We start from the raw sequence: 113,902 nt of genomic DNA, 5'->3' as shown, positions 1-113,902 counted from the left end.
GCGGAGCGGACCGGGCGGCAGGCCGAGGCGATGCGGGCGGGCGCGGCGGCGGACGCCGAGGTGGCGCCGCTGGTCGACGCGGCGCTCGCGGTGCGGACGGAGCTGCTGGCCGAGCCGCCGGAGCGGCGGCTGCTGCACGGGACGTTCCGGCAGAGCAAGGTGCTCGCGGGGGATCGGATGCCGTGGCTTGCGGTCGGGCCCGATCCGGTGGTCGGGGAGAGTGCGTTCGATCTGGCGCGGCTGGTGCGGGACCGGGTGGAGGATCTGATCGCGCAGCCGTCGGGGGCGTCGACGACTCGGCGGCGGATCAAGCGGCTCGCGGAGTCGCTGGAGATCGATCAGGAGCGGCTGCGCGGCTGGACGCTGTTCCGGGCGGTGGAGTCGGGGGTGCGGGCCCGGCGGGTGGGGCGGGAGCAGGACGCGGAGCTGTTGTTGGAGTTCGCGGGCTGGCTGTGACGGTGCGGGTGCCTGCGGCGCCTGTGCGGCTGCGGTGGGGGTGCGCGTTGCGCGGTGGGTTCGGTGGTGGGTCGGGGCCGCGCCGGGGGGTGTCCGTCCTCGGAACGGCGCGGAATCGGTCGGACAGGGATCTGGAACTTCGTTGACGCGCCAACCGCTGCGGGCGGACACCCCCCGACACGACCCCTTCGCGCCGTACGCGGCCATCCCCGCAGCTGCGGGCAGTCGTGCCTCCCCCAGTGCCTGAACGGCCTGGGAGGTACCCCCAGGCGGCACGGGTGGGCGCAGCGGCACCCCGGCAGCGCCGGGCCGCGCGACCCACCCCCGCGCCCACACCCACGTAGCGTCGGGCCCTGCCCGGAGGGCCTCAGCTGGTGAGGCGGGTGAGGGCCTCCTCGACCGTTACTTCCTCGCGCTCACCCGTGCGGCGGTCCTTCAGCTCGACCACGCCCTCGGCGGAGCGGCGGCCGGCCACCAGGATCTGGGGGACGCCGATGAGTTCCGCGTCGGTGAACTTCACGCCGGGAGAGACTCCCGCGCGGTCGTCCACCAGGACGCGCACGCCGGCCGCGGCCAGCTTGTCGGAGACCTCCAGGGCCAACTCGGTCTGCAGGGCCTTGCCGGCGGCGACGACGTGGACGTCGGCCGGGGCGACCTCCTTGGACCAGACGAGGCCCTTGTCGTCGGCGTGCTGCTCGGCGAGGGCGGCCACCGCGCGGGAGACGCCGATGCCGTAGGAGCCCATGGTGACGCGGGCCGGCTTGCCGTTCTGGCCGAGGACGTCGAGCTTGAGGGCGTCGGCGTACTTGCGGCCCAGCTGGAAGATGTGGCCGATCTCGATGGCGCGGTCCAGCTTGAGGCCCGTGCCGCAGTTCGGGCAGGGGTCGCCCTCGCGGACCACGACGACGTCGACGTAGGCGTCGACCTCGAAGTCACGGCCCGCCACGACGTTCTTGGCGTGGGTGTCGGCCTTGTTGGCGCCCGTGATCCACGCGGTGCCGGGTGCGACGCGGGGGTCGGCGATGTACTTGACCTTCTCGCCCAGGCCCTGCGGGCCGACGTAGCCGCGGACCAGGTCGGGGCGGCCGACGAAGTCCTCGGCGGTGACCAGTTCGACGGCGGCGGGGGCGAAGTGGGCCTCGACCTTGTCCATGTCGACCTCGCGGTCGCCGGGCACGCCCACCGCGACGATCTCGCCGTCCACCTTGACGAGGAGGTTCTTGAGCGTGGCCGAGGCCGGTACGCCGAGGGACGCGGCCAGGGTCTCGATGGTGGGGGTGTCGGGGGTCGGGATGTCCTCGGCCGCGGGGATGTTGGTGGCGTCCGCGGGGGTGAGGGTGTAGGTGATCGCCTCGGTGTTGGCGGCGTAGTCGCAGTTCGGGCAGTCCGCGAAGGTGTCCTCGCCGGCCCCGGCGGGAGCCAGGAACTCCTCGGACTTGGAGCCGCCCATGGCGCCCGCGGTGGCCGCCACGATGCGGTAGTCGAGGCCGAGGCGCTCGAAGATGCGCTGGTAGGCGGCGCGGTGCAGGGCGTAGGACTCCGCGAGGCCCTCGTCGGCGACGTCGAAGGAGTAGGAGTCCTTCATGAGGAACTCGCGACCGCGCAGGATGCCGGCCCGGGGGCGGGCCTCGTCGCGGTACTTGTTCTGGATCTGGTAGAGGATCACGGGCAGGTCCTTGTAGGACGATGCCTGGTCCTTGACGAGGAGGGTGAAGATCTCCTCGTGGGTGGGGCCGAGGAGGTAGTCGCCGCCCTTGCGGTCCTGGAGGCGGAAGAGCTCGGGGCCGTACTCGTCCCAGCGGCCCGTCGCCTCGTACGGCTCGCGCGGCAGGAGGGCGGGGAGCTGGACCTCCTGCGCGCCGATGGCGTCCATCTCCTCGCGGACGATGCGCTCGATGTTGCCGAGGACCTTCTTGCCGAGCGGCAGCCAGCTCCACAGGCCGGCGGCGGTGCGGCGCACGTAGCCGGCGCGGACCAGCAGCTTGTGGCTGAGGACCTCGGCGTCCGCCGGGTCGTCGCGCAGCGTCTTCGCCATCAACTTCGACATGCGCTGGACCGGTGCGTTGGCCATGGTTCTCGTGTCTCCTGCTGCGTAAGGGTGGTGCTAGGAGGTTAGCCGGGGGGTCCGGTGCGGTGGAAATCGGTTATCCGGCCGGTGGCCTGTGCAGGGGCAGCGTGGCGCCCATCACCGCGTACGGCTTGGGGGCGCTGGGGAAGACGACCCTGCGGGCGAGGTCCTGGTAGCCGAGGGAGCGGTAGAGGCCGCGGGCGGGGCTCTCGGTGTCGATCGCGGAGAGGATCGAGCGCGGCTCGGTGGCGGCGTCGGTGATCGTGGTGATCAGGGCGCGGCCCGCGCCGCGGTTCTGGTACGCCGGGTGGACGTGGAGCTCCGTGATGACGAAGGAGTCGTCGAGCCAGTCGTCGGTGCCCTGGGCGCGGAGGTAGGGCTCGACGACGGTGGACCACCAGTGGGCGCGGTCGTTGGGCATGCCGTAGACGAAGCCCACGAGACGGCCCCGGACGGTGGCGCCGAGGGCTCTGGCGCCCGGGTGGGTCATGTGGCGCAGGACGATCTGACGGCGGACGGCCACCTCGTCGGGGCCGAGGCCGAAAGCGGCGGCTTGGACGGCGAGGGCCTCGTCCACGTGCGCGGAGAGGTCCAGTGGGCCGATCACGTGGTCCATGCCGGGAGCCTACAGGGGGGTGGTGGTCCGGGGGGTTGTGGTCCGGGGGGTGCAGATGGGGGCCGGTGCCGGTGGGGCGAGGGCTGCCGGCGGTTCAGAACAGGACGCTCATGAACGCGCCCACTTCTTGGAAGCCGACCCTGAGGTATGTCCGGCGCGCCGCCGTGTTGAAGTCGTTGACGTACAGGCTCGCCACCGGGGCGACGTCCGCGAGGGCGTAGCGCAGGACCGCCGCCATGCCGGGGGCCGCCAGGCCCTTGCCGCGGTACTCGGGGGCCACCCACACGCCCTGGATCTGGCAGGCGCGGTCGGTGGCGGCACCGATCTCGGCCTTGAAGACCACCTTGCCGTCGGCGTCGAAGCGGGCGAAGGAGCGGCCGGAGCCGACGAGTTCGGCGACCCGGGCCTGGTAGAGCAGACCGCCGTCGCCGGCCAGCGGGGAGATGCCGACCTCCTCGGTGAACATCGCCACGCAGGCCGGCATGATCCGTTCCATCTCGTCCTTGCGGACGCGGCGGACGTAGGGGTCCGGGGCGATGTCGTCGGGGAGACGGTCGGTGACCATGAGGGGCTGGTGGGCGCGGACCTCGCGGGCCGGGCCCCAGCCCGGTTCGAGCAGCCGCCACAGCTGGGCGGTCGGGCCGGCCGGGCCGACGATCGAGGAGCAGCGGCGGCCGGCCCGGCGGGCGCGGTCGGCGAAGGCGCGGACGGCGCGCGGGGTGGCGCAGATGGGCACGAGGTTCGCGCCCGCGTAGCACAGGGACGTGAGCATGCCGTGCTCGTACCAGCCCCACATCTCGCCGCCGAGGCGCCACGGGTCGAGGCCGGCGATCTGGACGCGGGCGGTCACGAAGGCGTTCGCGACCGGGTCGCGGTCGAGGATGGCGAGCGCGGCGTCCAGGTCGCTCGGTTCGAGCACGCGGGAGGTGGTCTGCGTCAACACGTGCGGGGGCCTCACCCTGAGATCTGCTGGTCGTTGACGACGCAGCCCATGACGGCGACGCGGAGCGGGACCTCCATGCCCTCCAGACCGGCGGTGACCTCCTCGGCCAGCTTGTACACGTCCACCTGGGCGCGGCCGCAGGACGGGCAGGAGACGATCTCCAGGCCGCGCTGGCGCAGGCTGGCGGTAGGCCTCGACCATGACGACCGGGTCGTTGTGCTTGACCGAGATCTTGATGTCGCGGAAGTCGTGCTCCTCGAAGAGCGACGCCTCCCACAGGGCGGACTCGGCCAGGGCCTCGGGGGTCGCCCTGCCGTACTTCTGGAGCAGGCGGCGGTCCAGGGAGCCCGCGTTCACACCGATGCGCCTGGCGATGACGGGCAGCGCGTCGGCGTCGTCCTGGGTCGGGCAGGCCACGCGGACGATCTGGCAGCCGGACGCCGTCAGCTCGGCGATCTGCTGGAGGGTGGCGCCGATGTCGGAGGTGCGCGTCGTGGTCATGGACTGCACCGACACGGGGGCGTCGCCGCCCACCGCCACGGGTCCGACCTGGATCTGCCGGCTCTTGCGGCGCTCCGCGAGCCTGGTCGGAACGTCCGGCATGCCGAGAGAAATCGCAGTCATCTGCTGTGCAACCCCAAGTCGTGGATCAAGGTCCGGTCCCGTTCAGCGGCGGGCTCCGGCAATCGAGATTACGGCACCGACAGGAACGGCGGGCACGCGGCGTACGGGAGATGCACCCTATGGCGTCCATCTGCCGGGCGCGGCGAGTGAAGCCCGGTCCGGAGGGACATGCTCTCCGGATCGGGCCTCTCATCCGATCGGTCGGACGGTCCGCGGATCGGGTGATCACGCCGGGTGCCGCCCGGCCGGTCCGGTCGTCAGGTGATGCGCACCGGGTTGACGACGTCCGCCACCAGGACGAGCAGCGTGAAGCAGACGAAGACGCCCGCCACCACGTAGGCCACCGGCATCAGCTTCGCCACGTCGAAGGGCCCGGGGTCGGGCCTGCGCAGCACCCTGGCGGTGCCGCGGCGCAGCGATTCCCACAGGGCGCCCGCGATGTGGCCGCCGTCGAGCGGCAGCAGCGGCAGCATGTTGAAGAGGAACAGGGAGAGGTTGAAGCCGGCCACGAGCATGACGAACATGGCGAGCTGCTGGGTGGGCGGGATGTCCAGGGTGGCGATCTCGCCCCCGACGCGGGCGGCGCCGACGACGCCCATCGGGGAGTCGGCCTCGCGGGGTCCGTCGCCGAAGGCCGCGTCCCACAGAGCGGGGATCTTGGCGGGCAGGGCGGCGAGGGAGTCGACCGCGTCGCCGATCCGGTCGCCCATCCACGTCACGGACTGGCCGAAGTCCTGCTTGACCACGCCGGTGGCGGCGCTGAAGCCGAGGAAGCCGGCGGTGACGTACTCGCCCTGGACGATCTGACCGCTTGAGTCCTTCTTGGCGACCTTGTTGGTGGCGATGGTCGCGTGGAGGGTGATCTCCTCGCCCTTGCGCTCGACGACGACCGGCACGTCCTCGCCGGGGTTGGCGCGGATCAGGTCGGACAGCTTGTCCCAGTCGTCGGTGCGTACGCCGTCGAAGGCGAGGATCTTGTCCCCGGCCCGCAGGCCCGCCGCGGCGGCCGGGGAGGCGGGGTCGGACTTGGTGCAGTCGTCGCGGTTCTCGCTCTGCGAGATGACGCACTGGGAGACCGAGCTGACGGTGGTGGTCTGCTGGGAGATGCCGAAGCCCATCAGCACCGTGAGGAAGAGCACCACGGCGAGGACGAGGTTCATGAACGGGCCGGCGAACATCACGATGACGCGCTTCCACGGCTTGCGCGTGTAGAAGAGGCGCTTCTCGTCACCGGGTTGCAGCTCCTCGAAGGCGGCCGAGCGGGCGTCCTCTATCATCCCGCGCCACGGCGAGGTGGAGCGTGCCTCCAGGCGGCCGTCGGGGCCGGGCGGGAACATGCCGATCATGCGGATGTAGCCGCCGAACGGGATGGCCTTGACCCCGTACTCGGTGTCGCCCTTCTTCTTGGAGAAGAGCGTCGGCCCGAAGCCCACCATGTACTGCGGCACCCGGATGCCGAACATCTTGGCGGTGGACAGGTGGCCCAGCTCGTGCCAGGCGATGGAGAACAGCAGACCGATGGCGAAGAGGACTATGCCGAGGATGAACATCAGGGTCGTCATGCACGGGCCTCCGCCGTCTGTGCCGCCAGTTGCCGGGCCCGGGCGCGTGCCCAGGTCTCCGCTTCGAGGACGTCCGCGACGGTGAGCGAGGTTCCCGTACGGGGGGTGCCGTGCTCCTCGACCACCCGCGTGACGGTCTCCATGATCCCGAGAAACGGCAGCGCGCCGGAGCGGAACGCCTCGACGCACTCCTCATTGGCGGCATTGAACACCGCCGGGGCCGTGCCCGCGAGCTGTCCGACGTGCCGGGCCAGGTCGACGGAGGGGAAGGCCTCGTTGTCCAGCGGGAAGAACTCCCAGGTCGAGGCCTTGCTCCAGTCGAAGGCGGGGGCGGCGTCGGGGACGCGTTCGGGCCAGCCGAGGCCGACGGCGATGGGCCCGCCCATGTCGGGGGGCGTGGCGTGGGCCAGTGTCGATCCGTCCGTGTACTCGACCATCGAGTGGACATACGACTGCGGGTGCACGACCACCTCGATGCGGTCGAAGGGAATGTCGTAGAGCAGGTGGGCCTCGATCACCTCCAGGCCCTTGTTGACGAGGGTCGCGGAGTTGATCGTGATCACCGGGCCCATGGCCCAGGTGGGGTGGGCGAGGGCGTCCTCGACGGTGACGGCCGCCAGCTGGTCCCTGGTCCGGCCCCGGAACGGGCCGCCGGACGCGGTGACGACCAGCTTGCGCACGTCGGCGCGGGTGCCGGCGGCCAGCGCCTGGAAGAGGGCGGCGTGCTCGGAGTCGACCGGGATGATCTGGCCCGGCTTGGCCAGCGCCTTGACCAGCGGGCCGCCGACGATGAGCGACTCCTTGTTGGCCAGCGCGAGGGTGCGCCCCGCCTCCAGGGCGGCCAGCGTGGGCGCGAGTCCGATGGAGCCGGTGATGCCGTTGAGCACGGTGTGGCAGTCGGAGGCGGCGAGCTCGGTGGCCGCGTCCGGTCCGGCGAGGATCTCCGGAAGCGGCTCGCCCGCGCCGTACCACGCGGTGAGCGCCTCCCGCAGTGCCGGTACGACGTCCTCGCGGGCGACGGCGACGGTCCGCGCCTTCAGCCGGTACGCCTGCTCGGCGAGGAGGGCGACCCGGCCGCCGTTGGCGGACAGGGCGGTGACCCGGAAGCGGTCCGGGTTGCGCAGCACGAGGTCGATGGCCTGGGTCCCGATCGACCCGGTGGACCCGAGGATCACCACGTCCTTCGGGCCGTCGCCCGCCACCGGGTCGTAGACGAGGTGGGGGTCGGCGAGTGGGGCTGGACTGTCGCTCATCCCCCCATTGTGGCCGTAACGGCCCTGCGGGAGGACAGCGCGTCCCTCGGTCGGGTGTCGCGCGCCCGCGGGAGGACCCCCGGGCCGGCTCCCACCGCCGGTACCCGCCCTCGCGCACGCCCCGGCCCGGCTGCTGCGCGCCGGCCCGTCCGAGCGGGATCCGGCCGGGCGCCCCGTCGTTCCCCGACGGCGTGCTCCGGCGGGTCAGCCGACGGCTCGGCGGACGTTCTCCTTGGTGCTCGCGCCCGGCGCCGCGTCCGCGATCCACGGGCCGTCGCCCGAGGGGTCGACGACGCCCTGCTCCAGCCACGCGTACGCGCCGCCCAGCACGCCCTTGACTACCTTGCGGTCCACGTCGTCGGTGTTGCTCCACAGGCGGCCGAAGAGTTCCTCCACGCGGAGGCGGGACTGGCGGCAGAAGGCATCGGCGAGCTGGTAGGCCTCGCGGCCGTGGTCGTCCTTGGCCCGAAGGTGCTCGGCGCGTACGCACGCGGCGCTCATCGCGAACAGCTCCGCGCCGATGTCGACGATCCGGCCGAGGAAGCCCTGCTTGGTCTCCATCCGGCCCTGCCAGCGGGACATGGCGTAGAAGGTGGAGCGGGCGAGCTTGCGGGCGGTGCGTTCGACGTAGCGCAGGTGGCCGGAGAGGTCGGGGTGGCCGGAGGGGTGGAAGTCGCCGTACGCCCGCGGGAGTTGACCGGGGCCGGCGACGAGCTTCGGCAGCCACTTGGCGTAGAAGACGCCCGCCTGGGCGCCCGCCCTCGCCTTGTCGGAGAGGGACTTGTCGGGGTCGATCAGGTCCCCCGCGACCGAGAGGTGGGCGTCGACGGCCTCGCGCGCGATCAGCAGGTGCATGATCTCGGTGGAGCCCTCGAAGATGCGGTTGATGCGCAGGTCGCGCAGGAGTTGCTCGGCGGGGACCGCGCGCTCGCCGCGGGCTTCGAGGGACGCGGCGGTCTCGAAGCCCCGGCCGCCGCGGATCTGGACCAGTTCGTCGGCCATCAGGCAGGCCATCTCGGAGCCGTAGAGCTTGGCGAGGGCGGCCTCGATGCGGATGTCGTTGCGGTCCTCGTCGGCCATCTGGGAGGAGAGGTCCAGGACGGCCTCCAGCGCGAAGGTCGTCGCGGCGATGAAGGAGATCTTGGAGCCGACCGCCTCGTGCAGCGCCACCGGCTTGCCCCACTGCTCGCGCACCGCGGACCACTCGCGGGCGATCTTCAGGCACCACTTGCCGGCGCCGACGCACATGGCGGGCAGCGAGAGGCGGCCGGTGTTGAGGGTGGTGAGGGCGATCTTGAGGCCGGCGCCCTCGGGGCCGATACGGTGGGCGGCCGGGACGCGGACGCGGTGGAAGCGGGTGACACCGTTCTCCAGGCCACGCAGGCCCATGAAGGCGTTGCGGTTCTCGACGGTGATGCCCTCGGAGGCGGCCTCGACGACGAAGGCGGTGATGCCGCCCCTGCCGTCCTTGCCTCCCTGCCCGTGCTCCGGCTCGGGGACGCGGGCCATGACCACGAGGAGGTCGGCGACGACTCCGTTGGTGGTCCACAGCTTCACGCCGTCGAGGACGTAGTCGTCGCCGTCCCGGACCGCGGTGGTGGCCAGCCGCGCCGGGTCGGAGCCGACGTCCGGCTCGGTCAGCAGGAACGCCGAGATGTCGGTGCGGGCGCAGCGCGGCAGGAAGGTGTCCTTCTGCTCCTGGGTGCCGAACATCTTCAGCGGCTGCGGCACGCCGATCGACTGGTGGGCGGAGAGGAGCGCGCCGATCGCCGGGCTGGCGGACCCGACCAGGGCGAGGGCCTTGTTGTAGTAGACCTGGGTCAGGCCGAGGCCGCCGTACTTGGTGTCGATCTTCATGCCGAAGGCGCCCAGTTCCTTCAGCCCGGTGATCACGTCGTCGGGGATCCGCGCGTCGCGCTCGATCACGGCACCGTCGATCTTCGTCTCGCAGAAGTCGCGCAGCTTGGCGAGGAACTCCTCGCCCCGCTGGACGTCCTCGTCGGCCGGGACCGGGTGGGGGTGGAGGAGGTCGAGACGGAAGCGGCCGAGGAACAGCTCCTTGGCGAAGCTGGGCTTGCGCCAGTCCTGTTCCCGGGCCGCCTCCGCGACCTGTCGGGCCTCACGTTCGGTGACGGTGGGACGGGAGGATGGGGTGGGTGGTGCGGACATGAGGCTCACCTCGCCACGAATCGCCCTGCACGAACTTACGGACGTACGTCACTAGTCGGTGCTACTCGATCGTATGTACCCGATCCCGGGCGACCCAGCCACCCTGCGCGCGGCCGTTCGGCCGATACTGCTGGGGAAGGGAGACGCGACGAGGAAACGCGGGAGAGAGAGCAGTCGAAGCGCTTCGACAGGCTCTGGACACCCATCCTCGCTGCGGTTACTGTCGAACCACCCTCGCTCGCCCCTGTTCGCCCCCACGCGCTGTCGAAGCGCTTCACACCGCTTGGAGAGCTGGATGGTCACTCTCGCCGAGGTCGCCCAGCACGCCGGAGTCTCGGCGAGCACGGTGAGCTATGTCCTCAGCGGCAAGCGGTCCATCTCCACCACCACCCGGCAGCGGGTCGAGGAGAGCATCCGGAAGCTCGGCTACCACCCGAACGCCGGAGCCCGCGCCCTGGCCAGCAGCCGGTCGAACATCATCGCCCTCATGATTCCGCTGCGCACCGACATGTACGTGCCGGTCATGATGGAGATCGCCATCGCGGTCGCGGCCGTCGCGCGCACCCACGGGTACGACATCCTGCTGCTCACCGACGAGGAGGGCCCCGACGCGGTGCGCCGCGTCACCGGCAGCGGACTCGCCGACGCCATGATCCTGATGGACGTCGAGCTCGACGACGAGCGGCTCCCGCTGCTGCGCGGCGCCGACCAGCCGTCCGTGCTGATCGGACTCCCCGCCGACACCGAGGGCCTCACCTGCGTCGACTTGGACTTCCGGGCGACCGGCGCGCTCTGTGTGGAGCACCTGGCGCGGCTGGGCCACCGCGACGTCGCGGTCATCGGCGAGGCCGCCGCCGTCTACGAGCGGCACACCGGCTTCGCCGAGCGCACCCTCGACGGCCTGCGCACCCGCGCACGGGAGCTGGAGCTGCGGCTGCTGCACCGGCCCTGCGAGGGCGGGTACGACGCGATGGCCGCGACCCTGGCCCGCGTCTTCGACGAACGCCCGGACACCACGGGATTCGTCGTCCAGAACGAGGCGGCGGTCGAGCCGCTGCTCGCCCTGCTGCGCCAGCAGGGCCGGGCCGTGCCGGAGGACGTGTCGGTGGTCGCGGTCTGCCCCGAGCAGGTCGCCATCCAGGCCTCGGTGCGGCTCACCTCGGTCGCGGTGCCCGCGCAGGAGATGGGGCGGCGGGCCGTGGAACAGCTGGTCGCCAAGCTCGACGGCCGCGGCAGCGACGAGGTCGTGCTGCTCGCGCCGGAGCTGACCGTCCGGGCCAGCTCGGGACCGGCGCCCGTCCAGCCGTAGCACTCCGCCGTCCGGCCGCCGGCCCCGCCCCGCGGGACTCTCCGGTGGTGCGCGGGGGGCGTGGTCAGCCGCCGCTGACCGTCAGATGGACGAGACCGTCCCGACCTGCTCGACCACCACCTGATCGGCGGCCGTCAGACCTACCTGTACTTCGAGGGGACGCCGCTGTTCCCGTTCGGGCACGGCCGCCTGTCCTACGCGTCCTTCGGGTACGGGGACCTGTCTGCCCAGGTGCGGGAGGGGCCGGTTCGGTGACCGTCTCCTTCAGGTCACCAACACCGGGGAGGTGGCCGCCGACCTCCAGCGAGGACGTCCGCCTGTCGACGACCGTCACCCTCGACGGCGAGCCCGCCGCGCCGTGCCCGGTCGCCGCACGCGGCCTGGCCGCCGTCGACTTCGGGGTGACCGTGTCGGTCGCGGGCTCGGGCTCGGGCTCGGGCTCGGGCTCGGGCTCGGGCTCGGGCTCGGGCTCGGGCTCGGTCGAGGTAGCCCTGGACGGCGGTCCGGCGGTGGCGGTGCTGTCGCCGGAGGCGCCGACGCGGGGCCGTACGACTACGTGGACCTGAAAGGCTCGTTCACCGCGGAGGGCGTCCACGACCTCCGCGTCAGGCTGCGCGGCGCACTGCGGCCCGCGCACGTCGGCCTCCGGTTGAGGGTCCGGAGGAGTCCGGCACGGGGAGGGGGCCCGGTACCGGCGGCTACCGGTGCCGGGCCCCTGACTCGCCGCCCGCGCGGACCGGGCCCGGTCGGGGCGGTGCCCCGCCGCGGTGCGCGAGGGCGGGGCCGGGCGTGTCGTCGACGACGGTTCGCCGCTTGCGGGGCCTGGTGTCGGGCCGGGCGTCGGGCTGCCGCACAGTAGGAGCGGTCGGCCCCGCCCGCACGGCAGGGCGGCCGATCCCGTTCGCAGCGCGGCCGACGGCCCCCGGCCCGACACCGCCCGTCACCTGACAAGGCAGAGACGATGACCTCGCAGACGCACCCCGTCGACCACGAACTCATCGAGGCCGCGGCGCACGTGGCCCGCACCCGTTGCCGGGGCGACAACCACACCATGGCGGCCGCGGCCCGCGCCCTGGACGGCCGGATCGTCACGGCGGTCAACGCCTACCACTTCACCGGCGGCCCCTGCGCCGAGCTGGTCGTCGTCGGCGCGGCGGCGGCCCAGGGCGTGTACGAGCTGGCGACGATCGTCGCCGTCGGCGACCGCGGGCGCGGGGTCGTCCCGCCGTGCGGCCGGTGCCGCCAGGTCCTGCTCGACTACTTCCCCGGGCTCAGGGTGATCGTCGGCGCCGGGGACCACGTCCGTGAGGTCCCCGTCGCCGACCTGCTGCCCGAGACGTACGTCTGGGCGGACCACCAGCTCGACGCCGGGTGAGACCAGGCTTCAGAGCGCGAGTCCGGTGAGGACCAGCACCCGCTCGTAGGTGTAGTCGTCCATCGCGAACCGCACGCCTTCGCGGCCCACACCGGACTGCTTGGCGCCGCCGTACGGCATCTGGTCGGCGCGGTAGGAGGGCACGTCGCCGATGACCACGCCGCCGACCTCCAGGGCGCGGTGGGCGCGGAACGCGGCCTGGAGGTCGTGGGTGAACACGCCTGCCTGGAGGCCGTACTTGGAGTCGTTGACGGCGGCGAACGCCTCGGCCTCGCCGGACACCTTCCGCACGCTGAGGACCGGCCCGAAGACCTCCTCGTGGGCGAGGGTGGTGTCGTCGGGGAGGTCGGCGAGGACGGTCGGGGCGTAGGAGGCGCCGTCGCGCTCGCCGCCGGTGAGGAGCTTCGCGCCGGCGGTGACGGCCTCCTCGACCCACGCGGCCACGCGCTCGGCGGCGGCCTCGCTGACCAGTGGGCCGACGTCCGTCGCCTCGTCGTTGGGATCGCCGGTGACCTGGGCCTCGACGGCGGCGACGATGCGGGGCAGCAGGCGGTCGTAGACGGCGGCGTCGGCGATCACGCGCTGCACGGAGATGCAGGACTGGCCGCCCTGGTAGTTGGAGAAGGTGGCGATGCGCTGCGCGGCCCGGTCCAGGTCCTCGTCGCTCGCCCAGTCGGCCAGCACGACGGCCGCGCCGTTGCCGCCCAGCTCCAGCGTGCAGTGCTTGCGGGGCACCGAGTCCATGATCGCGTAGCCGACGGCCTCGGAGCCGGTGAAGGAGATGACCGGGAGGCGCTCGTCCTGGACGAGGGCGGGCATCTTCTCGTTCGGGACCGGGAGGATGCTCCAGGAGCCGGCGGGCAGCTCGGTCTCGGCCAGCAGCTCGCCGAGGACCAGGCCGGACAGCGGGGTGGCGGGGGCCGGCTTGAGGATGATGGGCGCCCCGGCGGCGATCGCGGGGGCGATCTTGTGGGCGCACAGGTTGAGGGGGAAGTTGAACGGCGCGATGCCGAGGACGACGCCCTTGGGGAAGCGGCGGGTGAGGGCCAGACGGCCCTGGCCGCCGGCGTCGGTGTCCAGGCGCTGGGCCTCGCCGCCGTTGAAGCGGCGGGCCTCCTCGGCGGCGAAGCGGAACACGGAGACGGCGCGGCCGACCTCGCCGCGGGCCCACTTGACCGGCTTGCCGTTCTCGGCGGAGATCAGGCGGGCGATCTCCTCGGTGCGCTCCGTCAGACGGCGGCTGACGTGGTCGAGGGCGGCGGCGCGGACGTGGGCGGGGGTCGCGGCGAACTCGTCCCGTACGGCGTACGCGGCGGCCACGGCCTCTTCCACCTGGGCGTCGGTGGGGAGGCTCACCGTGCCGACGGTGGCGCCGTCCCAGGGGGACGTGACGTCGAAGCCGGACTCGCCGGTGGCCTGGCGGCCGGCGAGCCAGAAGGCGTGGGTGGAAGTCATTGTCGAGTCCCGGCCCTTCCGCGTTGGGGGTGATGTTGTACGGGTGCGGGGTCCACGGTAGGGCGGGGCGGGGTGGACGGTGTTTGTCCGGGGTGTAGTGGTGGTCGGCGGGTGTTCGACGTGGTGGCCAGGTGGGGTCGGCCGTTACTCCGGTGCCGTCGCCTTCAGGGCCAGCCACAGCTCCATGCGTACGTCCGGGTCGTCCAGGGAGCGGCCGAGGATCTCCTCCACCCGGCGCATCCGGTAGCGCAGGGTGTGGCGGTGGACGCCGAGGTCGGCGGCGGCCGCGTCCCACTGGCCGTGGCGGGAGAGCCAGGCGCGCACGGAGGCGACCAGGTCGCCGCGGCCGGTGGCGTCGTGGTCGCGCAGCGCCCGCAGGAGGCCGTCGGCGAAGGCCCGCACCGCGTCGTCGGCGAGGAGCGGCAGGACCGAGCCGGCCGCCACGTGCTCGTGCTCCACGCAGACGCGACCGCGCCGGCGGGCCACCGACAGGGCCTGCTGGGCCTGCTTGTAGGCGGTGGCCGCGGCGATGGGACCGGAGGGGGCGGACAGGCCGATGACCAGGCTCTCCTCGTCGCCGCCCGCGCGGGGCTCGGCCGCCGGACGGGCGGCTTCCAGCGCCGCCGCGTGCTCGACGCAGGCCGCGACGGCCGCGCCGCCGTCGGTGGCCAGCACCACCAGCCGTTCGCCGTCGGGGACGACCAGCACCGCCTCGCCGGAGCGGGCCGCCGCGGTCTCCGCCACTTCGGCGAGCGCGCTGAGGGTGCCGAGGGTGCCGAGCGGGTCGCCGCCGGCGTCCGTGACCGGGTCGCCGGGGGCCGGTGCGGCCGTGGTGGCCCGGTTCCTGGCGGCCCCCGACTCGGCGACGATCATCCGGAACGGCGCGTCCAGCAGGCCGCCGTACAGGTCCCCGGCGACCGTGCGCGCGTGGTCGGGCTCGCCGGCCAGCAGCATGCGGAGCACGGCCGCGTCGATGCGGAGCCCGGCCTCGTGCAGGGAGCGGGAGCGTTCCGTGGTGAGGGTCAGCAGGGCGATGGCGGAGTGGACGGCGTACCGCTCGGCGGTGCCGAGGGCGGCGGCCGTGCCTACGGCGAGCGCGGAGCGGGGCCTGCGGGAGGTGCCCAGGGAGTGCAGCTCGACCCGGTCGGTGTTCTCGGTGTTCTCGGTGTTCTCGGCGTTGTCGGGGCCCCCGCCTCCGCCGACCACCGACGAGGCCGGTGCGGGGCGCTCCCGCAGCCGCTGCACGTCCGCCGTGAGCCGCGCCGCCCTGCGGCCCGCCCACTCCGGTGCGGCGGCGACGACGGCGCCCGAGGCGTCGTACAGCGCCGCCCAGCCGTCGACCTGGGCGGCGAGCACCCCCAGCAGGCCCTCCGGACCGTCGGTCAGGGTGCGCCGGGTCAGCTCGCGCTGGGCGGCGAAGCCCTCGGTGACCGCGCGGTACTGCTCGGCGGCGATGGCGGCGGAGACGGCCTTGCTGATGGCGAGGAAGGGGGTGCGGCGCGGCACCTCCAGGAGCGGCAGCCCTTCCTGCCGGGCCGCTCCCACCAGTGCCTCGGGGACGTGGTCGTAGTTGACCCCGACGGCGAATCCGAGGCCCACCACTCCGGCGCCCACCAGCCGTTTCACGTACCGGTGCATCGCCTCGGGGTCCTCGGCGTCCAACTGGAGGGCGGTGATCAGCAGCAGCTCCCCGCCCTCCATGTAGGGCACGGGGTCGGCGAGTTCGCTGACGTGGGCCCAGCGCACCGGCACGTCGAGGCGGTCCTCGCCGGCGCGCACGGTCAGCTTCAGCGCCGAGTGGTGGACGAGCGAGGCGAGCGTGGGAGGCATGGGGCCTGGGCCTTCGGGTCTGCGTCGGGGTGTGAGGCCGGCTGCGGGGCCGGCGGGGAATCTGTGATCTTTTGGCCGTCGCGTATGAACGACCTGTGTCGATTCTGCCTCACTGTACGGTCCCGGGTGCCCGCCCGGGCTCCGTACGGCTCACCCGCGCAGATCCACCAGCAGGGGCGGCGCGTGCTCCCCCTTGACGCTGGTCAGCGACAGCACCGCGTGCCCGGCCGGCACGGCGTGCGCCAGCTCGGAGGCCGACCAGCGCTCCCGCTCGACCTGGCGGACGGTCACCGCGTCCGTCGTCACCGCCTTGCCCGTCACGAGTTTGCGCACGGCGTGGAAGAACCGTGTCATCGGCTGGTCCGCGAAGACCGTGTGCTTGGCGACCTCCGTCGTCTCCACCCACTCGGTCCCCCAGGCCTGCGTGAACCGGCTGCCGTCCCAGGTGGAGACGCCGCAGAAGGCCATCCGGCAGCCCACCGCGCCGTAGAGCGGACCGTGCAACGCCTCGGGGACGTCGGCGACCGTGCGCAGGGCGAGCAGCACGCCCGCGTTCTGCGAGCGCAGCCGCTGGATACGACGCACCGACTCCGCGGTGACCGCGCCCGTCGCGTCGTCCAGGACCAGGCAGGCGAAGTGCTCGCGTCGGCCCTCCCGCACCACGGCGTGGAACTGGGCGAGGACGAGTCGGGTGATCAGCCGGGAGACCTCGTCGTGTCCCCGCTCGGGGATGTCGATCCGCACCCGCAGGGGGTGGTGGGCGACCGCACGCAGGGAGAACGACCGGCCCGGCCCGCCGCCGCCGAAGAAGTCGGCGAACGCCGGCCGGTTCAGCAGCGCCAGCCGGTCGGCCAGGACCCGGCCCGCGTCGCCGGGCGCCCCCGCCTGCCGCAGACGCACATCGAGTTCGCGGCGCATGACGTCGTTCCCGCTGTCGACCAGTGCCTGCCTCAGCCGGGTCAGTGCCGTCTCCTCGCCCGCCAGCAGCTCGTGCAGCTCCGGCAGCGACGGAAATCGGCCGTGCACCGACCGGAACGGACCCAGCAGCTGAGCCAACGCGGTGATGGCGCCCTCCGCGCCGACCGTGTCGACATCACCCACCAGGGCCTCGGCGAGGATCGCGGCCGCGTGGTCGGGGTCGGTGAGTTCGGCGTACGGATCGAGGTCGTGCACCGAGGAGGGGTCACCGATGCGCACGATCACGTCGAAGGCGCCGTCCTCGCCGACCGGCCTTCCGGGGGCGGACACCACGACGACGGCGCAGCTCCCGGCGAGCGCCTGCAGCGCGAGCGCCTCGGTCACCGGCTCGACAAGGGTGCGTGTCTTGCCGGACCCCGAGGGGCCGACGGCGAGCAGCGAGGTACCGAGCACGTCCGGGCAGAGCGCCGCCCCCGCGTCGTGGTACGGCAGCGGGGCGTACTCGGTGACCGACCAGCGGCCGATACGCACCTGTCCGGTCAGCAGATCGTGGCGGGCGGCCCGGCGCGGGAGGTCCCTGGCACCGGACGGGTGGGTCCAGGCCGCGGCGCCCTGGCGCAGGACGGTGGCACGGAAGGTGTCCAGCGTGGCGTCGCGCCGGGCGGCGGCGAAGGCGCGCTCGACGCGCGCGCAGTCGACGTCGTTCATGCCGCCGCGGACCACCTCGCCGGTGAGCAGTTCCGCGGCCTCGTGCTGTCCGCTGTCGCGGAGCGCGGGCCAGCGGGAACGGGGGCGCGCGGGCTGCGCGGCCACGGGCGCGGCATCGGTCCGGCCTGCGGCCAGCAGGGTCCGCGCATAGGGCAGCCAGCCGCCGAGGCGGGCGAACGGCCACACCACGAGCAGGGTGACGACCGCGTACAGCGTGTTCGTGTACAGACGAGATGCCATCAGGTCGTAGCCGTCGGTGACCAGCACGGTGAGGGAGAGCAGCGGGTCGATGAGGGGCAGGGCGGGCAACCCGGCGAAGGAGAAGACGAAGCCGAGGACGACGAGGGCGAGAAGCGCAGCGACCAGGGCGCGGACGGGCTGGGGCCGGTTCACCACGTAGTACGTGATGATGGCGCGCCAGCTGCCGAGCACGCCCACCATCAGGACGAGCACGCCGAAGAGGAGCCCTCCGTAGATCACCCGGGCGTGCTCCCCCGGCGACACCGTCCAGCCGTCGACCTGCGCCTTGGCGTCCGCGACCGTGCCGCCCCACCACCAGTCGTCCGGCGTGAGCAGGCGCAGCGGGGCCAGCGGGTACGTCGTGACACCCTGCTGCCACAGCGACCAGGCCAGCATCCCCAGCAGGAGCGGGACCAGCATGCCGGCGACCGTCACCGGAGCGATGCGTTCCGACGTGCTCCTGGGCGGTCGGTAGCCGTACCGCCAGATCCCTGGACGGGCCTTCGGCCTTTCCTCGTCGAGCCACGCGGCAACGGGAGCCGCGGGCCCGGGAGCCCGCTCGGGCGCGGGGGGCGCACCCGGCGCCCGTGTGGGCCGCGGCGGCACCGTGGGCGGCACCGCGGGCACCTCCGAAGGCCCCGCCGGGCGCGGCACAGGATGGGCATGTGTGCCCCGCGCGTCCCGGTTACCGTCGCCGTCCATCGCCCTTGCCCCCTGACCAGCCGCTCCGTCCACCATCAGCGAGCCAATCTAACGCCCCCGCAAGGGGAGTTCACCGCTTACGCGGCCGGGCCAGCGTCGACGTGTCCATATGTCGCCGTTTCCGACACCTGTCCATGTCGGACAACCGGTCGCGCGGACAACGCCCACATGGAGCATGCCCACCCCGCGGTGCCGGTCCTAGCCTGCGAGAAAAGAAGGCAAGCGTCCGTAAGATCCCGCGGATCCCGCAGGCACACCAGGCCCGCGAATCCGGCACGACCCCAGGAGCCCCCCATGACCGCACTTCCGCAGGAGCGCCGCGTCGTCACCGCCATTCCCGGCCCGAAGTCGCAGGAGCTGCAGGCCCGCCGTACGGCCGTGGTCGCGCAGGGTGTGGGCTCCACGCTGCCCGTCTTCGTCGCGCGCGCCGGCGGCGGTGTCATCGAGGACGTCGACGGCAACCGTCTGATCGACTTCGGTTCCGGCATCGCGGTGACCTCCGTCGGCGCCAGTGCCGAGGCCGTCGTGCGCAAGGCGTCCGCGCAGCTCGCCGACTTCACCCACACCTGTTTCATGGTGACGCCGTACGAGGGCTACGTCGCCGTCGCCGAGGCGCTGGCCGAGCTGACGCCGGGCGACCACGCGAAGAAGTCGGCCCTGTTCAACAGCGGTGCCGAGGCCGTGGAGAACGCCGTCAAGATCGCGCGTGCGTACACCAAGCGGCAGGCCGTGGTCGTCTTCGACCACGGGTACCACGGCCGGACCAACCTGACGATGGCGCTGACCGCGAAGAACATGCCGTACAAGCACGGCTTCGGCCCGTTCGCGCCCGAGGTGTACCGCGTGCCGGTCGCCTACGGCTACCGCTGGCCGACCGGTGTCCGAAACGCCGGTCCCGAGGCCGCCGCCCAGGCGATCGACCAGATCAGCAAGCAGGTCGGCGCCGAGAACGTGGCCGCGATCGTCATCGAGCCGGTGCTGGGCGAGGGCGGCTTCATCGAGCCGGCCAAGGGCTTCCTGCCCGCGATCAGCCAGTTCGCCAAGGACAACGGCATCGTCTTCGTCGCCGACGAGATCCAGTCCGGTTTCTGCCGCACCGGCCAGTGGTTCGCCTGCGAGGACGAGGGCATCGTCCCGGACCTGATCACGACGGCGAAGGGCATCGCGGGCGGTCTGCCGCTCTCCGCCGTCACCGGCCGCGCCGAGATCATGGACGCCGCGCACTCCGGCGGCCTCGGCGGCACCTACGGCGGCAACCCGGTGGCCTGCGCGGGCGCGCTCGGTGCCATCGAGACGATGAAGGAGCTGGACCTCAACGCCCGGGCGAGGGCCATCGAGGCGGTCATGAAGTCCCGCCTGGCCGCCATGGCCGAGAAGTTCGACGTGATCGGCGACGTCCGGGGCCGTGGCGCGATGATCGCGATCGAGCTGGTCAAGGACCGCGCCACCAAGGAGCCGGCCTCGGAGGCGACGGCCGCCCTCGCCAAGGCCTGCCACCAGGAGGGCCTGCTGGTCCTGACCTGCGGCACCTACGGCAACGTGCTGCGTTTCCTGCCCCCGCTGGTCATCGGCGAGGACCTGCTGAACGAGGGCCTCGACATCATCGAGCAGGCCTTCACCCGCATCTGAGGACGAGTGTCGAACGCGCATCTGAGCTGCGCCTCGCACGCCTGGCGGGGCGAGCGGCAGAGCGTGTGAAGAAGGTGTGCGGGGTGGATGTCAGGACGCCGATGACCCTGTCCTGGGCGCACCCCCTGCCGTAGGTTCTACGCAGATGAGAGATACACCCGCCCACAGGGGACTGTGGGCGGATCATCAGGACGAGGCTTCCCCGGCTTCGCCCTGGTCGTGCCTCGCGCACACAACCGGAGCCCTCGGGTTCCGGCTTCCTCACCGATCGGACGGTCGCCCGCCCCAAACCCCCCGGGGCGCGCGGCGTTCCGGTCAGAACGGCCGCCTCGGCACTCGGGTCGGTGGTTCACCGAAGGGCCGGCACACTCCCCCCCTTGTGCCGGCCCTTCGGTGTGTCACCCCCCGGATTCCCCTCGGGACCCCTCGCGCGGTTCCTCCCCGGCGATCCGGGCGAGCAGGGCGCGGGCCTCACCGGTGCGCAGATGGGCCGGGTGCAGCTGCCGCTCGCAGTCGGCCAGCGCGCGTCGTACGGCGTCCTCCGCCTCGGCGCGGCGGCCCAGGCCGTCCAGGGCCTCGGCGGTGACCAGGTCCAGATACCCGCCGGCGTAGCGGGGCGGCTGCGGCAGGCTCCGGCGGAGCTCGGCCAGCGCCTCCTCGTGCCGGCCCTGTCCGTTCAGGCTGCGCGCCAGCGTGGCGTGCAGGACGCCGACGGCGGGTCCGTCCGCCCGGGGCAGGTTGCCGCGGGCGACGGCCTCCGCCTCCTCGTGGCGGGCCAGCCCGTACAGCACGGCGGCCAGGTGCCCCAGCGTGTTCACCTCCAGCCGCGCCACCGGGGCGCGGTAGGCGATCCGGGTCAGCTCGCCGAGGACGGCGAGCGCCTCGGTCTCCGCCTCCGCGTACCGCCGCAGTCCGGACAGGGCGACCACGCGGTTGCCGCGCGCGATCAGCCGCAGCATCTGCGGGTTGAGGCCGACCGGCTCCAGTTCCGCGATCAGGGTGTCCAGCTCGTCCAGTGCCTCGGCCATCCGGCCGTGCATGACGGCCGTACCGGTGGCCAGCACCCTCGCCTCCCAGTGCGGGGGACGTCTGCGCCAGGGGCGCCGCGGGAGCGCGGCCAGGGCCCGCGCCTCGGCCTCGACCTCCTCGTACCGGCCCTCCTTGGTCATGGTCCGCAGCCGGGTGAAGGTCTTCCCCCACTGGCTGTCCCGTGCCGTTCGTATGCTCGTCACGGGCGGTGAGACTACGCGACGGCGGGCCTGCGAAGCTGGGCGTCATGCCGGTCTCCGCCCCGCCCCGCGTCCTGCCCGCCCTCCTCGGGCTCCCCGTGCTCCTCTTCGCGCTGATCACCTGGCAGGTCGTCGCCGACGGCCCGTTGGTCGGGGTGGACGAGCGGCTGAGCCGGGCGCTCGTCCACCCGGACCGGTTCTCCGAGCTGCTGTCCGACCTCGGCAATGTGCAGGTGGCCGTGCCCGTCCTGGTCGTGGCGCTGGCGTATGCGGCCTGGCACGGGCGCGCCACGGGTGGGGACCGGTGGTGGCTGCCGCCCCTCGCGGGGGCCCTGGCGATGGTCCTGGTGCCGGCGCTGGTCGCCCCGTTGAAGGAGTGGACCGACCGCCCCGGCACCCCGGCGGTGCCGCCCGCGTCCGGCTACTACCCCTCGGGCCACACCGCCACCGCGGTCGTCGCGTACGGCGCGGCGACGCTGCTGCTGCTCGGGCGGCTGCGTGCGCCCGCCGTACGCCGGGGGCTGGTCGTGCTGGGCGCCCTGCTGGTGCTCGGCACCTCCTACGGGCTGGTGCGGCGGGGCTACCACTGGCCGCTGGACGTGGTGGCGAGCTGGTGCCTGGGGGCGGTGCTGCTGACCGGGGTCCGGCTGGTGGACCGCCGGACCCCGTGGGACGTCAGCCGAAGTACGCGTCGAAGTTCTTCTGGAACTCCCAGTTCGAGTAACGGTCCCAGTTGATCGACCACGTCATCAGGCCGCGCAGGGCGGGCCAGGTGCCGTGGGTCGCGTACGTCCCGCAGTCGGTCTTCCTGGTGAGGCAGTTGAGGGTCTTGGTGACCTCGGCCGGGGAGACGTGGCCGTTGCCCGCGTTGGTGGAGGCGGGCATGCCGATCGCGACCTGGTCCGGGCGCAGCGGCGGGAAGACGTTGTCGGCGTCGCCCGCGACGGGGAAGCCGGTGAGCAGCATGTCGGTCATGGCGATGTGGAAGTCGGCGCCGCCCATGGAGTGGTACTGGTTGTCGAGGCCCATGATCGGGCCGGAGTTGTAGTCCTGGACGTGCAGCAGGGTCAGGTCCTCGCGCAGCGCGTGGATCACGGGCAGGTAGGCCCCGGCCCGCGGGTCCTGGCCGCCCCACTTGCCGGTGCCGTAGTACTGGTAGCCGAGCTGGACGAAGAAGGTCTCGGGCGCCATGGTCAGCACGAAGCCCTCGCCGTACTTGGCCTTGAGGGTCTTCACGGCCGAGATGAGGTTGACGACGACGGGGGTCTTCGGGTTCTTGAAGTCGGTGTCGTCGGCGTTCAGGGAGAGCGAGTGGCCCTCGAAGTCGATGTCGAGGCCGTCCAGGCCGTACTCGTCGATGATCGCGGAGACGGAGCGGACGAACGCGTCGCGGGCGGCGGTGCTGGTGAGCTGCACCTGGCCGTTCTGGCCGCCGATGGAGATCAGCACCTTCTTGCCGGCCGCCTGCTTGGCCTTGACCGCGGCCTTGAACTCCGCGTCGCTCTCCACGTTCGGGCACTCGGTGACCGGGCAGCGCTCGAAGCGGATGTCCCCGGAGGTGACCGAGGTGGGCTCACCGAAGGCCAGGTCGATGACGTCCCAGCTGTCGGGCACGTCGGCCAGGCGCGTGTAGCCGGAGCCGTTGGCGAAGCCGGCGTGGAGGTAGCCGACCAGGGCGTGGGCCGGGAGGTCGGAGGAGCCACCGCCGTCGTCGGGGCGCTGGGCGGTGGTCGCGGTGACCGTGGCGGAGCGTGCCGACTCCCCCGCGTCGTTGACGGCGGCGACCTGGAAGGAGTACGCCGTCGAGGGGGTCAGTCCGGTCACGGTGGTGGACGTGCCGGTGACGATGCCGGCCCTGGCGCCGTCGCGGTAGACGGCGTACCCCGTCGCGCCCGGCACCGGTGACCAGGACAGGGCGACGCTGGAGGAGGTGACCGAGCCGGCCTTCAGGCCGTCGGGAGCCGCCGGGGGCTGGCCCGTCTCGCCGCCCGGTCCGGTGAGGGAGATGTCGTCGGCGTGGTAGGCGCCGGTGCCGTACCAGCCGTGGGTGTAGATGGTGACCTTGGTGGTCGACGGGCCGGTGCGGAAGGTGCTCGTCAGCCTTTGCCAGTCGGGGGCCGACTGGGCCCAGGTGGAGACGTCGGTGGTGCCGGTGCCGCTCGCGCCGAGGTAGACGTAGGTGCCCTGGACGTATCCGGAGAGCGTGTACTGCGCGTCCGGTTTCACGGACACCGTCTGTGCGCAGCGGGCGTTGTCGGCGCCGGCCGGGGTGGCCTTGAGGGCGGCCGTGCCGCCGTGCACCGGCGAGGTCACCGTGGTGCCCGCGGTACAGGTCCAGCCGTCGAGCGCGGACTCGAAGCCGCCGTTGCGGGCGAGGTCCGCGTCGGCCGCACGGGCGGCCGACGTGAGCGCGGTCAGGCCGGACGCGGCCAGGGCCGCGGCCGTGAGCAGGGTGACGAGGGGGCGACGGGCGAGCGGTCTGGCGGGTTCCACAAGTGCGTGTTCCACATGTGCGCGTTCCACAAGTGCCTCCGGACATGGGGGAGATGGGGAGGGTGGAGCGCGCCCAATTTGGTCCAGACCAATTCTGTTGTCAACCCCTTGAGCACCTCACCGCCCGTTACCCTCCTCCACCGCGAGGGCCGCCGCCGCCTCGTGCATCGCCAGCTCCAGGAGCGAGGGGTCGGTGAGGGTGCCGGTCCCGTCCGGCGGGATCAGCCAGCGGGTGCCTCCGCACGACAGTCCGCCGGGGTGCGGCACCACGATCCAGGTGCCGAGCCCGGCGGTCCGGATGCCGGTGCCGACCCAGCGGGCCGCCGTGCCGGCCGGGACGAAGAAGCCCGTGCGCGCGTCGCCGAAGTCGGCGAGGACCGGGCCGGGCTGGTCCAGGACGCGGGAGAGCACGTCCAGGGTCGGATAGCCGAGCCTGCTCGGCAGGATGAGCACGTCCCAGGCCTTGCCGGCGGGCAGCAGAGCGACGCCCGAGGGGTCGCGCTCCCAGTCCCGGCGGCAGGACTCGGGATCCGGTGCGACGGATGCCAGCCACGCGACCGCCGTCTTCACACCAGGCATGTGAAACCTCCCTTTCACGCGTCGACGCGGGGTGCGTCACGAGGGAGAGGGAGGTCTGCCCGCGGCATTACGCGGGTTGCCGTGACCCGTTGGAGTGAACCGGGTCGTCGGCCCGCCCACCGGGGCGGCTCAGCTGTCGAAACCGAGGCCCAGCCGGTCCATGGTCCGCAGCCACAGGTTGCGCCGGCCGTCGTGCGCGTCCGCGCGGGCCAGCGACCATTTGGTGAGCGCGATGCCGGTCCAGGCGAAGGGCTCGGGCGGGAACGGCAGCGGCTTCCTGCGCACCATCTCCAGTTCCGTGCGCTCGGTGCGCTCCCCCGCCAGCAGGTCGAGCATCACCTCGGCGCCGAACCGGGTGGCGCCGACGCCGAGACCGGTGTAGCCGGCCGCGTAGGCGACCCTGCCCCGGTGCGCGGTGCCGAAGAAGGCCGAGAAGCGCGAGCAGGTGTCGATGGCGCCGCCCCAGGCGTGGGTGAAACGGACGCCCTCCAACTGCGGGAAGCAGGTGAAGAAGTGCCCGGCGAGCCTGGCGTAGGTCTCGGGACGGTCGTCGTACTCGGCGCGCACCCGGCCGCCGTACGGGTAGACCGCGTCGTAGCCGCCCCACAGGATCCGGTGGTCGGCCGAGAGGCGGAAGTAGTGGAACTGGTTGGCGCTGTCCCCGAGGCCCTGCCGGTTCCGCCAGCCGATGGAGGCGAGCTGCGCGGCGCTGAGCGGCTCGGTCATCAGGGCGTAGTCGTAGACCGGGACGGTGTACGCGCGGACCCGGCGGACGAGGTTCGGGAAGACGTTCGTGCCGAGCGCGACCGTGCGGGCGCGGACCTGGCCGTACGGGGTGCGTACGGCCATGCCGGAGCCGTACGGCACGAGGGTGAGCGCGGGGGTGTGCTCGTGCACGCGGACACCGAGGGCGAGGCAGGCGCGCTTGAGGCCCCAGGCCAGCTTGGCGGGGTTGACCATCGCCACGCCGCGCCGGTCCCACAGGCCGGCCCGGAAGGTAGGGGAGTCGACCTGCTCCCGTACGGCCCCGGCGTCCAGGTACTCGATGCCCTCGGCGAGGCCCTTGGCGCGGAGTTCCCCGTACCAGTCGGCGAGTTCGCGGGCCTGGTAGGGCTCGGTGGCGACGTCGATCTCGCCGGTGCGCTCGAAGTCGCAGTCGAGGCCGTGGCGGGCGACCGCCTCCTCGATGGCGTCGAGGTTGCGGGCGCCCAGCTGCTCCAGCCGGTGGATCTCCTGCGGCCAGCGGGTGAGGCCGTTGGCCAGACCGTGGGTGAGGGAGGCGGCGCAGAACCCGCCGTTGCGGCCGGAGGCGGCCCATCCCACCTCGCGGCCCTCCAGCAGCACCACGTCCCGCCCCGGGTCCCGCTCCTTGGCGATCAGCGCGGTCCACAGTCCGCTGTAGCCGCCGCCGACCACCAGCAGGTCGCAGGTCTCGGCGCCGGTGAGGGCGGGCTCGGGGCGGGGGCGGCCGGGGTCGTCCAGCCAGTACGGGACCGGCTGGGCGTCGGAAAGGGATTTCGTCCAGTCGTTGCTGCGGCTCATGGCGCTGGGGGCCATGATTTCAACTCCCTACGAATACAACCGGTGTGCCTCATGCCGTGCGGCGGTTTCGGCGGTTGCCGATGACCATGGAGACCAGGACGAACAGTACGGCGACGACGAACATGGCCGTACCGATGACATTGATCTGGACGGGGGTTCCGCGCTGGGCCGATCCCCAGACGAACATGGGGAACGTGACGGTGGAACCCGCGTTGAAATTGGTGATGATGAAATCGTCGAAGGACAGCGCGAAGGCGAGCAGCGCGCCGGCCGCGATACCGGGGGCGGCGATGGGCAGGGTGACCCGGACGAAGGTCTGGAAGGGGCCGGCGTACAGGTCCTGCGCCGCCTGCTCCAGCCTCGGGTCCATCGACATCACGCGCGCCTTGACGGCCGTCACGACGAAGCTGAGGCAGAACGTGATGTGGGCGATCAGGATCGTCCAGAAGCCCAGCCGGGCACCCATGTTGAGGAAGAGGGTGAGCAGCGAGGCGGCCATCACGACCTCGGGCATCGCCATCGGCAGGAAGATCAGCGAGTTGATCGTGCCCCGGGCGCGGAAGCGGTAGCGGACCAGCGCGAAGGCGATCGCGGTGCCGAGCGCGGTGGCGCCGAGCGTCGCCCAGAGGGCGATCTGGAGGCTGAGCGAGAGGGAACCGCACAGCCCGGCGACCCCGCACGGATCCTTCCAGGCGTCCGTGGAGAACTGCTGCCACTCGTAATTGAAGCGCCCGTTCGGCTTGTTGAAGGAGAACACCGTGACGACGACGTTGGGCAGCAGCAGATAAGCGAGTGTCAGCAGTCCGGCAATGACGACCAGATGGCGCTTGAGCCAGTTCACCGGCGAAGGGGAGAAGGCCATTTAAACCAGATCCTCCGTCCCGGACCTGCGGATGTAGAAGGTGACCATGGCGAGGATCGCCGCCATGAGGAGGAAGGAGAGCGCCGCCGCCGTCGGATAGTCCAGCACCCTGAGGAACTGGGACTGGATCACGTTTCCGATCATTCCGGTGTCGGCCGAGCCCAGCAGGGAGGCGTTGACGTAATCGCCGGTGGCCGGGATGAAGGTGAGCAGGGTGCCGGAGACGACGCCCGGCATCGACAACGGGAAGGTGACCTTGCGGAAGACCGTGGAGGGCTTCGCGTACAGGTCCCCCGCCGCCTCGTGCAGCCGGCCGTCGATGCGCTCCAGGGAGGTGTAGAGCGGCAGGATCATGAAGGGCAGGAAGTTGTACGTCAGACCGCAGACCACGGCGAGCGGGGTGGCCAGCACGCGGTCGCCGGAGGTCCAGCCCAGCCAGCCGGTCACGTCCAGGACGTGCAGCGTGTTCAGGGCGCCGACCACCGGGCCGCCGTCCGCGAGGATCGTCTTCCAGGCCAGGGTGCGGATCAGGAAGCTGGTGAAGAACGGCGCGATCACCAGGATCATGATCAGGTTCCGCCAGCGTCCCGCGCGGAAGGCGATGAGGTAGGCGAGCGGGTAGCCCAGCAGCAGGCACAGCACGGTCGCGGAGGCGGCGTAGGCGACCGAGCGCAGGAACTGCGGCCAGTACTCGGACACCGCGTCCCAGTAGGTCACGAAGTGCCAGGTGACCTTGTAGCCCTCCTCCAGCGAGCCCGTCTGCACGGACGTGGAGGCCTGGTAGACCATCGGCGCCACGAAGAAGACGACCAGCCACAGGACGCCGGGCAGGAGCAGCCAGTACGGCGTCCAGCGGCCGCGTGTGCGCGGGGGCCTCTTGTCGGGCGCGGTCGGGGTCAGCGGTGGTGGCGCCTCGGTGAGGGTGGACATCAGGCGGCCTCGCCCTCGGCGACACCCGCGTCGATGTCCTGTGCGGCGTCGAGCCCGAAGGTGTGCGCCGGGTTCCAGTGCAGGACGACCTCGGCGCCGGGTGCGAGGCGGGCGTCGCGGTCGATGTTCTGGACGTAGACCTCGAACTCGGGGCAGGCGGCGCAGTCCACGACGTACTGGGTGGAGACGCCGATGAAACTGGTGTTGCTGATCCTGCCGGTGATGCGGTTGCGGCCCTCGGGGACGGAGCCGGCGTCGTCCGCGTGGGTGAGGCTGATCTTCTCGGGGCGGACACCGACCAGGACCGTGCCGCCCGCCTTCGCGGGGGCGGAACATCGGGCGCCCGGCAGGACGAGCTTGTCGCCGGCCGCCCTCACGACGACGTCGTCGCCGCTGCGGGTGTCGACCTCGGCCTCGATGAGGTTGGAGGTGCCGAGGAAGTTGGCGGTGAACGTGGTGCGCGGGTTCTCGTACAGGTCGGCGGGGGTGCCCAGTTGCTCGACCCGGCCCGCGTTCATCACGGCGACCTGGTCGGCCATCGTCATGGCCTCCTCCTGGTCGTGGGTGACGTGCACGAAGGTGATGCCGACCTCGGTCTGGATGCGCTTGAGCTCCAGCTGCATCTGGCGGCGCAGCTTGAGGTCGAGGGCGCCGAGGGGTTCGTCGAGGAGCAGCACCTTGGGGTGGTTGATCAGGGCGCGGGCGACCGCGACGCGCTGCTGCTGTCCGCCGGAGAGCTGGTGCGGCTTCCTGCGCGCCTGCTCGCCGAGCTGCACCAGGTCCAGCATCTCCCCGACCTGCTTCTTCACGCTCTTGATGCCGCGCCGGCGCAGCCCGAAGGCGACGTTCTCGTAGATGTCGAGGTGCGGGAAGAGGGCGTAGGACTGGAAGACCGTGTTGACCGGCCGTTTGTACGGCGGCAGCGCGGTCACGTCCTGGTCGCCGAGGTGGACGGTGCCGCCGCTCGGTTCCTCCAGTCCGGCGATCATGCGCAGGGTGGTGGTCTTGCCGCATCCGGAGGCGCCGAGCAGGGCGAAGAAGGAGCCCTGGGGCACGGTCAGGTCGAGCGGGTGCACGGCGGTGAAGGAGCCGTAGGTCTTGGTGATGCCGGTCAGCCGGACGTCGCCGCCGCCGTCGGTCGCGGCCGTCTGGTTCTTCGTCGAGTTGGTCGTCATCGTCGTCACGCCCCGGTGAGCTTCGCGAACTTCTCTTCGTATGCCGTCTCTTCCTTCGCGCTCAGGGAGCGGAAGGAGTGCGACTTGGCCTGCATGGCCTTGTCGGGAATGATCAGCGGGTTGTTCGCCGCGTCCTCGTCGAGCTTCGCCAGGTCGTCCTTCACGCCGTCGACCGGGCAGACGAAGTTGATGTAGGCGGCGAGTTCCGCGGCCGGGCCCGGTTCGTAGTAGTAGTCGATGAGCCGCTCGGCGTTGGTCTTGTGCCGCGCCTTGTTGGGGATCAGCATGTTGTCGCTCGACGTGACGTAGCCGCTGTCCGGGATCACGAAGTCGATGTCCGGGTTGTCCGCCTTGAGCTGGACCACGTCACCGGCCCAGGCCAGACAGGCCGCGAAGTCGCCCTTGCTGAGGTCGGAGGTGTAGTCGTTGCCGGTGAAGCGGCGTATCTGACCGCGGTCGACGCCCTTCTGGAGCCGGGCGATCGCGGCGTCGTAGTCGTCGTCGGCGAAGCGGGCCGGGTCCTTGCCCATGTCGAGCAGCGTCATGCCCATGGTGTCGCGCATCTCGGTGAGGAAGCCGACCCGGCCCTTGAGCCGCGGGTTGTCGAGCAGGTCGGATACCGTCCTGACCTCGATGCCGTCCAGCGCCTTCTTGTTGTAGGCGATGACGGTCGAGATGCCCTGCCACGGGTAGGAGTAGGCCCGGCCGGGGTCCCAGTCGGGGCTGCGGAACTGGGGCGACAGGTTGGCGAAGGCGTGCGGCAGGTTGGCCGGGTCCAGTTTCTGGACCCAGCCGAGCCGGATCAGGCGGGCGGCCAGCCAGTCGGTGAGGACGATGATGTCGCGGCCGGTCTCCTGGCCCGCGGCGAGCTGCGGCTGGATCTTGCCGAAGAACTCGCTGTTGTCGTTGATGTCCTCGGTATAGGTGACCTTGACGCCGGTGCGCTCGGTGAACGCCTCCAGCGTGGGATGCCGGCGGCCGCTCCCGTCCACGTCCATGTACTCGGTCCAGTTGGAGAAGCGGACCTGCTTCTCCGCCTTGGAGTGGTCCTCGGCGGAGACGCCGCCCTCGGTCTTGCCGGCCGCCGGGATGCCGCAGCCGCTCAGCAGGCCGAGGCCGCCGACCGCGAGCGCGCCGCCCGTGGAGGCGCGCAGCAGCGAACGGCGGGTGAGGGCGGCCCTGCCGCTCCTGAGACTGCGCCGCACGGCGGCCGCTCGGGCCGGGGACAGGCGGTCTGGCTCGTACTGCTCCATGCGCGTGGTTGCCCTTTCGGGTGGGTCGGCCGTGGTCGGCGGCCTGGCGTGATGGCTGTCGGTCCTACCGGTCCCCGAAGACGGTGCGGTGCCAGTCCTTGGCCGCCACCGCGGTGTTGTCGAACATGACGTGCTTGACCTGCGTGTACTCCTCGAAGGAGTAGGCGGACATGTCCTTGCCGAAGCCGGACGCCTTGTACCCGCCGTGCGGCATCTCGCTGATGATCGGGATGTGGTCGTTGATCCACACGCAGCCCGCCTTGATCTCGCGGGTGGCGCGGTTCGCGCGGTACACGTCCCGGCTCCAGGCGGAGGCGGCGAGCCCGTACGGCGTGTCGTTGGCCAGCCGGATGCCCTCCTCGTCGGTGTCGAAGGGCAGGACCACCAGGACGGGGCCGAAGATCTCCGCCTGGACGACCTCGCTGTCCTGGGCGGCGTCGGCGATCAGGGTGGGCCAGTAGTAGGCGCCGTCCTCGAGGTCGCCCCGCGGTGCCTCGCCGCCGCACACCACGCGCGCGTAGGAGCGGGCCCGGTCGACGAAGGCGGCGACGCGGTCGCGCTGGACGTGGCTGACCAGTGGGCCGAGGTCGGTGCCGGGGGCGAAGGGGTCGCCGACGCGGACGGTGTCCATGAGGGCGGCGGTCCTCTCGACGAACGCCTCGTACAGGGGCCGCTGCACGTACGCGCGCGTGGCGGCCGTGCAGTCCTGGCCGGTGTTGATGAGCGCGCCCGCGACCGCGCCGTTGACGGCGGCGTCCAGGTCGGCGTCGTCGAAGACCAGGAAGGGGGCCTTGCCGCCCAGCTCCAGGTGGAGGCGCTTGACGGTGGCGGTGGCGACCTCGGCGACCCGCTTGCCCACGGCGGTGGAGCCGGTGAAGGAGGTCATGGCGACGTCGGGGTGGGCGACGAGGTGCTCGCCGGCCTCGCCTCCGGTGCCGCTGACGATGTTGATCACGCCGTCCGGGATACCGGCCTCGGTCGCCGCCCGGGCGAACATCAGGGAGGTGAGCGGGGTGATCTCGGCGGGCTTGAGCACGATGGTGTTGCCCGCGGCGATCGCCGGGAGGATCTTCCAGGCCGCCATCTGGAGCGGGTAGTTCCACGGCGCGATCGACCCGACCACGCCGATCGGCTCGCGCCGCACGTACGAGGTGTGGTCGCCGGAGTACTCCCCCGCCGACTGGCCCTGGAGGTGCCGGGCGGCTCCGGCGAAGAAGGCCACGTTGTCGACCGTGCCCGGCACGTCGAACTCGCGGGTCAGCTTCAGCGGCTTGCCGCACTGCAGGGATTCCGCGCGGGCGAAGTCCTCGGCGCGGTCGGCGAGGACGGCGGCGAACCGGTGCAGGGCCTCGGAGCGCTCGCCCGGGGTGGCGCCGGACCAGCCGGGGAACGCCTCCCGCGCGGCGGCGACGGCCGCGTCGACGTCGTCGGGGCCGGCCGTCTCGTAGGTGAGGACGTCCGCGCCGGTCGCCGGGTCGACGACGGTGTGCGTCCGTCCGGAGGTGCCCTTCGTCAGACGGCCCGCGATGTACTGGGCCCCGTCCGCGAAGCGGTCCTGGGCCGGGAATCGGTCCGGGGTGGCGCTGCCCGGGTTGTGCATATCGGCTCTCCTCGGTCTCCCCGTGGCGGGGGCCGGCGTGGCTCAGGCTCGATGTGAGTGCCGATCCTGACAGAGCACTAGGCCTCCAACAAGTGATTCCGTTGTTGCCATTTGGTTACGCGACGGAATCTGTCGACCAGGTGTCGAGTCGCCACGGAAAAGGCCGGACGGAGTGTCAGTGGCGCGTGCCACACTCGCGTGCATGGAGAAGATCACGGGGGCCCACCGGAGCGCGGTGGAGGGCATCACCAGCCGGGAAGCGCTGGTCGCGAGGGTCCGGGCGGGCGCGCGGATCAAGTACCTGTGCTTCTGGGGGCACCGGCCGCTCCCGGGCGGCGGGCTCGGGCCGGGCTGTCTGAGCCAGTGGTGGCCGTCGCCGTTCACCGTGGCCGGGGTGGAGTACGCGACGGCCGAGCACTGGATGATGGCGGGCAAGGCCCGGCTCTTCGAGGACGCGGAGGCCGAGCGCCGGGTGCTGGCGGCCGCTCACCCCGCGGAGGCGAAGAAGGCGGGCCGGCTCGTGCGCGGTTTCGACGAGGCGGTGTGGGAGCGGGAGCGGTTCCGGATCGTGGTGGAGGGCAGCGTCCACAAGTTCGCCTCGGACCCGGCGCTGCGGGCGTTCCTGCTGGGCACGGGCGAGCGGGTGCTGGTGGAGGCGAGCCCCGTGGACCGGGTGTGGGGCATCGGCCTGGCCGCGGACGACGAGGCGGCGCGGGACCCCGAGCGCTGGCGGGGGCCGAACCTGCTGGGCTTCGCGCTGATGGCGGCCCGGGAGCGGCTGCGCTCGGGCGACTGACGAAGCGGGGCGCGGTGGAGGGGAGGGGGCATGACCGAGGGGCGACCCCGGGCCGCCCCCCCCCTGTCGATACCTGTCGATACCTGCCGCCCCCCGCCGACGTCCGCCGACGCCTGCCGAAGTCTGCCGGCGCCTGGCTCAGGCGATGCTCATCAGGCTCGCGAAGGCGAGGAAGCCGAGCAGCGGCAGGATCACGGTGGCCGTGATGCCGAGCACGAGACCGGCGGTCGCGGAGCCCTTGTTGGTGGCCTCGCCCCGGGTGGCCTTGCCCCGGCCGATCGCGCCGAAGATGATCCCGAGGATGCCCAGGATCACGCCGAAGAACCACAGGAAGAAGGTCAGGCTGCACACCACGCCGATGATGCCCAGCACCAGCCCCGTGGTCCCCATGCCGTTGCTCGGCTGCATCGGCATGCCGTAGCCGGGCCCCTGCGGATAGCCCACCGGCGGGGCGGCCGGGTACGCGGCCCCCTGGTTCGGATAGCCGTACCCGGGCGCGGACTGCGGGTACGCGTAGCCCCCCGCGGGCGGCTGCCCCGGCTGCGGCGGCGGCCCGAAGTCCCCGGGTCCGGGATTGGAGTACGACATGAACTGCTCTCCCCTCGTTGGCGCTTGACATCGTAGAGGCAACCCTGCGGGGACGAGCTCAGCTTTCCGCGGTGACGGAGACCTGCGCGGGGCGCGGGGACCCGTAGGAGGGGTCGTCGTAGTCCGAGTCCTCGTTGATGGCGGCGGTGATCCCGATGGCGAGCAGCACGATCACGGCGACGCCGAGGACGATGCCGATGATGCCCATGACGAATCCGGCCTGTGCCTGACCGTGGTTGGTGGCCAGGCCGCTCTCCGCCTTGCGGCGGCCCTTGATCCCGAAGACCACGGCGAGGACGCCGAGCACCAGGGAGACGACGCCGTACAGGCAGAAGAGCGCGCAGGCGAGGATGCCCAGCACCATCGAGGCGGTACCGAGCCCGTTCTGCGGGGGCATCTGCATGCCGGGCCAGCCGTAGCCCTGGCCGTACCCGGGATAGCCGTACCCGCCCGGGACACCGGCGCCACCGGGGGCGAGGGGCGGAGGGGGCACCGCGGAGTCGGGGCCGGGGAACCCGGCGCCGGGCATCGAGGTGACCGTGGCCTGGTCGTGCACGCAGGGCGGCGGCTGCCAGGGGGGCGGCACGTCGGAGGCGGGCGGCTGGGACGGCCGGGGCGGCTGCCCGGCACCGGCGCCCTTGTCCAGGGACGGCCCGCTCTCCGGGGGTGCCCAGGGGTCGTGGGCGCCGGAAGGTTCCCCGTCCGGCCGTATCGCGTCCGTCATGTGCTGTCCCCCCGGGTCGTTCGTGCCCGCCATGCTACGGTCCCGGGCCGCCGGGCGTGAGACCGGCCTACGATGATCCCCGAACGACCGATCAGCCGATCACCCGTGCCCCGCCGCCGCCCCGCGGCCCGGGACACCGCCCCGGGGAGGAACCCTTGACCGAGCACCTCGTCGACCCCGACGTCCCACGCGACCTGCACGCCTTCATCGCCGGACTGCCGAAGGCCGAACTGCACGTCCACCACGTCGGCTCCGCCTCCCCGCGCATCGTCTCCGAACTGGCCGCGCGCCACCCCGACTCCAAGGTCCCCAGCGATCCCGAGGCCCTGGCCGACTACTTCACGTTCACGGACTTCGCGCACTTCATCGATGTGTACCTGTCCGTGGTCGACCTGATCCGCACCCCGGAGGACGTCCGGCTGCTGACCTACGAGGTGGCCCGGGACATGGCCCGGCAGCAGGTGCGGTACGCCGAGCTGACCATCACGCCGTTCTCCTCCACCCGGCGCGGCATCGACGAGGGCGCCTTCATGGACGCGATCGAGGACGCCCGCAAGGCGGCCGAGGCCGAGTTCGGGACCGTACTGCGCTGGTGCTTCGACATCCCGGGGGAGGCCGGTCTGGAGTCCGCCGAGGAGACGGCGCGGCTCGCCACCGACGACCGGCTGCGCCCGGAGGGCCTGGTCTCCTTCGGGCTCGGCGGACCCGAGATCGGGGTGGCCCGCCCGCAGTTCAAGCCGTACTTCGACCGGGCGATCGCCGCGGGCCTGCACTCGGTGCCGCACGCGGGCGAGACGACCGGCCCGCAGACCGTGTGGGACGCCCTCACCGACCTGCGCGCCGAACGCATCGGCCACGGCACCAGCTCCGCGCGGGACCCGGAGCTCCTCGCCCACCTCGCCGAGCGGCGCATCCCGCTGGAGGTGTGCCCCACCTCGAACATCGCCACCCGCGCGGTGCGCACCCTGGACGAGCACCCGATCAAGGAGTTCGCCCGCGCCGGTGTGCTGGTGACGATCAACTCCGACGACCCGCCGATGTTCGGCACCGACCTCAACAACGAGTACGCCGTGGCCGCCCGGCTCCTCGGCCTCGACGAGCGCGGCCTGGCCGACCTGGCGAAGAACGGGGTCGAGGCCTCCTTCCTCGACGCGCCGGGCAAGGCACGCCTCGCCGACGAGATCGACACGTACACCGCCCGCTGGCTCGCCTCCTGAGAGTTGCCCCCACCATGCCCACCCCGCGCCCCCTGACCGCAGTCGCCCACCGCGGCGACCCCTACCGGCACCGCGAGAACACGATCGCCTCGCTGCGTTCCGCCCTGGAGCGCGGCGCGGACGCGGTCGAGACCGATGTGCGTCTCACCCGGGACGGCGTGCCGGTGCTGCTGCACGACGAGACGCTGAAGCGGCTGTGGGGGCACGACCGGCCGCTGCGCTCCCTGTCGGCCGAGGAGGTGCGAGGGCTGACCGGGGGCCGGGTGCCGACGCTCGCGGAGGCCCTGGCGGCCACCGACGGCAGCCGGCTGATGCTGGACCTGCCGGGCGGGCCCGGCGAGCGGGCCGTGCGGCGCATCGTGGACGTGGTCCGCGAGTGCGGGGCACGGGACCGGGTGTACTACACGGCGGGCGCCGCCGCCATGCTCGCCGTGCGGGCCGCCGACCCGGCCGCCGAGATCGCCATGACCTGGACCACGGCCGCCCCGCCCCGGCCCGCGCTGCTGGCGGCGGTGCGTCCGCGGTGGCTCAACTACCGCTTCGGGCTGGTCCACCGGGCCCTGGCCGACCGCGTCCACGCCGACGGACTCCTGCTGTCCGTGTGGACCCCGGACACCCGCCGCTCCATGCGCCGCCTGCGTGCCCTGGGCGTCGACTCGATGACCACCAACCGCGTCGACGTGCTGTGCGCGCTGCGCGACGCCACCGCGACCGCTGCGGTCCCGTAAGGGGCGACCCGCACAACTCCCGCTCTTCATGGGGGCGTTCCCCGAGCCCTGTCGGGGGGTGGGCACCCTACCTCACAGACGATCCACCACGGGACGCGGCGCACAAGGATGATCACGATCCTTCCACCGCAACCGCCTTCGCCTGGAGTAGTCGATGCGTGCCCGTACCCATGCGGTTCTCGCCGCCTCAGTCGTCCTCGCCCTGGCCGCCGGCCCGCTGGCGGCCCCCGCCTTCGCCGCGCCGCCCGCCCCCGCCTCCAACTCCACCGATCGGCGGGGACCGGACGAGGAAGCGCTGCGCGCCGCCATCGCGGGACTGCCGAACCGGTACGCCACCGCCTCGCTCGTACGGGTCGGCACCCCCGGCGGCGACTGGCACGGCAGCGCGGGGGTGCGCGACCTGGCCAGTGCCCGGCCGGCCCACCCCGACGCCCGCTTCCGGGCCGGTTCGATCACGAAGGTCGTCACCGCGGCCACCGTCCTGCGCCTCGCCGCCCAGGACGAGATCGACCTGGACGCGCCCGTCCAGGGCTATCTCCCGGACCTGTTCACGCCGGACTTCGAGCAGCCGATCAGCGTGCGCCACCTGCTGAACCACACCAGCGGCATCAAGCCGGGCGACGGCCTCGGCGACGACTTCGCTCAGGCGTACGCGCACCGGTACGAGACCCTCACCCCGCAGCGGGTCGCGGCGTCGGCGATCGCCAAGGGCCCGGAGGACTTCGTCCCGGGGACGCGCCAGCAGTACCTGAACATCAACTACACGATCCTCGGCCTGCTGATCGAGAAGGTCACGGGACGCTCGTACGCCTCGGAGGCCGCACGTCTCGTCCTGCGCCCGGCCGGCATGCACCACACGTACTTCCCGGGCACCGGTCCCCGCATCCGGGGCCCGCACAACCGGGGCTATCAGGCGGTGGAGCGGCCGGACGGCACGACGAGGCTGGTCGACGTGACCGAGTGGAACCAGGCGGACCGCTGGGCGGCGGGCGACATGATCTCCACCACCGGCGACCTGGAGAGGCTGCTCACAAAGCTGTTCCGGGGAGAGATCGTGCCGCAGCCCGAGCTGGAGGAGATGTTCACGACTCCGGCGGGCGTCCCGGACGCGACCCTGAGCGCCGGGCTGGAGTACCAGGAGGCCGACGGCCAGGTCTTCTGGGGCAAGTCGGGGGCGCGCTACGGCTACAGCGCCTTCATCGGCGGCACCCGCGACCTGCGTCGCACCCTGGTCTACTCGGTCAACTCCACCGACGCCAAGAGCACCGCGCGCAATCCGGTCGCCGACGCGATCACCGCGGCCGCGCTTCGGTAGCCCCCGTCACCCGACGCGCCACCGCGTGCGCCGAGCCCTACGGCGGGGTCGCGCGGGCGGGTGGCGCGCAGGACCCCGGCGCGGCGCAGCCGGCCCCGGGCCCACAGGGTGAACGGGACCACGACCAGCGGTGAGGTGGCCGCCCCGGGCGGGTCGCCGCGCACCAGCCCGGCCTGCGCGAGGTGGACCAGTCCGTGCAGGCCAAGGGCGTTCAGCGCGATCTGGTAGGCGGCCGAGCGGCCTCCGGCACGGCCGGGTACCGCTCGCGCAGGGCGGGGAGACGGCGCCGCCACCAGCCCGGCACGGTCGCCCGCTCTCCGAGGCGACACCCTGTCGACCGGGCCGAGTTCACGGACCCACACGCGGCGCGGCCCCGGACGGGAACGGGTTGCCCGTCCGGGGCCGCGCACGAGCCGAGGGCGCGAGGCGTCAGGCGTCGGACGTCAGGCGTCCAGCGACGTCATCACGTGCTTGATCCGCGTGTAGTCCTCGAAGCCGTACCCCGACAGGTCCTTGCCGTAGCCGGACTTCTTGAAGCCGCCGTGCGGCATCTCGGCGACCAGCGGGATGTGGGTGTTGATCCACACGCAGCCGAAGTCGAGCCTCTTGGACATCCGCATGGCGCGGCCGTGGTCCTTGGTCCACACGGAGGAGGCCAGCGCGTACTCGACGCCGTTGGCCCACTCGACGGCCTGGTCCTCGTCGCGGAAGGACTGGACGGTGATGACCGGGCCGAAGACCTCCTGCTGGATGATCTCGTCGTCCTGCTTGAGGCCGGAGACGACGGTCGGCGCGTAGAAGTAGCCCTTGTCGCCGACCCGGTGGCCGCCCGCCTCGACCTTGGCGTGCGCGGGCAGGCGCTCGACGAACCCGGCGACCTGCTTGAGCTGGTTGGGGTTGTTGAGCGGGCCGTAGAGCACGTCCTCGTCGTCGGGCTGCCCGGTCTTGATCTCGGACGCGGCCTTGGCGAGCGCGCTCACGAACTCGTCGTGGACCGACTCGTGGACGAGCACGCGGGTGGCCGCCGTGCAGTCCTGCCCGGCGTTGAAGTAGCCCGCCTCCGAGATGCCCGCGACGGCCTTGGGGATGTCGGTGTCCTCGAAGACCACCACCGGGGCCTTGCCGCCCAGCTCCAGGTGGACCCGCTTGAGGTCCTTGGACGCCGACTCGGCGACCGACATGCCGGCCCGCACGGAACCGGTGATGGAGGCCATGGCCGGGGTCGGGTGCTCGACCATCAGGCGGCCGGTGTCGCGGTCGCCGCAGACGACGTTGAAGACGCCCTTGGGCACGATCGAGCCGATGATGTCGGCCATCAGGACCGTGGAGGCGGGGGTGGTGTCCGAGGGCTTGAGGACGACCGTGTTGCCCGCGGCGAGCGCCGGGGCGAACTTCCACACGGCCATCATCATCGGGTAGTTCCACGGCGCGACCTGCGCGCAGACACCGATGGGCTCGCGGCGCACGAAGGAGGTCAGACCCTCCATGTACTCGCCGGCGCCGCGGCCTTCCAGCATCCGCGCCGCGCCCGCGAAGAAGCGGATCTGGTCGACCATCGGCGGGATCTCCTCGGAGCGGGTCAGCCCGATCGGCTTGCCCGTGTTCTCCACCTCGGCCGCGATCAGTTCCTCGGCCCGCTCCTCGAACGCGTCCGCGATCTTCAGCAGGGCCTTCTGCCGCTCGGCCGGGGTCGTGTCGCGCCAGGCCGGGAAGGCCGCCGCGGCGGCCTCCATGGCGGCGTCCACGTCGGCCTGCCCGGACAGGGGGGCGGACGCGTACGCCTCGCCGGTGGCGGGGTTGACCACGTCCGTGGTCCGTCCGTCGGCGGCGTCCCGGAACTCACCGTCGATGTAGTTGCGCAAACGACGCAGCTCGGTGCTCACTGCCGGCCCTCCAGGTTCGGTGTCCATTGACTGAGACACCACCCTAGACGGAGCGCCGACGTTTTCAACACCCCCACCGGCCCCAGGGTTGCGATATCCGCAGCTTGAAGCGAGCCAAACAACGAATTTCATCGATCCAACCTTGCGAAACTGTCGAGACGTCGTGCACAGTGAAGCCGTGGCCAGTCGAAGCGCAGACCAGAAGGACTCCCGCGAGTCCAGGAACGGCGGTCCCCCGTTGGACGCCGTCTCCCTCGCCATCATCGAGCAGCTCCAGGAGGACGGCCGCCGGCCGTACGCCGCCATCGGCAAGGCCGTGGGCCTGTCGGAGGCGGCGGTGCGCCAGCGCGTCCAGAAGCTGCTCGACCAGGGCGTGATGCAGATCGTCGCCGTCACGGACCCGCTCACCGTGGGCTTCCGGCGCCAGGCGATGGTCGGTGTCAACGTCGAGGGCGACGTGGAGTCGGTGGCCGAGGCGCTGTCGGCCATGTCCGAGTGCGAGTACGTGGTGATGACCGCGGGCTCCTTCGACCTGATGGTGGAGGTCGTCTGCGAGGACGACGACCATCTCCTCGAGGTCATCAACCGACGCATCCGGGCGGTGCCCGGCGTGCGCTCCACCGAGAGCTTCGTCTACCTCAAGCTCAAGAAGCAGACCTATATGTGGGGAACCCGATAATCGTGAGCACCGACAGCCCCAAGGACCTCAGCAAGGCCGCGTACGACCACCTGTGGATGCACTTCACCCGCATGTCGTCGTACGAGAACGCCCCCGTCCCCACCATCGTCCGCGGTGAGGGCACCCACATCTTCGACGACAAGGGCAAGCGCTACCTCGACGGCCTCGCCGGTCTGTTCGTGGTCCAGGCCGGACACGGCCGCACGGAGCTGGCCGAGGCCGCCGCGAAGCAGGCGCAGGAGCTCGCCTTCTTCCCGGTGTGGTCCTACGCCCACCCCAAGGCCGTCGAGCTGGCCGAGCGCCTGGCGAACGAGGCCCCCGGCGACCTCAACAAGGTCTTCTTCACCACCGGCGGCGGCGAGGCGGTCGAGACCGCCTGGAAGCTCGCCAAGCAGTACTTCAAGCTGACCGGCAAGCCCACCAAGTACAAGGTGATCTCCCGCGCGGTGGCCTACCACGGCACCCCGCAGGGCGCCCTGTCCATCACGGGCCTGCCCGCGCTGAAGGCCCCCTTCGAGCCGCTCGTTCCGGGCGCGCACAAGGTGCCGAACACCAACATCTACCGCGCCCCGCTCTTCGGCGACGACCCCGAGGCCTTCGGCCGCTGGGCCGCCGACCAGATCGAGCAGCAGATCCTCTTCGAGGGCCCGGACACGGTCGCGGCGGTCTTCCTGGAGCCCGTGCAGAACGCCGGCGGCTGCTTCCCGCCCCCGCCCGGCTACTTCCAGCGGGTCCGCGAGATCTGCGACCAGTACGACGTACTGCTCGTCTCGGACGAGGTCATCTGCGCCTTCGGCCGCCTGGGCACGACCTTCGCCTGCGACAAGTTCGGCTACGTCCCGGACATGATCACCTGCGCGAAGGGCATGACCTCGGGCTACTCCCCGATCGGCGCCTGCATCGTCTCCGACCGCCTGGCCGAGCCGTTCTACAAGGGCGACAACACCTTCCTGCACGGCTACACCTTCGGCGGCCACCCGGTCTCCGCCGCGGTCGGCCTCGCCAACCTCGACCTGTTCGAGCGCGAGGGCCTCAACCAGCACGTGCTCGACAACGAGGGCGCCTTCCGCGCCACCCTGGAGAAGCTGCACGACCTGCCGATCGTCGGCGACGTCCGCGGCAACGGCTTCTTCTACGGCATCGAGCTGGTCAAGGACAAGGCCACCAAGGAGTCCTTCAACGACGAGGAGACCGAGCGCGTCCTGTACGGCTTCCTCTCCAAGAAGCTCTTCGAGAACGGCCTGTACTGCCGTGCCGACGACCGCGGCGACCCGGTCATCCAGCTCGCCCCGCCGCTGATCTCCGACCAGGAGACCTTCGACGAGATCGAGCAGATCCTGCGCGCCACGCTGACGGAGGCGTGGACGAAGCTCTGATCACCTTCTGATCATCCTTTGGGAAGATCATCACCGGCCCCGGCGCCGCCCGTTCGAGTGAGACACGGCGGCCCGGGGCCTCGTGCTGTCCGGCCTCCGCGCGGGGACTGCTTAGCGTGCCCAGTGACCGATCGGCCCCGTCTTCGTTCCCCCGGAAGGGGGGCAGGACCGGGGAAATACGGATCAGAACCGAGGTGTACGCCCATGGAGGCCCCGCCGGACAACGACGTGCTCTGGGCCCGTGCCCTGCACTTCCAGCACCACGACGGCTCCCCCGCGCTGCAAGGCGTGTCGCTCGGCGTGCGCGAGGGCGAGATCCTCGCCGTGAGCGGCCCGCGCGGCAGCGGCAAGACCACGCTGCTGCGGTGCCTGTCCGGACTGGTCAAGCCGCAGGACGGCGAGGTGTGGTTCAACAGCGTGCCGGTGCACACCATGGGTCCGCTCAGCCGCGAGCGGCTGCGCCGCGACCGCTTCGGCTGGATCGACCCCGCCCCGGCGCTCGTCCCCGAGCTGAACGCCTGGGAGAACGCCGCGCTCCCCCTCATGCTGCGCGGCACCGGCCGGCGCCGGGCCAAGACCGCCGCCCTGGAGTGGCTGGACCGCCTCGACGTCGGCGACAAGGCGCGCCGGCGCCCCCACGAACTGCGGCAGGCCGAGCGGCAGCGCGTCTGCATCGCCCGCGCCCTCGCCGTCGCCCCCGCGGTCCTCTTCGCCGACGAGCCGACGGCCCCCCTGCACCGCGCCGACCGCTCCCATGTCCTGCGCACGCTCACCACGGCGGCCCGCTCGCACGGCATCACCGTCCTGCTCGCCACGCACGACGCGCAGACCGCCGCCCTGGCGGACCGCGCGGTGGCGCTCCTCGACGGACGGCGGGTGCGGACCGTGCACCTGCCGCCGCTCGCCGAGACCGCGGTGGCCACGGGCGCCGCCGGGACTCCCGGAACGGAAGGCCGGGCGGCGTGCTCGCTCTCCGCCTGACCCGCACCGCCCACCTCGCCGTCCACCTGCGCCGCCTGCTGGTCGCGGTGGCCTCGGCGGGCACGGGCTTCCTGCTGCTGTGCGCCCTCGGCCACGCCCTGAGCCACCCCGACGCACCCGGCGCCTCCGCCCTCCGCCTGGCCTGGTGCGCGGCCCCGCTGGCCGCCGCGGTGTACCTCGCGGTCGCCGTGGCCCGCACCGATCCCGGGACCCGGCCGCGCTCGGGACTGTCGGCGATCGGTCTGGGGCCGGGCCGGCTGATGGCCGTATCGGCGACGACCACGGCCCTGTCCGCCTCGCTGGGTTCGGTGGCGGCCCTGCTCGTCTTCCTGCACCTGCGCGGTGACCTGACCGGGGGCCGGCCCTCGGGCCGCGTGGCGGCCGACGCCCTGGCCGTCGGCCAGTCCCTCCCGGTGCCGGCCGTGCTGACCCTGCTGGTCCTCGTCCCGGCCTTCGCCTCGGCCGCGGTGGCCCACACGCTGCGGCCCCGCGACCCCCGGCCCGCCGCTGCCGCCGCACCCCGCGGTTACGGCCGCTTCGGCGCGTACGGCTGGGGCAAGGCCCGCGAGACCTTCGGCGCCTACGGCCGCTTCGGCGCCCGCACCGCCGCCGCAACCGTCCCCGCGGACGGTCGTGCCGCCGCCCCTGCGGACGGTCACACCGCTGTCGGCACCCTGCAAACGCGGGTGAGCGACCTCCAGACCTCGACCCCGAGCCCGTCGGACGCCGCCCCGCACGCGCCGGAGGCCGACCCCGACACTGCGACCGAGTCGACGCCCCGCCCCCAGAACACCACCGCCCTCCCCTGGGGCATCGCCGTCCTCACCGCGGGCCTCACCGTCGAGACCTACACCGGCAACGCGGCCGGCGCGCCCGCCCCCGGCACCGCTCCCTCCGCCGGCGTGCTGATCGGCTGGGCCCTCACCGCCCTGGGCCTCGCGCTGGCCGGGCCGGGCCTCACGCACCTGTGCGGCCGCCTGCTCCAGGCCGCCCGGCCCGGTGCCCTGCGTCTCCTGGCCGGCCGTGTCCTCATGGAGGAGTCGCAGCGCGTCGGCCGCCCGCTCGGCGTCGTGGCCGCCGTCGCCGCCGCGGCCTACGTGACCACGACCGTGTACGACGGGGACGGACCCGCCTTCGGCCCGCTCAGCGCCCTGGGCGCCCTCCTCGTGGCCGGCTGCACGGTGGCCACCCTGCTCACCGCCGCGGTCGAGGCCAGGCACGCCCGTGCCGACACCACCGAGGCCCTGCTGCGGCTCGGCGCGCCCCCCTCGACCCTGCGTGCCGCCGCCGGCGTACGGGCCGCCGCCCTGCTCGCCGTCTTCGGTCCGCTGGTCCTGATCGTCGCGGTGCTGGCCGCGCTGCCGCTGGACCACTGACCGGCAAAAGAATTTTCGAGAAAGTCCGCGCACCTGCGATGAGTTCCGGTGCCGTCTCCCGTCTACCTCTTCGAACGGCACGCCGTACGAACGGCACGCCGTACGAACCGCACCGCTACAGCGCACATCCACGGGAGAGGCCCCCATGTACCAGCAGATGATCTTCGTGAACCTGGCCACCAACGACCTCGACGCCTCGAAGAAGTTCTTCACCGGGCTCGGGTACGAGATCAACGCCCAGTTCAGCGACGACAGCACCGCCTCGATCCCGCTGAGCGGCACCATCGTCGTGATGGTGCACACGCCGCAGAAGTACCGCGAGTTCACCAAGAAGGAGATCGTGGACTCGACGAAGTCCAGCGAGGTGCTGATCGCGCTGAGCGCCGAGAGCCGCGAGAAGGTCGACGAGTTGGTGGAGAAGGCGGTCGCGGCCGGCGGCTCGGTCTCCGGCGAGACCCAGGACCACGGCTTCATGTACGGCCGGGCCTTCGACGACGTCGACGGCCACACCTTCGAGGTCGTGTGGATGGACCCGGCGGCGGTCCAGGGCTGATCGGGCGCGTGCCTAGCATGGGCGGGTGGATCAGACACCCGCCCAGCGCCCGGCCCGGTCACCGCACGGGTCACCGTCACTGTCACAGTTCCAGTCCCACCACGCCTCCCACGACCGGGAGATCGAGAACCTCGCCGAGTTCGACCGGGTCGTCTCGGCGCCCGGCGGCCTCGCCCACCACCGCGTCCAGGCGGTCGATCTGACGGGCCGTACGGACGCCCTGCTCGCCGCCGACGCCACGGGCGCCGTCTTCCTCGGCTGCCCGATGGAGCCCCGTGCCGCCGCCGGGGTGCGTGCCACCGGCGCCCTGGTCTTCCCGCCCATACCGGGCCTGCCCTTCGACCCCTACCGGGGGCGGCTCTACTCCCCCGACGAGTTGTACGCCCGCCTCGACGAGGGCTACGAGACGACACCGGACGCCCTGGCCTACGACTGGTTCCAGCAGACCAGGGCCGACGGGGACGTCTTCGCCTCCATGTTGCGCGCCGTCCACGACGACGCCGTCTCGGACGCGCTGGACGAACTCGTTACGGGCCTGCGGGTGGTGGGCGTCATGGGCGGCCACGCCATGGCCCGCGGCACCGAGGAGTACGCGGGCGCCGGGCGCCTGGGCCGTGAGCTGGCCCGCGCCGGTCTCACGGTGGCCACGGGCGGCGGCCCGGGCGCGATGGAGGCGGCGAACCTCGGCGCGTACGCGGCCCCGTTCCGCGACGGGATGCTGGACGAGGCCCTGATGCTGCTCGCCAAGGTTCCCTCCTTCACCCGGTCGATCGCCGACTGGGCCCGGTCCGCGTTCGAGGTGCGTGGGCGCTGGCCCGGCGGCGGCGCCTCGATCGGCATCCCGACCTGGTTCTACGGCCACGAGCCGCCCAACGCCTTCGCCGCGCACATCGCCAAGTACTTCGCCAACGCCACCCGCGAGGACGGTCTGCTGGCCCGCTCCACCGCGGGTGTGGTGTTCCTGCCGGGCTCGGCCGGCACCCTGCAGGAGATCTTCGACAACGCGACGCCGAACTACTACGAGTCGCGCGGCGAGCCCACGCCGATGGTGCTCGTGGACCGGGAGCACTGGACCCGGACGCTGCCGGCGTGGCCGCTGCTCCAGTCGCTCGCGAAGGGGCGGCCGATGGAGTCCCGAATCGCCCTGGTTGACCGAATCGACGAGGCTCCCGACGCGCTGAAACGTCTGGGTGGTTAATAAGACGGCAAAGTCAACGCCCGTGGCAGGCATATGCGTTGACACTTCTTACGTCTCGCTTATAGACCAGTGAGGCTCATGAGTGTGCTGATGCCTCGTCATCGAGCGTCGGCACCCTCACCACCCCCCGCATCCGCGCTCCCGTAAAGGACCAACGTGGCAGTCCTGTCCATACTCAGCCGCACGGCATCACGCCGTAGCGTCCGCGCCCTCGGCGTCGTCGCCGCCTCCGCGGCCTTGGCGCTCAGCGCCTCGGGCAACGCCCTCGCCTGCAACATCGGCGAGTTCTCCGCCACAGCCAAGTGCGACGGCGACAACGGTGTCATCACCGTCACCGACGTGGACCCCGCCGGCGTTCCGGCCACCGTCACCGTCACCCTGAAGAGCACCGGCGAGCAGGTCGGCCAGGAGACGGTCAAGGGCTCCAAGGAGGGCACCACCGTCGACTTCGCCGTGGACTGGAAGCCGAACACGGAGTACCGCGTCCACGTCAAGGCCGACAGGTACGTCGACGAGTTCATCAAGCCGGACGTCACGACCCCGTCGACGCCCTGCAAGACCGAGGACACGCCGTCCCCGACCCCGTCGGAGAGCTCCTCGACCCCGTCCGACGAGACGGAGTCCCCGGCGCCCGAGCCGTCCACGTCGTCCCCCGCGCCGTCGGAGAGCACCCCTCTGGCGGCCGTGCCGAACGGCAACGCCCCGTCCCCGGCGGCCGGTGACTCCAACCTCGCCGAGACCGGCGCCAACTCCAACACCGGCATGATCGCCGGTATCGCGGCGGCCCTGGTCGTCGTCGGTGGCGGCGCCGTCTTCTTCGGCCTGCGTCGTCGCGGAGCGAACAGCAACAGCTGATCCTTCCGCGCCCATGCGCTCACCGCGGTGGCCCGTCCCGGTCCGGGGCGGGCCACCGTCGTGTCAGCCGAACGCCGCCTTGGCCACCCGGAGCCCGAGCAACTCCCGGTCGCCGAGCACCTCGAGCCCCGGAGCGTCCAGCGGCAGCCGGCCGCGGAACGATCAGTCGAGCACGACGATTTCGGCCGCGTCGAACTCCACCCCGACCGCGTGCCCGACCTCCGGCGCGGCCCGCAGCGCGCAGGCCGCCTCCAGCCGGGGCGCGTCCTCGGGCTGGAGGTGCACGGCGACGTGCGTGCCGCGGAAGGTGCGGGCGGTGACCGTGCAGCGCAGGCCCTCGTCGGCGGGGACGAGGCGGACCCCGGCCGGCCGCACCAGCACCGTCCGCGTGCCCTGCGGGGCGTCCTCGGGGACCGGCACCTTGCCCCAGGGGGTGTCCGCGGCCTGTCCGGCGACGGAGGCCTCGGCGACGTTGTCGAAGCCGAGGAAGCGGGCCACGAACGCGTCCGCCGGCCGCTGCCACACCTCCAGCGGCGTCCCCGACTGGGCGATCCGCCCGTCCCTCATCACCACGACCCGGTCGGCCAGCGCGAACGCCTCACCCTGGTCGTGCGTCACGGCCAGCACCGTGGTGCCCAACCGGCCGAACAGCTCCCGCAGTTCGACCACGAGGCGCTCCCGCAGCGAGCGGTCCAGCTGGCCCAGCGGTTCGTCCAGCATCAGCAGCCGGGGCCGGGGCGCGAGGGCCCGGGCCAGCGCCACGCGCTGCTGCTCCCCGCCGGAGAGCGCGGCGACGGACCGGCTGGCGGCGTCCGGCAGCCCGACCAGCTCCAGCAACTCCCCCACCCGGGCCCGCTGCTCGGCCCGGGACGCCCCTCGCATCCGCGGCCCGAAGGCGATGTTCCCGGCCACGTCCCGTTGCGGGAACAGCTGGTGGTCCTGGAACATCAGCCCGACCTCACGCTTGTGCGCGGGCACCCCGGACTGGTCCCGCCCGTCCAGCCTCACCCGCCCGGCGTCCAGCGGCTGGAGCCCGGCGACCGCCCGCAGCAGCGTCGACTTGCCGCTGCCGCTGGGCCCGAGCACGCACACCACCTCGTGCTCGGCGATCCCGAGGTCGACGTCGTCGAGCACGGGCCGCCCACCGAAGCGGACGGTTGCTCCCTCAAGGCTCAGCAGGCTGGGCGGCATGGTCAGAACTCCCCGCTCCGGTCGGTCCGCAGCCGCTCCAGCACCACCAGGGCCACCGCGCACACCAGCATCAGAATCGTCGAAAGGGCCATCGCCCGGCCGTAGTTCAGGTCTCCGGGCCGCCCCAGCAGCCGCGCCACGGCGACCGGCAGGGTCGGGTTGTCGGGCCGTGCGAGGAACACGGTCGCCCCGAACTCGCCCAGCGACACCGCGAAGGCGAACCCGGCCGCGACCAGCAGTGCCCGCCGCACCATCGGCAGGTCCACCTCACGCCACACGCGCCAGGGCGACGCGCCCAGCACCGCCGCCGCCTCCCTGAGCCGTCCGTCCACCGCCCGCAGCACCGGCAGCATGGTCCGTACGACGAAGGGGACACCCACCAGCGCCTGTGCGAGCGGCACCAGGATCCAGGAGGATCTGAGGTCCAGCGGGGGTTCGTCCAGCGCGATGAGGAACCCGAAGCCGACCGTCACGGCCGACACCCCGAGCGGGAGCATCAGCAGCGCGTCGAACCCGCGCACGAAGCGGCCCGCGTCCCGCCGGGTCAGCGCGGTCGCGGCCAGCGCGCCGATCACCACGGCGATGCCGGTGGCGGCGACGGCGTACTGGAGGGAGTTGCCGAGCGCCTCGATCGGCGGGACGAGGAAGGCACCGCCGTCCTCGCGGGTCAGCGCCCGGTAGTAGCCGAAGCCGGACGCGCCGAGCGACCGCTGGACCAGTACCGCCGGCGGCAGCACCAGCAGGACGGCGATGACTGCCAGGACCCCGGCGAGCAGCGACCACTGCCCGGCCCCGCGCGGCCGGCGCGCGGTCGTGGCCGCGTCCACCAGTCTGAGGGCGCTCTCGCGCCGCCGCACCGTCCAGGCGTGCACGGCGAGGACGGCGGCGACGGCGGCGAACTGGACCAGCGTCAGGACGGCCGCCGTGGACAGGTCGAAGACCTGCGAGGTCTGCCGGTAGATCTCCACCTCCAGGGTGGAGAAGGTGGGCCCGCCGAGGATCTGGACGACGCCGAAGGAGGTGAAGGTGAACAGGAAGACCATCAGCGCGGCGGCGGCCACGGCGGGCGCCAGCGCGGGCAGTGTCACCTGCCGCCAGGCCCGCAGCCGCGAGGCGCCCAGCATCCGCGCGGCCTCCTCCTGCCGCGGATCGAGCTGCGCCCACAGTCCGCCGACGGTGCGGACGACGACCGCGTAGTTGAAGAAGACGTGCGCGAGCAGGATCGCCCACACCGTGGTGTCCAGGCGCACGCCCCACAGCTCGTCCAGCAGTCCGCCGCGCCCCACCAGCGCCAGGAACGCCGTGCCGACGACCACCGTCGGCAGCACGAACGGCACGGTCACCACGGCCCGCAGGATCTGCTTGCCGGGGAAGTCGAAGCGGGCGAAGACGTAGGCGCCGGGCAGCGCGATCAGCAGGGTGAGCGCGGTGGACGCCAGCGCCTGCCAGGTGGTGAACCACAGCACGTGCCGCATGTCGGACTGCGCGAGCACGTCCCCGATCCGCCCGAACCGCCAGGCCCCGTCGACGTCCAGGCCGCGCGCGACGATGGCGGCGACGGGGTAGGCGAAGAACACCGCGAAGAACGCGACGGGCACGGCCATCAGGCCGAGCCGCGCCGCGCTCCCGCGCACGGTCCGCGCCCGCTCGTCCCCCTGGCTCACTTCAGTACGAGCGAGGTCCACGACTTGACCCACTGGTCGCGGTTGTCGGCGATCTTCGCCGGGTCGAGGGTCCGCGGGTCCTTCGCCTGCGGCCCGGACTTCGAGAACACCTCGGGGACCTGCGCGCCCTGCCGCACCGGGTAGACGAACATGTTCAGCGGCATGTCCTCCTGGAAGGTCCTGCTCAGCAGGAAGTCGAGGAGTGCCTTGCCGGCCTCGGGGTTCTTCGCGTTGCTGAGCAGGCCCGCGTACTCGATCTGCCGGAAGCAGGTGCCGTCGGCGACGCCCGTGGGGGCGGTGGCCGGCTGCGGGTCGGCGTAGACGACCTCGGCCGGCGGCGAGGAGGCGTAGGAGACGACGAGCGGACGGTCGCCCTTGGCCTTCTTGCCGCCGGCCGAGCCGGAGAACTCCTCGTTGTACGCCTGCTCCCAGCTGTCGACGACCTTGACGCCGTTCGCCTTGAGCTTCTTCCAGTAGCCCTCCCAGCCCCTGTCGCCGTACTGGGCGGCCGTGCCGAGCAGGAATCCGAGACCCGGCGAGGAACTGCCCGCGTTCTCGGTGACGAGCAGGTCCTTGTACGCGGGCTTGACCAGGTCGTCGAAGGACTTCGGCGGCGTCAGCCCGTGCTTGTCGAAGTACGCCTTGTCGTAGTTGACGCAGATGTCGCCGGTGTCGACGGGCGTGACCCGGTGCTTGTCCTGGTCGGTCCGGTACTCGGGCCGGACCTGGTCGGAGTCCTTGGCCTCGTACGACTGGAACAGGCCGTTGTCGAGCGCCCGGGACAGCAGGGTGTTGTCGACGCCGAAGAACACGTCGCCCTGCGGGTTGTCCTTGGTGAGGATGGCCTTGTTGACGGCCTGCCCGGCGTCGCCGTCCTCCAGGACCTTGACCTTGTAGCCCGACTCCTTCTCGAAGGCGGCGACGACGTCCTTGGACGCGGCCCACGAGTCGTGGCTGACGAGGGTCACGGTCTTGGAGCCGCCGGAGCCGCTGCCGCCGGCGTCGTCCGACGACGATCCGCAGGCGGCCAGGGTGCCGACCATGCCGAGACCGACGGCGAGGACACTGACCTTCTTGGTGATGCTCACTGAATCCCTCCTGGGTGACCAGGAGAAGACGCGGCCCCGCCCGGAACCCCTGGCGAGGGTCCCGGGCAGGGCGCAACAGCTCGAGTGGTGACCGATCTCCCTACCCAGAATGACCTGGGCCAGGTTCGGAGGGTCTGCGGCCGGTGCCGCACTCTCAGCGCTGTGGCGCTCCCCTGTCGGAATTTGAAGATGTGACTGTGCTGATGTACTTCCGCCGGTCAGGTTACCGCTCGCTCGCGGCGAGCTGACCACACGCCCCGTCGATCTCCTGCCCACGGGTGTCCCGGATCGTCACCGGCACGCCGTGCGCCGCGATCGTCTCCACGAACGCCTTCTCGTCCTCGGGCCGGGACGCGGTCCACTTGGAGCCGGGCGTGGGGTTGAGCGGGATCAGGTTGACGTGCACGGGCCTGCCCTTGAGCAGCCGCCCGAGACGGTCACCGCGCCAGGCCTGGTCGTTGATGTCGCGGATGAGGGCGTACTCGATGGACAGCCGGCGCCCCGACGTCGCCGCGTACTCGAACCCGGCGTCCAGCACCTCGCGCACCTTCCACCGCGTGTTGACGGGGACGAGGGTGTCGCGCAGCTCGTCGTCGGGGGCGTGCAGGGAGATGGCGAGGCGGCACTTGAAGCCCTCGCCGGTGAAGCGGTGGATCGCGGGGACGAGACCGACGGTGGAGACGGTGATCCCGCGCTGGGAGAGCCCCAGCCCGTCCGGCTCGGGGTCGGTGAGCCGGCGGATGGCGCCCACGACCCGGTTGTAGTTGGCGAGGGGCTCGCCCATGCCCATGAACACGATGTTGCTGAGCCGCGCGGGGCCTCCCGGGACCTCGCCGTCCCTGAGCGCCCGCATGCCGTCCACGATCTGGTGCACGATCTCGGCGGTCGACAGGTTCCGGTCGAGGCCGGCCTGGCCGGTGGCGCAGAACGGGCAGTTCATGCCGCAGCCGGCCTGGGAGCTGATGCACATGGTCACCCGGTCCGGGTAGCGCATGAGGACGGACTCGACCAGCGTCCCGTCGAACAGCTTCCACAGTGTCTTGCGCGTGGTCCCCTGGTCGGTCGAAAGGTGCCGCACGACCGTCATCAGGTCGGGCAGCAACGCCTCCCGCAGCCCCTGGCGCGAACCGGCGGGGATGTCGGTCCACTCCTCGGGGGCGTGCGCGTACCGCGCGAAGTAGTGCTGCGAGAGCTGCTTCGCACGGAACGGCTTCTCACCGATCGCGGCGACAGCCTCCTTGCGCTCGGCGGGCGTGAGGTCGGCGAGGTGCCGCGGCGGCTTCTTGGCTCCGCGCGGCGCGACAAATGTGAGTTCTCCGGGCTTAGGCATGGCCATACCAGTGTCGCAGACATACGCAGAGGGACCCGCCGCCCTGTGGACAACGAGCCCCTCTCCGAAGAACCAGCAGGTCAGACGCCTCCTGGAGGAGTCGTCGACCGGATCAGCCCGACCCCACGAAGATCACCAGCAGCAGCCACGCCACCGGTGCCGTCGGCAGGAGGGAGTCGAGGCGGTCCATGATGCCGCCGTGGCCCGGCAAAAGGGTGCCCATGTCCTTGATGCCGAGGTCCCGCTTGATCATGGACTCGCCGAGGTCGCCCAGGGTGGCGCTGATCGCGACCACGAGGCCGAGCAGCAGACCCTGCCACCAGGTGCCGTCGTCGATCAGGAACTGCATGCACAGCGCGCCCGCCACCATCGCGAACGCCACCGCTCCCATGAGGCCCTCGCGGGTCTTGCCGGGGCTGATGCGCGGGGCGAGCTTCTTCCTGCCGAAGCGCCAACCGACGGCGTAGGCCCCGGTGTCGCTGACGACCGTCAGTATCAGGAAGACCAGCACGCGCCAGGCACCGTCGTCGGCCGCCAGCATCATGGCGACGAACGTGGCCAGGAACGGCACGTAGAACGCGGCGAACAGCCCCGCCGTGACGTCCTTGAGGTAACCCTCGGGCGGTTCCGTCACCCGCCAGACCAGGACCGCGAGCGCGGTGAGGGCCATGGCGACCCACGCCCCCTCCGCACCGCGCGCGTAACCGGCGATCACCATCGCGGCGCCGCCGATCGCGAGCGGCACGAGGGGTGCCTTGATGCCCTTGCGTTCCTCCAGCCGCGTGGTCAGCTCCCACAGGCCCACCACGACCGCGACCGCGATCACGCCGACGAAGACCGCCTTGACGACGAACAGCGAGGCGATGATCACCACGCCGAGACCGACGCCCACCCCTATCGCGGCACCCAGGTCGCGCCCCGCGCTCTTCTTCGGCTGCGACGGCTGGGGCTGCGCCGGCTGCGGGGCGTCGGGCATGGGCTCCGGATTCTGCGGCACCGCCGCATACGGCTGCGCCGACGGACTCGGGTCGCGATACTGCTCGTCGCGAACGGGCTGGTCGTGGAACGGCTCGTCCCGGAACAAGGGACCGCTCGGCCGAGCGGTCCCCTGGTCGTCGTCCTGGTCTCCGCCGTGTTCGGGTACGTCGGGCACGATGGGCATGGGGCGAGTCTGCTGCGCGTAGTGCGCATCGTACGCGGAACCCGCCGGACCGGCGCCCTGGACGGGTCCCTGGTCGGACGGCCCCCAGTACCCGGCTTGTGGCGGCGCTCCCCAGGAAGAGTCGTTCATCAGACCTCGAGCAGCTCCGCTTCCTTGTGCTTCAGGAGCTCGTCCACCTGCGCGACGTACTTGGCGGTGGTGTCGTCGAGCTCCTTCTCCGCACGGCGGCCCTCGTCCTCGCCGACCTCGCCGTCCTTGACCAGCTTGTCGATGGTGTCCTTGGCCTTGCGGCGCACGGAGCGGATCGAGACCTTGGCGTCCTCGCCCTTGCCCTTGGCCACCTTGATGTACTCCCGGCGGCGCTCCTCGGTCAGCTCCGGGAAGACCACCCGGATGATGTTGCCGTCGTTGCTCGGGTTGACGCCCAGGTCGGAGTCGCGGATCGCCTGCTCGATGTTGCGCAGGGCGCTCTTGTCGAAGGGGGTCACCACGGCCATCCGCGGCTCGGGCACGGAGAACGAGGCCAGCTGGTTGATCGGCGTCGGCGCGCCGTAGTAGTCGGCCACGATCTTGTTGAACATCGCCGGGTGCGCACGGCCGGTGCGGATCGCGGCGAAGTCCTCCTTGGCGACCACGACGGCCTTCTCCATCTTCTCCTCGGCCTCGAGGAGGGTCTCTTCGATCACCACTTGCTCCTGCGTGTCTTGAGTAGGCCCGGCTGCGGCTCCCTGCGGGCTGCGGCCGGCTGCGTCGCGTTCTTCCTGCACGGTTCCCGACCGGCGGGACATTGTCCATCCCCCGGCCCGGCCCCGTCCCGTCCGTCCCCCGGACAGGTGGCGTCCACGGACGGGGGTGTTCTCCGGTCAGTCCCGGCTGCCCTGGTCACCCACAAGCGTGCCGATCTTCTCACCCTTGACCGCGCGGGCGATATTGCCCTCCTTCAACAGCTCGAAGACCACGATCGGGAGGCTGTTGTCGCGGCAGAGCGTGACGGCCGTGGCGTCGGCGACCTTCAGGTCCCGCGTGATGACCTCGCCGTAGCCGAGCGCGTCGAACTTCACGGCGTCCGGGTTGGTCTTCGGGTCGGAGTCGTAGACCCCGTCCACGCCGTTCTTGCCCATGAGCAGGGCCTCGGCGTCGATCTCGAGGGCGCGCTGGGCGGCGGTGGTGTCGGTGGAGAAGTACGGCATGCCCATACCGGCGCCGAAGATGACCACGCGGCCCTTCTCCAGGTGACGCACGGCGCGCAGCGGGATGTAGGGCTCGGCGACCTGGCCCATGGTGATGGCGGTCTGCACGCGGCAGTCGACGCCCTCCTTCTCCAGGAAGTCCTGGAGGGCCAGGCAGTTCATCACGGTGCCGAGCATGCCCATGTAGTCGGAGCGGGCGCGGTCCATGCCGCGCACCTGCAGCTCGGCGCCGCGGAAGAAGTTGCCGCCGCCGATGACGATCGCGATCTGCGCGCCGTCCCGGACGACGGCCGCGATCTCACGGGCGATGGCGTGCACCACGTCGGGGTCGACGCCCAGGCCCCCACCGCCGGAGAAGGCCTCTCCGGACAGCTTCAGCATGAAGCGGCCGCGTACTTTGCCGTCGTCGCTCTTCTCGGCCTTGGTGGTCATGGAGATCTCGCCTCTTTTACGTGGGTCACACACACGAAGAAGGCCACTGCCGGTGGGGGCGTGTTTCGCATCCCATACGCGGCAATGGCCTCCTCGTCAGATCTGCTGTCGTCCGCCGCCACGCGCGTGTACGCAACGGCATACGCGAACGGCGCCGACGACTGCTGTCGACCCTACCGGGGTCGTACGTCCGTCGCGGTACGGACTCAGATGCCGACCTTGATGCGCGAGAAGCGCTTCAGGCTGACACCGGCCTCTTCCAGCACCTTCTGGACGGACTTCTTGTTGTCCAGGGCGTAGGGCTGGCCGAGCAGGGTGGCGTCCTTGAAGAAGCCGTTGAGGCGACCCTCGACGATCTTCGGCAGGGCGGCCTCGGGCTTGCCCTCGGCGCGGGTGGTCTCCTCGGCGACGCGGCGCTCGGACTCGACGACCTCGGCCGGGACGTCCTCCTTGGAGAGGTACTTCGGCGCGAAGGCGGCGATGTGCTGGGCGACGCCCTTGGCGATCTCGGCGTTGGGCTTGTCCAGCTCGACGAGGACACCGATCTGCGGGGGCAGGTCGGGCATCGTGCGGTGCATGTACGCGGTCACGAAGCCGCCGGAGAACTGCGCGAAGCGGTCCAGGACGATCTTCTCGCCGAGGTTGGCGTTGGCCTCGTCCACGTACGCCTGGACGGTCTTGCCGGGCTCGATCTCGGAGGCGAGCAGGGCCTCCAGGTCGGCCGGGGAGGCCTTGGCGATGTGCTCGGCGATGGTCGTGGCGACGGTCTGGAACTTCTCGCCCTTGGCGACGAAGTCCGTCTCGCACTTCAGCTCGACGAGGACACCCGAGGTGTTGTCGTCGGCGATGATCGAGACGACGGCGCCGTTCTCGGCAGAGCGGCCCTCGCGCTTGGCGACGCCCTTCTGGCCCTTGATACGGAGCGCCTCGACGGCCTTCTCGACGTTGCCCTCGGCCTCGTCCAGCGCCTTCTTGCAGTCCATCATGCCGGCGCCGGTGAGCTCGCGGAGCTTCTTGACGTCGGCGGCGGTGTAGTTCGCCATGATTCCGGAATCTCTCTCGAAGTCTGAGGATCTACGGGCCGGACGGCGGGGGCTTCGTGGGCCCCCGCCGTCCGGCACCCGAAGGTGGTGAGGGTCAGGCCTGCTCGGCGTCCGCGGCCGGGGCCTCGGCCGGCGCCTCGGCGGCGGGAGCCTCGGCGGCGGGAGCCTCGGCGGCGGGAGCCTCGGCGGGGGCGGCCTCGGCAGCCGGAGCCTCGGCGGGCTTCTCGGCGGCCTCGGCGTCGTCCTTCTTCTCGGCCTTCTCGCCCTCGAGCAGGTCGCGCTCCCACTCGGCGAGCGGCTCGCCGGCGGCCTTCTCGCCCTTGGCGCCACCGGCGACACCGGAACGGGCGATGAGGCCCTCGGCGACGGCGTCGGCGATCACGCGGGTGAGCAGGGTGACGGAGCGGATCGCGTCGTCGTTGCCCGGGATCTTGTAGTCGACCTCGTCGGGGTCGCAGTTGGTGTCGAGGATGGCGACGACCGGGATGTTGAGCTTCCGGGCCTCGCCGACCGCGATGTGCTCCTTCTTGGTGTCCACGATCCAGACGGCGCTGGGCACCTTGGACATCTCGCGGATACCGCCGAGGGTCTTCTCCAGCTTGGCCTTCTCGCGGGAGAGGACCAGCAGCTCCTTCTTGGTGAGGCCGGAGGCGGCCACGTCCTCGAAGTCGATCTGCTCGAGCTCCTTCAGGCGCTGCAGGCGCTTGTAGACGGTCGAGAAGTTGGTGAGCATGCCGCCCAGCCAGCGCTGGTTGACGAAGGGCATGCCGACGCGGGTGGCCTGCTCGGCGATGGCCTCCTGCGCCTGCTTCTTCGTGCCGACGAACATGACCGTGCCGCCGTGGGCGACGGTCTCCTTGACGAACTCGTAGGCGCGGTCGATGTACGACAGCGACTGGAGCAGGTCGATGATGTAGATGCCGTTGCGCTCGGTGAAGATGAAGCGCTTCATCTTCGGGTTCCAACGGCGGGTCTGGTGACCGAAGTGGACGCCGCTCTCCAGCAGCTCCCGCATCGTGACGACGGCCATGGCCGTATCTCCTTGGTTTCTCGGTTGTGCCGCGCGAGCCGGACGGCTCCCGCGCCTGACGCCCGCGATGCGCCTGCCACTAGGGACCGAGGGGCGCTGACACGGGCCTTTGCGGGCCTCGTGTCGGGGCGTGCGAAGTCGACCCGGTGACCCGGATCGCCACCAGAAGTGTACGGGACCCGCGGGGTGCCGGGTGACGCGGCTGTCCACAACCGGCCCGCGGTCCACAGGGCCGGACGCGAAGGGCCCCGGTGCGGGACGGTGCTCGCATGCGAACGAGGCGATGGGTGAGGGCGTGCGCCCGAGCGGTGGTGGTGTCGGCCGTCCTGGCCGTCCTGGCTGTCCTGGCCGTCCGAGCGGCGGGGCCGCAGCGCCCGGCGACGGCGACGGCGGCGTGGTCCCTGCCGGACCCGGCGGACCCGGTGGTGGACCCGGCGGAACCGGTGGTGGACCCGGCGGTGCCGCCCGTGGCCCGGTACTGGCCGGTGGGTACGCGGCCCGTGGTCCTGCGGGGCTGGGAGCCCCCGGCGACGCCCTACGGACCGGGGCACCGCGGCGTGGACCTCGCCGCGGACGGCGGGGAGCCGGTGCGGGCGGTGGCCGCGGGGCGGGTGTCGTTCGCGGGGCAGGTCGCGGGCCGGGGCGTGGTCTCGGTGGAGCTGGCGGGGACGGGCGAGGCGCCCCTGCGGACGACGTACGCCCCCGTCGAGGCGGCCGTGAAGAAGGGTGACGAGGTCGCGGCCGGGGAATTGCTCGGCACGGTGCGGCCGACGGGCCCGCACTGCACGGCCTGCCTGCACTGGGGCCTGCTGCGGGGCGAGGTCTATCTGAACCCGCTGTCCCTGCTCCCGCCGTGGCTGCTGAACGCGGGTCCGTCGAGGCTGCTGCCGGTCCTGGGCGTGCCGGTGCCCGGCGGTGCGGGGATCAGCCCCGCACGCCGCGCAGCACCATGGAGACCGCCGCCTCCGTGATCGCCGCCGGCTCCTCGGCCGCGCCCAGTTCGATCCGCCGCACGGCCGCGTCGACGACGCCCTGGAGGAGCATCGCCGCCAGCCGCGGCTGGCCGTGCCCCATCTCGCCCAGCGCCTCGACGATCATCGCGACCAGTCCACCGTGCGCCGCCCGGATCTTCTCCCGGGCGCCGGCGTCCAGCTCGCTCGCGGAGATGGCCACGACGGCCCGGTGCCGCCGGTCCCCGACCAGGTCCAGCTGCTTGCGCACATACACCTCGACCTTGGCCTCGGGGGTCGCCTCGCGCTCCATCGCGGCCTCGACCTCGGCGGCCCAGACGGGGAAGTCGACGGCGCACAGCTCCTCGACCACCGCCGCCCGCGACCGGAAGTACTCGTAGACGGACGACCGGGCGAGGCCCGTCCGTTCGGCGAGGGCGGGGAAGGTCAGCGCCTCCGTTCCGCCGTCGGACAGCAGGGAGCGTGCCGCGTCCAGCAGGGCGGCACGCTGCATCGACCGGTGCTCGGCCACAGAGGCCGCTCGAATCCTTGGCACGTCACCACTTTACGGACGCGGCACCCCGTACGGGAGTCGTCCGCCGGGCCGCACGTCCCGCGACCGGGTCACCGGCGAGGCCGTCGCCCGTGCGGCAGGTCCGGGTCAGCGGCCGAAACCCGCCAGTTTGGCGCGCAGTTGCAGCACCGACTTGGTGTGGATCTGACTGACCCTGCTCTCGGTCACACCCAGCACGTTCCCGATCTCGGCGAGGGTGAGGCCCTCGTAGTAGTACAGCGTGACCACGGTCTTCTCCCGCTCCGGGAGTGTGTTGATCGCCCGGGCCAGGAGCCGCCGCAGCTCCCGGTCCTCGGCGACCTCGACCGGGTTGTCGGCGGCGGTGTCCTCCAGCGTGTCCATCAGACTCAGCCGGTCGCCGCCCTCGCTCCCCGCGTGCAGCAGCTCCTCCAGGGCCACCACGTTGGCCAGCGACAGCTGGCTGAAGACCGCGTGGAGGTCCTCCACCGCGATCCCCATCTCCAGGGCGACCTCGCTCTCCGAGGGGGTGCGGCGCAGCCGTGCCTCCAGCGTCGCGTACGCGCGCTCGACGTTGCGCGCCTTCTGCCGCACCGAGCGCGGGATCCAGTCCAGGGCGCGCAGTTCGTCGATCATCGCGCCCCGGATCCGGGTGATCGCGTACGTCTCGAACTTGATCTCCCGGTCGACGTCGAACTTCTCGATGGCGTCGATCAGCCCGAACACCCCGGAGGAGACGAAGTCGGCCTGTTCGACGTTGGGCGGCAGTCCCACGCTGACGCGGCCCGCCACGTACTTCACCAGGGGCGAGTAGTGCAGGATGAGCTGTTCCCGCAGCCGCTCGTCGCCGGTCGCCTTGTACGACCGCCACAACTCGTCGAGCGTCGAGGGGGCGGACGGTCGCACGCTGCCACCGTCGCGGGCGGCTGGGGGGATCGCCGCCCGGTCGGACCCGGAGGTGTGCTGGGGCATTCGTCGCCTAGTGCCGTTCTGCCGTGATGTGGTCTGCCTGAGGCCGCCGGTCTGCTCTCTGGTTGTCGCCTGCTGTCGGCCGTCTGCGTGGGGGTCATCGTGAGCGTAGCGTGACTGGAACGTCGCGGTGTGCGAAGAACTGGGTGAGCACCCTCCGCAGATACGTTCCGCCGAACGCTCTACTGGGGGGACGATGATCGCTCTGGGTGATCACCCGAACACCTCAACTGCCAGAATCCCCAGGGGCGTCGGGGTTCCCCCGGACGGCCGAACACGGTGCGTCAGCAGGGGTTGCGACCGCCGCGAACCGAGATCATCGTCTGGCGTGTCAACTTCCAGCCGTCGCCGTGTCGTTCGACGTAACCGAGTGCTCGAAGTTCGTACAGCCTCGCGATCGCGTCGTCCTCGGAGGTCTGGGCACGGCGCGCCACCTCCGCCGCCGTCGCCGTCCCCCGCCCGGGAAGCCCGGAGAGCACCTGCCGGGTCCGCGGCTCCAGGAGATCGGTGGGGAGGACGGGTCCGCGCCGCTCCGGAGGCAGCTCTCCCATGTCGCCGACCAGTTCGACCACCTCGTCGGCGTCCCCGACGAGCACCGCGTCGGCGCGCAGCAGCTCGTGCACCCCGGCGGACAGGGCGCTGGTCGCCGGTCCCGGCACACCCATCACGTGCCGGCCCAGCCGCCGGGCCGCCCGGGCGGTCACCAGCGAACCGCTGCGGTAGGCGGCCTCGACGACCACGGTGCCCCGGGTGAGCGCGGCGATGACGCGGTTGCGCAGGATGAATCTGCTCGGCGTCGGATGGTCGCCGGGTGGCAGCTCGCCGACGACCAGGCCCTGCTCGGCGATCCTGGTGATCAGCGCGGTGTGCCCGGGAGGGTAGGGGCGGTCGACCCCGCACGCCAGGACCGCGGCGGTGGCGCCGCCGGCCCCGAGGGCACCGCGGTGGGCGGCGCCGTCGATCCCGTAGGCGCCGCCGGACACCACGACCCAGCCGCGCTCGGCCAGGCCCGCGGCGAGGGTGGCGGCCATGTGGGCGCCGTACTCGGTGCAGGCGCGGGCACCGACGACGGCGACCGACCTGAGTGCCCACATGCGCAGACTGGGCCCGCCCCGCACCCAGAGGCCGAGCGGCCGGGCGTCACCGAGGTCGTCGAGCTGACCCGGCCACTCCGCGGTCCCGGGGGTCACGAACCGCGCCCCCGCGGACCGGGCGACGGCCAGGTCACGGCCGGGGTCGGCGCGGTCCGCCCGGGCGCACAGCCCGGCCCACCGCTTCTGGCTCACCCCCGGCAGGGCACGCCCGCCCTCGCGCAGGCGCCGCACCACCTCCTGGACACCGCGCTCCCGCACCCACCGTCCACCCGTCTCGTCACCGGGCTCCAGCACCCGGGCGAGGAAGACCCGCCCGAGCAACTCACGGTCCGCCGGTCGGTCACCCCGCGCCCCGCTCCCGTCGCCACGGGCCTCAGCGCCACCCCGTGCCGCGACGACACGGGCGTCGGCAGCGCCGCCACCCACGGCGCTGGCGTCGCCCCCGGACGCGGCCCGCATCACCGCGTCCCCCTCGGCCGGACCGCCTCGGCCGAGGGGCACGGCGTCGTCGCGGAAGAGGGTGTCGTTCCTCGGCAAAGGCGCATCCTCACCGGTGGCGCCGTCCCCCGGGGGTGTGCTCCCGCCACTCGCGAAGGCGTCACCCCACGGCCCGGTCCCGTCCCTCACGCCCTCACCCGGCACCGCCCCGGGCTCCCCGCTCACGGCGTTCCCCTCCAGCCGCCCGGACTCGGCACTCATGGCGTCACCCTCCAGCCGCCGGATCTCCCCGCCCATGTCCCCGTCCCCCGTCGGCATGGTGTCCCCGTCCCCCGTCCGCACGGTGTCCCCGTTCACGTCAGTGCTCCCAGGGCCATCGGTACGCCCCTCGGGACTCCCGTGCGCAGTTGCAGGGCCAGGGCGACGTCCCGCGCGTCGGGGCGGTCGTGACCCACCAGGTCCGCGACGGTCCAGGCGACGCGCAGGACCCGGTCGAGGCCGCGAGCGGTCAGCACGCCACGTTCCAGGCTGCGCTCGGCCTCGTCCATGGCGCCGGGTGCGGGACGCCAGCGACTGCGCAGCTCCCGGCCGGGCACCTCGCCGTTCGACCGCCACGGGGTGCCCGTGAGACGCGTGGACGCCCGGTCCCGAGCCGCTCGCACCCGGTCGGCGACGGTCGCGGTGGCGTCGCCCCGAGGGCCGTCCCCCGCCAGCTGGCCGCGCGTGACCCGGTCCACCTCGACCCGCAGGTCGACCCGGTCGAGCAGCGGTCCGGACAGCCTCGCCTGGTAGCGGCGGATCGCCGAGGGCGGGCACTCGCACACCTCGTCGGCCTGCGAGAACCGCCCGCACGGACAGGGATTGGCGGCAAGCACCATCAGGAACCGCGCCGGGAAGCGCACCACACCCGCGCTGCGCGCGATGACGACGTGCCCGGCCTCCAGGGGCTGGCGCAGGGCGTCCAGCGCGTGGCTGCTGAACTCGGGTGTCTCGTCCAGGAACAGGACGCCTCGGTGCGCCAGCGACACGGCTCCCGGCCGGGCGATGCCGGGGCCGCCGCCGACGAGGGCCTGCATCGTGGCGGAGTGGTGCGGGGCGCAGTAGGGAGCCACGTCGATCAGGGGCTTGCCCGGCGGCAGCAGTCCCGCCACCGAGTGCACGGCGGTGACCTCGAGTGACTCTGTCCGGCAGAGCCGGGGCAGGATGGCGGGCAGCCGTTCGGCGAGCATGGTCTTGCCGGCGCCGGGCGGGCCCTCCAGGAAGAGGTGGTGGCGACCGGCCGCCGCGACCTCCACGGCCGTGCGTGCCGACTCCTGGCCGACCACGTCGGCGAGGTCGTGGCCGTGGTCGTGCTGTGCCGCTCCCATGCTGTGCATTCCGGTGGCCGCGCCCGTGCCGGGCATGCGCAGACCGGCCAGAAGCGGGTCCGGACGGCCCCGCAGGTCATGGTCGCGTTCCTCCTCCGGGACGGGCTCGTCGGCAAGGACCGCGATCAGCTGGCGCAGGCTGCGGACGCCGATCACCGACACGCCCGGCACCAGGGACGCCTCGGCCGCGGCGCACTCCGGTACGACCACCTGTTCGTACCCGGCCTCCGCCGCGGCCAGTACCGCGGGCAGGATGCCGCGCACCGGCCGCACCCGGCCGTCCAGACCCAGCTCTCCGATCATCACGATGTCGGCGAGCACCCGCGGGTCGATCCGCTCGGCGGCGCCCAGGACGCTCGCCGCGACGGCCAGGTCGAAGCCGCTGCCGCTCTTGGGCACCGAGGCCGGACTCAGGCCCACCGTCAGCTTCTTCTGGGGCCATTCCGCGCCGGAATTCACCACCGCTGCCCGCACCCGGTCCCGGCTCTCCGTGAGGCTCTTGTCCGGCAGTCCCACCAGCGTGAACGCCGCCACGCCCGGTTCCAGGTCGGCCTGGACCTCGACCACCACGCCCTCGACGCCGACGAGCGCCACCGAGCACGTCCGCGCGAACCCCATCACGCCACCCCCTGGGCGTGCTCGACCACGGGGGCGCCGCGCTGCGGAAGGAGCACGCCGACCAGGTCGATGCGGACGCCGCCGGGCGGGGCTCCTCCGTGGGTCTGGATCCAGCGCTCCGCGAGCCGCCGCAGCCGCTCGGCCTTGTCCGGCGTCACGGCGGCCATCGGGTGCTGGAAGGACCCGCCCCGGCGCGTCTTGACCTCGCAGACGACCAGGACGTCTCCGTCCCGGGCCACGATGTCGATCTCCCCGGCCCTGCCACAGCGCCAGTTGCGCTCCAGGACGGTCATCCCGGCCCCGGTCAGCCGGCGGACGGCGAGTGTCTCGCCGTACTTGCCCATCGCACCTCGTGCGTTCATGTCGGCACCACCTCCGGCACCAACGATCACGCAGCCGAGCCGAGTCCGTCACTCACGGTGAACTACTCACCGGTTGTGGAAAACCCCGTCACCCGCCGGGCAGCTCCAGGTCGCTCTTGTTCAGCTCCTCGATGTTCACGTCCTTGAACGTCAACACCCGCACCTGCTTGACGAACCGGGCCGGCCTGTACATGTCCCACACCCAGGCATCCGCCATGGAGACCTCGAAGAACACCTCGCCCTGCACCGAGTGCACCTGCATCTCGTAGTCGTTGGTGAGGTAGAAGCGCCGTTCGGTCTCGATCACGTATTTGAACAGACCGACGACATCGCGGTACTCCCGGTAGAGCTTGAGCTCCATCTCGGTCTCGTACTTCTCGAGGTCCTCGGCGCTCATGGCATGTTCCCCTTCAGCCGTGCGGTCCCCCCATTGTGCGCCAGGCCCGTGCGCCCCTAGACGATTTCGGTGTCCAAGGTCACCGGCCCGGCCGGGGGACCTTCGTCGAGCAGCGTGCGCAGCAGCTCGGCGAGTCTGGTCGGATACACCGTCTCACGTGCCCGGGTCAGTTCCTCACACGTCCACCAGCGTGCTCCGGCGACGCTGCGCCGCTCCAGTTCGGTGAGGCCGGGGCCGACCGCCTCGGTGGCGGTCCGGGCGGTGCGTGCCAGGTAGTACCACTCGTCCTGGTCCCAGCGGCGGCCCGCGAAGGGGAAGGAGCACCTGCGCCGCCACAGCACCGGGCCGAGCTCGACATCGGTGATGCCGGTCTCCTCCAGCAGCTCGCGCCGGGCGGTCTGCGCACGGGTCTCGTCGCCCTCCACGCCGCCGCCGGGGGTGAACCACCAGTCGTCGGCGGGATCGTCCGGTTCGTGACCGTGCAGCAGCAGGATGCGGTCCTCGGGGTCGAGCAGCACGACCCGGGCGACCCGGCGCAGTCCGCCCTCGTAGGTGTCCTGCCCCGCCGCCGTCCCCTCAGCGGCCACCGGTCGGCTCCGCTCCCCCGCGGGCCCGGGAGGCCCCGGTCCGCTTGGCGAGGGGGCCGTAGGCCGCGCCACCCAGGATCAGCACGGCCCCGGCGATCACCAGGACGACCACGGTCCGCAGCGGGCCCGGCGAGGAGAGGTCGCCCAGCGACTCGAAACCGGTGGGCCGCTCCAGCATGCCGTTCATCGGCCAGGCCACGGCGTCCACGCGGGCGTCCACGGCGCCGCGCGACACCGTGCCGCGGGCCGCGTCGGTCAGGTGGGCGGTGGAGTCCACGGAGTTGCCGCGCTCGTCACCCAGCAGGAACAGGCGGCCCGCCGGGACGGTCACGGTCTGGAAGTCGCTGATCTCGGCCGGCGTCCCGGCGGGCAGGTACGGCTCGTCGACCACCTTGCCGTTGACCTTCAGCTTGCCCTTCTGGCAGCAGGAGACGGTGTCCCCGCCGACGGCGACGACCCGCTTGACCATCGGGGCGTTGGCCCAGGTCGCGTCCTTGAAGACGACCACGTCGCCCCTGCGGACGTCGGCGCCGTCGATGCGCTGCGCCAGGACCCGGTCACCGGCGTCGATCGTCGGCGTCATCGAACTGGTCGGCACGGTGTAGGGCCGGTAGACCACCGCTCCCCAGCCGAACCCGCCGAGGAACAGCACCAGGCCCAGCGCCACGGCGATGCCGGACAGCCGCTGCCCGGTCCGGCCGCCCACCGAAGTCCTGTTCGCTCCGCCGCCGCGCGGGGCCGTACGTGTCGTGCTCTCGCCACCCATGGAGCCGCACCTTACCCGGCGGTACGCCAACGGGGCAGCCCCCTCCCGGGGACCGGAAGGGGGCTCTTCACACCTCAGCGGGCTCCGGCGGGTTCAGCGGGTCTCGGCCGGGGCGGTGCGCCGGCGGCGCCACCAGACGATCGGGACCACGCCGACGACGGCCAGGCCCTGGGGCGCGACCGACAGCGCGGCGGCGGCCGCGGACTGGTCCTGCAGGCCGTCCTGGCCGAAGGTGTCGGGGACCGGCAGGGTGCTCCAGCGGTTCATCGGCCAGGCGACCACGATGGCGCGGCCGACGACCTCGTCCACCGGGACCATGCCGCCGTTCTTGTCCGACTGGTTGTAGCGGGAGTCCCGGGAGTTCTGCCGGTGGTCGCCCATGACCCAGATCCTGCCCTCGGGGACCGTGACCTTGAACCGCCCGCCCTGGTCGTCGTCCGAGCACGGCGTGTTGCCCGGGTAGACGTACGGCTCGTTCAGTGCCTTGCCGTTGACCTTGAGCGGGCCGGTCTTGTTGCACTCGACCGTGTCACCGGCGACGCCGATGACCCGCTTGATCAGGTCCTTCTCGTCCGCGGACGGCATCAGGCCGATCCAGCTGAGGACCGTCTGAAGCGCGTTCGGGTCGGGTGTCGGCTCGCCCGCCAGCCAGTCGTCCGGGTCGTGGAAGACGACCACCTCGCCGCGCTCGGGCTCCGAGCCGAACCAGGGGGTCAGCTTGTCGACCAGGACCCGGTCACCGATCTGAAGGGTGTTCTCCATCGAGGAAGAGGGGATGGAGAACGCCTGCACCAGGAACGTCTTGATCAGCAGGGCGAGCACCAGCGCGATGCCGATCAGGATCGGCAGCTCCTTCCAGAAGGAGCGCTGCTTCTTGGCCGCCGGAGGTGTCGCGGGCGGCGCCCCGCCCACTCCCTCGTCCTCGGTCCCGCCGTTGTGTCCGTTCTGGCCGTGCTGTCCGTTCGTCACCCTGCCGTCCTCGGTCCCGGAGCCGTACCCGGAGTCCGGGGGGCCGACCGGGGCCGGACCGGACCTCTCCTCGGGGCGACCGCGGTTCTCCTCGCCGTCGTGACCGGACCGTGCGCCAACCGCCACATCCCCCACGCCAACTCCTTACTCTCTGCCGCCGCCTGCCCCGGATACGGCGCAGGCCCACCACTCCCATAACGAGCGGGAGTTCCGCAGGGGTCGGGAGTTTCATCATCGCGTTCGGATCGTAAGGGGCAACCCTATGCGACAGCTCGGGAGCGGCGGTCGAACCGGAGGCCGCGTCGGACACGGACGCGTACGTTTTCGGTTCGTCCAGGGTGGTCCAGTGACCGAACGGCCACGCGATCACCATGGCCCGTCCCACCACCTCGTCCTGGGACACCGTGCCGAAGTCCTTCGCCTGGTGGGCGCGGGAGTCGGCGGAGTTGGACCGGTGGTCGCCCATCACCCACAACCGCCCCTCGGGGACGGTGACGTCGAACGGCGTCCGGGACGGGGTGTCGCCGGGGTACAGGTAGTCCTCGTTCAGGGGAACGCCGTTGACGGTGACGCGTCCCTGGGTGTCGCAGCACTTGACGTGGTCACCGCCCACGCCGACGACCCGCTTGATGAGGTCCTTCTCGTCGTCGGACGGCAGCAGGCCGATGAAGGCGAGGCCTTCCTTGACCTGTTTGACGACGACGGGGTCGTCCTTCTTGGTGGTCTGCTCGCCCTGGAGCCAGCCGCCCGGGTCGCGGAAGACGACGACGTCCCCGCGCTGCGGCTCGGAGCCGAACCAGGGGGTGAGCTTGTCCACCAGGACCCGGTCGCCGATCCGGATGGTCTGCTCCATGGAGCCCGAGGGGATCACGAAGGCCTGGACGAGGAAGGTCTTGAGCACCAGCGCTATGAGGACCGCGACGCCGATGAGGAGCGGGATCTCCTTGACGGCGCCGCGTCTGCGCCGCCGTTTGACCTTGCGCTGGAGCTTGCGGCGTTCGGCGCGGGAGCGGCCGCCGGACGGTGCGGCGGTCCGCCGCGAGCCGGTGGGCAGCAGGTTCTCCGCGGGGCTGCTGGGCGCTCCCCGCGGCTTGCCCCGGCTACCCATCGGCGTCCTCGCGGCGTGCCGCCCCGGCCTCGGCACCGGACACGGCCCCGGCGTCGGCCTCCGCGTCCGGCACGCGCGCGTAGGCGTCGGGGCGGTCGAGGCGGGTGGCGTGGCCGAAGGGCCAGACGATCCAGTCCGCGCGACCGATCACGTCGTCCAGCGGGACCATTCCGCCCCCCGGGGAGCCCAGGTGGTCGCGGGAGTCGCTGGAGTCGGCCCGGTGGTCGCCGAGGACGAAGAGGGTGCCGTCGGGGACGACGACGTCGAAGGGGACCGAGGAGGGGCGGTCGCCGGGGTACAGGAACGCCGACTCGTCGACCGACTGGCCGTTCACCCGGATCCTCCCCTCCTTGTCGCAGCACACCACGTGGTCCCCGCCCACACCGACAACGCGTTTGATGTAGTCGCCGTGCCCGAAACCCCCGGTGCCGTCGAAGACGACGACGTCTCCCCGGCGCGGCCGACCGTCGAAACGGTACGCCAACTTGTTTACGAGAACCCGGTCGCCGATCCTCAATCCGCGCTCCATCGATCCGCTGGGGATCTGGAAGGGTTGCAGCACGAAGGTGCTGACCAGCAGCAGGAACAGCAGGAGGGCCAGCAGGACCACGGTGATCCGGCCGCCCGGCACCCAGTCCGTGATCCGCCCCGCGAACGCGGAACGCGACCGCCCCTCCGGTCCCTTCGGATCCGAGGGCTGCTCGGAGTCGGAAGGGTGGGAGGAGCGGTCGCGCTCCGTGTGCTGTGTTTCGATGTCCATCGGGGCCAGATGCTATCCGGCCCCGGCGCGGACCTCGGAGGGCGCTCAGCTCTCGCGCTTCTCCTTGATCTTCGCGGCCTTGCCGCGCAGCTCACGCAGGTAGTACAGCTTGGCGCGACGGACGTCACCGCGGGTGACGAGCTCGATCTTCTCCACGATCGGGGTGTGCACCGGGAAGGTGCGCTCGACGCCGACGGAGAAGGAGACCTTGCGGACCGTGAAGGTCTCGCGCACGCCGGCGCCCTGACGGCGGATGACGACGCCCTTGAACTGCTGCACACGGGAGCGGTTGCCCTCGATGACGCGCACGTGGACGTTGACGGTGTCGCCGGGGCGGAAGGCCGGGACGTCGCTGCGCAGCGACGCGGCGTCGACGGAGTCGAGCAGGTGAGACATTTCGTCTGCTTTCTTCGCCGATGCCACAGGTCATCGACGGAAACTAGGTGTTTCGGAATCAGGGTCGTGCGGGTCGGGACGGACGTCGTCTCCCCCTGTGGCAGGGGCGCGCTCCGGACGGACGCACAACAGCCGCCTATTCTTCCATGCCGGGGGTCCTGCGCCAAAATCGGCCGTACGGTTCCCCGTCCGGGTCGGGCTGCCAGCCCAGGATGGAGAGCATCTCGCGGTCCTTCTTGTCGAAGGCCGCGGGATCGCACCGCTCGATCAGGTCGGGCCGGTTGGCCGTGGTGCGGCGCAGGGCCTCGTCGCGGCGCCAGCGGGCGATCTTCCCGTGGTGACCGCTGAGCAGCACGTCCGGGATGCCGCGCCCGCGCCACAGGGGCGGCTTGGTGTGGACGGGGCCCTCCAGCAGGTTGGCCATGGCGCCGAGGGCGAAGGAGTCGTCCCGGTGCGACTCCGCGTTGCCGAGCACGCCGGGCAGCAGCCGGGCCACGGCCTCGGTGACGACGAGCACGGCGGCCTCGCCGCCGGCCAGGACGTAGTCGCCGATGGACACCTCGTACACGGGCATCCGGGTCGCGTACTCGTCGACGACGCGGCGGTCGATGCCCTCGTAGCGGGCGGGGGTGAAGATCAGCCAGGGCCGTTCGGAGAGGTGGACGGCGAGTTCCTGGGTGAACGGGCGGCCGCTGGGCGTGGGCACGATCAGCGCGGGCTCGCCGGACCCCGTCTCGTAGCCGTCGGCCAGGACGGAGTCCAGGGCGTCGCCCCACGGCTCGGTCTTCATGACCATGCCGGGACCGCCGCCGTAGGGGGTGTCGTCGACCGTGTTGTGGCGGTCGTACGTCCACTCCCGCAGGTCGTGCACGTGGACGCCGAGCTGTCCGCGCGCGCGTGCCTTGCCGACGAGGGAGACGTTCAGCGGTTCCAGGTACTCGGGGAAGATCGTGACGACGTCGAGCCGCATTACGCCTCGTCCCCGGCGCCCTCGGCATCGGCGCCCTCGGCGTCCCGCGCGGAGGCGACCTCGGCCCGGTCGTCGATCAGGCCGGGCGGCGGATCGATGACCGCGCGCTGCTCGTCGAGGTCGATCTCCGTGACGATCTCGGAGACGAACGGCACGTAGACCTCGCTGCCGTCGGGGCGCTCCACCACGAAGAGGTCCTGCGTGGGCAGGTGGGAGATCTCGGTGATGCGGCCCACCTCGGTGCCGTCCTCGGTCACCACGTCCAGGTCGATCAGCTGGTGGTCGTAGTACTCGTCCTCGTCCTCGGGCCGCTCGTCCGGGTCGACGTCGGCGATCAGGAGGGTGTTGCGCAGCGCCTCGGCGCCGGTGCGGTCGTGGACGCCGGCGAAGCGCAGCAGGAGGCGGCCGCTGTGCACCCGGCCGGTCTCGATGGTGAGCGGCCCGGCGGAGGCGGGATCGGTGGCCAGTACGGCACCGGGTCCGAGCCTCAGCTCCGGCTCGTCCGTGCGGACCTCGACGGTCACCTCGCCCTTGATTCCGTGGGCGCGGCCGATGCGCGCGACTACCAACTGCACTGTGCTTGATCTCCTGTCGGTACTGCGACGAGCCGGTCGGGCTCATACGACTGCGGGCCGGGGACGGCCCAGTGGCCTTCCCCGGCCCGAGCCGGTGCTGCGATTGGCGTCAGCGGACGTGGTCCACGTCGACGAGGTCGACACGGACATCGCGTCCGCCGATGGCGCCCACGACGGTGCGCAGGGCGCGCGCGGTGCGGCCGTTGCGGCCGATCACCTTGCCGAGGTCGTCGGGGTGGACCCGGACCTCGAGCACCCGCCCGCGGCGCAGGTTGCGCGAGGCGACCTGCACATCGTCAGGATTGTCGACGATGCCCTTCACGAGGTGCTCGAGAGCCTCCTCGAGCATGCTCAGGCCTCGGACGCGGAGGACTCGGCGGCGGCCTCGTCCTTCTTGTCGGCCTTCTTCTTCTGGGTGATCGCCTCACCCTTGCCCTCGTCCTCGCCACCGATCGCCTCGAAGGACGGGCGGGCCGCCTTCTCGGCCGGCTGGAGCAGCGGAGCCGGGGCGGGCTCGCCCTTGAACTTCTGCCAGTCGCCGGTCTTCTTCAGGATGGCGAGCACGGGCTCGGTCGGCTGGGCACCGACACCGAGCCAGTACGCCACACGCTCGGCGTCGACCTCCATCACCGACGGGTTGTACGTCGGGTGGTACTTGCCGATCTCCTCGATGGCCCGGCCGTCACGGCGGGTACGGGAGTCGGCGACGACGATGCGGTAGTGAGGCGAACGGATCTTGCCCAGACGCTTCAGCTTGATCTTGACTGCCACGGGAGTGGGTTCTCCTGGTTTTGACGTGATGGGGCACGGCGAGAGAGCCGCGTGGGGTTGCGGTACCCGAGTGCCCGATGGACGCGTCAGCCGGAGGAGAGAGGGGTCCTGTGCGACTGTCGAGTACAGCTAGCCATTGTGCCACACGCGGGCAGGCCCGTCGGACCGCGGGCGCCGGGTCCCCCCGGCGGGCGGACCACTCGCCTGCGGGCGACGGGCCCCGGCCCGGTCCGGCTGCCACGAGCAGCCGGACCGTCAGCTCACTCCGGCGCCGACCACCTCCGGGATCCGGAACGGCTTGCCGCAGCCGCCGCACATGATCGGGGCCTGGGCCAGCACCGAGGGGACGACGCGGACGTTGCGCCCGCAGTCGCAGACCGCCTTCACGCGCACCCCTCCCCCGGAGGAGCCGTGCCGGGCGGCCGGACCGCGGAAGCTGCGGGCCGTGTCGGTCGCGGTGGCGGCGGTGTGCGCCTTCAGCGCGCGCTGGAGGCGTTCGATCGTCGGACGGTACCGCCGCTTCGCCTCGGGGGTGAGCGTGACCAGCGAGAAGCCGCTGCTGGGATGCGGCTCCTCGGGGTGGTCCAGGCCCAGCTCCTCGGCGATCGCGAGAAATCGGCGGTTGTGGTAGCGCCCCGCGCGGGAGGTGTCGCGTACTCCGCGCGCGGCGGCGATGCCGTGGACTGCCTCGTGAAGCAGTCGCTCGAAGGAGAGTTCGTGCCCGCAGGCGGACGACGACTCTCCGATCAGGGACTCGGGCGCGGCAAGATCGGGCAGCTCGGTGTGGTGCCGCTGAATGTCGGCCCACGCCTGCGCCAGCTCTGCGGCGAGAACAGGTGGTGTCGTGCTCACGTAATGACAACGAGCCGGAGGGCCGCTGTGTTCCTATTCCGGGCCATCCCAAATATTTTGCACGTACCAGTCAGTTGCCGCTGATGCGTCCCGACGAGGGCGGGTGCGCTGATCTGCGGAGAAGCCTCACAGCTCATACCAAGCTGGTGCGTAGTCCGACGTACGCGCCGGCGTGTAGCCGCCGTCCACGCGCCGGAGTGCGCGACCCGCGCGGGCGCAAGGGGCGTTTCGGTCGCTGTCGCGCCGGAGGGGCACCGTCCGGGAGGACGTGTCCGTGGACGCGACGTTACCGGGTGCGCTTCAGGCGTGCGGCACCGCCCCGCCTCCCGCCCCGTCGGGGCGGCGCGCGGGGGCCGCCGGCCAGGCCGACCTTGGCCGGAACCGTGCCGCCGGTGGGGCGGCCACCCGCGGTCATCGCCGGGCGTCATGTTCCGGCCATCCGGACCGGGCCGCGGGACGGGGCCGTCCCGGCTACCGCGCGGCCAGGCCCGTGTTGCCGGGAAGTGAAATCTCGCCACGCTGCCGGGGATCGGGCAAACCGGGCCCCGCTACCACTGGACGTCACGGCGAGCCCGGAGTTACCTGGCATACGGGGGGAGTGCGAGCGCACTGCACGGGGGCCATCGAATCGGGCACGGCGGTAACACTCGGCGATTGGGGCACTTTCCTATGACACCTACGCTCGTGCGGCAGCACCCGTCTCACGCGAGGGCGACACCTCACGTGGACCTGCGGGCACGCGCGCGTGACTGGTCCGAGATACAGGAGCGGATGCTCGTGCCGCTCTACGAGGCCGTCTACGAGCGACTGGACGTGGGCGGCGGTACCCGGATGCTGAGCCTGGGCTGCGGTTCCGGTCTCGCGCTGCTGATGGCCGCCTCGCGCGGTGCCGCGGTGACCGGGGTCGACTCCCGCTCCCCGGAGCTCCTGGACCTGGCCCGTCGGCGCCTGCTGTCCGGGACGCCCGAGGAGCCCGGGGCGGGCGGCGCGGTGAGCACGCGCGCGCGTGCCGACGCGCCTCGGATCGTCCGGGGCACGCCCGGGGACGCGGCGGACCCCACGGCACCGGCGTTCACCCTGGTGACCGCCTTCGAACCCACCGGGTGCCGCGCGGACGACTCGGAGGAGCTCGGCGACCTGCTCGCCCGGGCGACGCCGCTCGCCGCACGCGGGGCGGCCGTGGTGCTGGCCGGCTGGGGCCCGCCCGAGCGGTGTGCCACGACATCGGTGCTGCGGGTGGCCGCCAGGCTGACCGACCCGACGCGCGGCCCGGGCGGCTGGCGCCCCGCACTGCGGGACGACCTGGAGGAGGTCGCCCAGCGGGCCGGACTCAGGCCGGACGGCTCGGGCCGGGTGGCGTGCCCCTTCGGCTACGCCGACACGGACAGCGCGGTGCGCGGGCTGCTGTCGACCGGGCTGTTCGACACGGCGGTCGCGGCGACCGACCGGGCACAGGTCGACAAGGAGCTGACGGAGGCCCTGCACCCGCACCGGCGGCCGGACGGGACCGTGTGGATGCCGAACGTGTTCCGCTACCTGGTCGCACGAGTTCCCTGAAGGTCGGGTCCGACTGTTTCCGATCGAAAGCGTGCGACACCTGACGGGCTTCTTCCGATGCGGGTGCGAATGATGTGAAGAAGCCGGGCATGGGTTCCGGCGGTTTCCCCTGGTGCTTCATGGGCCCCTACTGTGATCCACCGTTCGGGGGAACAGACACATCTGCATACGGGAGCCCGTAGTGCCGCACCGCAAGACCGCTCTGCGCCTCGCCGCGCCTCTCGCCGTCCTCGCCCTGGCCCTCACCGCCTGCGGGGGCGGGGACGAGGGCACCGGCGCCGACGAGAAGGGCGGGGCGTCCGCCGAGTCCTCGCCGTCGCCCTCCCGGCCCGCCTCGGGCGGCGACATGGCGCAGGGCGAGAGCGCGACGGGGAAGGTCTCGGAGGATCCCGGCGAGGTCACGTACGAGGTCCTGGCGCAGAAGGTCGAGGTGGGCACCGAGGCGGAGGCCGCGAAGGCGGTGGCGGACGCCGCGGACGCGAAGGGCAAGGTGCTGGCCACCGCGCACATGAGGTACACGCACCGGGGCGGGCCGGCCCTGACCGAGGGCTCCGACGCGCACGACGGCACCACGGTGTTCGCGGACGGGCAGCGCGGCGGTGTCCTCATCGGCGCCGCCGAGGACGCGCCGGGCTGCGAGGACCCGTACGACGTCGAGAGCTGGAAGCGGGGCGAGAGCCACGTCTTCTGCGAGACCTACGTGATCCCGGCGGACGCCGCCGGCGTCGAGGTCCACTGGTCGGAGGAGGACGGCGAGCCCTACGTCTGGAAGTTCCCGCGGAAGTAGACCGACAGGGTGCTCACACCTCCGGGTCGTCCTTCGTCAGCCGGGTGATCCCGGCGATGCGGTACGCCTCCGCCTCGTCGAGCGTCTCGCTCGTCAGCAGCGACTCGGCGAGCGCGTCGAGCTGTCCCCGGTGGTCGCGCAGCTTGCGCACGGCCTCCTCGTAGCAGGAGTCCACGACCCGTCGCATCTCGCCGTCGATCGCGTCGAGCGTCTGCGGCGCGGCGGCGAGGCCGCCGGGTCGGCGCCCGGCTGGAGCATGCCCAGCAGGGCGTGCCCGCTCTCGTGGTAGGCGGTGCGCCGGCGCTCCTCCTCCGGCATCACCAGCGGACGCTCGGCCCCCAGCTGGACCTTCTCCAGCGCCTCGGAGAGGTTGGCCTGCGTCACCCGCTCCTGCTTCCGCTTGACCGCGAGCAGCGCCGCCTCGTTGGCGAGGTTGGCGAGTTCCGCGCCGGTCATGCCCGGCGTCGTACGGGCGACCTGGGCGAGGTCGACGTCCGCGGCCAGGGGGATCTCGCGGGTGTGGATCTCCAGGATCGCCTTCCGGCCACTTCTGTCCGGCGGCGAGACGCTGACCACCCGGTCGAAGCGGCCGGGGCGGGTCAGGGCGGCGTCCAGGATGTCGGCGCGGTTGGTGGCGGCGATGACGATCACGCCCTCCGAGCCGGAGAAGCCGTCCATCTCGGTGAGGATCTGGTTCAGGGTCTGCTCGCGCTCGTCGTGGCCGCCCATGCCGGAGCCGCCGCCGCGGGCCCGGCCGATGGTGTCGATCTCGTCGATGAAGATGATCGACGGCGCCACCTTGCGGGCCTCGGCGAACAGCTCCCGCACCCGGGAGGCGCCCACGCCCACGATCATCTCGATGAACTCGGACGCCGACGCGGAGAAGAACGGCACGCCCGCCTCTCCGGCCACCGCGCGCGCGAGGAGCGTCTTTCCGGTCCCGGGTGGGCCAGTCAGCAGGACACCCCGGGGCATCTTGGCACCCATGCGGCGATAGGCGTCCGGGTTCTTCAGGAAGTCGACGACGTCACTCAGCTCGCCCTCCACCTCGTCGATCCCGGCGACGTCGGCGAAGGTGGTGCGCGGTTTCCCGGCCTCCAGCTCGACCGGCTTGGGCGGCGCCTTGCGGCCGAGCATGCCGCCCGCACCGCCGCCCAGGGCGCCCCGCATGCGTCGCGCGATGAAGATCCACAGCACCACCAGGAGCAGGAGCGGGGCCAGCGCGATCAGCATGTTGGCCAGGAAGCTGCGGTGCTGCACCACGGGCTCGGCGGTGACCGTGACCTTGTTCTTCGTCAGCTCGGCCCAGAGCTGGTCGTCCGCGAAGGTCGGCCGCTCGGTCGTGAACTTGGTGTACGTCCCGTCGCCCTCGGGATTGTCGCGGGCCTTCTTCAGCTGGCCCTGGATCGCGTCGCCCTTGGCGTAGATCTTGCTGACGTTGCCCTCGTCGACCTGCTTGCTGAACTCCGTGTAGGAGATGGTCGGCTCGTCGCCCTCGTTGAAGAAGGAGAGCAAGAGGTTGGCGATCAGGTAGACGATCAGCGCGGCCAGGACCAGGTTCCACCAGCCGCCGAGCATCCTCCTGCCGCCGGACGGCGGTTTGGGCGGCTCGTCGGGCGTGCCCTCGGTCCGCCAGGGCGGCTCGGGTGCCTTGCGCGGCGGCGACGGATTGGTCATATCCGGACGCTACGACAGGAAAGCCGCGCGGGCATGTGGGTGTACGACGCCGGGGCGCCCCCTGGAACAGGAAGCACCCCGGCGAAGCACTGTGTCCGAACGGGCGGTCAGCCCATGAACTTCTTGAACTCGTCCGGCAGCTCGAAGTCCTGCCCGCCCTGCTGCGGCAGTCCGAGGGCACCCCCGCTCTGCGCGGCGGCGGCCCGGCGGGCGGCTTCCTCCTGCTCCTGCTGCTTGCGCTTCATCGGGTTGCCCGAGCGCTGCTTGCCCTTGGCCTTCTTCTGCTGCTTCTTCTGCCGGCCGGGGCCGCCACCCATGCCGGGCATCCCCGGCATCCCGGGCATGCCGCCGCCCTGGGCCATGCGGGACATCATCTTGCGGGCCTCGAAGAACCGCTCGACCAGGTTCTTCACGGCGCTGACCTCGACGCCGGAACCCTTGGCGATGCGGGCGCGGCGCGAGCCGTTGATGATCGTCGGCTCCTGGCGCTCGGCCGGGGTCATCGACTTGATGATGGCGGCCGTGCGGTCGACGTCGCGCTCGTCGAGGTTGTTGATCTGGTCCTTCATCTGGCCCATGCCGGGCAGCATGCCGAGCAGCTTGGAGATGGAGCCCATCTTGCGGACCTGCTCCATCTGGGCCAGGAAGTCGTCCAGGGTGAAGTCCTGGCCCTTCTTGGACGCCAGCTTGGAGGCCATCTTCTCGGCCTCTTCCTGGCTGAACGTCTTCTCCGCCTGCTCGATCAGGGTGAGCAGGTCACCCATGTCGAGGATGCGGGAGGCCATCCGGTCGGGGTGGAAGGCGTCGAAGTCCTCCAGCTTCTCGCCGTTCGACGCGAACATGATCGGCTTGCCGGTCACCGAGGCGATCGACAGGGCCGCACCACCGCGGGCGTCGCCGTCGAGCTTGGAGAGGACCACGCCGTCGAAGCCGACGCCGTCGCGGAAGGCCTCGGCGGTGTTGACCGCGTCCTGACCGATCATGGCGTCGACGACGAAGAGGATCTCATCGGGGCGGACCGCGTCCCTGATGTCCGCGGCCTGCTGCATCAGCTCCTGGTCGATGCCCAGGCGGCCGGCGGTGTCGACGATGACCAGGTCGTGGACCTTGGCCTTGGCGAACTCGATGGAGTCCTTGGCGACCTTGACCGGGTCGCCCACGCCGTTGCCCGGCTCGGGGGCGTAGACCGCGACACCGGCGCGCTCGGCGACGACACTGAGCTGGTTGACGGCGTTGGGGCGCTGGAGGTCGCAGGCCACGAGCAGGGGAGAGTGGCCCTGCTCCTTGAGCCAGCGGCCGAGCTTGCCCGCCAGGGTGGTCTTGCCCGCACCCTGGAGACCGGCCAGCATGATCACGGTCGGCGGCTGCTTGGCGAAGCGCAGGCGGCGGGTCTCTCCGCCGAGGATGCCCACCAGTTCCTCGTTGACGATCTTGAGGACCTGCTGGGCCGGGTTCAGCGCCTTGGAGACCTCGGCGCCGAGGGAGCGCTCCTTGACCTTCTTGATGAAGGCGCGCACGACGGGCAGCGCCACGTCGGCCTCAAGCAGCGCGATGCGGATCTCGCGGGCCGTGGCGTCGATGTCCGCCTCGGACAGCCGTCCCTTGCCCCGGAGGGATTTGAAGGTGGCTGACAGGCGGTCGGAGAGAGTATCGAACACGGCGGCGTAGGTCCTCGCGTCGGCGTTGGTGTGGGTCGCCCTCCAGGGTATCCGGCCCGGCAAGCAATTCGTCCCTGCCCGCCGGGCAGAGCGACATGACCGCGGGCTCACGCCCGCAGCGACTCCTCCAACCCCCGGGCCACCGACGCCGCCTCCTCACCCGGCAACGGCGCACCCCTGCCCCGCGTCACGTAGAACGCGTCCACCGCGTTCGCCCCCAGCGTCGACACGTGCGCGCTGCGCACCCGCACCCCCGCGCCCTCCAGCGCCCGTCCGATGCGGAAGAGCAGCCCCGGCGCGTCCTGCGCGCGGACCTCGATCACCGTGGCGAGCCGGGACGCGGCCGGGGCGACGGTGACCCGGGGCGGGGGCGGCTCCACGCCCCGGCGCCTGGGGTGGGCGGCGTCGCGTTCGGCGAGCCGTCCGGCGATGTCCAGGCTGCCGTCCAGGGCCCTGACCAGGTCGGCACGGAGCCGGGCGGCCTGGGGCAGGGAGCCGTACTGGGCGGCGACCCGCCAGTCGAGGAGCAGGACGGAGCCGTCGACGCCGTCCGGCAGCGGGAGGGAGCGCAGCTCGGCGGTGCGGACGGTCAGCCGGTGCAGGGCCAGGACCCCGGCGACCGCGGGGAGCACCCCCTCCTGGTCGGGTACGGCGATCAGCAGCTCGACCCCGAGGGGCTCGGGGCCGGCCACCGAGGAGGGGTCGGCCGGCGCGGATTCACCGGGCGGCTCCGTCTGGGCCCGCAGCGCCAGTACCGGACCGCCCGTACGGAAGGCCTCGACCGCGAGCCGCTCCTGCTCCGCGGTGGGCGCGGTGGCCGCGGGTTCGCCCGGCGGATCCCCGGCCAGCACCCCGGCGACCCGTTTCACCAGGTCGGCGACGAGGGAGGCGCGCCAGGACGACCAGGCGGCGGGGCCGGTGGCCAGCGCGTCCGCCTCCGTCAGGGCGTGCAGCAGTTCCAGCGTGTGCTCCGTGCGGACCGCCTCGGCGACCGCGCGCACGGTGGCCGGGTCGTCGAGGTCGCGCCGGGTGGCGGTCTCCACGAGCAGGAGGTGGTGGCGTACGAGGGTGGCCAGGACGGCCGCGTCCGTGGGGTCGAAGCCGATGCGGGTGGCGACGTCCCGGGCGATGGTCTCGCCCGCCACGGAGTGGTCGCCGGGCCAGCCCTTGCCGATGTCGTGCAGCAGCGCGGCGACCAGCAGGAGGTCGGGGCGGTGCACCCGGCGGGTGAACCCGGCGGCGCGGACGGCGGTCTCGATCAGGTGCCGGTCGACGGTCCACAGGTGCACGGCGTTGCGCTGCGGGCGGCAGCGGACCCGTTCCCAGTCGGGCAGCAACCGGGTCACCAGGCCCTCGGCCTCCAGCGCCTCCCAGACCTGCACCGTGGGCCGGCCCGAGCCGAGCAGGGTCACCAGTTGCTCGCGGGCCTCGGCGGGCCAGGGTGTGGACAGGGGGCGCGCGGTGACCGCCAGGCGCCGTACGGCGTGCAGGGAGAGCGGGAGCCCGGCCTGTGCGGCGGCGGCCGCGGCACGCAGCGGGAGCACGGGGTCGCGTTCGGGGCGCGCGGTGCGGGCGAGCACCACCTCGCCGTCCTGCTCGACGACGCCCTCGGCGAGCGGGGAGCGCTCGGCGGCGGGTTTCCCGCCGTTCATCATGGCGCGCAGGCGCGGCCGTACGGAGCGCGAGCGCAGCACGCGCCCCACTTCGCGCCAGGTGACGTCGCCCGCGTAGGCGATGACGCGGGCCGCCTCGTACACCTGGCGCAGCAGGGCGTCGGCATCCAGCAGCCCCAGCCCGGCCGCCACCTGGTCCTGTTCCTGCAGCGCCAGCCGGTCGGTCGCCCGGCCCGTGGCCAGGTGGAGGGCGTCGCGTACGTCGAGCAGGCGGCGCCGGGCGTCGGCGAGACCCTCGCGCGGGGCGTCGGCGAGCCAGGAGGCGGCGACGGCCCGCAGGGCGGTGGCGTCGCGCAGGCCGCCCCGGGCCTCCTTGAGGTCGGGTTCCAGCAGGAACTGGAGCTCGCCCTGGCGTTCGGCCCGCTCGGCGCACAGGTCACGGAGTTCAGGGAGGCGTTTGGGAGCCTGGTTGCGCCAGTCGGCGAGGACGGCGGTGCGCAGCGAGGCGGTCAGGCCGAGGTCTCCGGCGAGGTGGCGGGCGTCCAGGAGTCCGAGGTGGACCTTCAGGTCCTCGCCCGCCGTCTTCCGGGCCTGCTGCGGTGTGCGCACGGAGTGGTCGAGGTCGAGGCCGAGGTCCCAGACCGGGTACCAGAGGCGGTCGGCGAGCGCGGCGACGGCCTTGTCGTCACGGCCGTCGTGCAGCAGGAGCAGGTCCAGGTCACTGCGCGGGGACAGCTCGCCGCGTCCGTAGCCGCCGACGGCGACGAGCGAGACCCCCGTCTGTCCCCCGGTGCCCGCGCCGAAGAGGCCCGCCAGCCAGTCGTCCGTCAGCTCGGCGAGCGCCCTGCGGCGCGGCGGCCCGGACCGCGCCCCCTCGGTGAGGAGGCGCAGCCGGGCCGCCGCGTAGCCGCCGGGTCCCGAGCCTTCTGCTTCTTGCGTCACGTCGGTACTCGTCACCCGGCGACTCCTTGTTTCGTCCGTCGTGTCAGAGCGCGTCGGGTCCGCGCTCGCCGGTCCTGACCCGTACGGCCGTGTCGACCGGGACCGCCCAGACCTTGCCGTCGCCGATCTTGCCGGTGCGGGCCGCCTTGACCACGACGTCGATCAGCTGCTCGGCGTCGTCGTCCTCGACCAGGACCTCGATGCGGATCTTGGGCACCAGGTCGACGGTGTACTCGGCACCCCGGTAGACCTCGGTGTGTCCGCGCTGGCGGCCGTAGCCGCTGGCCTCGGTGACGGTCAGGCCGTGGACCCCGAAGGCCTGGAGGGCCTCCTTGATCTCGTCGAGCCGGTGCGGCTTGACGACGGCGGTGATGAGCTTCATGCGTCCACCTTCTTGCTCGGGGCCGACGCCGCCGCGGAGGCGGTCGGCGTGGCGGTCGTCCGGACGGCACCGCCGCCGGCGCCGCTGAAGTCGTAGGCGGTCTCGGCGTGCTCGGCCTGGTCGATGCCGGCCACCTCGACGTCCTCCGATACCCGCATGCCGATCGTCTTGTCCAGCAGGAAGGCGAGGACCGCGGAGACGACCAGGGAGTAGGCGAGGACGCCGAAGACACCCGCGCACTGCTTCCAGAACTGGTCGAGGCCGCCGCCGTAGAAGAGGCCCTGGACGTCGGACTGGCCCTTGCCGCTGGCGAAGAAGCCGATGAGCAGCGAGCCGAGGATGCCGCCGACGAGGTGGACGCCGACCACGTCGAGGGAGTCGTCGTAGCCGAACTTGTACTTCAGGCCGACGGCCATGGCGCAGACCACGCCGGCGATGAGCCCGACGGCGATCGCGCCGAGCGGGGAGACCGCGCCGCCCGCCGGGGTGATGGCGACCAGGCCGGAGACCGCGCCGGAAGCCGCGCCCAGGGTGGTGAAGGTGCCGTGCCGGATCTTCTCGTAGGCGAGCCAGCCGAGGACGGCGGCACCGGTGGCGACCTGGGTGTTGACGAACATCAGCGCGCCGACGCCGTCGTCGTTGCCGAGCCAGGAACCGGCGTTGAAGCCGAACCAGCCGAACCACAGCAGGCCCGCGCCGAGCATGACCAGCGGCAGGCTGTGCGGGCGCATCGGGTCCTTCTTGAAGCCGACCCGCTTGCCGATGACGAGGATCACGCCGAGCGCGGCGGCACCGGCGTTGATGTGCACGGCCGTGCCCCCGGCGAAGTCGATCACGCCCAGTTCGAAGGCCCAGCCGCCCGCACCCCACACCCAGTGGGCGACGGGGAAGTAGACGACGGTGACCCACAGGGCGATGAACAGCGCCCAGGCCGTGAACTTCACCCGGTCCGCGAGGGCGCCGCTGATCAGGGCGGGGGTGAGGACGGCGAACATCAGCTGGAAGACCAGGAACACGAAGACGGGGATGGTGTAGCCGTCCCACAGCTCGGTCAGGCCGATGTTGCTCAGGCCCACCCAGTCGGAGTTCCAGCCGACGATGCTGCCGGAGTCGGTGCCGAACGCCATGGAGAAGCCGTACAGCACCCACAGGACGGTGACGATGCCGAGGCTGATGAAGCTCATCATCAGCATGTTCAGGGTGCTCTTGACGCGGACCATGCCTCCGTAGAAGAAGGCCAGGGCCGGTGTCATGAGCATCACCAGGGCGGAGCAGATGAGCATGAAGCCTGTGTTGGCGGCAGAGAGCTGTGTCTCTGCCGCGAGCGTGATGGCTGGAGCCATCGGCGTCTCCTCGTCGTAGGTACGGCCCCGTGCGGGCGAAGCCTGAGCGGGCGGGTGAGCGGTGGGCCGGTTATGCGCCACGAGATTGGCGCAGCGCGGTTTCGGTGGAGGCCCCTCGTTGTTTCGCCGCCGTGACGAAGGCGCGGTGCGTGTTACGCGTGGGTGAACGGCCGGGTGCGGGCCCGGGCGGTCGCCGTCGTGGCGGGGTGGTCCGCACCCGGACACGAGCCGGCCGCGGCGGGCCTCCGAATGACCTGGCATGGGGGAGCCGAGTCGGGCAGTTCGGGAGGGCCGGCCGCGGCCGGGGCTGGTGGGGGTTCAGACCGCTTCGGCGGTCTCCGGCAACTCGATCGCGAGCCGTTCGGTGAGGTCGACGACCTCACCGAGGTCGCCGAAATCGCGTACGGCCGTGTCGACGGTCTTGCGGATGCGGGTGTTGACGCGTTCGGAGCGGACCTTCTTGGCGATGCCCATGGCCTCCTTGGCCAGGACGGCGCTCTCCTCCGGCTCGCGGCGCAGCAGGTGGACGGTGGCCATGCCGATCAGGTTCAGCGCGTAGGAGCGCTGGTGTTCCTCGTCCTTGGCGAAGAGCTCCACGGCCCGGCGCATCAGGGGGTCGGCGAGGGAGGCGTAGGCGGGACTGCGGCCGGCCACGTAGGCGAGGTCGCGGAAGGAGTGGCTGTTCTCCCCGTACAGCTCGGCCTCGGAGAAGAAGCGGATCCAGTCGGGGTCCGGCTCGTCCCACTCGCCTGCCTCGGCGAAGATGTCCTCCGCCATGCGCACGGCGCGCTTGCAGCGCCCGGGCTGCCCCATGTTGGCGTAGGCGCGGGCCTCCATCGCGTACAGCATCGACTGGGTGCGGGGGCTGGCGCAGTCCCGGCTGCCGTACTGGGCGAGGTGGATCAGCTCCAGGGCGTCGTCGGGCCGGCCGAGATGGATCATCTGGCGGCTCATGCTGGAGAGGATGTACGAGCCGAGCGGCCGGTCCCCCGCTTCCTTGGCTGCGTGCAGGGCGAGCACGAAGTACTTCTGGGCGGTGGGCTGGAGCCCCACGTCGTACGACATCCAGCCGGCCAGCTCGGCCAGCTCGGCGGCGACCTTGAAGAGCCTGGCCCGCGTGGCCTCCGTCTGGGGTTCCTGGAGCAGGTCGGTGACCTCGTGCAGCTGGCCGACCACGGCCTTGCGGCGCAGACCGCCGCCGCACTGGGCGTCCCAGCGGCGGAACATCACGGCGGTGGACTCCAGGAGGTCCAGCTCCGGCCGGGACAGGCGCCCACGCGCGCGGGTGGCGGGCGCCCCGGGCTCGTCCTCGGCCCCCGGCGTGGTCGCGGAGGGCGTGGGGACGAGCCAGCGCTGCATCGGCTCGATGAGGGACGGGCCCGCGGAGAGGGCCAGCGAGCTCCCGAGGAAGCCGCGCCGCGCCAGCATGAGGTCGCTGCGCGAGAACTCGCTGAGCAGGGCCACGGTCTGCGGGCCCGTCCAGGGGAGGTCGACGCCGGTCGCGGAGGGTGTGGGGCGGGTGGAACGCAGGCCCAGGTCCTCGACGGAGACGACGACGCCGAAACGCTCGGAGAACAGCTCGGACAGGATCCGCGGGATCGGCTCGCGCGGGTTCTCCCCGTCGAGCCAGCGGCGCACGCGTGAGGTGTCGGTGGAGATGTGGTTGGCGCCCAACTGGCGGGCCCGGCGGTTGACCTGGCGGGCCAGCTCGCCCTTGGACCAACCGCTGCGGGCGAACCAGGAGGTGAGCAGCTCGTTCGGGCGCTTGTCAGCGTGCGACGCGCTCGCCGCGCCCCTACCGCTTCCGCCGTTGCCACTCACTGGAACGCCCCCATCCCTGAGACCACCTGTCGCCGAGTGCGCCAAGCCCTATCAGAATGCCGGTGGTTGCGGCCCTCCGTCCGGTGGTTGGCACCCTTCGAACAGAAAGCCCGGTTGCCTCCGGCATACCCACAAGTGCATGTGCCCCACGGCTCCATGTACACAAAGTAGTCCCGCGATCACTCACCCAGCCATGGCGATTGCGGAATCGCCACCATTCGCCACCCCTTCGAATGAACTCGCGGTGGCCGGGACGCGATTCACTTGACATAGGCCAACCGGGAGTCGGTGCAACGGTGCACACCGGGGCGTGCGTCGTCGGGCGCACCACCCCGAGTGCTCCCGGACGCTGCCTGAACCGCGCCTGACCGGGGAGTTGGAAGCAGAGAGTCACTTTTCACGTCCGTTGCGTAACCGCCGCTGCGTCGGACCCGTTGGAGGGGGCATGGGCTTCACGATCGGCATCGGCAGCAGTCGGGGCATGCGCGAGATCCGGTCCGGCGCGCGCCGCCGCGGCCGCGCCTCGGAGTGCACCGTCGTGGCCGAGTTCACGGGGCTGTGGGGCTGGGACGTGGTGCCGGGGGCCCGGACCGCAGGGGGCGTCTGCTCGTGCGGCCTGTCCGACTGTCCGGCGCCGGGTGCGCACCCCCTGGACTTCGCGCCCCCGGTCCCCGCCGGGGCGACGCTGGACGAGGTGAGCGAGGCCTGGGCCCGGTACCCCGGCGCCGCGGTGATGCTGGTGGTCGGGCAGGGCTTCGACGTGATCGAGGTGGCCGAGCCCGCCGGGCTGCGGGCGCTGGCCCGGCTGGAGCGCATGGGCCTCCCGCTCGGCCCGGTCGCGGTCACCCCGCAGGGCCGCGCCCACTTCTTCGTCGCCCCCGGCGCCGCCGCCGAGCTGCCCCGGCTGCTGTACCGCATGGGCTGGGACGACCCGTCGGCCCTCGACCTGAGCGGCCTCGGCCCCGGTACGTACATCACGGCCCCGCCCTCCGACCGCGGCGGCCGGGGTCCGGTGCGCTGGCTGCGCCCCCCGGCCTTCGACTCGGCCACCAAGCCACCGGCGGCACGGCTGCTGCTGGGCACCCTGGCGTACGTGGCCCACCGGTCCCGGGCGTAGACACCCACCCGGGACGCCTGTCCGTCCGTACGCCACGACGCGCACAACTCCGGTCGGCAGTCCCGGCCGCCGCCCTGCCCTGCCCGCCGGGGCGCGTCGCACGGCACCAGGCCCTTGACACTCCGCCCGCGCACGCGCATGCGCCGGGTCGGCAGCGTCACCCCCGCCTCGCACGACCCGTCGCCCCTCGCCACCCCCCTCGCACGACCCATCGCCCGTCGCCACCTCCTCGCACGTCCCGTCGCCCGTCGTCACCCGCCGCACGGCGAAAGCGCCCGTCTCCCGGTCCGGGAGGCGGGCGCTTCTCGCCTGTGCGCGGGCGCGGGGCGCCGGGCAGACGGCGTCACTCGCCGATGAGGGCATCCACGAAGGCCGCCGGCTCGAACGGCGCCAGGTCGTCCGCACCCTCACCGAGCCCGATCAGCTTGACCGGCACACCCAGCTCACGCTGGACGGCGACCACGATGCCGCCCTTGGCCGTGCCGTCCAGCTTGGTGAGCACGATGCCGGTGATGTTCACGACCTCGGCGAAGACCCGGGCCTGGATCAGACCGTTCTGGCCGGTGGTGGCGTCCAGCACGAGGAGCACCTCGTCCAGCGGGGCGTGCTTCTCCACGACGCGCTTGACCTTGCCCAGCTCGTCCATCAGGCCGGTCTTGGTGTGCAGGCGGCCGGCGGTGTCGATGAGCACGACGTCCGAGCCCATCTCCTTGCCCTCCTTGACCGCGTCGAAGGCGACGGAGGCGGGGTCGCCGCCCTCCGGCCCGCGCACGGTGTGGGCCCCGACCCGCTCGCCCCAGGTCTGGAGCTGGTCCGCGGCGGCGGCTCGGAAGGTGTCGGCGGCGCCGAGGACGACGCTGCGGCCGTCGGCCACCAGGACGCGGGCGAGCTTGCCGGTGGTGGTGGTCTTGCCGGTGCCGTTCACCCCCACGACCATCACGATGCCGGGCCTGCTCGTGGCGGGCTCGGTCTTGACCTCGCGGTCCATGTCCGGGCCGACGAGGGTGATCAGCTCCTCGCGCAGCAGGGTGCGCAGCTCCTCGGGCGTGCGGGTGCCGAGGACCTTCACCCGCTCGCGGAGCCGCTCGACCAGCTCCTGGGTGGGCTGCACACCGACGTCGGCGGTGAGCAGCGTGTCCTCGATCTCCTCCCAGGTGTCCTCGTCGAGGTGCTCCCGGGACAGCAGCGTCAGCAGGCCCTTGCCGAGGGCGTTCTGCGAGCGGGAGAGGCGGGCACGGAGCCGGACCAGTCGGCCGGCGGTGGGCTCGGGAACCTCGATCCGGGGGATCTCGAGCTCTTCGACGACGGGCGGCTCCTCGACGGTGGCGGTGCCGCCGTCCGGGAGGTCGACCTCCTCTATCGTCCGGCGCGTTTCGTCGCGCGGCGTCTCGGCCTCGTCGCCGACGTGCGGCTCGGCCGGAGGGGCGGTGATGTCGGGCGCGGCGGGGGGCGGCTCGGGCAGCTGCTTCTTGCGGCGGCTGCCGACGACCAGCCCGCCGAGCGCGCCGATCACGACCACGGCGATGACTACAGCAAGGATGACGATTTCCATAACGGGTCCAGTATGCGTGACCCCCCGCACGGCCCCCCGTCGGCGGACGCTCGTGGTTTCCGACAAAGGACAAAGGCCCCTGGAGGTAACGAGTCGGAGCAAAGTACGATGGAGGAGGCCGCGTCAACGCGCGTAGAGTCCCGACCGCCCCTCTCCCCCACGATCGAGGCACGGACCCCCCATGAGCAAGACCGCCGAGAACGAAGGCGCCCTGGAAACACGCGGCATCGAGCAGGTGCCCGACCGCGAGCGCACCGCCCGGACCCGCGAGCTGTTCCCGACCTGGGTCGGCGCCAACATCAGCGTGCTGCTGCTCACGATGGGCGCGAGCCTCGTCGTGGCGTACCGGCTCAGCTTCTGGCAGGCCCTGGTCGTCGCCGCCGCGGCGCCGGTCGTGTCGTACGGCCTGGTCGGCCTCATCGGGATCGCGGGCAAGCGGGGCGGCGCTCCGGGGATGGCGCTGTCGCGTGCCGTGTTCGGCCAGCGGGGCAATCTGCTGCCGGGCTCGCTGATCTGGGTCGCCCGCTGGGGGTGGGAGACGATCAACGCCGTGACCGGCGCGTATGCCCTGCTCACGGTCCTGGACATCCTGTTCGGCATACGCGCCAACAGCGTGCTGGACATGGTGACGCTGCTCGCCTTCGTCGTGGCGACGTTCGCCATCTCCGGGCTGGGCATCAACGCCGTGCAGAAGTGCAACAAGTACGCGGCGTACCTCTTCGGCGCCTTCTCGGTGCTGGTGCTGGGCTACCTGGTCGTCGACACCGACTGGTCCGCGGTGTACGACCGGCCCGCGGGTTCGGTGGCCTCGGTGATCACGGGCGTGGGCCTGATCGCGGCCGGCGGCGTCAGCTGGATCCCGTCCGCTCCGGACTTCACGCGGTACCTGCCGCGCACGGCCTCCTCGAAGGGGATCGTGGGCGTCACGGTCGGCGGTGCGGGGATCGTCGTGCTGCCGATGGTGCTGATGGGCGCGGTCATGGCGGTCTCCACACCGGACCTGGCCTCGGCCGCCGACCCGGTCTCCTTCCTGGGCGAGATCCTGCCGACCTGGATCGCCGTGCCGTACCTGCTGATCGCGCTGATCGGCATGCTGCTGATCAACTCGATGTCGATGTACTCGGCGGGCTTCACCGCGCAGACCCTGGGCTTCAAGGTCCCCCGGCACTGGGCGGTCTCGGTGAACGCCGTGATCTCGCTGGTCTTCGGCGGCGTGCTGATGCTGGTGGCGACCAGCTTCATGGGCTCGTTCATCGCCTTCCTGTCGCTGCTCGCGGTGGCCTTCTCCGCGTGGGTCGGCGTGTTCGGCGCGGACATGCTGCGCCGCCGGGAGTACGACGGCGAGGCCCTGGCCGACACCGGCCGCACCAGCGCCTACTGGTACCGCGGCGGCTTCTCCCCCGCCGCCGTCGTCGCCTGGGCGGTGGGCCTGGCCGCCGGTCTGACGTTCACCTCGTCCGACTGGTTCACCGGCCCCCTCGCGGCGAACAACGTGATCGGCGAGTACGGGCTCGGCTGGGTGGCCACCGTGGTCCTCTCCGGCCTGCTGTACGCCGTCCTGCCGAAGCCCGCGGTGGTCGCCCCGGCGACGCCCGTGGAGCAGGCCGCACAGCGCGAGGCCCTGCGCGTCTGACCGCGGGTCCCGCGGCGGCTCCGGCCCTGCGCACGCTCCACGACACCGCCGCCCCGCCCGGAGAGTGACCGGGCGGGGCGGCGGACGGTGTGGGGAGAGGGGCAGCGGGGACTTGGCCCTTCCCCCCGGGTTCGGGGCGGGCGGGTCAGCCCATCTCCTCCAGGGCCTTGCCCTTGGTCTCCTTCACGAACTTGAGCACGAAGGGGATGGAGAGGGCGGCGAAGACCGTGTAGATCACGTAGGTGCCGGAGAGGTTCCAGTCGGCCAGCGAGGGGAAGCTCGCGGTGATGGCCCAGTTGGCGATCCACTGCGCGGAGGCGGCCACGCCCAGGGCGGCGGCGCGGATCCGGTTGGGGAACATCTCGCCGAGGAAGACCCAGACGACCACGCCCCAGGAGAGGGCGAAGAAGAGGACGAAGATGTGGGCGGCGATCAGGGCGACCCAGCCCTGGGTGGCCGGGAGCTTGCCGTCGACCAGGTGGAAGGAGAAGGCCCAGGCCTCCAGCGCCAGACCGATCACCATGCCGACGGAGCCGATCAGGGCGAGCGGTTTGCGGCCCACGCGGTCCACGAAGATCATCGCGATCACGGTGCCGATGATGTTGATGATCGACGTCGTGAACGAGTAGAAGAAGGAATCGGTGGGGTCGACGCCGACCGACTGCCACAGCGTCGAGGAGTAGTAGAACGCGACGTTGATGCCGACGAACTGCTGGAAGACCGACAGGCCGATACCGATCCAGACGATCGGCTTGAAGAAGAAGCCGCCGCCCAGGAGGTCCTTGAAGGAGGACTTCTCCTCGCGGTGCATGGCGTGCTCGATCTCGGTGACGCGGGCGTCGAAGTCCACGTCCCCGCCCTCGACCTCCGCGAGGATCTTCTTGGCCCGCTCGCGCTTGCCCACGGAGATCAGGAAGCGGGGGGACTCGGGGATGGCGAAGGACAGCAGGCCGTACAGGACCGCCGGAATCACCATGACGCCGAGCATGACCTGCCAGGCCTCCAGGCCCATCAGCTCACCGCGCTGGTCACCGCCGGCGGCGTTCAGCAGCCCCCAGTTGACCAGCTGGGACACGGCGATGCCGATGACGATCGCGGCCTGCTGGAAGGAACCGAGCCGGCCCCGGTAGGCGGGCGGGGACACCTCGGCGATGTAGGCGGGACCGATCACCGAGGCCATGCCGATCGCGAACCCGCCGATGACACGCCACATTGCCAGGTCCCACAGCGCGAACGGCAGGGCGGAACCGACGGCACTGACGGTGAACAGGACCGCCGCGATCTGCATGCACCGGATCCGGCCGATCCGGTCCGCGATCCGGCCCGCGGTCGCCGCCCCGATCGCACAGCCGATCAACGCGACCGCGATGACCTGCGCCAGCACCGCCGAACCGACGTCGTAACGGTCCCGGATCGCCTCGACCGCACCATTGATCACAGAACTGTCGTAGCCGAACAGGAAACCGCCCATCGCGGCCGCCGCCGCGATGAAGATGACATGCCCGAGATGATCGGGATGAGCCGTCCCGGCTCCTGGACTGGACGCCTGCGATGTGCTGGCCACGTGTACTCCTCGGGCTACCGGCAACGCTGCCGGGACGGTTCACCCTTCGAGGTGTCACCGAAGGGACCTGAAGGTAAAAGCAACGCTGCAGAGACTATGCCTTCAAGTTCTGAAGTCAATAGGGTGGCAGTTGTGACTTTTAGGACACGAAAGGGGGCCAAGGCAGGCTAATCGTTCAAGAGTTGAAATTTTGGAAGGTCGGAACTACCGGAGCCGCTGGCTGATGACCTTCGACACACCGTCGCCCTGCATGGATACGCCGTAGAGCGCGTCGGCGACCTCCATCGTGCGCTTCTGGTGCGTGATGACGATCAGCTGCGAGGCCTCCTGCAGCTCCTGCATGATCCGGATCAGCCGCTGCAGGTTGGTGTCGTCAAGGGCCGCCTCAACCTCGTCCATCACGTAGAACGGGCTCGGCCGGGCCTTGAAGATCGACACCAGCATCGCCACCGCGGTCAGCGAGCGCTCCCCGCCGGAGAGCAACGAGAGCCGCTTGACCTTCTTGCCCGGCGGCCGGGCCTCGACGTCCACGCCCGTGGTGAGCATGTTGTCGGGGTCGGTCAGGATCAGCCGCCCCTCACCACCCGGGAAGAGCCGGCTGAAGACGCCCTCGAACTCCCGGGCGGTGTCCCGGAAGGCCTCGGTGAAGACCTGCTCGACGCGCTCGTCGACCTCCTTGACGACCTGGAGCAGGTCGGCGCGGGTCTTCTTCAGGTCCTCCAGCTGCTCGCTGAGGAACTGGTGCCGCTCCTCCAGCGCCGCGAACTCCTCCAGGGCCAGCGGGTTGACCTTGCCGAGCTGCTGGTAGGCGCGCTCGGCGGCCTTCAGCCGCTTCTCCTGCTCGGAGCGGACGAAGGGGCGCGGGCGGTGGCGCGGGTGTTCCGGATCGTCGGGGAGCACCTCGCCCTCGGCGGGGGGCGAGGGCGGCACCTCTTGATGGGGGCCGTACTCGGCCGCGAGTCCCGCCGGTTCCACACCGAGTTCCTCCAGCGCCTTGGTCTCCAGCTGCTCGATGCGCAGCCGCTTCTCGGCGCCGAGTACCTCGCCCCGGTGAACTGAATCCGTCAACTTGTCCAGCTCCGCCTTGAGGTCGCGCCCGGCGGTGCGCGCGGCGGTCAGTTCCTGCTCGCGCCGAGCCTTGGCCGCCTCGGCGAGGGTGCGTTCCCCCTCGGCGCGGGTCAACGAGACCTCGACGTGCGCGAGCAGCTGCCGGGCACCCGTGGCCACCGCCTCGGCGACGGCCGCCTCGTGCCGCAGCCTGGCCCTGCGCTGCTCGGCACGCGCGCGTGCCTCGCGTTCGGCGCGGGCGGCCCGGTCCAGGGAGTCGGCCCGTCCGGCCAGCCCCTTGACCCGCTCCTCGTGGGTACGGACCTGGAGTCGGGCCTCCATCTCGGTCTGGCGCGCGTTGGCGCCGTCGGCGGCGAGCCGGTCGCGTGCCGAGGTGTCGGGCTCCTCCTCGACCGGCAGTTCCTCCGCGACGGCGAGCCGCTCGGCCAGTTCCTCGACCTCCATCAGCGCCTTGTCCAGGGCCTGCTGAGCCCGCTCGGCCGCCGCGGCGGACCGTTCCGCCTCACCGGCGGCGCCGCGCGCCTGGCCCGCCAGCCGGCCCAGCTGCTGGGCGACGGACGACTTCTCCCGGTCGGCGGCCCGGCGCCGCTCCCCCAGCTCCTCGACGAGCGCCGCCGACTCCCGGCGCCGTGCGGCGGCCGCGTCCTGCGCCGCCGCCAGTTCCTCGCACCGCACGCCCAGCTCCGCCAGCTCGGCGGCGGCCTGGTCCACGGACGCCTGCACCTCCAGGAGGCTGGGCGCCCCGGCGGACCCGCCCTGCGCGAAGTGGGCGCCCAGCAGGTCGCCCTCGGCGGTGACGGCGGTCAGCCCGGGGCGGGCGTAGACGAGGTCCTCGGCGTCCTCCAGGGTGGCCACGACGACGATCCCCCGCAGCAGCCGCCGTACGGCGGGCATGAGGTCCGCCGGCCCGTGCACCAGGTCGGCCGCGTACGGAGGTCCGTCGTGGCGGGTCTCGCGCGGTACGTCGTCCGGGGCGCCGGCGAGCAGCAGGGCGGCCCGGCCCGCGTCCTGCTTGCGCAGCAGGCGGATGGCGTCGGCGGCGGCCGACGGGGAGGTCACGGCCAGGGCGTCGGCGGCGGCACCGAAGGCGGTGGCCAGGGCGGCCTCGTGGCCCGGCGTCACGGTGAGGAGCCCGGCGGCGGGGCCGAGCAGGCCGGTGAGCCGGTCCCTGGCGGCGAGCAGGGCGCCGGTGCCGTCCTTGCGGCGCAGGCCGAGCGCGAGGGCCTCGTGGCGGGCCTGCGTGGCCGCGCGTTCGCGTTCGGCCGCGGTGGCCGCCTCGCGGGCGGCGCCGAGGGCGGCCTCCGCATCGGTCAGCCGCCGCTTGGCGCTCTCGTGCCGCTCGGCGAGTTCCTGGTCGTCGGCGTCGAGCCCGTCGACCTCGGCCCGGAGGGTCTCGTACTCCTCCTGGGCGGCGGCGGCGCGCTCCCGCGACTCGTCGCGGGCTTCGGCCAGCCGCTCGATCTCGGCCTGGGCGGAGGCGGCTCGGGACCGGGCGGCGCCGACCTGGCCGCTCAGCCGGGCCAGGCCCTCACGGCGGTCGGCGATCGCGCGGGCCGCGTCCTTGAGGCGGCGCTCCTCCACGGCCAGTTCGCGTTCGAGGTCGGCGCGGTGGGCGACCGTGTCCTCCAGGGCGTGTTCGGCCGCCTCCAGGGCCGCCTCCAGTTCCGCCTCCTGCTCTCGGACGCGGGCGGCCTCGCGCTCCAGCTCCTCCGGGTCGCGGCCCCGGCGTTCCTCGGGCGGGGCGGAGGTGGCGCTCTTCACGCGGGCGTCGGCCAGCGAGATGGTGCCGCGCACGCGTTCGGCGAGCTGGGACAGCTCGTACCAGGTCTGCTGGGCGCGCTGGAGGCGCGGGGTGAGGCGGCGCACCTCGTCCTCCAGGTCCGCCTCGCGGCGCAGCGCGCGGCCCAGCTCCTGCTCGGCGGACTCCTTGCGTTCCTTGAGTGCGGCCTCGTCGGCGATCTCGGCCTGGAGCGCCTCGCGCATCCGCACCAGCTCGTCGGCGAGGAGCCGCAGCCGGGCGTCCCGGAGGTCGGCCTGGATGACGGCGGCCCTGCGGGCGACCGCCGCCTGCCGGCCGAGGGGCTTGAGCTGGCGCCGCAGCTCGTCGGTGAGGTCCTGGACACGGGCGAGGTTGGCCTGCATCGCGTCCAGTTTCCTGAGCGCCTTCTCCTTGCGCTTGCGGTGCTTGAGGACGCCGGCGGCCTCCTCGATGAAGGCCCGGCGTCCCATCGGGTCGGCGTGCAGGACGGAGTCGAGCTGGCCCTGCCCGACGATGACGTGCATCTCGCGGCCGATGCCGGAGTCGGAGAGCAGCTCCTGGATGTCGAGGAGGCGGCAGGTGTCACCGTTGATCTGGTACTCGCTGCCGCCGTTGCGGAACATGATCCGCGTGATGGTGACCTCGGCGTACTCGATGGGCAGGGCACCGTCGGAGTTGTCGATGGTCAGCGACACCTCGGCGCGGCCGAGCGGTGGGCGGCCGGTGGTGCCGGCGAAGATGACGTCCTCCATCTTGCCGCCGCGCAGCGACTTGGCGCCCTGTTCGCCCATGACCCAGCTGAGCGCGTCGACGACGTTGGACTTGCCCGAGCCGTTGGGGCCGACGACGCAGGTGATGCCCGGTTCGAACCGGAGCGTGGTCGCCGAGGCGAACGACTTGAACCCGCGCAGGGTCAGGGCCTTCAGGTGCACGCCGTCGGACTCTACCTTTCGGTGCCGTCTCACTCCATGAACCGGTGAACCGCCGCGGTTTCACCGGTGAACGTGCAGGGCACATCAGACGTTGAAGAGGGTGAAAGGTTGCGCGGGGACGGACACACGGCGGGCGACGCGGGCGGGACGGGGGGCCGGAAAGAAAGAAGGGACGCCGAAGCGTCCCTTGCAGACTCTGACACCTGAGCGGTTGTACGGGCGGGCCCGACCACTGCTGCTGTGCCGTGGTGCGGCGATGCAGTGATCAGGTGAGCGCAGGCTCCGCCTGGTGTGCGTCAACGCTCTCCATGCTCTCCATGATCCTGTCGTGAGAAGCGGCAGCCGCCAGCGCGTCCTTCTCCGCCTGGATTCGTCCGAGCTCGGATTCCAGGTCCTGGACGCGCTGCTGGAGCCGTCGCATCTCGGCGAGGAGTCGCGGGTCGGAGCCGCCGACGTAACCGAGAAGCGCCTTTGCCATGATGGATGGTCCTCCACAATGAGTGACCGACCGAAGCGGTGTGGGTCGTCAGGGGATCGCACCCGCGGTGCTTGGCACTTTGGAGTTTTTACTGCCGTTCAACCATGCCAAACAGCTAAGGTGCGCGGGGCTTTCAGCGTCTCACCAAAAAGTTTGACGGTCAACACGATCACGCCCCGTATTGGCGGGCGCCCGGGGGCATGCGGCCGGGAAGCGGCGACGCTGCGACTCCTGCGGGCCCCTGGGGGCGTGGCGATCATTCTGCGTGCGGAGCCTGCCACGAGCGGCCTCCCTTGGCAACCACCTGCCGGTTTTCGCCCGGACCACCCCTGTGGGGAGCGCCGCCCCCGGGGTTCGGAGGGCCTCGCGCGGCGGGCCGTCAGCGGATGGCGAAGCCCTCGTAGCCCCCGCGGGGTGTGTCCCAGATCTCGGTGACTCCGTCCACGCGTCCGGGCGTGTCGTCACCGCGCAGCCACTCGAGCAGGCCCTCGCAGCGCTCGCGCGGGCCCTCCGCGACGACCTGCACACGGCCGTCGCCCAAATTGAGAGCAAAACCACTCATCCCGCCGAGTTCCAGCGCCCTCGCCCGCGTGAACCAGCGGAAACCCACGCCCTGGACCTGTCCGCGCACCCACGCGACCAGTCGTACATCCTCGCTCATGACTGCAACCTAACCAGTCAATGTCTCGCTGGACACTTCAGCCCCTGGCGCCATGCGGTACCGTCCCGATCCAGTGAATCTCACTTGAAACTCACTCAATCGTGTGAGTTCCGTATTGATCGTGAGCACAGTCGACCGCGAGGGCACGCCCGGCGCGCGAGGACGAGGACGAGGAAGGCCAGGACATGGGACGCCACCGACGCTCCGCCGCCGGCCGCGCCGCCACGGGCCGCGCCGCACAAGGCCGTCAGACGGACGGTACGACGGGACGGGGCCACGACCCTCAGGCGCCGGCCGCCGACAAGGCCCCCACGATGGGGATCGCCCCCTATCTGAATCCCGAGGCCTACGCCGAGGCCCGTGCCAAGAGCGACGCGTACCTGTTCGCGGAGGGCCAGGACGGCGAGGGTCCGCAGGCCGGCCGCACCGTCGCCTTCCCCGCGGGCGGATACACGCCCGACGGCGGCTCGCAGCCCGGCGGAGGGCGCCGTCGCCGTCGCAGGAAGGCGGCCACGCCGGTCCGCGCCGGTCTGCTCGGCGTGTCCGCCGCGGTCGCCATCGGAACGGTGGCGGTGGCCACGGGCGTCGTACCCGGCCTCGACAACTACCGGATGGGCGGCGCCGGCGGCGGCGACCAGGTGCACGCCCAGGACGTCCCGACGAACAGCCCGTCCCAGCAGGGCGGCACCTCGGGCAGCGCCGACACCGGCCGGGGCGACGACGCCGCCACGAGCCGCGGCGCCGATCGCTCCTCCTCCTCGCCCTCCCGGTCCGCCCCGTCCCCTTCGAAGGAAGAGGCCGCGAAGGACTCCCCGTCCTCCTCGCCGTCCTCGGCCTCCCCCTCCGCCTCGGCCCCCGCTACCAGGCCCGCCGCCCCGGCCGGGACACCGTCGAAGACCAAGAAGCCGAAGACGACGCCGAGCACCACACCGAAGCCCACGCCCTCGCGCCCGGCGACCGGGCAGCCCACGAAGCCCAGCGCGCCCGCCGCCGTCTCCGAGCAGGCCGTCGCCGAGGCGCAGGTGCTCAAGCTGGTCAACGACGAACGGGCCAAGGTGGGCTGCACCCCGGTGGCCGCGAACAGCGCCCTGCGCGAACTGGCCGAGGACTTCAGCGAGGCCATGGCGACCCAGGGCTTCTTCGACCACACCGACCCCGGCGGCGCCACCCCCTGGGACCGGGCGGCGGCGGCCGGCATATCCGGTCTCGGGGGCGAGAACATAGCCCGCGGCCAGGCGGACGCCCAGGCCGTGATGGACGCCTGGATGAACAGCCCCGACCACCGCGCCAACATCCTGAACTGCGACTTCAAGACCCTGGGTGTCGGTGTCCACTTCGGCTCCGGCGGCCCTTGGTGGACGCAGGACTTCGGCTACTGAGGGCTTCGGTCTTCCCGGGCTTTCTCCTGGGCCCGCGCTTCTTCCTCCTGGGCGGCACGGCCGCCCCTTGTGCCCGGCGGGCCCGGGACCGCCGGCCCGGCGCTGTCCCTCGTTCAGCGCGACCTGCGGCGCAGCGCTGTGCTCACGTACGCTGGACGCATGTCGACCATGCAGGAGCGCACGGCGGAGCAGGATCTGCCGTACGACGTGTTCTCCCGGGCCTGTCCCTCGCGCGGCACCCTGGAGCATGTCACCGGGCGCTGGGGCGCGCTGACGCTCGGCGCGCTGCACGAGGGTTCCCTCCGGTTCAACGAGCTGCGGCGCCGGGTGGACGGCGTCAGCGAGAAGATGCTGGCCCAGACCCTGCACGCGCTGGAGCGCGACGGGCTGGTGCACCGCGAGGCCCAGCCGACCAACCCGCCGCGCGTGGACTACGAGCTCACGCCGCTCGGGCGCGAGGTGGCCGAGCGGCTCAAGGCGCTCATCCAGTGCCTGGAGGGGCGGATGGACGAGGTCCTGGCCTCGCGCGAGCGGTACGACGCGCAGCGGATGCCTACGCCGTGACCCTCGGCGCCCGCTGGCACCTGGGGCAGAAGTAGCTGGAGCGGTTCATCCACGGCCGGCGGCGCATCGGTGTGGCGCAGCGGCGGCAGGGCAGGCCCTCGCGGCCGTACGCGTCGAGCGAGCGGTCGAAGTAGCCGGACTCCCCGTTGACGTTGACGTACAGGCTGTCGAAGCTGGTGCCGCCGACGGCGAGGGCGGCGTTCATCACGTCCCGGACGTGGCCGAGGAGTTCGGTGGTGCGGGGGCGGGTGAGGGTGGCCGTGGGGCGTTCGTAGTGCAGGCGGGCGCGCCACAGGGCCTCGTCCGCGTAGATGTTGCCGACGCCGCTGATCAGGGACTGGTCGAGCAGGGCCCGTTTGATCGTGGTGCGTTTGCGGCGCAGGGCGAGGTGGAACGCCTCGTCGTCGAAGAGCGGGTCCAGCGGGTCGCGGGCGATGTGCGCGATGACGTCGGGCAGTCCGTCGGGGGTGGTCTCGTGCAGGGAGAGGCCGCCGAAGGTGCGCTGGTCGACGAAGCGCAGCTCGGTGCCGAGGGCGTCGGTGAAGCGGACCCGGATGCGCAGGTGCTTCTCGGCGGGTGTCTCGTGCGGCTGGACCAGGAGCTGGCCGCTCATGCCGAGGTGGGCGAGGACCGCCTGGTCGGTGTCCTCCAGCGGCAGCCACAGGTACTTGCCGCGGCGGCTCGGGGTGCCGATGCGGTGGCCCCCCAGGCGGTGGGCGAAGTCGTCGGGGCCGGCGAGGTGCCGGCGTACCGCGCGCGGGTGCAGCACCTCGGCGTCGGCGACGGTCCGGTGGGCGACCCAGCGCTCCAGGCCGCGCCGTACGACCTCCACCTCGGGCAACTCGGGCATGGCTTCCCCTCGGGCAGGCCGGTGGACCGGTCCGGTTGACGGATGGGACGAGCCGAACGCCCGCCCCGGAGACGGGGCGGGCGTTCGGGCCGTGCGGTGGACGGGTCAGGCGGAGGCGGACGCCTCGTCGGGGTCCACGTCGACGGAGTTCGCCGTCGCCTTGGCGCGCTCGTCCGCCGCGGCCCGGATGGACCGCCACGCGGATTCCGCGGCCTGCTGCTCCGCCTCCTTCTTGCTGCGGCCGGTGCCGGTGCCGTACGAGACGCCTCCGACGCGGGCGGCAGCGGTGAAGGTCTTCTCGTGGTCGGGACCGGTCTCCGTGACCAGGTACTCGGGGACGCCGAGCCCTTCGGTCGCGGTGAGTTCCTGGAGGCTGGTCTTCCAGTCCAGGCCGGCACCGAGGTTCGAGGACTTCTCGATCAGCGGGTCGAACAGGCGGTGCACCAGTTCGGAGGCCGCGTCGAGGCCCTGGTCGAGATAGACCGCGCCGATCACCGCTTCGAGGGTGTCGGCGAGGATGGACGCCTTGTCCCGGCCACCCGTGCCCTCTTCACCGCGGCCGAGCCGGATGAAGGAGCCGAGTTCGAGCCCACGGCCCACCTCCGCCAGCGCACGCGAGTTGACCACCGCGGCCCGCAACTTGGCCAGCTGGCCTTCGGGCAGGTCGGGGTGGGTGCGGTACAGCGTGTCCGTGACGACGAGGCCGAGGACGGAGTCACCGAGGAACTCCAGCCGCTCGTTCGTCGGCAGACCGCCGTTCTCGTACGCGTAGGAACGGTGGGTCAGTGCACGCACCAGAAGGGCGGACTCGAGCTGATAGCCGAGCCGCCCTTCCAGAAGCGTGTGGGACGAGGCCTGGGTGTCCGCCTTCTTCTTGGCGGGGTCCGCCTTGGCGTCTTCCGCCTTCTTGGGGACTGACACAGTGCCTCTCACCAGCCGCTCAGACCTCGAGGACCTGGCGCTTGTTGTAAGTGCCGCAAGACGGGCACGCGATGTGCTGCTGCTTGGGCTCGTGGCAGCGCTCGCACGCAACCAGGGTGGGGACCGCAGCCTTCCACTGCGACCGGCGGTGGCGCGTGTTGCTGCGCGACATCTTCCGCTTCGGAACAGCCACGGCTACTTCTCCTGCTTCTCGGCGGCGTCCCCGGACTCTGGCCCGTCGCCGCTCATCTCGTCCTTCTCGCCGTCTCCGAGTGAACCGGCGAGTCCCTGCAATGCCGCCCAACGGATGTCGACGGCGTCGTGGTGGTGGTCCGGGTCGTCCGACAGGCGCACTCCGCACTCGGAGCACAGACCCTGGCAGTCTTCCTGGCACACCGGCTGCATCGGCAGTGCGAGCACCACCGCGTCGCGCAGCACGGGTTCGAGGCCGATCAGTCCGTCCTCGACGAAGAACCTGTCCTCGTCGTCCTCGGCGTCGTCGCCCGGTTCCGCCACGGGGCGGCCACGGTCGTCGGCGTCAGGGTACGAGAACAGCTCCTGGAAGTCCGCTTCGAGCTGCTGCTCCAGCGGCTCCAGACACCTTACGCACTCCCCCTCGGCCCTGGCACGGGCGGTGCCTGTGACGAGCACCCCTTCCATGACCGACTCGAGCCGGAGATCGAGCTCCACCGGGGCGCCTTCCGGCACCCCGACGACTCCCTGGAGACCGAAGTCCTTGGGAGCGTCGACCGTGCGGGTCAGGCGCTGGAGCGCACCGGGCCGCCGTCCCAGCTCGTGTGTGTCGAACACGAGGGGGTCGCGGTGGTCGAGGCGCGCGTTCAGAACCATTCCTGCTTTCGGTCTTCGTGGGTGGGGGGTGCCGCCCTTCGGTGTTCCCGGGCAGCGGCGATCGCGGACGTACGCGCGACCGAAGAGCCAGGATACTGGACCATTCGCTCTCGGCCCAATCCGGGCCGGGGCACCCCTCTGCCGCTAGAGTCCGCGGCCCTGTTCGTACGCCCGCAGCTGCTCGGCACTGATCATGCTGGTGTCGAAGAGGCTGGTCTCGTCGAGCGTCTGCGGCTGGGCCTGCGGGCCGCCCGGGGGCTGCTGCGGGGGCTGGGCCTGGGCGTAGCCCTGCTGTCCGCCGTACGTCTGCTGCCCGCCGTCGTACGGGTAGGCGTACGGGTCGGCGGCCTGCTGCTGGTAGCCGTACGGGTCCTGTGCTCCGTCGTAGGTGTGCTGGTAGGCCGCGTACGGGTCGGGCTGCTGGGGTGCGTAGCCGTACGCCGGTTCCTGGGCCGGCATCTCCGGGACGGCCTGGGGCGGCGCCTGGGCCGCCGCGGGCTGCTGCTCGCCGTACTGGGGCTGTCCGGGCCGCTCGGCGGGGGCGTCGGCGAGGCCCGCGAGACCGGCGAGGTAGTCGGCGTCGCTGGAGTGCTGGACGGTGGTCATGTCGTCCGCGAGGACGCCGAGGTCGTCGGTGGCGATGCGGCCGTGCAGCTTCTGGCGGCCCTTGCCGACCGCTTCCAGCGTCTTGGCCAGCACGGCCTCGAAGGCGCCGAGCTTGGTGTCGACGTAGGTGTCGGCGTCGCGGCGCAGGGTCTCCGGGTCGTGGCTGCGCTCGGGGGCGTCCTCGTCCTCGTAGCCGTTCTCGTCGAGCCCCGGTCCGGTGCCGAGGAGCTTCTCGCGGCCCCGGCCGACGGAGCCGAGGGTCTTGGTGAGGACGACCTCGAAGTTGGCGAGCTTGGAGTCGACGTAGTCGTCGGCCTCGGCGCGGACCTCCTCGGCCTCCTGGCGGGCCTCGGCGAGGATCCGGTCGGCCTCGGCCTGGGAGCGGCGGGCGACCTCGGTGTCGGCGATCAGGGAGCCGCGCTCGGCGTGCGCGCTCTCGATGATCCGGTCGGCCTCCTGGCGGGCCTGCGCGACCATCTGCTCGCGGTCGCCGATCAGCTCCTGCGCCTGGGCGAGGGAACCGGGCAGCTGGGCGCGCAGCTCTTCCAGCATCGAGAGCAGTTCGGCGCGGTTGACCACGCACGAGGCCGACATGGGCATGGCGCGGGCGCCGGAGACCATCGCGGTGATCTCGTCGAGCTTGTTCTGCACGTCCACCGTGTGCTCGCCACTCTCTACAGCTGTGTTGGAGACGGACGGGACGACTGTACGACCCTGGGGTGTCCGGGGGACACCGGGTGACGGTTTGTCAGGCTCCGTGGGCGGTGGCGGTGGCTGCGCGTGGGGCCGGTCAGCGGTTCCTCAGGCGCTCGGTGAGGGCGTCCAGGACCAGCGGCGGCACCAGGTGGGCGACGTCGCCGCCCCAGGTCGCGACCTCCTTGACCAGGGAGGACGACAGGAAGCTGTAGGTGGGGTTGGTGGGGATGAAGAGGGTCTCCACGCCGGAGAGGCCGTTGTTCATCTGGGCCATCTGCAGCTCGTAGTCGAAGTCGCTGACCGCGCGCAGGCCCTTGACGATGGCCGGGATCTCGCGCTGCTTGCAGAAGTCGACGAGCAGGCCGTGGAAGGACTCGATGCGGACGTTGCCGTACTCGGCGGTGACCTGGCGGATCAGGTCGATCCGCTCCTCGATCTCGAACAGGCCCTTCTTCGCCTGGTTGATCATCACGGCGACGTAGACCTCGTCGTACAAGCTGGAGGCCCGGGCGATGATGTCGAGGTGTCCGTTGGTGATCGGGTCGAACGACCCGGGACAGACGGCACGGCGCACTTGAGTTCCCTCGCTCTCCGGTCCGGTCATCGTGCGTCTTCGCACGTAGAGGCGGCGCGACCGTACCAAAACGTTCCCTCGCCGTAGCGACGGGCCCGGATCGCTTCGAAGCCGTCCGGCCAGCGGAACTCGCCGCCCCTGGTGCTGCGCTCCACGGTGACGAGCACTTCCGTCCCGAGCCACCCCTGCGTACGGAGTGTGAGCAGGATCTCCCGAAGATCGTCGTCCGAGACGGCGTACGGCGGGTCCAGGAAGACGACGTCGTACGGCTCGTCCGGGGCCGGGGTGCGGATGATCTGTTCCGCTTTGCCCGCCCTGACCTCGGCGCCGGGCAGACCGATGGCCCTGACGTTCTCCCGGATCGTACGGGCGGCGCGGGCGTCGGCCTCGACGAGCAGGACGTGCCCGGCGCCGCGCGAGAGCGCCTCCAGGCCGACGGCGCCGGAGCCCGCGTACAGGTCGAGGACCCGCTCGCCGTCCAGCGGGCCGCCGAGCAGGGACTGCCAGGTGGAGAACAGGCCCTCGCGCGCGCGGTCGGAGGTGGGGCGGGTACCGGTCCCCGGCGGGACGGCCAGGCGACGTCCACCGGCCTTGCCGGCGATCACGCGGGTCATTTCTGCGTCCTTGTCGCTGTACTCGGGTGGACGGACGGTGTCCGTTCCCAGTCTGTCAGCCCTTCTCCAGGTACTGCTCCCGCTCCTCGTCCAGCAGCGCCTCCAGGGCCGTGCGCAGCCCCGGCAGGCCGGTCAGCTCCGGGTCGGCGGCGACGACGGCCGCGGCTTCCTGTCTCGCCTCCGCGATGATCTCCTCGTCCTCGATGACGGCGAGGACGCGCAGGGAGGTGCGGGCCCCGGACTGGGCCTGGCCGAGGACGTCGCCCTCGCGGCGCTGTTCGAGGTCGATGCGGGAGAGCTCGAAGCCGTCGCGGGTGCTCGCGACCGCGTTCAGCCGCTGCCGGGCCGCGCTGGCCTCGGGCATCTCGCTGACCAGCAGGCACAGGCCGGGGGCGGAGCCGCGCCCGACCCGGCCGCGCAACTGGTGCAGCTGGGAGACGCCGAAGCGGTCGGCGTCCATGATCACCATGGCGGTGGCGTTGGGGACGTTCACACCGACCTCGATGACGGTGGTGGCGACCAGGACGTCGGTCTCCCCGGCGGCGAAGCGGCGCATCACCGCGTCCTTGTCGTCGGGCTGCATCCTGCCGTGCAGGACCTCCACCCCGAGGCCCTGGAGCGGCCCCTTGGCGAGACCCTCGGCGACGTCGAGGACGGCGAGCGGAGGCCGCTTGTCGGCGTCTCCCTCGGGGGGACCGTCCTGCGCGGCCTTCTTCTTCGGAGCCTTCCCCGCGTCCTTCCTCGGGTCGTCGTCCTCGTCGCCGATGCGCGGGCAGACGACGTAGGCCTGGTGGCCGTTGGAGACCTCCTCGCGCACGCGCTCCCAGGCCCGGGCGAGGAAGTGCGGCTTGTCCGCGGCCGGGACGACATGGCTGGCGATCGGGGACCGGCCGGCCGGGAGCTGATCCAGGACGGAGGTCTCCAGGTCGCCGAAGACGGTCATCGCGACGGTGCGCGGGATGGGCGTGGCGGTCATGACGAGCAGGTGCGGGGGCTGCTTGCCCTTGCCGCGCAGGGCGTCGCGCTGCTCGACGCCGAAGCGGTGCTGCTCGTCGACGACGACCAGGCCGAGGTCGTGGAACTGGACCTTGTCCTCGATCAGCGCGTGCGTGCCGATGACGATGCCCGCCTCACCGGTGGCCAGGTCGAGCAGGGCGTGCCGGCGGGCGGCGGCGCCCATGGAACCCGTGAGCAGCACCACCTTGGTGGCATGCTCGGCGCCGCCCAGCATCCCGCCCTCGGCCAGCTCGCCCATCATCTCGACGACCGACCGGTGGTGCTGCTGGGCGAGCACCTCGGTGGGCGCCAGCATCACGGCCTGCCCGCCGGAGTCGACGACGGCGAGCATGGCGCGCAGGGCGACCAGGGTCTTGCCGCTGCCCACCTCGCCCTGGAGCAGCCGGTGCATCGGGTGGTCGGTGGCGAGGTCGTCGAAGATCTCGCGGGAGACCCGCTGCTGGCCGTCGGTGAGGGTGAAGGGGAGGCGGTCGTCGAAGGCGGTGAGCAGGCCGTCCGGGCGGGGCCTCCTGGGGACGGCGGGGAGTTGGGTCTCGGCGTGGCGGCGGCGCGCGAGGGCGACCTGGAGGACGAAGGCCTCGTCCCACTTCAGACGGGCGCGGGCGTCCTCGATGTCGGCCTTGGTGTGCGGGCGGTGGATCTTGAGGAGGGCCTCGGGCAGGGAGACCAGGCCCCGGCCCTCGCGCAGGGAGTCGGGGAGCGGGTCGACCGCCTCCTGGGCGCTGGGCAGCACCGTCTGGATCGCCTTGGCGAGCTTCCAGGACTCCAGCTTGGCGGTGGCCGGGTAGAGGGGGATGAGGGCGCCCGCCCACGACTCGACGGTTTCCTCTCCCTCGGTGTCACCGCGCAGCAACTCGTACGCCGGATGGGCCAGTTGCAGGCGGCGGTTGAAGACGGAGACCTTCCCGGCGAACATCGCGCGGGTGCCGGGCAGGAGTTCCTTGTGGGGCTTGTGCACGCCGTTGCCGAAGAAGACCAGTTGGAGGCGGCCGCTGCCGTCCGTGATGGTCACTTCGAGGCGCTGCCCCTTGCCGCGGGGGGCCTTGGAGGAGGCGAAGCTGTGCAGCCGGGCGTCGGCGACCTGCGCGACCACGGTGACGTGCTCGTCCATGGGCAGGTCGGCGAGGTGGGTGAGCTGACCGCGCTCCTCGTATCTCCGGGGGTAGTGGTGGAGGAGGTCGCCGACGGTGTGCAGGCCGAGGTGCTCGGCCATTACCTTCGCGGTGGCGGGGCCGAGCACCTTCTTCAGGGGTTCTTGCAGTGCGGGCACGAGATCCATTGCACACCACGCCACTGACAACGGCCCAGGGGAACGCCGTACCGACCCGTACCGACCCGTGCCGACCCGTGCTGCCGCGCCTACTCCACGCCGACCAGCAGCAGGGCGCCCTGCCGGCCGCCCCGGTAGACCACGGTGTCGACGGCGAGGTACGCCTCCCGGACCCGCGCCTCCAGATGGTCGGCGACGTCCGGGGGCGCCTCGTCGCCGAGGACCAGGGTGACCAGCTCGCCGCCGGCCGACAGCATGCGGTCCAGGACGGTCGCGGCGACCTGTGCGACGTCCGCGCCGATCACCGCCACGTCGCCGTCGATGAGGCCGAGCACGTCACCGGCCTGGCAGATGCCCGCGGTGGTCCAGGACTGGCGTTCGGCGACGGTGACCTCGGCGTGACGGGTGGCGCCGGCCGCCGAGGTCATGGCCACCACGTCCTCGTCGAAGCGGCGCTCGGGCTCGTGCACGGCGAGCGCGGCGATGCCCTGGACCGCGGAACGGGTCGGGATGAGGGCGACGCGGATGCCCCCGGCCCGGGCCTGCTCGGCCGCCGCGGCGGCGGTGTGGCGCAGCTCCGCGTCGTTGGGCAGCAGCACCACCTCGCGCGCGTGGGCACGCCGGACGGCCTGGACCAGCTCGCCGCTCGCGGGCGGCTCCCCGGGGCGCGCGAGAAGGGTGGTCGCGCCGGCCTCGGCGTACAGCGCCGCCAGCCCCTCCCCCGGTACGACGGCCACCACGGCGCGCTGGGTGCGTTCCCGGGGCGGGCGCCCGGTCCCGGTGGTGTGCGCGTCGCCGTGCCCGAAGTGGGTGATGCGGATCCGGTACGGCCGCCCGGCCTCGACGCCCGCCTCCACGGCGGCGCCGGCGTCGTCGACGTGCACGTGGACGTTCCACAGTCCGTCGCCGCCGACCACGACGAGCGAGTCGCCGAGGGCGTCGAGCCGCTGCCGCAGCCGGGCCACGGCCGCGTCCTCGGCCTCCAGGAGGTAGATCACCTCGAACGCGGGAGGGTGCTCACCCTCGTCGGCGGCGCGCTCCTGCTGCGTGCCGCGGCCCTCCGCCGCCGCGCACGCGCGGGCCGCGCCCGCCCGATCCGAGCCCGCCCGGTCCTCGCCCCCGTGCACCACGCGCGCGTGCGGCACCGCGACGGGACCCGGTGCCCGGCCCGTGAACGTCTCCACCAGGGCCGCGAGGACCGTCACCAGTCCGTGCCCGCCCGCGTCGACCACTCCGGCGCGCTCCAGGGCGGGCAGCTGGCCCGGGGTGGCGGCGAGCGCCGCGCGGGCGCCCTCGTAGGCGGCGCGGGCCACCTCGGCGCAGTCGCCCTCGACGCCGTCGGCCGCGTCCGCGGCGGCCGAGGCGACGGTCAGGACGGTGCCCTCGACCGGGTGGGCCACGGCCTGCCGGGCGGACGCGGCCGCGTGTCGCAGGGCCAGCCGCAGACCGGGGCCCTCGGTGTGGGCGGAGTCACCCCGGGCGGCGAGCACCTGGGCCATGCCGCGCAGCAGCTGCGCGAGGATCGTGCCGGAGTTGCCCCGCGCGCCGATCAGCGCGCCGTGCGCCATGGCACCCACGGCGTCGGCGAGCGAGGGTCCGTCGCCCGCGTCCGGGGGCGCCTCGGCCGCGTCCCGGGGGCCCTCGTCCACCTCGTGCGCCGCGAAGACGGCCTCCACGGCGGCGACGGCGGACTCCAGCGTCAGGTACAGGTTCGTGCCGGTGTCCCCGTCGGCGACGGGATAGACGTTGATCGCGTCGATCTCCTCGCGCGCCCGTCCGAGGGCGCGCAGCGACAGACCGCACCAGGTACGCACCGCCAGAGCGTCGAAGAACCTCTGCGGTACCTGCGCCACCTGCGCCTCCCTGAGCTGCGGACGTGGCAGGCAGCGTAGACCTTGGGCCCCGGCCCACCGGAAGAGGGCCGGGACGGGTCCCTGAGCTGCCGTGGTAGTTTCGTTGTACGGGAGCAGCCGTTGTATGCTGCTCCGGTTGCCCGATCCCGATCGGGCGCTCCCCCTGGCACCGCCACTCAGATCCCGGGACCGTTCGCGGCTCCGAGAGCTTGATCCCGGCATGCCGGGATCAACCGTAAGTGCATCTGAAGTCTTTGGAGTGACCCGTGGCTGCCAACTGCGACGTCTGCGGCAAGGGGCCGGGCTTCGGCAACACCATCTCGCACTCGCACCGCCGTACGTCCCGTCGCTGGAACCCGAACATCCAGCGTGTGCGTACCGTGGTGGGCGGGACGCCGAAGCGCGTGAACGCTTGCACCTCTTGCATCAAGGCCGGCAAGGTCTCGCGCTGACGCATCAGCTGAGCGCGCGGCCACTGCCTGGTCCGCTGTACGAAGCCGGTCCACCTCGTGTGGGCCGGCTTTTTGCCGTGCCGGAATCCCCGGTCTGCCCCACCGCATTCAAACGCCTGTACGAATAGCTGAGGTACCGGGCTCAGCGATGTACCGGGCTCGGTGATGCATCGGACTCAGCGAGCGTCCCGCCCGAGTGCCCAGCCGTGGTCCACCGGTCCGATGCCGGCGCCGAGCGCGAACCCGGCCGCGATCGCCCCGATGACGTACTCCTTGGCCGCCCGCACCGCCTCCGGGACCGACTGCCCCTTGGCCAGCCCGCAGGCCACCGCCGAGGCGAGGGTGCAGCCGGTGCCGTGCGTGTGCCGGTTGTCGAGGCGCGGGGCGCGCAGCCAGTGCTCCTCGGTGCCGTCGGTGAGCAGGTCGACGGCGTCTCCGTCCAGGTGGCCGCCCTTGATCAGCACCCAGCGCGGCCCGTACTCGAGGACGGCCGCCGCGGCCCGGCGCAGGTCGGTCTCCGACTCGACGCGTACGCCGGTGAGTTGGGCGACCTCGTCGAGGTTGGGCGTGGCGACGGTGGCGACCGGCAGGAGCCTGGTGCGGACCGACTCCAGGGCCGAGGCGGCGAGCAGCGCGTCCCCGTGCTTGGAGACGCCGACCGGGTCGACGACCGCCGGGGCGTCGGTGCCGGCGAGCAATGCGGCGACGGTCTCGACGAGTTCGGCGGAGGAGAGCATCCCGGTCTTGACCGCCTGCACGCCGATGTCGTCCACGACGCTGCGGTACTGGGCGCGCACCGCGTCCACGGGCAGTTCCCAGGCGCCCTGCACACCGCGGGAGTTCTGCGCGGTGACCGCGGTGAGGACGCTCATGCCGTGGGTGCCGAGGGCGAGCATCGTCTTCAGGTCGGCCTGGATGCCGGCGCCGCCGCCGGAGTCGGAGCCCGCCACGGTGAGGACCAGGGGCGGTGCGGTCACGACTCGACGTCCCCGCCGAAGTGGTCCCAGCCGCCCTTGCTGGTCCAGGGCGCTCCGTCGACGGTCACCTGGGGCAGGGCGGACGGGTTGAGGACCTCGCCGATGACCTTCCAGCGGGCGGGCAGCTTCACGTTCGGCGGGAAGGTCGCCACGATCGCGTGGTCCTCGCCGCCGGTGAGCACCCACTGCATGGGGTCGACGCCGACGGCCTGCCCGATGTCGTTCATCTGGGACGGGATGTCGATCTGCCCGGAGCGCACGTCGATCCGGACCTTGCTGGCCTCGGCGATGTGCCCCAGGTCGGCGATCAGTCCGTCGCTCACGTCGCACATGGCGGTGGCGCCCAGGCCCGCGGCGGCCGGACCCGCGTGGTACGGCGGCTCGGGGCGGCGGTGGGCCTCGACGAAGGCGCGCGGCGAGCGGAAGCCGCGGGAGAGGACGGCGAACCCGGCGGCGGACCACCCCAGCCAGCCGGTCACCGCGACGAGGTCGCCGGGCTGGGCGCCGGCCCGGGTGACGGGCTCCTGGTTGCGCAGGTCGCCGAGGGCGGTGATGGAGACGGTGATGGTGTCGCCGCGCACCACGTCGCCGCCGACCACGGAGGCGCCCGCGACCTGGCACTCGTCGCGCAGCCCGTCCATCAGCTCGGTCGGCCAGGTCACCGGCAGTTCGGCGGGCACGACCAGGCCGAGCAGCAGCGCGGTCGGCACGGCGCCCATGGCGGCGATGTCGGCCAGGTTCTGTGCCGCCGCCTTGCGGCCCACGTCGTACGCGGTGGACCAGTCCCGGCGGAAGTGCCGCCCCTCGACGAGGATGTCGGTGCTGGCCACCACCCTGCGGTCGGGCGCGGCGACGACCGCGGCGTCGTCGCCGGGGCCGACCCGTACCGCGGGGGTGGTGGTGAGACGGGAGGTGAGCTCCCTGATGAGCCCGAACTCCCCCAGCTCACCGACAGTGCCCTTCATCGCCTTGGCTCCCCTTCCGTCCCTGTCCGTGTCCGTGTCCGTGCCCGGTCGCGCGTCATCTCTGTCCTCGTTACGGTCGAAAGGACCGTCACCACGGTCGGCGTGATCGTCAACTCGCGTCCCCCAGGCACCCCGACGCGCGAGGTCCCCCGTCCGCGGGTCTCCCCTCGGAGAGCGGCCACGCGATACCGTGGCGTTCCTTTTCCCCACATGATCCTCGTGGCCGCTCTGGAGGTTCCGTGGTACAGGCGTACATCCTGATCCAGACGGAGGTCGGCAAGGCGTCGACCGTCGCCGAGACGATCAGCAAGCTCCCTGGGGTGATCCAGGCGGAGGACGTGACAGGACCTTACGACGTCATCGTCCGCGCCCAGTCCGACACCGTCGACGAACTGGGTCGCATGGTGGTCGCCAAGGTCCAGCAAGTGGACGGCATCACCCGCACCCTGACCTGTCCGGTCGTCCATCTCTAGCCCTCTCCGCCCGCCCGCCGCCCGCTTGCCGCCCGCTCGCTCTCGCCCGGTTGATCGCCGCAGCGGGTTGCTCCTCAGCAGACGACAGCGAGTCGGTGGCGGTTCCCGGACCGGACGGGAAACCCGCTGATCATACTGCGAGAAGGCGACCCCCGAGGGGATCGCCTTCTCTGCCGTGCGCGGGGCCGGGCCCGGCGGGGTGGGAAGACGTCAGCGCAGTCCGGTGGACCGCCGCAGCGCCGCCTGGACCAGCCGGTCCACCAGCTCCGGGTAGCTCACGCCGCTCGCCTGCCACATCTGCGGGTACATGGAGATCGGCGTGAAGCCGGGCATGGTGTTGATCTCGTTGATCACGAACTCGTCGTCCTCGGTGAGGAAGAAGTCCGCGCGCACCAGTCCCTCGCAGGAGGCCGCGTCGAACGCCGCCACGGCGAGGCGCTGGACCTCGGCCGTCTCCTCGGCCGTGAGCGGCGCCGGCACGATGCCGGGGGTCGAGTCGATGTACTTGGCCTCGAAGTCGTAGTACGCGTGCTGGGAGGGCGGCGGGATCTCGGCCGGGAGGGACGCCCGGGGGCCGTCCTCGAACTCCAGCACCCCGCACTCGATCTCCCGGCCCCGCAGCGCCGCCTCGACCAGGATCTTCGGGTCGTGGCGCCGGGCCTCCTCGATCGCCTCGTCGAGGCTGGAAAGGTCGTCGACCTTGGTGATGCCGATCGAGGAACCCGCGCGGGCGGGCTTCACGAACAGCGGCCAGCCGTGCTCGCCGGCGAAGTCGACGATCTTCCTGCGGGCGCCGGACCGGTCCTGCTCCCACTCGCGGGGCCGGATCACCACGTACGGGCCGACCTTCAGCCCGTAGGAGGCGAAGACCGCCTTCATGTACTCCTTGTCCTGGCCGACGGCGGAGGCGAGCACGCCCGCACCGACGTAGGGCACCCCGGACAGCTCCAGCAGGCCCTGGAGGGTGCCGTCCTCGCCGTAGGGGCCGTGCAGCACGGGGAAGACGACGTCGACCTCGCCCAGCGCCTTGGGCACCGAGCCCGGTTCGCTGTAGACGACCTCGCGGTTGGCGGGGTCGACGGGCAGCAGCACGGCGCCCTCGGTCGACTCGGCCAGTTCCTCGACGTCGGGCGTACGGCGTTCGGCGATCGCCATGCGTTCCGGTTCGTCGGCGGTGAGGGCCCAGCGGCCGTCCCGGGTGATGCCGATCGGCAGGACGTCGTAGCGCATCCGGTCGATGGCGGCCAGGACGGCGCCGGCGGTGACCACGGAGATCCCGTGTTCGGAGCTGCGCCCGCCGAACACGACGGCCACACGCGGCTTGCGCGGCGGCCGCTGAGGGCTCGGCTCAGGGCTCTGGGGGAGGTTCTCGGTGCTCATATCGCGTTGAGAGTACCCGCCCGTAGGGCGGTGAGACAGCGTCGGCGGGGCCGCGTGGCGCGCCGGTCGCGCCCCGCCCGCAAGGGGTGTCGCTCAGCGTCGTTCGGGCTTCGCGCTGCGCGACATCAGTTCCTTCACCGCCACCACCGGGGACTTGCCCTCGTGCACGATGGCGACGACCGTCTCCGTGATGGGCATGTCGACGCCGTGCCTGCGGGCCAGGTCCAGCACCGACTCGCAGGACTTGACGCCCTCGGCGGTCTGCTTGGTGACCGCGATGGTCTCCTCCAGGGTCATGCCCTTGCCGAGATTGGTGCCGAAGGTGTGGTTGCGGGACAGGGGCGAGGAGCAGGTCGCCACGAGGTCGCCGAGTCCGGCCAGTCCGGAGAAGGTCAGCGGGTCGGCGCCGAGGGCGACCCCGAGGCGGGTGGTCTCGGCGAGGCCGCGGGTGATGAGGGAGCCCTTGGCGTTGTCGCCGAGGCCCATGCCGTCCGCGATGCCGACGGCGAGGCCGATCACGTTCTTCACGGCGCCGCCCAGTTCGCAGCCGACGACGTCGGTGTTGGTGTAGGGGCGGAAGTACGGCGTGTGGCAGGCGGCCTGGAGGCGCTGGGCGACGGACTCGTCGGGACAGGCGACCACGGCGGCGGCCGGCATGCGGGCGGCGATCTCCCGGGCCAGGTTGGGCCCGGTGACCACCGCGATGCGCTCGGCGCCGACCTTGGCGACGTCCGCGATCACCTCGCTCATCCGCATCGCGGAGCCGAGTTCGACGCCCTTCATCAGCGACACCAGGACGGTGCCGGGCGCCAGCAGCGGCGCCCAGTCCGCGAGGCCCGCGCGCAGCGTCTGGGAGGGCACGGCGAGGACGGTGAAGTCGGCGTCCCGCAAGGCCTCGGCGGCGTCGGTGGTGGCCCGCAGGTTCTCGGGGAGTTCCACGCCGGGCAGGTAGTCCGGGTTGGTGCGGGTGGAGTTGACGGCGTCGGCGAGTGCGGCGCGGCGCCCCCACAGGGTGACCTCGCAGCCCGCGTCGGCGAGGACCGTGCCGAAGGCGGTGCCCCAGGACCCGGTGCCGAAGACGGCCGCCTTGACCGGTTTGCTCACGTGCTCCGCCCCTCTGCTTCCGCCTGCGGTCCCTTGGCCCGTGTCCGGGTCGACTGCACCTGCGCCTGCGCCGCCTGTGCCTGCGCCTGCGCCTGCGTGCGGCGCCGCTGCTCGATCCGCTCGCGGCGCGGGTCGTAGGGGGTGTCGGGCGCCTTCTCGCCGCGGATCTCCTCCAGCTGGCGGGTGACGGCGGACATGATGACCTCGGTGGCCTCCTTCAGGAGCTCCGCGGTCATCTCCTTGTCGTAGAACCGGGACAGGTCGACCGGCGGACCGGCCAGCACCTGGTGGGTCTTGCGCGGCAGGAGGTGGGGCTTCTTGGCGTACGGCGGCAGCAGTTCGTTGCAGCCCCACTGGGCGACCGGGATCACCGGGCACCGGGTCTGCAGGGCGACGCGCGCGGCACCGGTCTTGGCGGTCATGGGCCAGCCGTCCGGGTCGCGGGTGAGGGTGCCCTCGGGGTAGAACGCGACGCACTCGCCGCGCTCCACGGCGTCGATCGCGGCCCGGAAGGCGCTCAGCGCGTCGGTGCTCTCGCGGTAGACGGGGATCTGCCCGGTCCCGCGCATCGCGGCGCCGACGAAGCCCTTCCTGAAAAGACCGCTCTTCGCCAGGAATCGGGGGACGCGTCCGGTGTTGTACTGGTAGTGCGCGTACGCGAAGGGGTCGACGTGCGAATTGTGGTTCACGGCGGTGATAAATCCACCTTCGGCCGGAATGTTCTCCATTCCCCGCCAGTCCCGCTTGATCAGAAGCACCAGCGGAGGTTTGCAGATCACCGCGGCCAAGCGGTACCAGAAGCCGATTCTGCGGCGCGGCACGCTGACACCTTTCTTCAGGGCCTGGGGCCGGACAAGTGTCGCCCCAGGCCGCCTGTCTGTCGAGAACACCGTACGCCCCGAAGAGTGAACCGCCGGGTCTCGCAGGTGACAATGACGGCGACGAGAGAAGGACGGAACGCTGGTGCAGTGGACCTTGGTCGTACCCGTGAAGCCCCTCGCCCGGGCCAAGAGCAGGCTGGCGGACACCGCGGACGACGGGGTGCGGCCGGGGCTCGCGCTGGCGTTCGCACAGGACACCGTGGCCGCCGCGCTGGCCTGCCCGGCGGTCGCGGATGTGGCGGTCGTCACGGACGACGCGCGGGCCGGACGGGAACTGGCGGCGCTGGGCGCGGGCATTGTCCCGGACGAACCGGGCGGTGGTCTGAACGCCGCCCTGGCCCACGGGGCGGCAACCGTACGGGCGAGCCGGCCCGAGAGCCCGGTGGCCGCGCTCAACGCCGACCTCCCCGCGCTGCGGCCGGCCGAATTGGCGCGAGTGCTGTCCGCGGCCACGCAATTCCCGCGTGCTTTTCTCCCGGATGCGGCCGGAATCGGCACCACCCTGCTGGCCGCGGCGCCGGGTCGTGAATTGGCCCCCGCATTCGGCACGGATTCACGCGCCCGCCACCGGGCGTCCGGCGCGGTCGAGCTGAGCCCCGGCGCGGTGGATTCCGTACGGCAGGACGTGGACACCGGCGCCGATCTCCGCTTGGCGCTGGCGCTCGGAGTGGGGCCCCATACGGCCGCGGTGGCGGCGCGGCTGCTGATCCCCGGGCAGTAGGCTGCCGGCATGCAGGCGACCGCGTACACGTACGACCCCGAGAGCCGCAGCGGGCAGGTGCTGCTCGACGACGGCACGCCCGTGCCCTTCGACGCGGCGGCGTTCGACGCGGGAGGTCTCCGGCTGCTGCGGCCCGGGCAGCGGGTGCGGATCGAGACCGAGGAGACGGAGACGGAGACCGGCGCGGAAGCTGGGGCGGGCGCGGGCGCGGGCCGCCGGATCACGCTGGTGACGCTGCAGACGTTCTGATCGGCGGGCCTTCCCGCGCCGGGTCCCGGACACGCCGCGGGCCGGACTCCAGGGGGAGTCCGGCCCGGCGCGTGAGTGCCCTGTGCCCGTTGCCCGCTGCCGCGGGGTGCCGTCCGCTACTTCTTGCGGGCGGTGGCCTTCTTGGCGGTGGTCTTGCGGGCCGTCGACTTCTTGGCCGGGGCCTTCTTGGCGGTCGCCTTCTTCGCGGGGGCCTTCTTGGCCGCGGTCTTCTTCGCCGCCGCCGTGGTGCTCTTGGCGGCGGACTTCTTGGCGGTGGTCTTCTTCGCCGTGGTCGTCGCCGCTCCGGTGGTCTTCTTCGCGGTGGCCTTCTTCGCCGTCGCGGACGTCTTCTTGGCCGCGCCCGTGGTCTTCTTCGCGGCGCCCGTGGCCTTCTTGGCGGCGGCCTTCTTGCCCGCGGCCTTGGAGATGGTGGGCGGCGGGCCGGACAGGCTGCCCTTGGGGGCCTTCTTGACCGCGATGTCGTTCTTCGGAAGCTTCTTCGAGCCGCTCACCAGGTCCTTGAAGCCCTGACCCGCGCGGAAGCGCGGCACGGAGGTCTTCTTGACCCGAACCCGCTCACCCGTCTGCGGGTTGCGGGCGTAGCGGGCCGGGCGGTCGACCTTCTCGAAGGAACCGAAGCCGGTGACCGAGACCCGGTCGCCCGCGACGACGGCACGGACGAGGGCGTCCAGGACCGCGTCGACAGCGTCGGCGGCCTGCTGCCGACCGCCCAGCTTGTCGGCAATCGCTTCTACGAGCTGCGCCTTGTTCACGTCTTCCCCTTCGGAGACATCGCCAGAACGAATGTGTTCAAGCTTTTTCGCACGTTAGGCAGATATATACCGCAAATCAAACACGAAACGGGCTAATCACCCTTGTGCCGCAACGGACTCGGGCCGCCCCGGCCGGTTCAGCCGTCCTCTTCGGGGAATCGCCCCGCGTCGAGGTCGGCGGTGAACCGGTCCAGGCGCCTTGCCGCACCGGCGAGATCGTGTTTGGCCGCGGCCGTAATGACCAGCAGCTTCCGGGTCAGCGCCATCCGTACGCCCTCCGGGACTTGCAGTGCGCGCACTCTTGTGTGCGCTTCCTTGAGCCGGACCGCGACCGCCGTATAGAGCTCGAGTTGGCCGTCGTGTTCCATGCACAGATTGTGCCATCTGGGGCGAGTTGTCGCCTGCGCAGGGGGCAACTGCCGCCTCGAACGGCCTTGCCCGCACCCCCGCAAGCCGGTCCTCAATACCGCGCGTACCCTGGCAACACCGCCTCTAACGTGGGAAGTTGCACGTCGCTTCCGTCGCGGGCGGGCGCGGACGGAACCAGAAACGGCCGTACCCCCGATCGGGCTGATCGGGGGTACGGCGGGGATGTTGGGTGGCCGAAACTCGACCTTGCACAGCCCCGGGGAGGACCGCGGCGGCTCCGGCCGGTCAGGCCTGGACGGTCTGCGGCTTGAACGACGGACGCTTCGCCTCGTACGCGGCGATCTCCGCCTCGTTCTGGAGGGTGATCGAGATGTCGTCCAGCCCGTTCAGCAGCCGCCAGCGGGAGTTCTCGTCCAGCTCGAAGGGGGCGGTGACGCCCTCGGCGCGGACCTCGCGGGCCTCCAGGTCGACGGTGACCTCGGCCTCAGGGTCCCGCTCCACCAGCTCCCACAGCGCGTCCACGGTCTTCTGGTCGAGGACCACCGTGAGCAGGCCGTTCTTCAGCGAGTTGCCACGGAAGATGTCCGCGAAGCGGGAGGAGATCACGGCCTTGAAGCCGTAGTTCTGCAGGGCCCAGACGGCGTGCTCGCGGGAGGAGCCGGTGCCGAAGTCGGGGCCGGCGACCAGGACGGTGGCACCCGCGCGCTCGGGCCGGTTGAGCACGAACTCCGGGTCCTTGCGCCAGGCCTCGAAGAGCCCGTCCTCGAACCCGTCCCGGGTCACCTTCTTGAGCCAGTGGGCGGGGATGATCTGGTCGGTGTCGACGTTGCTGCGGCGCAGCGGGACGGCCCGGCCGGTGTGCTTGGTGAACGCTTCCATGACTCTCAGACTCCAGCGGGCGTGGGGACGTCGGCGTCGGACAGGTCGGCCGGGGAGGCCAGGTGGCCCAGGACCGCCGTCGCGGCCGCGACCTGCGGCGACACCAGGTGGGTGCGGCCGCCCTTGCCCTGGCGCCCCTCGAAGTTGCGGTTGGAGGTGGACGCGGAGCGCTCACCCGGGGCCAGCTGGTCCGGGTTCATGCCCAGGCACATCGAGCAGCCCGCGTGCCGCCATTCGGCGCCGGCCTCCTTGAAGACCACGTCCAGACCCTCGGAGACGGCCTGCAGACCGACCCGCGCGGAGCCCGGGACGACCAGCATGCGTACGCCGTCGGCGACTTTGCGGTCCCGGACGATCTCGGCGGCGGCGCGCAGGTCCTCGATGCGGCCGTTGGTGCAGGAGCCTACGAAGACGGTGTCCACCTTGATGGACCGCAGCGGCTGCCCGGCCTCCAAGCCCATGTACTCCAGGGCCTTTTCGGCGGCGAAGCGCTCCGAGGCGTCTTCGTACGAGGCCGGGTCGGGGACGGCGGCGGAAAGCGG

The 113,902-nt window shown here is 72.0% G+C and carries 102 protein-coding genes, 4 pseudogenes and 1 riboswitch (2 of these 107 only partly in view); of the genes and pseudogenes, 28 read left to right on the top strand and 78 right to left on the bottom strand.

The annotated features are described in order from the left end of the window. Positions 1–456: the 3' end of an aminoglycoside phosphotransferase family protein gene (locus IE94_RS0125905; RefSeq protein WP_030188756.1), read on the top strand. The gene continues 465 nt to the left of window position 1, outside the view; only the last 456 of its 921 coding nucleotides appear in the window; its start codon lies beyond the left edge, outside the window; its stop codon occupies positions 454–456. Between the two features lie 367 nt (positions 457–823). Here the strand turns inward: IE94_RS0125905 and IE94_RS0125900 are convergent, their stop codons facing one another. From IE94_RS0125900 to IE94_RS0125870, 7 genes and pseudogenes are all read right to left on the bottom strand, one after another. After that, a complete protein-coding gene (locus IE94_RS0125900; protein WP_030188755.1) occupies positions 824–2,527 on the bottom strand; it encodes a proline--tRNA ligase in 1,704 nt (567 codons plus the stop codon). A 73-nt stretch (positions 2,528–2,600) separates the two neighbouring features. After that, positions 2,601–3,140, bottom strand: a complete 540-nt coding sequence (locus tag IE94_RS0125895; RefSeq protein WP_030188754.1) for a GNAT family N-acetyltransferase — start codon at positions 3,138–3,140, stop codon at positions 2,601–2,603. Positions 3,141–3,234: 94 nt separating this feature from the next. Beyond that, positions 3,235–4,083 carry a GNAT family N-acetyltransferase gene (locus IE94_RS0125890; RefSeq protein ID WP_030188753.1) on the bottom strand — a complete coding sequence of 283 codons (849 nt, stop codon included), beginning with the start codon at positions 4,081–4,083 and terminating at the stop codon, positions 3,235–3,237. Positions 4,084–4,115: 32 nt separating this feature from the next. Then, positions 4,116–4,707: pseudogene (locus IE94_RS38425) on the bottom strand (flavodoxin-dependent (E)-4-hydroxy-3-methylbut-2-enyl-diphosphate synthase); the annotation flags it as partial. Between the two features lie 257 nt (positions 4,708–4,964). Further along, complete coding sequence (locus IE94_RS0125880) at positions 4,965–6,257, bottom strand: M50 family metallopeptidase (protein ID WP_106978013.1); 1,293 nt, start codon at positions 6,255–6,257, stop codon at positions 4,965–4,967. Between the two features lie 8 nt (positions 6,258–6,265). Continuing rightward, complete coding sequence (gene dxr, locus IE94_RS0125875; RefSeq protein WP_030188748.1) at positions 6,266–7,522, bottom strand: 1-deoxy-D-xylulose-5-phosphate reductoisomerase; 1,257 nt, start codon at positions 7,520–7,522, stop codon at positions 6,266–6,268. 204 nt (positions 7,523–7,726) lie between these two features. Beyond that, the gene (locus tag IE94_RS0125870) at positions 7,727–9,691 is read right to left on the bottom strand and encodes an acyl-CoA dehydrogenase family protein (RefSeq protein WP_030188746.1); all 1,965 of its coding nucleotides are present in this window, start codon (positions 9,689–9,691) and stop codon (positions 7,727–7,729) included. 295 nt (positions 9,692–9,986) lie between these two features. On the opposite strand from IE94_RS0125870, the gene IE94_RS0125865 reads away from it, so the two are divergent. From IE94_RS0125865 to IE94_RS0125855, 3 genes and pseudogenes are all read left to right on the top strand, one after another. Further along, the gene (locus IE94_RS0125865) at positions 9,987–11,000 is read left to right on the top strand and encodes a LacI family DNA-binding transcriptional regulator (protein ID WP_030188743.1); all 1,014 of its coding nucleotides are present in this window, start codon (positions 9,987–9,989) and stop codon (positions 10,998–11,000) included. A gap of 81 nt (positions 11,001–11,081) precedes the next feature. Beyond that, positions 11,082–11,643: pseudogene (locus tag IE94_RS41920) on the top strand (carbohydrate-binding protein); the annotation flags it as partial. Positions 11,644–11,961: 318 nt separating this feature from the next. Continuing rightward, positions 11,962–12,375, top strand: coding sequence for a cytidine deaminase family protein (locus IE94_RS0125855; RefSeq protein WP_030188739.1), 414 nt, complete (start codon positions 11,962–11,964; stop codon positions 12,373–12,375). Positions 12,376–12,384: 9 nt separating this feature from the next. On the opposite strand, the gene IE94_RS0125850 is transcribed toward IE94_RS0125855, so the two are convergent. The 3 genes from IE94_RS0125850 to IE94_RS0125840 form a co-directional block, all read right to left on the bottom strand. Next, positions 12,385–13,830, bottom strand: coding sequence for an aldehyde dehydrogenase family protein (locus tag IE94_RS0125850; protein ID WP_030188737.1), 1,446 nt, complete (start codon positions 13,828–13,830; stop codon positions 12,385–12,387). Between the two features lie 144 nt (positions 13,831–13,974). Next, on the bottom strand, positions 13,975–15,660 hold the full coding sequence (locus tag IE94_RS0125845) for a PucR family transcriptional regulator (RefSeq protein ID WP_030188735.1): 1,686 nt from the start codon (positions 15,658–15,660) through the stop codon (positions 13,975–13,977). A gap of 150 nt (positions 15,661–15,810) precedes the next feature. Then, on the bottom strand, positions 15,811–18,228 hold the full coding sequence (locus tag IE94_RS0125840) for a type IV secretory system conjugative DNA transfer family protein (protein ID WP_030188733.1): 2,418 nt from the start codon (positions 18,226–18,228) through the stop codon (positions 15,811–15,813). A gap of 294 nt (positions 18,229–18,522) precedes the next feature. Here IE94_RS0125840 and gabT point away from each other — a divergent pair, with 294 nt between their 5' ends. After that, the gene (gabT, locus tag IE94_RS0125835; protein ID WP_030188731.1) at positions 18,523–19,857 is read left to right on the top strand and encodes a 4-aminobutyrate--2-oxoglutarate transaminase; all 1,335 of its coding nucleotides are present in this window, start codon (positions 18,523–18,525) and stop codon (positions 19,855–19,857) included. 398 nt (positions 19,858–20,255) lie between these two features. Here the strand turns inward: gabT and IE94_RS0125830 are convergent, their stop codons facing one another. Next, entirely contained in the window at positions 20,256–21,089 is an 834-nt protein-coding gene (locus IE94_RS0125830; RefSeq protein ID WP_245235311.1) for a tetratricopeptide repeat protein, read from the bottom strand. Between the two features lie 44 nt (positions 21,090–21,133). Here IE94_RS0125830 and IE94_RS0125825 point away from each other — a divergent pair, with 44 nt between their 5' ends. Continuing rightward, a complete protein-coding gene (locus IE94_RS0125825; protein WP_051777685.1) occupies positions 21,134–21,823 on the top strand; it encodes a phosphatase PAP2 family protein in 690 nt (229 codons plus the stop codon). On the opposite strand, the gene IE94_RS0125820 is transcribed toward IE94_RS0125825, so the two are convergent. The 8 genes from IE94_RS0125820 to IE94_RS0125785 all read right to left on the bottom strand — a co-directional run bounded on the left by IE94_RS0125820 (position 21,762) and on the right by IE94_RS0125785 (position 31,520). Next, positions 21,762–23,579 (bottom strand): chitinase, encoded by a 1,818-nt coding sequence (locus tag IE94_RS0125820; protein ID WP_030188725.1) that lies wholly within the window; start codon positions 23,577–23,579, stop codon positions 21,762–21,764. The two genes, IE94_RS0125825 and IE94_RS0125820, sit on opposite strands and share 62 nt — an antisense overlap. 117 nt (positions 23,580–23,696) lie before the next feature. Further along, entirely contained in the window at positions 23,697–24,158 is a 462-nt protein-coding gene (locus IE94_RS0125815) for a hypothetical protein (RefSeq protein ID WP_030188723.1), read from the bottom strand. A 129-nt stretch (positions 24,159–24,287) separates the two neighbouring features. Then, positions 24,288–25,715 carry an NAD(P)/FAD-dependent oxidoreductase gene (locus tag IE94_RS0125810; RefSeq protein WP_030188721.1) on the bottom strand — a complete coding sequence of 476 codons (1,428 nt, stop codon included), beginning with the start codon at positions 25,713–25,715 and terminating at the stop codon, positions 24,288–24,290. A 34-nt stretch (positions 25,716–25,749) separates the two neighbouring features. Continuing rightward, positions 25,750–26,562, bottom strand: coding sequence for an ABC transporter permease (locus tag IE94_RS0125805; RefSeq protein ID WP_030188719.1), 813 nt, complete (start codon positions 26,560–26,562; stop codon positions 25,750–25,752). Then, the gene (locus IE94_RS0125800) at positions 26,563–27,492 is read right to left on the bottom strand and encodes an ABC transporter permease (RefSeq protein WP_030188716.1); all 930 of its coding nucleotides are present in this window, start codon (positions 27,490–27,492) and stop codon (positions 26,563–26,565) included. Further along, entirely contained in the window at positions 27,492–28,667 is a 1,176-nt protein-coding gene (locus IE94_RS0125795) for an ABC transporter ATP-binding protein (protein ID WP_030188715.1), read from the bottom strand. The genes IE94_RS0125800 and IE94_RS0125795 overlap by 1 nt, the downstream gene beginning before the upstream one ends. 5 nt (positions 28,668–28,672) lie before the next feature. Continuing rightward, a complete protein-coding gene (locus tag IE94_RS0125790; RefSeq protein WP_030188713.1) occupies positions 28,673–29,920 on the bottom strand; it encodes a polyamine ABC transporter substrate-binding protein in 1,248 nt (415 codons plus the stop codon). 64 nt (positions 29,921–29,984) lie between these two features. Continuing rightward, the gene (locus tag IE94_RS0125785) at positions 29,985–31,520 is read right to left on the bottom strand and encodes a gamma-aminobutyraldehyde dehydrogenase (RefSeq protein ID WP_030188712.1); all 1,536 of its coding nucleotides are present in this window, start codon (positions 31,518–31,520) and stop codon (positions 29,985–29,987) included. 202 nt (positions 31,521–31,722) lie between these two features. Here IE94_RS0125785 and IE94_RS0125780 point away from each other — a divergent pair, with 202 nt between their 5' ends. Then, positions 31,723–32,316 carry a riboflavin biosynthesis intermediates N-glycosidase gene (locus IE94_RS0125780; protein ID WP_209441083.1) on the top strand — a complete coding sequence of 198 codons (594 nt, stop codon included), beginning with the start codon at positions 31,723–31,725 and terminating at the stop codon, positions 32,314–32,316. Positions 32,317–32,454: 138 nt separating this feature from the next. Here IE94_RS0125780 and IE94_RS0125775 read toward each other — a convergent pair whose 3' ends face one another. Together IE94_RS0125775 and IE94_RS0125770 are read right to left on the bottom strand one after the other, a co-directional pair. Beyond that, positions 32,455–32,904 carry a DUF4190 domain-containing protein gene (locus IE94_RS0125775; RefSeq protein WP_030188708.1) on the bottom strand — a complete coding sequence of 150 codons (450 nt, stop codon included), beginning with the start codon at positions 32,902–32,904 and terminating at the stop codon, positions 32,455–32,457. A gap of 58 nt (positions 32,905–32,962) precedes the next feature. Further along, the gene (locus IE94_RS0125770) at positions 32,963–33,628 is read right to left on the bottom strand and encodes a DUF4190 domain-containing protein (protein ID WP_030188707.1); all 666 of its coding nucleotides are present in this window, start codon (positions 33,626–33,628) and stop codon (positions 32,963–32,965) included. A 56-nt stretch (positions 33,629–33,684) separates the two neighbouring features. Between IE94_RS0125770 and IE94_RS0125765 the strand changes: the two genes are divergently transcribed. The 3 genes from IE94_RS0125765 (at position 33,685) to IE94_RS0125755 (ending at position 36,888) form a co-directional block, all read left to right on the top strand. After that, on the top strand, positions 33,685–34,845 hold the full coding sequence (locus tag IE94_RS0125765) for an adenosine deaminase (protein ID WP_106978007.1): 1,161 nt from the start codon (positions 33,685–33,687) through the stop codon (positions 34,843–34,845). 14 nt (positions 34,846–34,859) lie between these two features. Next, positions 34,860–35,573 carry a glycerophosphodiester phosphodiesterase gene (locus tag IE94_RS0125760; RefSeq protein WP_030188704.1) on the top strand — a complete coding sequence of 238 codons (714 nt, stop codon included), beginning with the start codon at positions 34,860–34,862 and terminating at the stop codon, positions 35,571–35,573. A 154-nt stretch (positions 35,574–35,727) separates the two neighbouring features. Beyond that, entirely contained in the window at positions 35,728–36,888 is a 1,161-nt protein-coding gene (locus tag IE94_RS0125755) for a serine hydrolase domain-containing protein (protein ID WP_030188703.1), read from the top strand. Here the strand turns inward: IE94_RS0125755 and IE94_RS41255 are convergent. Next, positions 36,807–37,181: an HXXEE domain-containing protein gene (locus IE94_RS41255; protein ID WP_030188702.1), complete on the bottom strand. Its 375-nt coding sequence runs from the start codon at positions 37,179–37,181 to the stop codon at positions 36,807–36,809. The two genes, IE94_RS0125755 and IE94_RS41255, sit on opposite strands and share 82 nt — an antisense overlap. A gap of 150 nt (positions 37,182–37,331) precedes the next feature. Further along, positions 37,332–38,771 carry a gamma-aminobutyraldehyde dehydrogenase gene (locus tag IE94_RS0125745; protein ID WP_030188699.1) on the bottom strand — a complete coding sequence of 480 codons (1,440 nt, stop codon included), beginning with the start codon at positions 38,769–38,771 and terminating at the stop codon, positions 37,332–37,334. Between the two features lie 163 nt (positions 38,772–38,934). Here IE94_RS0125745 and IE94_RS0125740 point away from each other — a divergent pair, with 163 nt between their 5' ends. From IE94_RS0125740 to IE94_RS0125710, 7 genes are all read left to right on the top strand, one after another. After that, positions 38,935–39,450 carry an Lrp/AsnC family transcriptional regulator gene (locus IE94_RS0125740; RefSeq protein ID WP_030188697.1) on the top strand — a complete coding sequence of 172 codons (516 nt, stop codon included), beginning with the start codon at positions 38,935–38,937 and terminating at the stop codon, positions 39,448–39,450. 2 nt (positions 39,451–39,452) lie between these two features. Beyond that, positions 39,453–40,826 carry an aspartate aminotransferase family protein gene (locus IE94_RS0125735; RefSeq protein ID WP_030188695.1) on the top strand — a complete coding sequence of 458 codons (1,374 nt, stop codon included), beginning with the start codon at positions 39,453–39,455 and terminating at the stop codon, positions 40,824–40,826. 204 nt (positions 40,827–41,030) lie between these two features. Beyond that, positions 41,031–41,807, top strand: coding sequence for an ABC transporter ATP-binding protein (locus IE94_RS0125730; RefSeq protein ID WP_030188691.1), 777 nt, complete (start codon positions 41,031–41,033; stop codon positions 41,805–41,807). After that, entirely contained in the window at positions 41,789–43,183 is a 1,395-nt protein-coding gene (locus IE94_RS0125725; RefSeq protein ID WP_030188689.1) for a hypothetical protein, read from the top strand. The genes IE94_RS0125730 and IE94_RS0125725 overlap by 19 nt, the downstream gene beginning before the upstream one ends. Positions 43,184–43,328: 145 nt before the next feature. After that, positions 43,329–43,736 carry a VOC family protein gene (locus IE94_RS0125720; protein WP_030188687.1) on the top strand — a complete coding sequence of 136 codons (408 nt, stop codon included), beginning with the start codon at positions 43,329–43,331 and terminating at the stop codon, positions 43,734–43,736. Positions 43,737–43,815: 79 nt separating this feature from the next. After that, positions 43,816–44,934, top strand: coding sequence for an LOG family protein (locus tag IE94_RS0125715; RefSeq protein WP_030188678.1), 1,119 nt, complete (start codon positions 43,816–43,818; stop codon positions 44,932–44,934). A 156-nt stretch (positions 44,935–45,090) separates the two neighbouring features. Beyond that, positions 45,091–45,789, top strand: a complete 699-nt coding sequence (locus IE94_RS0125710; RefSeq protein WP_030188676.1) for an LAETG motif-containing sortase-dependent surface protein — start codon at positions 45,091–45,093, stop codon at positions 45,787–45,789. A gap of 162 nt (positions 45,790–45,951) precedes the next feature. Here IE94_RS0125710 and IE94_RS0125705 read toward each other — a convergent pair whose 3' ends face one another. The 9 genes from IE94_RS0125705 to rpsB all read right to left on the bottom strand — a co-directional run bounded on the left by IE94_RS0125705 (position 45,952) and on the right by rpsB (position 55,919). Then, positions 45,952–46,980: an ABC transporter ATP-binding protein gene (locus tag IE94_RS0125705; RefSeq protein WP_030188673.1), complete on the bottom strand. Its 1,029-nt coding sequence runs from the start codon at positions 46,978–46,980 to the stop codon at positions 45,952–45,954. 2 nt (positions 46,981–46,982) lie between these two features. After that, on the bottom strand, positions 46,983–48,665 hold the full coding sequence (locus IE94_RS0125700; protein ID WP_063829738.1) for an ABC transporter permease: 1,683 nt from the start codon (positions 48,663–48,665) through the stop codon (positions 46,983–46,985). Further along, complete coding sequence (locus IE94_RS0125695) at positions 48,641–49,732, bottom strand: thiamine ABC transporter substrate-binding protein (protein ID WP_030188669.1); 1,092 nt, start codon at positions 49,730–49,732, stop codon at positions 48,641–48,643. Before IE94_RS0125695 ends, IE94_RS0125700 begins: the two co-directional genes overlap by 25 nt. A 79-nt stretch (positions 49,733–49,811) precedes the next feature. Continuing rightward, positions 49,812–49,917, bottom strand: a riboswitch (TPP riboswitch). Positions 49,918–49,955: 38 nt separating this feature from the next. Then, a complete protein-coding gene (gene rlmN / locus IE94_RS0125685) occupies positions 49,956–51,062 on the bottom strand; it encodes a dual-specificity RNA methyltransferase RlmN (protein ID WP_030188665.1) in 1,107 nt (368 codons plus the stop codon). Positions 51,063–51,174: 112 nt separating this feature from the next. Then, positions 51,175–52,353, bottom strand: a complete 1,179-nt coding sequence (locus tag IE94_RS0125680; RefSeq protein WP_037923548.1) for a phosphatidate cytidylyltransferase — start codon at positions 52,351–52,353, stop codon at positions 51,175–51,177. Then, complete coding sequence (gene frr / locus IE94_RS0125675; protein ID WP_030188661.1) at positions 52,353–52,910, bottom strand: ribosome recycling factor; 558 nt, start codon at positions 52,908–52,910, stop codon at positions 52,353–52,355. The genes IE94_RS0125680 and frr overlap by 1 nt, the downstream gene beginning before the upstream one ends. A 177-nt stretch (positions 52,911–53,087) precedes the next feature. After that, entirely contained in the window at positions 53,088–53,846 is a 759-nt protein-coding gene (gene pyrH / locus IE94_RS0125670) for a UMP kinase (protein WP_007444937.1), read from the bottom strand. Positions 53,847–54,052: 206 nt separating this feature from the next. Continuing rightward, positions 54,053–54,889: a translation elongation factor Ts gene (gene tsf, locus IE94_RS0125665; protein ID WP_030188659.1), complete on the bottom strand. Its 837-nt coding sequence runs from the start codon at positions 54,887–54,889 to the stop codon at positions 54,053–54,055. Positions 54,890–54,983: 94 nt separating this feature from the next. Beyond that, complete coding sequence (gene rpsB / locus IE94_RS0125660; RefSeq protein ID WP_030188655.1) at positions 54,984–55,919, bottom strand: 30S ribosomal protein S2; 936 nt, start codon at positions 55,917–55,919, stop codon at positions 54,984–54,986. A gap of 269 nt (positions 55,920–56,188) precedes the next feature. Here rpsB and IE94_RS0125655 point away from each other — a divergent pair, with 269 nt between their 5' ends. Beyond that, positions 56,189–56,890, top strand: a complete 702-nt coding sequence (locus IE94_RS0125655) for a murein hydrolase activator EnvC family protein (protein ID WP_051777681.1) — start codon at positions 56,189–56,191, stop codon at positions 56,888–56,890. On the opposite strand, the gene IE94_RS0125650 is transcribed toward IE94_RS0125655, so the two are convergent. From IE94_RS0125650 to IE94_RS0125570, 17 genes and pseudogenes are all read right to left on the bottom strand, one after another. Next, entirely contained in the window at positions 56,844–57,401 is a 558-nt protein-coding gene (locus tag IE94_RS0125650; RefSeq protein WP_030188651.1) for a TetR/AcrR family transcriptional regulator, read from the bottom strand. The genes IE94_RS0125655 and IE94_RS0125650 overlap by 47 nt on opposite strands. A 129-nt stretch (positions 57,402–57,530) precedes the next feature. Next, a complete protein-coding gene (gene whiG / locus IE94_RS0125645) occupies positions 57,531–58,373 on the bottom strand; it encodes an RNA polymerase sigma factor WhiG (protein ID WP_030188650.1) in 843 nt (280 codons plus the stop codon). 281 nt (positions 58,374–58,654) lie between these two features. Beyond that, positions 58,655–59,923, bottom strand: coding sequence for a DNA-processing protein DprA (dprA, locus tag IE94_RS0125640; protein ID WP_425337983.1), 1,269 nt, complete (start codon positions 59,921–59,923; stop codon positions 58,655–58,657). Positions 59,924–60,255: 332 nt separating this feature from the next. Beyond that, positions 60,256–61,887 carry a YifB family Mg chelatase-like AAA ATPase gene (locus tag IE94_RS0125635; RefSeq protein WP_030188646.1) on the bottom strand — a complete coding sequence of 544 codons (1,632 nt, stop codon included), beginning with the start codon at positions 61,885–61,887 and terminating at the stop codon, positions 60,256–60,258. After that, positions 61,887–62,249, bottom strand: a complete 363-nt coding sequence (locus tag IE94_RS0125630; RefSeq protein ID WP_030188644.1) for a YraN family protein — start codon at positions 62,247–62,249, stop codon at positions 61,887–61,889. Before IE94_RS0125630 ends, IE94_RS0125635 begins: the two co-directional genes overlap by 1 nt. An 88-nt stretch (positions 62,250–62,337) precedes the next feature. Next, complete coding sequence (locus IE94_RS0125625; protein WP_003965949.1) at positions 62,338–62,646, bottom strand: DUF2469 domain-containing protein; 309 nt, start codon at positions 62,644–62,646, stop codon at positions 62,338–62,340. Between the two features lie 56 nt (positions 62,647–62,702). Continuing rightward, complete coding sequence (locus IE94_RS0125620; RefSeq protein ID WP_030188639.1) at positions 62,703–63,233, bottom strand: NUDIX hydrolase; 531 nt, start codon at positions 63,231–63,233, stop codon at positions 62,703–62,705. After that, a complete protein-coding gene (lepB, locus tag IE94_RS0125615; protein WP_030188637.1) occupies positions 63,223–63,999 on the bottom strand; it encodes a signal peptidase I in 777 nt (258 codons plus the stop codon). Before lepB (IE94_RS0125615) ends, IE94_RS0125620 begins: the two co-directional genes overlap by 11 nt. Positions 64,000–64,092: 93 nt before the next feature. Then, complete coding sequence (gene lepB, locus IE94_RS0125610; RefSeq protein ID WP_030188635.1) at positions 64,093–65,103, bottom strand: signal peptidase I; 1,011 nt, start codon at positions 65,101–65,103, stop codon at positions 64,093–64,095. Beyond that, positions 64,994–66,076: pseudogene (gene lepB / locus IE94_RS38410) on the bottom strand (signal peptidase I); the annotation flags it as partial. The pseudogene lepB (IE94_RS38410) and the gene lepB (IE94_RS0125610), both read right to left, overlap by 110 nt. Continuing rightward, entirely contained in the window at positions 66,069–66,836 is a 768-nt protein-coding gene (lepB, locus tag IE94_RS0125600) for a signal peptidase I (protein WP_030188633.1), read from the bottom strand. The gene lepB (IE94_RS0125600) and the pseudogene lepB (IE94_RS38410), both read right to left, overlap by 8 nt. Positions 66,837–66,881: 45 nt before the next feature. Further along, positions 66,882–67,232 carry a 50S ribosomal protein L19 gene (gene rplS, locus IE94_RS0125595; protein ID WP_016432403.1) on the bottom strand — a complete coding sequence of 117 codons (351 nt, stop codon included), beginning with the start codon at positions 67,230–67,232 and terminating at the stop codon, positions 66,882–66,884. Between the two features lie 136 nt (positions 67,233–67,368). Then, complete coding sequence (trmD, locus tag IE94_RS0125590) at positions 67,369–68,202, bottom strand: tRNA (guanosine(37)-N1)-methyltransferase TrmD (protein ID WP_030188628.1); 834 nt, start codon at positions 68,200–68,202, stop codon at positions 67,369–67,371. Beyond that, positions 68,202–68,777 (bottom strand): ribosome maturation factor RimM, encoded by a 576-nt coding sequence (rimM, locus tag IE94_RS0125585; RefSeq protein WP_030188625.1) that lies wholly within the window; start codon positions 68,775–68,777, stop codon positions 68,202–68,204. The genes trmD and rimM overlap by 1 nt, the downstream gene beginning before the upstream one ends. Positions 68,778–68,886: 109 nt before the next feature. Further along, complete coding sequence (locus IE94_RS0125580; protein WP_030188623.1) at positions 68,887–69,126, bottom strand: RNA-binding protein; 240 nt, start codon at positions 69,124–69,126, stop codon at positions 68,887–68,889. Positions 69,127–69,128: 2 nt separating this feature from the next. After that, the gene (gene rpsP, locus IE94_RS0125575; protein ID WP_007444852.1) at positions 69,129–69,548 is read right to left on the bottom strand and encodes a 30S ribosomal protein S16; all 420 of its coding nucleotides are present in this window, start codon (positions 69,546–69,548) and stop codon (positions 69,129–69,131) included. Positions 69,549–69,803: 255 nt separating this feature from the next. Continuing rightward, positions 69,804–70,400, bottom strand: coding sequence for a hypothetical protein (locus tag IE94_RS0125570; protein WP_030188620.1), 597 nt, complete (start codon positions 70,398–70,400; stop codon positions 69,804–69,806). 669 nt (positions 70,401–71,069) lie between these two features. Here IE94_RS0125570 and IE94_RS0125565 point away from each other — a divergent pair. Together IE94_RS0125565 and IE94_RS0125560 are read left to right on the top strand one after the other, a co-directional pair. After that, a complete protein-coding gene (locus tag IE94_RS0125565) occupies positions 71,070–71,957 on the top strand; it encodes a class I SAM-dependent methyltransferase (RefSeq protein WP_030188618.1) in 888 nt (295 codons plus the stop codon). A 181-nt stretch (positions 71,958–72,138) separates the two neighbouring features. Then, a complete protein-coding gene (locus IE94_RS0125560; protein ID WP_030188615.1) occupies positions 72,139–72,744 on the top strand; it encodes a hypothetical protein in 606 nt (201 codons plus the stop codon). A gap of 13 nt (positions 72,745–72,757) precedes the next feature. Here IE94_RS0125560 and IE94_RS36045 read toward each other — a convergent pair. The 6 genes and pseudogenes from IE94_RS36045 to nsdA all read right to left on the bottom strand — a co-directional run bounded on the left by IE94_RS36045 (position 72,758) and on the right by nsdA (position 82,180). After that, positions 72,758–74,421: pseudogene (locus IE94_RS36045) on the bottom strand (ATP-dependent metallopeptidase FtsH/Yme1/Tma family protein). 107 nt (positions 74,422–74,528) lie between these two features. Beyond that, a complete protein-coding gene (ffh, locus tag IE94_RS0125550) occupies positions 74,529–76,079 on the bottom strand; it encodes a signal recognition particle protein (RefSeq protein ID WP_030188613.1) in 1,551 nt (516 codons plus the stop codon). A gap of 107 nt (positions 76,080–76,186) precedes the next feature. Beyond that, positions 76,187–78,649: a [protein-PII] uridylyltransferase gene (locus IE94_RS0125545; RefSeq protein ID WP_030188610.1), complete on the bottom strand. Its 2,463-nt coding sequence runs from the start codon at positions 78,647–78,649 to the stop codon at positions 76,187–76,189. 28 nt (positions 78,650–78,677) lie between these two features. Beyond that, a complete protein-coding gene (locus IE94_RS0125540) occupies positions 78,678–79,016 on the bottom strand; it encodes a P-II family nitrogen regulator (RefSeq protein WP_003973409.1) in 339 nt (112 codons plus the stop codon). Further along, positions 79,013–80,359: an ammonium transporter gene (locus IE94_RS0125535; RefSeq protein WP_030188609.1), complete on the bottom strand. Its 1,347-nt coding sequence runs from the start codon at positions 80,357–80,359 to the stop codon at positions 79,013–79,015. The genes IE94_RS0125540 and IE94_RS0125535 overlap by 4 nt, the downstream gene beginning before the upstream one ends. Positions 80,360–80,677: 318 nt before the next feature. Next, on the bottom strand, positions 80,678–82,180 hold the full coding sequence (nsdA, locus tag IE94_RS0125530) for a transcriptional repressor NsdA (protein WP_030188607.1): 1,503 nt from the start codon (positions 82,178–82,180) through the stop codon (positions 80,678–80,680). Between the two features lie 445 nt (positions 82,181–82,625). On the opposite strand from nsdA, the gene IE94_RS0125525 reads away from it, so the two are divergent. After that, on the top strand, positions 82,626–83,297 hold the full coding sequence (locus tag IE94_RS0125525) for a bifunctional DNA primase/polymerase (protein WP_030188605.1): 672 nt from the start codon (positions 82,626–82,628) through the stop codon (positions 83,295–83,297). Positions 83,298–83,640: 343 nt separating this feature from the next. Here the strand turns inward: IE94_RS0125525 and ftsY are convergent, their stop codons facing one another. After that, a complete protein-coding gene (ftsY, locus tag IE94_RS0125520) occupies positions 83,641–84,849 on the bottom strand; it encodes a signal recognition particle-docking protein FtsY (protein WP_030188602.1) in 1,209 nt (402 codons plus the stop codon). Positions 84,850–85,030: 181 nt separating this feature from the next. Here ftsY and IE94_RS0125515 point away from each other — a divergent pair, with 181 nt between their 5' ends. Continuing rightward, positions 85,031–86,482 (top strand): cytosine permease, encoded by a 1,452-nt coding sequence (locus tag IE94_RS0125515; protein WP_030188600.1) that lies wholly within the window; start codon positions 85,031–85,033, stop codon positions 86,480–86,482. A gap of 145 nt (positions 86,483–86,627) precedes the next feature. Here the strand turns inward: IE94_RS0125515 and IE94_RS0125510 are convergent, their stop codons facing one another. The 4 genes from IE94_RS0125510 to IE94_RS0125495 all read right to left on the bottom strand — a co-directional run bounded on the left by IE94_RS0125510 (position 86,628) and on the right by IE94_RS0125495 (position 92,944). After that, entirely contained in the window at positions 86,628–88,046 is a 1,419-nt protein-coding gene (locus IE94_RS0125510; protein WP_030188599.1) for a sugar porter family MFS transporter, read from the bottom strand. A gap of 204 nt (positions 88,047–88,250) precedes the next feature. Next, positions 88,251–91,805, bottom strand: coding sequence for a chromosome segregation protein SMC (gene smc, locus IE94_RS0125505; RefSeq protein ID WP_030188594.1), 3,555 nt, complete (start codon positions 91,803–91,805; stop codon positions 88,251–88,253). 265 nt (positions 91,806–92,070) lie between these two features. Beyond that, positions 92,071–92,283: a hypothetical protein gene (locus IE94_RS0125500; RefSeq protein WP_030188592.1), complete on the bottom strand. Its 213-nt coding sequence runs from the start codon at positions 92,281–92,283 to the stop codon at positions 92,071–92,073. 379 nt (positions 92,284–92,662) lie between these two features. Further along, positions 92,663–92,944 carry an acylphosphatase gene (locus IE94_RS0125495; protein WP_003973419.1) on the bottom strand — a complete coding sequence of 94 codons (282 nt, stop codon included), beginning with the start codon at positions 92,942–92,944 and terminating at the stop codon, positions 92,663–92,665. A 185-nt stretch (positions 92,945–93,129) separates the two neighbouring features. On the opposite strand from IE94_RS0125495, the gene IE94_RS0125490 reads away from it, so the two are divergent. Continuing rightward, positions 93,130–94,323, top strand: a complete 1,194-nt coding sequence (locus IE94_RS0125490; protein WP_030188584.1) for a CAP domain-containing protein — start codon at positions 93,130–93,132, stop codon at positions 94,321–94,323. A gap of 159 nt (positions 94,324–94,482) precedes the next feature. Beyond that, complete coding sequence (locus IE94_RS0125485) at positions 94,483–94,887, top strand: winged helix-turn-helix transcriptional regulator (protein WP_030188583.1); 405 nt, start codon at positions 94,483–94,485, stop codon at positions 94,885–94,887. Here the strand turns inward: IE94_RS0125485 and mutM are convergent. The 9 genes from mutM to IE94_RS0125440 form a co-directional block, all read right to left on the bottom strand. Beyond that, entirely contained in the window at positions 94,877–95,737 is an 861-nt protein-coding gene (gene mutM / locus IE94_RS0125480; protein WP_030188581.1) for a bifunctional DNA-formamidopyrimidine glycosylase/DNA-(apurinic or apyrimidinic site) lyase, read from the bottom strand. The two genes, IE94_RS0125485 and mutM, sit on opposite strands and share 11 nt — an antisense overlap. A gap of 105 nt (positions 95,738–95,842) precedes the next feature. Next, complete coding sequence (gene rnc / locus IE94_RS0125475) at positions 95,843–96,670, bottom strand: ribonuclease III (RefSeq protein ID WP_063829737.1); 828 nt, start codon at positions 96,668–96,670, stop codon at positions 95,843–95,845. Between the two features lie 7 nt (positions 96,671–96,677). Beyond that, complete coding sequence (gene rpmF / locus IE94_RS0125470) at positions 96,678–96,851, bottom strand: 50S ribosomal protein L32 (protein ID WP_003951102.1); 174 nt, start codon at positions 96,849–96,851, stop codon at positions 96,678–96,680. Positions 96,852–96,853: 2 nt separating this feature from the next. Further along, positions 96,854–97,507 (bottom strand): YceD family protein, encoded by a 654-nt coding sequence (locus tag IE94_RS0125465; RefSeq protein ID WP_030188573.1) that lies wholly within the window; start codon positions 97,505–97,507, stop codon positions 96,854–96,856. Between the two features lie 144 nt (positions 97,508–97,651). After that, complete coding sequence (locus IE94_RS0125460) at positions 97,652–98,770, bottom strand: F0F1 ATP synthase subunit B family protein (protein WP_030188571.1); 1,119 nt, start codon at positions 98,768–98,770, stop codon at positions 97,652–97,654. Positions 98,771–98,903: 133 nt separating this feature from the next. After that, positions 98,904–99,383, bottom strand: coding sequence for a pantetheine-phosphate adenylyltransferase (coaD, locus tag IE94_RS0125455; RefSeq protein WP_030188569.1), 480 nt, complete (start codon positions 99,381–99,383; stop codon positions 98,904–98,906). A 26-nt stretch (positions 99,384–99,409) separates the two neighbouring features. After that, the gene (gene rsmD / locus IE94_RS0125450; RefSeq protein WP_030188566.1) at positions 99,410–99,997 is read right to left on the bottom strand and encodes a 16S rRNA (guanine(966)-N(2))-methyltransferase RsmD; all 588 of its coding nucleotides are present in this window, start codon (positions 99,995–99,997) and stop codon (positions 99,410–99,412) included. Between the two features lie 55 nt (positions 99,998–100,052). Further along, positions 100,053–102,293, bottom strand: a complete 2,241-nt coding sequence (gene recG, locus IE94_RS0125445; protein ID WP_030188563.1) for an ATP-dependent DNA helicase RecG — start codon at positions 102,291–102,293, stop codon at positions 100,053–100,055. An 80-nt stretch (positions 102,294–102,373) separates the two neighbouring features. Further along, complete coding sequence (locus IE94_RS0125440; RefSeq protein WP_030188561.1) at positions 102,374–104,137, bottom strand: DAK2 domain-containing protein; 1,764 nt, start codon at positions 104,135–104,137, stop codon at positions 102,374–102,376. Positions 104,138–104,403: 266 nt separating this feature from the next. Here IE94_RS0125440 and rpmB point away from each other — a divergent pair, with 266 nt between their 5' ends. After that, positions 104,404–104,589, top strand: coding sequence for a 50S ribosomal protein L28 (gene rpmB, locus IE94_RS36040; RefSeq protein WP_037923541.1), 186 nt, complete (start codon positions 104,404–104,406; stop codon positions 104,587–104,589). 176 nt (positions 104,590–104,765) lie between these two features. On the opposite strand, the gene thiD is transcribed toward rpmB, so the two are convergent. Together thiD and IE94_RS0125425 are read right to left on the bottom strand one after the other, a co-directional pair. After that, complete coding sequence (gene thiD / locus IE94_RS0125430) at positions 104,766–105,566, bottom strand: bifunctional hydroxymethylpyrimidine kinase/phosphomethylpyrimidine kinase (RefSeq protein WP_030188555.1); 801 nt, start codon at positions 105,564–105,566, stop codon at positions 104,766–104,768. Continuing rightward, positions 105,563–106,531 (bottom strand): thiamine-phosphate kinase, encoded by a 969-nt coding sequence (locus tag IE94_RS0125425; RefSeq protein WP_030188553.1) that lies wholly within the window; start codon positions 106,529–106,531, stop codon positions 105,563–105,565. Before IE94_RS0125425 ends, thiD begins: the two co-directional genes overlap by 4 nt. A gap of 239 nt (positions 106,532–106,770) precedes the next feature. On the opposite strand from IE94_RS0125425, the gene IE94_RS0125420 reads away from it, so the two are divergent. Continuing rightward, positions 106,771–107,004, top strand: a complete 234-nt coding sequence (locus IE94_RS0125420; protein WP_003973433.1) for an Lrp/AsnC family transcriptional regulator — start codon at positions 106,771–106,773, stop codon at positions 107,002–107,004. Between the two features lie 210 nt (positions 107,005–107,214). Here IE94_RS0125420 and IE94_RS0125415 read toward each other — a convergent pair whose 3' ends face one another. The 3 genes from IE94_RS0125415 to IE94_RS0125405 all read right to left on the bottom strand — a co-directional run bounded on the left by IE94_RS0125415 (position 107,215) and on the right by IE94_RS0125405 (position 110,309). After that, positions 107,215–108,384, bottom strand: coding sequence for a D-alanine--D-alanine ligase family protein (locus IE94_RS0125415; RefSeq protein ID WP_030188550.1), 1,170 nt, complete (start codon positions 108,382–108,384; stop codon positions 107,215–107,217). Positions 108,385–108,477: 93 nt separating this feature from the next. Next, positions 108,478–109,488, bottom strand: a complete 1,011-nt coding sequence (locus IE94_RS0125410; RefSeq protein ID WP_030188548.1) for an NAD(P)H-dependent glycerol-3-phosphate dehydrogenase — start codon at positions 109,486–109,488, stop codon at positions 108,478–108,480. Next, positions 109,485–110,309, bottom strand: a complete 825-nt coding sequence (locus IE94_RS0125405; RefSeq protein WP_030188546.1) for a lysophospholipid acyltransferase family protein — start codon at positions 110,307–110,309, stop codon at positions 109,485–109,487. The genes IE94_RS0125410 and IE94_RS0125405 overlap by 4 nt, the downstream gene beginning before the upstream one ends. A 142-nt stretch (positions 110,310–110,451) precedes the next feature. Between IE94_RS0125405 and cofC the strand changes: the two genes are divergently transcribed. Both cofC and IE94_RS0125395 read left to right on the top strand, forming a co-directional pair. Continuing rightward, complete coding sequence (gene cofC / locus IE94_RS0125400; protein ID WP_030188544.1) at positions 110,452–111,090, top strand: 2-phospho-L-lactate guanylyltransferase; 639 nt, start codon at positions 110,452–110,454, stop codon at positions 111,088–111,090. A gap of 9 nt (positions 111,091–111,099) precedes the next feature. Next, positions 111,100–111,339, top strand: a complete 240-nt coding sequence (locus IE94_RS0125395; RefSeq protein WP_030188541.1) for a hypothetical protein — start codon at positions 111,100–111,102, stop codon at positions 111,337–111,339. A 116-nt stretch (positions 111,340–111,455) separates the two neighbouring features. Here IE94_RS0125395 and IE94_RS0125390 read toward each other — a convergent pair whose 3' ends face one another. The 4 genes from IE94_RS0125390 to leuC form a co-directional block, all read right to left on the bottom strand. Continuing rightward, positions 111,456–112,112, bottom strand: coding sequence for an HU family DNA-binding protein (locus IE94_RS0125390; RefSeq protein WP_030188539.1), 657 nt, complete (start codon positions 112,110–112,112; stop codon positions 111,456–111,458). A gap of 137 nt (positions 112,113–112,249) precedes the next feature. Further along, entirely contained in the window at positions 112,250–112,480 is a 231-nt protein-coding gene (locus IE94_RS0125385; protein ID WP_030188537.1) for an SCO5555 family protein, read from the bottom strand. Between the two features lie 286 nt (positions 112,481–112,766). Further along, entirely contained in the window at positions 112,767–113,360 is a 594-nt protein-coding gene (leuD, locus tag IE94_RS0125380) for a 3-isopropylmalate dehydratase small subunit (protein ID WP_030188534.1), read from the bottom strand. A gap of 5 nt (positions 113,361–113,365) precedes the next feature. Continuing rightward, positions 113,366–113,902, bottom strand: the 3' portion of a protein-coding gene (gene leuC / locus IE94_RS0125375) for a 3-isopropylmalate dehydratase large subunit (protein ID WP_030188532.1). It continues 894 nt past the right edge of the window; 537 of the gene's 1,431 nt are visible here — the last part of the coding sequence; the start codon falls outside the window, past its right edge; the stop codon is at positions 113,366–113,368.

The sequence above is a fragment of the Streptomyces violaceorubidus genome, from assembly GCF_000717995.1.
Taxonomy (GTDB): Bacteria; Actinomycetota; Actinomycetes; order Streptomycetales; family Streptomycetaceae; genus Streptomyces; species Streptomyces violaceorubidus.
This window is presented reverse-complemented; position numbering and strand designations above follow the sequence as displayed.

Bases quoted from the DNA above. Each gene is read 5' to 3' on its own strand.
- rlmN (WP_030188665.1), bottom strand. From the start codon at position 51,062: ATGCCTAAGCCCGGAGAACTCACATTTGTCGCGCCGCGCGGAGCCAAG.
- lepB (WP_030188637.1), bottom strand. From the start codon at position 63,999: ATGGGTGGCGAGAGCACGACACGTACGGCCCCGCGCGGCGGCGGAGCG.
- IE94_RS0125630 (WP_030188644.1), bottom strand. From the start codon at position 62,249: ATGAACGCACGAGGTGCGATGGGCAAGTACGGCGAGACACTCGCCGTC.
- IE94_RS0125760 (WP_030188704.1), top strand. From the start codon at position 34,860: ATGCCCACCCCGCGCCCCCTGACCGCAGTCGCCCACCGCGGCGACCCC.
- IE94_RS0125500 (WP_030188592.1), bottom strand. From the start codon at position 92,283: ATGGCAAAGGCGCTTCTCGGTTACGTCGGCGGCTCCGACCCGCGACTC.
- whiG (WP_030188650.1), bottom strand. From the start codon at position 58,373: ATGCCCCAGCACACCTCCGGGTCCGACCGGGCGGCGATCCCCCCAGCC.
- IE94_RS0125490 (WP_030188584.1), top strand. From the start codon at position 93,130: ATGGGACGCCACCGACGCTCCGCCGCCGGCCGCGCCGCCACGGGCCGC.
- IE94_RS0125385 (WP_030188537.1), bottom strand. From the start codon at position 112,480: ATGGAACACGACGGCCAACTCGAGCTCTATACGGCGGTCGCGGTCCGG.
- ftsY (WP_030188602.1), bottom strand. From the start codon at position 84,849: ATGGAAATCGTCATCCTTGCTGTAGTCATCGCCGTGGTCGTGATCGGC.
- dprA (WP_425337983.1), bottom strand. From the start codon at position 59,923: ATGCGGGCCGCGTCCGGGGGCGACGCCAGCGCCGTGGGTGGCGGCGCT.
- dxr (WP_030188748.1), bottom strand. From the start codon at position 7,522: ATGAGCGACAGTCCAGCCCCACTCGCCGACCCCCACCTCGTCTACGAC.
- IE94_RS0125465 (WP_030188573.1), bottom strand. From the start codon at position 97,507: ATGGTTCTGAACGCGCGCCTCGACCACCGCGACCCCCTCGTGTTCGAC.
- IE94_RS0125775 (WP_030188708.1), bottom strand. From the start codon at position 32,904: ATGTCGTACTCCAATCCCGGACCCGGGGACTTCGGGCCGCCGCCGCAG.
- IE94_RS0125635 (WP_030188646.1), bottom strand. From the start codon at position 61,887: ATGGGGTTCGCGCGGACGTGCTCGGTGGCGCTCGTCGGCGTCGAGGGC.
- IE94_RS0125415 (WP_030188550.1), bottom strand. From the start codon at position 108,384: ATGAGCACCGAGAACCTCCCCCAGAGCCCTGAGCCGAGCCCTCAGCGG.
- IE94_RS0125785 (WP_030188712.1), bottom strand. From the start codon at position 31,520: ATGCACAACCCGGGCAGCGCCACCCCGGACCGATTCCCGGCCCAGGAC.
- IE94_RS0125815 (WP_030188723.1), bottom strand. From the start codon at position 24,158: ATGCCTGGTGTGAAGACGGCGGTCGCGTGGCTGGCATCCGTCGCACCG.
- IE94_RS0125395 (WP_030188541.1), top strand. From the start codon at position 111,100: ATGCAGGCGACCGCGTACACGTACGACCCCGAGAGCCGCAGCGGGCAG.
- IE94_RS0125805 (WP_030188719.1), bottom strand. From the start codon at position 26,562: ATGGCCTTCTCCCCTTCGCCGGTGAACTGGCTCAAGCGCCATCTGGTC.
- IE94_RS0125580 (WP_030188623.1), bottom strand. From the start codon at position 69,126: ATGCTCGAGGAGGCTCTCGAGCACCTCGTGAAGGGCATCGTCGACAAT.
- IE94_RS0125720 (WP_030188687.1), top strand. From the start codon at position 43,329: ATGTACCAGCAGATGATCTTCGTGAACCTGGCCACCAACGACCTCGAC.
- rplS (WP_016432403.1), bottom strand. From the start codon at position 67,232: ATGTCTCACCTGCTCGACTCCGTCGACGCCGCGTCGCTGCGCAGCGAC.
- recG (WP_030188563.1), bottom strand. From the start codon at position 102,293: ATGGATCTCGTGCCCGCACTGCAAGAACCCCTGAAGAAGGTGCTCGGC.
- pyrH (WP_007444937.1), bottom strand. From the start codon at position 53,846: ATGACCACCAAGGCCGAGAAGAGCGACGACGGCAAAGTACGCGGCCGC.
- IE94_RS0125540 (WP_003973409.1), bottom strand. From the start codon at position 79,016: ATGAAGCTCATCACCGCCGTCGTCAAGCCGCACCGGCTCGACGAGATC.
- IE94_RS0125625 (WP_003965949.1), bottom strand. From the start codon at position 62,646: ATGAGCGCCGAGGACCTCGAGAAGTACGAGACCGAGATGGAGCTCAAG.
- leuD (WP_030188534.1), bottom strand. From the start codon at position 113,360: ATGGAAGCGTTCACCAAGCACACCGGCCGGGCCGTCCCGCTGCGCCGC.
- gabT (WP_030188731.1), top strand. From the start codon at position 18,523: ATGACCGCACTTCCGCAGGAGCGCCGCGTCGTCACCGCCATTCCCGGC.
- IE94_RS0125770 (WP_030188707.1), bottom strand. From the start codon at position 33,628: ATGACGGACGCGATACGGCCGGACGGGGAACCTTCCGGCGCCCACGAC.
- IE94_RS0125810 (WP_030188721.1), bottom strand. From the start codon at position 25,715: ATGGCCCCCAGCGCCATGAGCCGCAGCAACGACTGGACGAAATCCCTT.
- IE94_RS0125535 (WP_030188609.1), bottom strand. From the start codon at position 80,359: ATGGCTCCAGCCATCACGCTCGCGGCAGAGACACAGCTCTCTGCCGCC.
- IE94_RS0125865 (WP_030188743.1), top strand. From the start codon at position 9,987: ATGGTCACTCTCGCCGAGGTCGCCCAGCACGCCGGAGTCTCGGCGAGC.
- IE94_RS0125730 (WP_030188691.1), top strand. From the start codon at position 41,031: ATGGAGGCCCCGCCGGACAACGACGTGCTCTGGGCCCGTGCCCTGCAC.
- IE94_RS0125655 (WP_051777681.1), top strand. From the start codon at position 56,189: ATGCGAACGAGGCGATGGGTGAGGGCGTGCGCCCGAGCGGTGGTGGTG.
- mutM (WP_030188581.1), bottom strand. From the start codon at position 95,737: ATGCCCGAGTTGCCCGAGGTGGAGGTCGTACGGCGCGGCCTGGAGCGC.
- IE94_RS0125880 (WP_106978013.1), bottom strand. From the start codon at position 6,257: ATGTTCATCCTCGGCATAGTCCTCTTCGCCATCGGTCTGCTGTTCTCC.
- trmD (WP_030188628.1), bottom strand. From the start codon at position 68,202: ATGCGGCTCGACGTCGTCACGATCTTCCCCGAGTACCTGGAACCGCTG.
- rsmD (WP_030188566.1), bottom strand. From the start codon at position 99,997: ATGACCCGCGTGATCGCCGGCAAGGCCGGTGGACGTCGCCTGGCCGTC.
- IE94_RS0125870 (WP_030188746.1), bottom strand. From the start codon at position 9,691: ATGTCCGCACCACCCACCCCATCCTCCCGTCCCACCGTCACCGAACGT.
- IE94_RS0125895 (WP_030188754.1), bottom strand. From the start codon at position 3,140: ATGGACCACGTGATCGGCCCACTGGACCTCTCCGCGCACGTGGACGAG.
- IE94_RS0125790 (WP_030188713.1), bottom strand. From the start codon at position 29,920: ATGGAGCAGTACGAGCCAGACCGCCTGTCCCCGGCCCGAGCGGCCGCC.
- IE94_RS0125425 (WP_030188553.1), bottom strand. From the start codon at position 106,531: ATGAAGGGCACTGTCGGTGAGCTGGGGGAGTTCGGGCTCATCAGGGAG.
- IE94_RS0125495 (WP_003973419.1), bottom strand. From the start codon at position 92,944: ATGAGCGAGGATGTACGACTGGTCGCGTGGGTGCGCGGACAGGTCCAG.
- tsf (WP_030188659.1), bottom strand. From the start codon at position 54,889: ATGGCGAACTACACCGCCGCCGACGTCAAGAAGCTCCGCGAGCTCACC.
- IE94_RS0125780 (WP_209441083.1), top strand. From the start codon at position 31,723: ATGGAGAAGATCACGGGGGCCCACCGGAGCGCGGTGGAGGGCATCACC.
- IE94_RS0125565 (WP_030188618.1), top strand. From the start codon at position 71,070: ATGACACCTACGCTCGTGCGGCAGCACCCGTCTCACGCGAGGGCGACA.
- lepB (WP_030188633.1), bottom strand. From the start codon at position 66,836: ATGGACATCGAAACACAGCACACGGAGCGCGACCGCTCCTCCCACCCT.
- IE94_RS0125525 (WP_030188605.1), top strand. From the start codon at position 82,626: ATGGGCTTCACGATCGGCATCGGCAGCAGTCGGGGCATGCGCGAGATC.
- IE94_RS0125795 (WP_030188715.1), bottom strand. From the start codon at position 28,667: ATGACGACCAACTCGACGAAGAACCAGACGGCCGCGACCGACGGCGGC.
- IE94_RS0125855 (WP_030188739.1), top strand. From the start codon at position 11,962: ATGACCTCGCAGACGCACCCCGTCGACCACGAACTCATCGAGGCCGCG.
- IE94_RS0125680 (WP_037923548.1), bottom strand. From the start codon at position 52,353: ATGAACGACTCTTCCTGGGGAGCGCCGCCACAAGCCGGGTACTGGGGG.
- IE94_RS0125705 (WP_030188673.1), bottom strand. From the start codon at position 46,980: ATGCCGCCCAGCCTGCTGAGCCTTGAGGGAGCAACCGTCCGCTTCGGT.
- IE94_RS0125515 (WP_030188600.1), top strand. From the start codon at position 85,031: ATGAGCAAGACCGCCGAGAACGAAGGCGCCCTGGAAACACGCGGCATC.
- IE94_RS0125840 (WP_030188733.1), bottom strand. From the start codon at position 18,228: ATGGACGGCGACGGTAACCGGGACGCGCGGGGCACACATGCCCATCCT.
- IE94_RS0125850 (WP_030188737.1), bottom strand. From the start codon at position 13,830: ATGACTTCCACCCACGCCTTCTGGCTCGCCGGCCGCCAGGCCACCGGC.
- IE94_RS0125485 (WP_030188583.1), top strand. From the start codon at position 94,483: ATGTCGACCATGCAGGAGCGCACGGCGGAGCAGGATCTGCCGTACGAC.
- IE94_RS0125900 (WP_030188755.1), bottom strand. From the start codon at position 2,527: ATGGCCAACGCACCGGTCCAGCGCATGTCGAAGTTGATGGCGAAGACG.
- IE94_RS0125845 (WP_030188735.1), bottom strand. From the start codon at position 15,660: ATGCCTCCCACGCTCGCCTCGCTCGTCCACCACTCGGCGCTGAAGCTG.
- IE94_RS0125825 (WP_051777685.1), top strand. From the start codon at position 21,134: ATGCCGGTCTCCGCCCCGCCCCGCGTCCTGCCCGCCCTCCTCGGGCTC.
- IE94_RS0125755 (WP_030188703.1), top strand. From the start codon at position 35,728: ATGCGTGCCCGTACCCATGCGGTTCTCGCCGCCTCAGTCGTCCTCGCC.
- rpsB (WP_030188655.1), bottom strand. From the start codon at position 55,919: ATGGCCGTCGTCACGATGCGGGAGCTGCTGGAGAGCGGCGTCCACTTC.
- IE94_RS0125800 (WP_030188716.1), bottom strand. From the start codon at position 27,492: ATGTCCACCCTCACCGAGGCGCCACCACCGCTGACCCCGACCGCGCCC.